This window comes from Lelliottia sp. EB106-05-01-XG201, assembly GCF_058791735.1.
The window spans coordinates 1-89561 of sequence record NZ_JBYTDV010000002.1 but is presented as its reverse complement, the minus strand read 5'-3'; the positions used below and the strand labels follow the sequence as shown (position 1 = coordinate 89561).

The following is an 89561-nucleotide window of genomic DNA, read 5'->3' as shown; positions in this document are numbered from 1 at the left end:
GGCGGCCTGTTCTTATGGCGGCCGGGTGTTGTTTTCTATGGTGCATGCGTTATAATCCTTCACAGGCAACGCGCCTGCTTTTGGACCCCCTGATATCTGACTCTTCCGCCAAGTTGATGACAGATTTCGGGGGGTTTGTGCATTCAGGCTCCGGAAAACTCCGTTACCTGCTCCTGAACGTTTTACTGGATACGTCCTATCCCTGTTCGTTTCCGGAAGTCCGCATTACTCCCGAATAACCATCTTCTGCCACCCGCCTGCTTCACCACAAAGCAGTCAAACGCTAGTTTGAGTTAGGTCACAAAATTAATCTGAATCAACAATCTGTCCCACCACAAGACGATCGCCGAGGATCCGAATATTACCTTCCCGGCAGTTTTTTTTCCAGACGTATGACCAGATTGCCTGTCATTGTATGCGTATTAACTGCGCGAAGGTTATTTAGCCGGCAGCGCTCGCCGCAGTATCTGGCCGACAGGACAGATCGAGGAAGCGCAGGGGAACGGGTGTAAAATAATGGCGGGTACGTCCGAAAGCTGAAAAGCACCCTCTGGCGGGAGAATGCCTCAGCTAAATACTCACTTCGCGAATGTCGCTTTTTGAATGGCGGCCAGCAGTTTTTCAGCTGTCCCCGCTTCCGGGAAAACGGTGATGGTATCCGGGGTTGCGCCAGTGAGAGGCATCACGATGACACCAGGGGTCCCTGTCAGGCCGAGGGATTCTGCCAGCGTGCTGTTTTTTTCCAGTATGGTCGGGTGACTGGCCTCGTTCGTGGCATTAACACCCGCTTTTGTTGCTGCCGCCTGAATATCTCCAGCGGTCAGATTTCCCTCATGATGACCGGTGGCATAGATAGCGTTATGGTAGGTTACATAGGCCCCTGGCCCTTTTTCTTTCCATACCGCCAGGCCCTGATGTGCCGCCTGCAGGGATGCTTCCCAGCGACTGCCAAAGATGGGCCATTCTTTAAAGATATAGCGGACATCCGGCTGAGCTTTCATGACTTTGTTCAGCTCCGGCGCAAACTGACTGCAAAACACGCACTGATAGTCAAAGAACTCGATGACGGCTACCCTGGCACCTTCCGGTCCGGTCGTCGGCGTGTCCGGGTCCTGAAGTAATTCAGTCTGATGTTCCATGACGTTCAGGGCGTATAACTTCTGCTTACGCAGTTGCTGTTGCTCCTGCAGTTTCTGACTGACCGTAACCAGTATTTCTGGGTGGGTCACCAGATACCCGGCGGCAAGTTCCCCGATCCTGGCCTCCTGCTCGGGCGTGAAGACCGGCTGAGGTGCCGAGGCCTGCGCCATGAAATTAAAACTAATGTATGTTGTAACTATTAAAGCGGTCAGTGTCTTCTGTTTCATCTGTGTTATCTTCCTGTCCTGAGATTAGCGTTCTTTCTGGATGGTATGGGTGAGGGTCTGTTCTTCGCGCTCCGGCATTCTGCCGCGCTCATTGTTGTTTGCATGGCGAACCATTTCACGATCTGCACTGGCCAGCTCACTGACGACACGTGATGCCCGTTCACGTTCGCCTGGCGCATTATCCGGCAATGCATTTTCACCACGCACACGTTCCGCCAGTTTCTGTTCATGACCGTCTTCGCGGTCATTATTTCGTACCGTTGCCAGCAGACTGTCATCCGGTGTCAGTGGCTCAGGTTTGACCGGATTCAGGTCTTCCGGTCGCAGCGTCACCACCTCCTCGGCCGGGAGAACGATGCGCTGCGGTTGATTCTCTTCCTGACGGGCCGCCTCCTGCGCACGTATCAGCTCCGCCTGCTTCTGTTCAGCCTGTTGACGTTCATCCTGTCCACTCAGGTCGGACAGCGCGAGTCGCTGCTCATCAGCCTGTCGCACACCCCCGGTCACCTTCAGCAGATGGGCTGACGGTGACTCGGTCCCGGTCTGCCACACCACGCCATCCTTTGGATTCGCTTTCACCGCCTCAAGTGCCGCGTTCAGGTCACTGACCACAAGGGTGTTGCCTGACTGGCTCCGCTGAAGGACAGCCCCGCGTGCCCGGTCAGTCATGACCATACGGGTGTCACCCTGTGTCAGCCGGCCCTCCGGGCTGGACACCAGGGAGACCAGGGCCAGACCCGCACTTTTACCGTTGTTGTCATAGACCGGAAGCGCGAGTGCCGGCTCCGGAAAACGTCGTGTGGCCGGAATGACTTTCGCCGTCAGCGATGCGTCGCCCATCCCCTGATGGCGCACCCAGGCACGACCAATGGCGGTTTTTGTGACCGGCTGACCCATTGCCCAGATAGCTTTCGCCTGTTTACGCTGCGTTTCTGGCTGCAGTGCATCGTGCGCGGTTTTAATATCGCGCTCTGGTGACGTGACCGCTTTCACCCAGTCCGCCTTACCGTCCGTGTAAATCTGCACATGCTCCTTTGCACGGGAGGCCGAAATGTAAAACGCACGACGGGTAGCCAGCGCCTTGCGTCCCTTGTCGGTCCCTTCCAGGGAAATCACATAATCCGTACTGGTCCCCTGCGCCCCGAAACCGGTCACGGCCCAGGCATAATCAAGATGCTGCTGCGCCCGGATCTGAGTCGGGTTGATGGTCACAAGACCGTCCGCACCCCGCAGGCGAATATTTCCCGTCTCGCTGACGCTGTCGACCGTAAAACGCTGGTTAGCGGTCTGGCCCTGCTCACGGTCCGTGGCTGTAAACCGCAGCAGATCGCCCTGCCGGACCTCAATGTTATGACGCTTAAACAGCTGCACGTCGCCGGTTATCAGCTCTTTAGGGGAATACATTCCGATTTTACCCTCTTCATCCCGCACCGTGACCGTGCTCCCCTTACGGTCGACCGCCACAACGTCCTGGTAGCGATCGCCACGTTTTACCACCATGCCCGTCTGCCAGGCGTCCGTTTTGTTAAAGGCATGCCGGGTATGCGTGATTTTGTCGAGGACAGGGACGGTGACCGCTTTCTCACCCAGTTCGCCGCGTTTGGTCAGCTGCGCGTGAATACCGGCATTCACCGCCTGCCGGTCAGCGTTAAGCTGGGTAATGATAAGGGTTCGTGCCCGGGCATCATCCGTGCGCCCTATCCAGTCACTGACAATGTCGTCAACCGGCGAGGCGGTTTCCTGAAATGCCCCCTCCGGCACTGTTGCCTCCGGCTGCCGCCCAACCCGTTCTGCTGGCTGAGCCTCAATGCGTTTTAAAGCCGCATCGATGCGATTATCAATGATGTCGTGAACCGCTCCGCGTAGCTGCACGTCTTTCTGACGCACAATTTCTTTCATAATGGCCACATCCATCGGGCTGCGCTCCTGCATCAGCTTAAAGGGCGCGCCAGAATCCACCGCTTCGAACTGGTCAATATCCCCCATCGAGACCGCACGCCCGCCGCCGGTTGCGATGGCCTGAAACAGAGCGGCGGTGTCCTGGTTGCCGGCCATCGACGATTCGTCAATCAGGAAGACCTGGCCTTTGTAGTCCGGTTTTTCACCGGCAGCGGTGGCCTGGTCATGCTCCACAATAAAGGACTTGATGGTCTGCGCCGTCACACCCACCTCGCTCATCTCTTTCACGGCCTGATGCGTTGGCGCCAGACCCGTCAGGGTGGGGCGGGCATCGGGCGGCAGCGTCCCGAGCGCGGCCACGACCGCTTTCACCTGCGTGGTTTTCCCCACACCGGCATAACCCTGAATACCGGTAAACTGGTCGGTACTTCCCAGAACCAGCGACGTCGCCGATTTTTGTCCTGCGGTCAGACCGTTGAAAACGTCTTCTGGCACCTTATCAAGCAACGGAACCTGTGTGTTTTTACCCTCGTCAACAGTGCGCAGAATGGCTTTTTCCATTTCCCAGGTCGCACGGGCGACCAGTTTTGGCTCCCCCCCTGCGGAAACCCGCATCAGCTCCCCGCTTTTCACCATCGTGCTAATTTCATGGCCGATATCATCAAAGTCGGGATGGTACTTCTGTGCCTCGTCAGCCAGCGTCAGTTCACTGAACACCACGCTGCGCTGGTCGTTTACAGCACGCCACACGGCCAGCCCGGCGTCGGTACGTACACTGTCATGAAGCTGGTTGACCGCCTCGCTCACCTCTTCCCTGCCACTTAGGGTGCGAACCAGATTCACGGGAGAGGCATTTGTTTTCATGCGCAGCAGCCGGGTTTCTGCCTTATCCTGGACTTCGGCGGTAAAGATTTCGGCACGATGGCCACTTTGTGCCAGCGAGTTCATGGTCTGAGAGGAGATATCCCGGCTGTTAAGTGCGGCCAGGACCACCCCAGTGTCGTTATCTCGCCCCCCCGGCGCACTGACCCAGGCGTGCGAGACATACAGGGGCTGGTCTTTTGGCAACGTCAGGATGTCATCCCCCCGCTTCACCTCAATCCCTTTTTCACTGATGCCGGTGACTTCCAGGCGATCTTTGGCTTTCAGGCTGTGTTCACGGTCGCCCGCCACGGCCAGCAGTTTTTCGCCGGTGGCCACGCTGAGCGTTTCACGGCTGAACAGTCGCCAGTCGGCGCTGACATCCCCGATTTTCATGCGGGTCAGCACACCATCCCCGTCAATGAGCGAGAGCACTCTGGTGTCCTCATGCACCCGGTCAATCACGTATGACTGGCGCGTTCTGGCATCACTGCGATCCTCAAGCACCATGCCGGGCCGGTACGAGCCGGGCATCCGGCGGGTTTTACTGTCGAGCCAGACCGGCTGACGTGCCTCGATGTCCACACCGTCCCGCCCCAGCTGGCCAGCATTCTGTAGCGCATCACGGATAAGCCCGGTCAGATGGGTCTGTTCGCGCTTACCGACCACCACGGCGGTGACATTTTCGGCGCCGCCACTCAGCTCCGCAAAGCGGTTCGCCAGCGCCTCATAGCGATCGCGTTTGTTGGCGATACTGACCACGTCAGCCTCAAGCCCCGGCGTCGGTTCAGTGCGGCGTGAACGGACCACACCGGCTGACTCCAGTACCGACATGGCATTGCCGTTCGCCTGACGACCGGCACTGTCCAGAAAGACCAGCTGCGCATCCTGCGCGCGCGCTTCGCCCAGCAGGACCAGCGTCTCCTTAAGCCCCAGCCGCTCTGCCCCCTCAATAATCAGCGTACTCTGGGGCTTCAGATGAAAATCCCCGCTCAACACATGCTGGCGACTGATAATACGCTCACGCAGGTCATCGGATTTTCCCAGCGAAATAGCACGTTCGGCAGAGCTGGCCAGCACTCTGACGTCACGCCCTTGCGCAGCTGATATTCCGGTCAATTGTGTCGTCAGATCGCGAATACCGGCCACGCCTGACGGGGCATTCATCAGCACCAGTGGCGAGGTCTCCACCACTGCCAGGGCGGGAGGGGCATACTGTTCCGGCCGGCTGAAAGCCACAACCGGTGTGGCTTTGAGATGTTCCTGGCTGAGTGCCTGAATGCAGAGTTCATCCAGCAGATGAATACGGGATGTGAACACCCCTTTTTCGCTGTCCAGGGGGACTATCATGCCGTCTTTCAGCGCCGTATCGATGGCCACGCGGATATCCTTAATCTCAGGTAGATGTTCGCTCAGTTCAGCGGTCGTCAGCATCAGCTCCCCAAAGGTAAAGCGGGTTTTACCGTCACTGAGTTGCGAGATGGCCAGCCGCATCGCCTCAGCCAGATCGGGCTGCGGTATCTCAGCATGAAGGGGCTGTATCTGGGGGGACGTTCTGCTGACAGGCATTTTTTCGGCATCAGCCCGTCCCGGCTGACTCAGGGTGTCAGTCTGACGTGATTCAGGCTGACGTGAGGCTCTGTCCCGCGCTGCCGGCTGCACAGGTGATTCAGGCCCTTTTTCCGGTCGTGGTGTCTGCCCTGACGGCGTCATTGCACCCGGTTCTGCACGGCCGGGAGTGTCCAGTAAACCCCGTTCCTGCTGTGGCGGTGTGCCACGTGCTGCGGCTTCGCGCGGGACCACGCTTTCCTGATAGGCTTTCAGGTCGAATCCCTTCTCTTTCATCTGCCCGAGCCACCGATCCATCAGACGAAGTCGTGACGGATCGACTTTCGCCTGACGGGTATCCTTTGCCGCCACGTCACGACTGCGCAACGTGGCCTCCGCCCCGACAGCCCCCTGAATTTCACGGCCGCGGGAGGAATATTCATCCCGGACGTCCTCCGGTACCCCCTTGATTTCCCACATGCCATGTTTCCCGACTTCCTCCACGTCATGGCCCAGCGCCTCCACGCGCTGGCGCAATGCGCTCCGATAGATTTTCCCGAGAGTGACCTGCATTTTCATGACCGTTTCGATAAAGCCGGCATCGTGGATGTAGTCCGTGGCCAGCGCTTTCCACTTCCCGCCCTGCTCAGTCATATTGGCAATCAGCAGGTGCGTGTGCAGCTGAGGGTCCAGGTTGCGCGAAGTGTCGTGAGTGAACGCAGCGGCCACCATTTTGCCGGTGTGAACAATAGAGGTGACACCGTCTTTCGTGTCACGCGCAGAAATCAGCTTCTCAACGTAGCCCGCCGCCACACGAACAGCGTGGTTGTGGGCCTCCACCATCTCTTTATCGCCACCAATCAGGCCCAGGATGGACACGCTTTTAGGTGCTGAGAAAGTCAGGTCATGGCCGGGACGGTGAACGTGGTTGCCGTTAATCTCCTTGCCCAGACGGGAACCGTCAGGCAGACGCCCCTCGAGCACGGACGTAAGGTCATCTCCCCGGACATTGCCCTCGAGGCCGAGGTCTTTCGCCCCCTCACCCAGCCAGAGACTTTGTAAATTGCCGAGGAAATAGTAGTTGTCGGAATTGCTGTAGTAGCCGGCAGCGGTGCCGGCTGAGGCGATGGGGGCGACTGACATCATAGTTCAGGCTCTCTTTCTTCATAGTATTGGTCGTAGTCGCTGTACCCAGGGTCTTCCGGGTCACGGTGACGTAAAATGTTTTCTTCATCCTGTGCCAGTCGGCGGTTGACCTTATGGTCTTCTGCAGGCCTCTCATCAGGGGCCGTTTTACCCGCTGTGGTGACAGCCAGCCCCCCATCAGCTCGCTCTGTTACGTGCATGTCCAGATTCATTGACTCGCCACCTGCTTGCGTATCGTCTTCCGTTGCATTTGCGCTACCCGCGCCGGTCGTCAGACGCCGCTGCAACATATCCAGTGCCCCGGAAGGGGGCTGTGCGACTGGGGTCATGCGACTCTGGAGTTTTTCCAGTGCTGAGGACACTGGCTCTCTGCTCGTGACAGAAGGAGCAGGGATTTCAGGCACAGGCCGGGAAATGTGAAGCGGGACGACATTACTTTTCTCTGGCACAGTGACAGGGGCTGTCACCGAACTGTGCCTCTGTGGCATCGAAGGTGGCGCGGTGGTAATGGGAGACGGTGTCACTGCCGGCGTGGTGTGCAAGGGTATCAATGGTTCTGGGATGATGGGAGCGGCCGACGCAGCTTGAGGCGCAGTAGAGATGCTGGCCGTCGCTGAAGACGCCGAAACTGAGGACGAACTGTCCAGATCGCTGCCCTTTTCCAGCCATTCATCACCTGTCGGGAAGGCGACACCGGCGACACTCGCGGCCCGTTCATTGTCCTGAATCACCTTTTCAAGCTCCGGACTCAGGGCATCCCGGATGTTGCGCTCTATCAGGCCAGGATGATGTTTTTTCTGCTCACGGTATTTCAGCTTCAGGCGAACAACCGGATACTCGCCTGGCAGGCGGACATAGAAACTCAGGTTGGGCAGGCGCATCACCTGCTCGTAATCGACAATCGGGTTGTTGACCTCATCTTTCCCGAGTGACACACCGTCTCGCACCTGGTCAAGACCGTAGCTGTTTTGCTCGCGGATTTTTCGCTTACGCTGGTTGCCCAGTTCTTCTTCCACCACTTTGGCCATCTCCGCACTCGGAGAACGCCCGTACATACGGGTGTTCATCAGGTCGAAGATGCTTTTGGCCAGTTCACGTCCGTAAACGTGGACCAGTTGCGCCATGTTCTGCATACCGAGCACAAAACACCCGCCGAACTTACGCGCTTCAGCCAGGGTCTCCGCCAGTTCAGGGATACGCTGCAGGCTGGGGGTTTCATCGATGATGAACCAGACCCGGCGGTCGCTGTTTTCTCCCATGCTCTGCAACATCATGGTGGCCAGCGACACCCAGAGCGAAATCAGCGGTCGCACACTTTTGCGATGTCTGGCCTGTGTGGAGATAAAGAGCCAGCTGTTGTCGTGCTCCTCCTTCGTCATCCATTCCCGGATAGTAAACGGCGGTTTGACACCATTATCCAGTCCCTGCAGGTAGCGAAGCGACTTGGCATAGTTCGTCACCACGGAACGAATTGAGATCGCCGTCTTCTCTATTTTCTCTTCAACCAGGTTGGCCGACGGGGTGTTGGCCAGATAGCCGCGCAGACTTCTCATGTCCAGCGACAGCAGGGTTCTGAGGAATTTCTCTATGCTCCTGTCCGGGTCAACCGACATGCGAATAGCCAGGTCGGCGAAGATGGTACGCGAGCTTGATACCCAGAACGGATCTGACTCACCTTCAACCGGGATCAGACTGGCCGACATATTGTCGTAGTCGACCGCATCCACGCATTCTCCCCACAGATGCCAGTTGGCACAGCGCTCGTCATGGGCATTCAGGATAAAATCGGTGGCGGGGTTATAGTGGGTTTCAGTGAAGGTACAGCCGGAATCGTAGATGATGGCCCGGTCGCCACGCTTACGGATGTAATCCAGCAACCAGCGGATCAGCGTCGACTTACCGACGCCGATTGTACCGTGCATCAGAAAGTTCATGACTTCAGCCATCCTGACCATGTGCAGGTCACCCACTCGCAAATCGGACAGTTCGCCGTTCTTGCGCAGCAGCTGGTTCACTTCAGCTGGCTTGTCTGTCAGCAACATGCCGGAAAGGTACTCATCCTCGCTCTCCCGACGTCCTATGCCCACAATGTACCAGGTCACGGCGAGAAACACGGCCAGACACGCTGCCCCACTTATCAGCGCAGCCCACTGCAACTCACTCAGGAGCTGTTCGCTCATTGCAATCATGTAGGGGTCTTTGAATACCTGGGCCAGCGTCATTTTGAGCAGCATCGGTGTCCCCGTTGGGGCGTACCAGTAGTGAACGTCGTAAATTTTTGGCGCACTGCCCGGCATCAAATCAATAAAGCTGTTGTTCATCCAGGCAAACCACCACAGAGAGCCGTTATCCAGCGTCTCCTGCGGTATGCGCCAGAAAAAAATGACCGTTGCCAGCACCCCAAACAGAATGAAAATCCAGTAACTAATCCAGTTATTCACCTGAAGGAACATGCGCCAGCGGTAGGCGGTCATCTGCCCGCCCTGAGTAAGATTTTTGCCTGCGAAGCTCATAGAATATGTCCGGCAGTCATCGCATCACCGGGACGGTAACGTGACTGATTGAGAGGTTAAGATTGAATACCCGGCGCTCGCCGCAGACATGGCTGCGCTGGCGCAGCCATGCGAGGAAGCGAAATATCACGGGACTGACTGAAAGCACTGACGCACCCGGTTTAATACAGGCAGGTCGTTAACAGGTTAAAACAGAAAGAAGGGCTGTGACGGGCGCCACAGCCGCAGGTGATTACATAATGCCGGTAATGGATTTGGCCAGTTGCGCCTCCAGCACAGGCTTCGCCTCTTCGAACTTGAGGTTGACCTTGTTCGCATTAGAGACCACGCGGGTCTGGTATTTGGCACGGTTGCCCTGCTCAGTGCTGGTCTGAACCTTGACGCCTGATGTGCCCTGCTTCAGAGCGGCAATATTGTCAGTCGTAACAGTCGCTTTGCTGCGCTCAGAAATCTGCAGATCGGTCACCATCGTGAAATTCACGTCTTCAACCATCGAATCAGCCGCCAAACCAATCAGGCCACTCGCCAGACCAACACCGAGAGTCGCACCCGCTGACGCTGAGTTGTAGGCGGTAATACCCGCGCCCAGTGCTGCACCTGTGGCAGCCCCTTCATATCCGGTGCTGAGGAATCCCTGAGAGGCACGTAAATCCATTTTTTCAGCTTTCAGGACGTTAGCCTGAACCCAGTAGTACGCATCTTCCGGGGAGTGAGTGACACGATAGCCTTTAGCCGACAGCGCATTTGAAATCTGCGTTTCGAGTCCTGACATATCCTGATCTGAAGTATTGCGCACCTGGAGGTATACGGTTTTCTCCGACGACGGCTCCAGCCAGACGGTCTGACTCATCTGTGTTTTGACATCAAGATTACGTTTCTTCACGGCTGTCGACATTGCGCCGCAACCTGAGAGAGCAAGAGTAGAAGCCACTAAGCCAACAACGGCATATTGTTTTGTTTTCATGATATTTCCTGTGCATAAAAAAGTCCTGTTAACGGCGTCGCGCTAACAGGACTGGTATTGGATGATTTGAAGGGTATTAAATGAAAGTGAAGTTAGGATAAAAGTCAGGCAGCAAAAAGGGGCTGAAAGCCCCTTTCTTAGTAACCCCGATTCGGGTCGTAGGTATTAGATGGTTCGTTAAAGTTGGTTCCCCAACTATTCCCATGTATATCAAGTCCAGACATTCCGCCAATCATCGGTATTCCAGAAGATGGGTTAATATCTACTCCATGACTGAAATCAGGGTTGGCAAAGTCATTAGAGGCATTTGCCAGAGGTATAACCGATGCACTTACATCAGCTCCAGAACATGAATTCAAAGAAAATTCTTTAAGTGGATATGAGCCATTACTGGAAATACTAATGTACTGTTTCACTTCGTTTTCAGACAACCGATGTGCTCTCCCACCCTTGATTCTGTAGAGCACGCCGGTATCTTTCTCTTTTACAAAATTATTCTTAGTAGCTGCGATTCTAAACGCAAAAAATAATGCTGTAACCGAATGAATACCTACGCCAGTTATAAGTGCCGTCTCAGCATCTTTGCCCACGAAAAATGCAAGGAAAAGAAGTGCGCTCGAAAGAATACCATTGAATAACAGCACTACTTTTATACTTATTTCAGTCCTTTTTTTTATCAATTGTACAAAGCAAGCGAGATACAGGAACGTTGCAAAAAATGAAAGCATAGCGCCTTTTAACCAAAACCCATCATGAACAACATGCTGCATGTAAAGGACATATAGCACATAGAAAAACGTTGGCAGCCAACAAAAATATGGACTCGCTTTAGTATTCATCTGTCATCAACCTCCCGCTTTCTTCCTTAGTTCATTAAGCCTGTTATTTATCTCATCTTGATGAAGGTCATTAAACGGATTTAACTTACTTGACTGATCAAGTTCTGCTTCTGCCCGACCACGCTGGAATTTCCCTTGCGCGCTTGAATCTTCTCCTTTAAGAATATCACTGGATGCCTGAACAGTGGATTGTTTTTTCCCAATTTCACTAGCAGATTCATTGATATTACGCTCATTTTCAGATCTTTGTTCCGCAGCCCGACGCTGTATCTCATTTTGTGGACCAAAATTCTGACCTGATTGCTGCTGCAGTTTTTCCTGATTTTCCTTATGAGCGTTTTGCATTTCATTGCCTGAAACACGCCCCCCCAGAACTCCACCGGCTGACTCGCTCAGATTATTACCCACTTCATTTCCACCCCTTTCCGCCCCAGAGACGTGATTGTTACTACGATGGCTGGAATTCACTTGCGGATATTGTCCCGAATAGTCATCAGCACTATTTACCTGATGGTTTTCGCGATGACCACCATCACTAACACGGGAGGCTCCTGATACCTGGCCAGCGTCACTAACTCGAGAAGCTCCCGATACTTGAGATGTCCCAGAAGTCCCTTCCAGCAGGTTACCTTCACCAGTAACAGTCTCACTATCATGGTGGCCAGTTGGTGCGCCACGTTGTATTCCGTCAACCGTAGACTGACGATTTCCCTGATATGTCCCTCCGGATTGAATTTCATAAGGCGATCCGGATGAACTCACATCGGAAGAGCCAGAACCGGTAGGGCGATTTACGTCCATGTCCTGTTCCCGTGAAACTGTTGATGGCTGGACAATATGCTTGCCGCTAAAAGCTTCGTGTTCGGCTCCACTTGATAAATCAGAACGGCCTTGCTGATAGTCACCCGTAATTTCTGGTTTCAGGCGTTCGTTCACAAACTCCATTGCAGCTTCACGGGCACTAGGCGCGCTGGTTAACATTGCCTGAGCTTTATCACCGTACTTGTTGCCCGCCCAGTCAACAAACTCCTGCGTATAGTTGGTATCGAGGCTTGCGCTTTCATTCTGCGCCAGCGTCGCCATACGGCTAAATTCGTTGCTGTTCGTTGAGCTGGTTGTGTACTGATGATACTGACTTTGGGCATCATTCAGGGTCGCCGCAAACTGCTGCACGTTGCTGGTTGCTGCATTCTCTGTATGGTTTGAACCATCCGTCACACGACTGCTGGTAACCATATCCATCCCCTGACGGAAATCATTAACTGCCTGACTGTTCTTATCGTGCCGCATGTCCTGGGTATGTGAATCAGAATTCTGAGTACCGCGCGAGCTTCCTGTCGAATGACGAAGATCGGTGGCCAGACTGCCTTCCGCCCCTGCTTTAACCACGCCGAGATTAATGCCCACTCCCCCAGTAGTCTTGACACCTGCACTCATCGAGCCCTGATTACTGATGTCCATTAAGGAGTTATAAGCCTCCTGCGTAGAGATATTATTTGCTTTCGCATAACTCTCCGCTGCCGACATCATCATGCTGGCGCCGCGCGTCGCGTTGGTGGCCTGGCTATTTTCACTCCCCTTGCTCAGGCTGTCGCTGGTACCCGTCTGATTAGAGAGTTGCGAGAGCTGTGACCAGCCGCTCGTCACACTGTGGTTGTATCCATCCAGAGCCGTCTGCGCCTGTACCTGCGACTGACGTGCAGATTCCTGGAATCCACTACTGGCCAGCTGGCTGAGCTTCATGTTCACCGGCAAATTCGACATCGCACCGGAGCCGTCGATGACGGTGTGGCCACCGGCTGTCTGGGTCTGTGTCGAACCGTTATCCGCCTGCCATGTCTGCTGCCCCTGGCGTTGCACAAGATTGCTGTCCATTTTGTTCTGACTGAGGTTGTCCATCGACATGTTATTGAACGACCAGTTGCCGTCTGCGGTTGTCGCGGAAACACCGGCCGAGGTAAATGCCGCCGAACTGAGTACACTGCCGGCAACCTGAGAGCCGATCGCGGATGCCCCTTTGGTGAGATAGAAAGACAATACCGGTATCGACAGCGCCAGATATCCGGCAAGGTTGGCCACATCAGAATGCTGTAGTGCGACGATGTTTTTATTTGCGAGTACCAGTGGTGTGCCCCCTGTCTGGGACAGCAGCCAGTAGTTTGAGGCATAGTTCAGAATGGCAAACATAATCGGCCACATCTGGAAATAGATGAATCCCCCAATGTAGATCTTCAGGGTATTCAGCCCAAACATACTGTGGTTTGAAGCCGCAAGTGCAATCATCAGCGGGAACAAACACACCAAAATCAGCATCAGCAGCGACTGCGCAAACGGCAGTGTCCGGGTGGCCAGTTCATTACCTGCCGCCCAGCTGAGTCGCTGTTTGGTCGCAGCATTTTCCGTGGCGAGGTTCAGCAGGTTAGCGGTATCTGAAGAACGCGCGGCAAAACCTTTAATGCCCTGACGCACCGCGCTGTTGGTGATGTTGTTCTTCATGATCTGCGCAGCCGTCATCCCCCCGGCATAGAAGTAACCATAACTCTCGCCCATGGCACTGGACAGGAGACTGGCTCCGTTCAGCTTGTTGCCGAACACCTTACGGGTCAGCCAGGTAAAAGTGGCGCTACCAGGGCTGGCATCCGTTGTCGCCAGCGTTTTTATTTCTGTTGCCGCCTGCTGGCACGTCAGAAACTGACGTGAAGTTGAGGTCATTTTAAAAATGCCCCGGAGTGGACTCGGGTTGCTGGTGATCAACGTCAGCGGGTCAGTGGAATTGAGCAACTGGTTAATGGTGTACTTGCCATTCAGCAGAATGTCGCCAATAACGCAGTTTTCAACGTAGTCCGGTAGCATCTGTGCCAGCTCCGGGTTCTGCGTGGTGAAGTCGCTCGTCTCCGCCACAATCTGTGAACCGAAAAGCATTCCGGTTTTGCTGTAGGTCACCGAGTCTGGCCGCGCCATGAGAGAGTCGTACAGCGACGTCATTTTGTACCCGATACTGGTCGTGAGTGACGCGATCGCCGCCAGCCCCACCGGAACATTATCCGTTTTCCAGACTGCAGCAGGGTCGGAGATATCGATCACCTGCACGGAACGTTTTGGCACCACGAGGATAGTAGTGACCAGCATGAAAATGGCCAGCCACTGCACAAACACCATCGGGTTGCGTTGTTTAATGAAGGTCAGCACGACGGCCAGCACTGCAAAGGTGCCAGCCATACGCATCAACGTGCTGAACGAATTTGAACCGATGAGGGTGACAACGGCGTCCAGCGCCGTTTTCCACATCCCTCCACCATAGATTGTGTAGATCTCAAGCATCAGCGATCACTCCAGTGGTAGTTGCTCTGATACGAGCCTGAAACGATGGTGGATACCTGCTGTTGCAGGTACTGCATATTGCGGTCAATCCCGTCGAGTGCATTTTGGTCCGCTGCCGACTGCAGCTTCATGTCAGCCAGCAGCCCCTGCGCATGAATGACGTTATCACGCAGTTTGGCGGCCGCTTCTTCAGGAAAATTTTTGCCGGCGAGAGACAGACTGGCCTGCTTAACCAGCTCCTGCAGATACTGAATCATCAGGTCCTGGGCAATAAAGTCCGCCACCTGCAGCAGGTAGGTCGCGCTCATCCCCATGCTCTGGGCATTGGTCAGATACTTCAGTACCGGTACGGATGTTGTGTTCACAAATCCTTTTTCCTGATCGGTCAGCGCCTTGTCATCAACCAGCTTGTTCTGCATCGAAAGCATCAGGTTCTTAACGAGCGTGACCAGACCATTCGACTCGGTGATAGTCAGGTCTTTAACGGTCGGTCCCAGGCACAGCGTCGCCTCGTCGCAGCCGTATACCTTCGCCGTTCCGCCCCGCATCAGCACCTTGATCAGGTCCCGGTTGTCGACCAGCGGCGTCAGAATGGTGACGTCACCTGACTTGTTGAAGATAATGGAGCCCACGGTACTCATCACTAGCTCTTTCAGTGCACGATCATTTGCTAGCAGTCCGTTCTTACTGAGCGTGTCCCAGATAAGGTTTTTGTTCTTCAGCACCTGATCTTTCTGGTCATCGCTTGCTTTGTTGGTGACCGTGTCGCTCTTGCCCCCTACGGTGCAGCCCTGCCGGGATGCCGCCCAGTCCGCAAACATGTTGGTTTCACCGGCAATGTCCTGACAGATTTTCTGCTGTGACACCTGAGTCACGGGCCACAACCCGCCGATAATGCCTTGAGCCGCCTGACACGAACTCATGTTCATGCTGTTCACGTCACTGGCCAGCTTCTGCAGGAAGTCTTTTGCCTGTTTCAGCTCAGGGACCATCGTCTGCAGGGCAAGGTCAAAGGCATAGCCGGCGGCGTTGCTCATGATTTGCTTCACAAAGCGCTGAATTTCCTCACCGCTGATCATGCTGAATGCCCCCAGATAGGAGTCGATTCCACCGCATCCGGCATTCAGTGAAGGAAGCTGCATCGAGATCAGCTGAACATTTTTGACGGGATTACGCAGATATACCGACCCACCTGAGAAGTAGCCGGCCGCCTGTCCCTGCCAGGCCTGCGCCTGGGAAACGTTGCCGCTGTATCCGAGGCTGCCGAAGAAACCGTTCAGGTCACCATTCACATCGGCCTGAGCAGGCAGTGCGGCCAGCCCCGCCAGGAAAATACCGGCGGCAGTTATCAGTGACTTAACCATGCCGGACCTCCACGTCCTGTGTTTTCTGTAGTGATATACGCAACGCGTAGTGGCCAGTGGCAGAAACAATAAATCCGCCGCTCAATGAGATCAGAAGCAACACGGGGAAGTCCTGCAGGTATGTCGTCAGTTCTGGACGTGAAAGCGCCCTGACGATTCGTGAAGCGAGCGTGCCGTAGAAAGCCGCTGACACCAGTAACGTCACGCTAAACAGCAGCCACACGCGCTCGGTACGCGACAACGCATACGTATATGTAGTCATTTTGTAGTCCGGTTGTATTACTGAAGAGTGACCTGCGTGCTGGCAGGCATTGGTGGCAGTGTTTTCGGATCGATATTATCCATGTCTGCCTGAATCAGGCTGGCCCAGCGACTCTCGAGCGTCGCAATCTCCATTACCCCCTGCGTAAGCGGGTACGCTTTCAGGGTGTTGACGTTCACAACAAATGCCGTCGGTGTGGCTATCGGCAAACCGTTACCAAAGAAGGTGACAATCTCATCAGCAATCGGCGCGGCCGGGTCAATCTTGCGCGGAACCAGCGGGTGGGGATAAGACACATCGCCGCCCCCGTCCAGGGTGTAGGGATAAACACGAATATTGTGCTGATCGGCCCAGCCTTTGAGCAGCGGATCGAACTTCGCGCTGTACTCACAGTGTGCCTGCATAAACAGCACTACTGCATAATCCTTCATATCAGCCCGACGACCGTCCGGCAGCTGCATCAGGCTGGGAGGGGGAGCTACCGGAGTGGCAACCTGCGTCAGTGAGGAGACAGTGCCGGTTTTAGTGGCTTCCAGTGCCAGCAGTTCTTCTCGGACACCGGCACTGGCCATCACGGGGAGCAGACATAGCAAAGCGGTTAATGCGGTTTTACATTTCATGACTGACAACCCCGCTGCGTTTTGCGCGACGTTCCCGCAAAGCAAGAATACCGGCACGAATAACCATCACACCCGCGACAGCCCAGAGGGTATAGCTCAGCCACACCAGGCCAGTCTGTGTCCCGCTGACAGACACCGTCATCAGCTCGCTCAATACGAGTGCGATCGTGCCCCAGAAAATAAGTCCTGCGAGAAAATTAGTGTTCATTCTGTTTTTCCTTTTCAAGCACAGCAAGTCCCGGAGGCGTTGTAGTGCCACGTTGATTCAGGTGAGCGAGGAAGCCTGTCAACGCGCCAAGCAGCACGGCCATCACCCAGAAATTGAACAGAACGGCATCCGTTGTCCGTGTCCAGAGGGAGCTATCAACAAGTTCTAAATGACAGTTGGATAAAACCGGCACGTTATACGGGAGCGGGGTAACGTCTTCTTCAGATCTGGATATCTGGGGTTGCAAAGGCGGGGCGTTATGTTCGATGCACTGCATCACTTTCCCGGCTGGAGCGCCATCAGTCAGACGTCGTGCCTCATTCAGAAACTGCTGCGACAGCGAATCATCCAGCGCGATAACCACTACCAGGGAATACAGCATCAGGGCAGGACCAAGAACTAAAGAATATGAGGCCAGACGCACCATATTTCGGATATAACGAAACAGTCGGATATTCATGAGTAAACCTTAAGAGTTGGGTTTGAAGCCGGTGGCCACGTTCAGGAATCGCTTCGCCAGGTCATCCTGGGTCATGAAGCCGTAGGACAGCGCGCGGTAGTTCTGGCTTTTCGGGTCAACCAGGAACAGTGCCGGGTAGTGCGTAATATTCATCGATCGGGACTGACCGGTATCAGGACGGCTTTGCGGCAGTGTGGCGGCCACCTGCCCGTCTACCGAGACGGGGATAAGTGGTATACCGTTGGTTTTGGCAAAGTCGGCCACCACACCCGCCATCTGCACATCAATCGGATCGCTGCCACGGTAGAAGTAGAACAGTCCGTACTGCTGAGAGAGTTGGGCTACCGCGCTTTGCTGCGTCTGCTGATCACGCGTCTGCACAAACGGCGCCATACTGTTGTAGTGCGGATATTCCAGGTTGTAGTCGAGGTCCGGGTGGCTTAGCTGCGCGGCCGCGAAGGACTGACTGAACATCGAGCCCCTGTCGGTCCAGAACTTTTGCCAGCGCAGGAATGTTGCCGTGTTTTCACGCGTCGGATACAGGATGGCGCGGTTAAGCGCCTCCATCGTGTATCCCTTCAGAACCTTTGCCTGCTCAAGCGCGGACATTTTACTAAGATCAGGAATAGTCTGCGGGGGTGCAGGTGGCTGCGGCTTCGTTTTGTGCTCAGGCGGTGTCTTCGGTTCGTTGTACCAGGACCAGCCAGTGAACGGGTCTGTGGGGGTAATGATCTCCTCCGCGAGGGCCTGCAGACTGGCAGCGGTCATCAACAGACCGCATAACAGTCTTTTCATTTATTGCCTCCCTGCTGATTCACCTGGGCAGCAATACGGTCTTTGATGAGCTTCACCTGAGCAGCGGTATCGGGGATTTTCTGATTCTTCATCAGATCGTCGTAGAAATCCGCGAAGTTGATTTTGTCGAAGTCGATACTCTGCAGTTCCGCCACAGTAATTCCACGGCAGTTTGGACTGTCACCGCTGCCGAACTTCACCCCCAGCTGGTCGCGACGGCCCTGCTCCTGAATGATGCGTGCGAGCTTTCCGTCAAAGACGCAGTAAACCTGGCTTTTCTGGATGCACGCCCCGAGCACTTGTTTGTCACAGCGTTCACCGATCGTCACCGTGATTTTTTTCGCCTTAGCCTTACCGATGGCCATTTCGTCAGAGTTGCAGGCAGCCAGACCAGAATCCTGCCCCCATCCCGAATCCTTGCAACAGTTAGAGAATCCCGCGAACGCCTTTCGACAACTCATTGCCTTGCCGGTGAAGGCTTTTATATCAATCTGGCTTTGATCTTCTTTAACGTCATCAGCTGCAGAGGCCAGTCCGGCAAGTTTGGCCACCGCCACATCGAAACCGCTGTTGCCGGCTCCATTGGTCGCATCACAGTCACCGGTTTTACAGATGTAATCCCCACCACACACCAGACCACCTGACTGATAAGTGGTCTGGCACTGATATGTGTAGTTCATGTGCGTACACTGACCGTCCGTCGTCTCCACGCATTTAGATGCTGAAGCCGTGCACTTCGGATTTGTCATCAGCGTTCCGCAGTTACCGGTCGAGCTGGAGGGCACCACATAGTTATCGGTGTATTGCCAGCAGTCGCTGTGCACCTGATAGCTCTGGCCATTGCTGACAACCGTTTTGTCACCGCCAGGGGTGGTGCAGGTAGAGGTTGTTTTTTTGGCTTTGGACATGTCCAGGCCACAGGAGGTTGTCCAGGTGACTTCAGGGACAAACGTCGTCTCAACCGCGTTCATCACCACAACCAATGTGAGGCTTGAAGCTCCGGATTTAAAATCAGCAATCTGCTCACGGGCATGTTTCTCACAGCGATCTTTGTTACCGCTGGTACACCCGGTGCTGGTATAGGTCCCGACGGGCATCGCTGTCCCTTCCATCAACTGATAACCTGGCGCGCCGGGCAGAGGCCAGTCATAGCTTTTGCCTTTCAGTGTCTTGTTAAGCCCCCACCAGACCAGTTTGCCTACATTGACTTCATGATCGCCCCAGTAGAAATGGGCACTGATAACAGGGCCTGTAGCCGGTGCGTTAAAAGTGATATTGAATGACGAACCGCCACCATGATCGAAAGTGGCATCAGCAGCAGTCAGCGTGAAGGTTTTCTGCACCGTCGTTGTCGTGGAGCGCCCCCCGGCGGTGGCCGTTCGGGTACACGCCTCCACGGAGGCCACATCTTTATCACACTGGAAATTCTCAAACGTGGTCTTACTGACGGTTGTTTCAGTGCATTGTTGCGCCGTACCCGCCAGCACCCCTTCTGAACCCGCCTCCGCATTTTTACCGATGGTGATAAATGGCGCGTTAGGATCAATCGTGGGTATCGGGTTGGTATTTCCCGAACTGATAACTGCCTGCCCTGCATTGCTTCCCTGCAGCGCTGCCTGCCCCTTATTGGCCAGACCGCCATCGCCCCCCTGAACGCCACCGTAGTAACCTTTCTCCGGCGGATTAGCGGTATAACCAGGAATGGAGCCTGTCACAGCCCCCGGGTTTTTCAGGCTCCCGGTACCGGCCCCGGCATTTTCTTTGCCAAAACTGGCCCCGGCATTGAAAGCTGGATCGGCTGACATGGCACAAAGCGGAGTTATCAGTAGTGAAGCAAGGATCAGTCGTTTCATTGTGCTGCCTCCAGAATCTGCTTCGCCGTGGCAGCGCAGTCGCCTTTTTCGGCCACTTTCTCCAGCGCCTGTTTGAGCGGAAGACTGCCGCGAATAACATCGAAGCGCCCAGGACAGGTCACCACCAGGGCGGGGATGGTGGTGATGTGGTATTCGGTGTAGAGCGTGGGATCAATTTGCACCCCGATATTTTTATCCTCTTTGGCCAGCTCAAACATGGCCGATGCGGTCTGACGGAGATCGTTATTAACCAGCCCCCGCAACGTGGCCGGCACACCGTAACGGTTAGCCTCTTTGAGCATCGGTAACAGGCCTTCGCGCGGCAGGCCCAGACTGACAAAATACATGGCGGGAAACGTGCGTTTTTCTCCGCTTTCACGCGCTGCCTGCTGGCTGGCAATGTCCCCCTGAAGCCGGCTGATGAGCGCCTGTTGCTCTGCAGGCAGTGGCAAAGCCTGTCCCTGGAGACTCTGTTTCAGCGTGTTCATTGATTGCTGCTGTTGCTTCATCCAGTCCCTGTCGCTTGCAGAGACGCTGGTTTGTTCGCTGGCCAGTGCCTGCGAGGCACAGGTGACCAGAACGCTGAGGATCAGCGCCCGATATAATGTTGTATTCATTTGTCTGACCTCACGAATAGACGCAGTTACGTTTGCGCCAGAGCAGATAGCCGAAGTTTTTCTTTGACTGCGGGGAGTTATGGGGTGTGCCCCAGGTCTGGGTACTGGCCCCGAACGCGTGACAGCTGTTGGTTTCGGGATACATGTTCACCATCTGATAGCGCCATCGCTCTTTCGGCACAATCGGTGACGGGTACTGATAACAGACGGCGTAATCGGCACCGACTGTGTTCATTACCAGACCTTCACGGTGCAGCTTGAACGCCATTCGCTCGCTGACCAGAAGCGACGATTCGAGAGGCGAGAACTCACCGCTGGTATAGCCCGTGAACGGATACATGCTGCCCTGACTGCCGGCGCACCAGAACAAAGGGGAAAGGGGAACGCCTGCTGTACTGGCCACGGCGTCCGCCGCACACGCGGCCTGTGCAATCAGGTTGCCGAAGAGCGCCGCCTCCGGGTTAATCAGCATCGAGAGCGTACTGTCATTCCAGAGAGGATCAACTTCTGACATATAGGCGATATCCATATCCCCGCCCTGAAAACAGCCGGTGCTGGTCATAATGCTGAGCCAGGAAATCAGCGGGTATTTGTACCAGTGCACATGGTAGAAGGCCCCCGCTGCCGGGCGATCACTTTGTCCCGCCGTCCCCGTTCCGGTTCGACCCAGATCAATTTTGAAACCGCCCATATTCACCATCACACCGGGTTCCCGGGTCACATCCGTCATCGCGGTCGGTTCCCAGTAACCAATCGCCAGTCCCATGCGGTACAGAACACCGTAAGAGCAAATCTGGATGGGCATGGACGGGTTACTGGTGTCCGGTTGTGGACCCGATGCCAGTTTGACGCTGCCGACTGACATTGGAAAAAGACATTTCCAGCAGACATCCGATATTGGATTCACCCAGCGCCCGGCGCCCGCGTTAGACGCAGCGGCTGATGCAGAGGTTAATGATGCTGTCCAGCACACTGCGGCCAGCAACAGAGCGGTCAAACTGGCTCTGAATGTCATTGCGCCTCCCGTAACCAGACACAGACCGGGCCGTCTTCCGTGTCGTGTATGGAGCCAATAAACCAGCCACTGCCTGACGGTAGCGAGGGTTCCCATTCGCTGATGCAGGTGAACCCGTGTTCCCAGGCCGTAATGACATAAGTGGGGGCATCATTTTCCATCCAGCGCGTGGCGCAGGTCAGTCGGTGTTGGTGCAACCAGTTGCCAAATTCTGCCGGAGTGGCTTCATCGTCGGCTGGCTGAAAGTAGTGCGGGTGGGTCCAGAAGCCGTTTCGGTCACGCGTAACCGCCACCGGCCTGATAGTTTCAGGGTGTGTCATGGGATATCTCCGGGTGAGCCGCAGCCACCGGACGGGCGGGAGGGCTTAAAGAAAGGTCAGTCTTTGTCGGAAGGCAGTGCGGCTTTGATAACCAGCGCCATACGTTGTTCACAGGTCATTTCGTGCAGGGCCAGAATGCCGGCCCGTAGCACAACAGAAGGGTAGTACAGGGGGTTTTCCTTAAGAATGTCATCCAGACGTGATGCTGAGCCTTCGTCATGGCGAACGGCTGAAATGATGACGTTCCGGCCCTTTTCACCATCAGGGTCTTTTTTCATGGCGTTACCTTGTAGTCATTAATCCGAACCGCTGAGTGATTCAGGCTGAGGCGGAGCGCAACGCAGTGAGCACCGAACATCCTGAATGGCAGGCGGTTGATTCAGTGAGATTTAAGGGAGCGAGTGACGATAAAGGCATAACCGCTGTCATCATCGTAGTCAGCAGCATGCTGCTCACCGGAGGAAATGCGTTCAGCAGCAGCATGCAGATAGCGGACTAAGAGCTCTGTTGAGTGAAGGGACGTTATCTGCGCGAAGACCGCCACAACCCGCTTTTCGCCGTCCTGCGGTACCTTAATGCTCCTTGCCAGTTCCTCCGGTACGTTTCGGCCAGCACCTTCCGGAAAGAAACCCGGCGGTGTGCGACACAGCTGTCGCTCAAGTGTCACCTGGAGACCCGGAAAAGTGACCGGTACAGTAAAGAGGCTGAGCGCATTGCCGTTATCAGGAAACGGTGTGTAACTCACCCTTTCCACCGCCTCGTTCAGACCCCGTACCAGGTCGCGGGTGATGACTGAACTCTTTGAGGTTACGACGATGACCACCTGCCTGACGGGCCACATTCTTTTTTGCCAGTCTGTCAGCTCTTCTGCGTCGCCCTCATGACGGCGTGTGATATACCAGCCCTGCCGTTCACTGCCTGTTATCAGCAGCGACAACCACCGGGCACAATATCCATCGCTGGACGCCATCGTGGCTTTTTCAGCCAGCTCATGCTCAGGCTGATTCGGGGCCAGATAGCGCTCACGTGCGATGTACACCGCTCTGGCCACAGTGCGCTGCGTCTCACCATCAGCCACAACCTGCTGCAGGCGGTCGCGAGTCAGTTCGTATCCCTGCGCAAACAGGGCTTTTTCCATCTCAGCCAGCATGAGCTGGTAATAGTCCTGGTTCGCAGACCGGTACACCGCTTCAGCGTGCGCCGGACTGCCAAACACGGACGGGACTGACACGGGCAGATCGTATTTCATTTCACGAGCAGCCGCTTTCTTCTGGCCTCGCTCCACACTGAGTTGCGCGACAATCCACAAACATAGCCCCAGCGCCACAAAGGCGAGGCCACTGAGACTTTCCCCCGTCTGCAGGCACGTCAGCATGCCTTTCAGGCTTCCGTTACTGCTGATGCACTCGACTATTGCCATTGTCCCGACTCCACCATTGCTTTCTGGATAAGTGCTGCCAGGTAATCCATAAACCGCTCATCACGTGAGACCGGCTCAGACAGCGCCAGGTTGTTCTCACGCCGCCAGTGAAACCAGGCCTGGGTCGCAAAGACCGGATGCCAGGATTCAATTTCCGGATACAGCTCCTTCAGTGTCGCCGCCGTCCCTTTTTTACGGTCAGGTCTGGAGGATGTTTTTCGCGGCGTCACCGGCGTCGGTGCCGCGCAACGCATCTCGGGAAACAGATCCCCTAATGTGGCTGTCGTCATTGTTTTACTCCGGTAGCAGGGATTTCTTCCACTTTCAGCACCCGTCCGTCACGCGAGATCCGCGCCGGCGTATGTGCGAAACCAAATTTGCGGGTAAGGACTCCGGACTGGTCGAAGTAGATCCGCTCATCCAGGGCGTCGCTGGCGTCCTTGATGTTGCCGTTGACCAGAATCACCTTGAAGTTTGTCTCGCCGGCAATCTGCTGTCGGGTCCAGGCGATTTGCGCCTTATCGTCACCGTCAATGAAGTACAGCACCTGACTGAACGGCACTTTATCCAGCGGGTTCACCTGATCGCCCTTAAGGGCGATGATGTTGCCTTTCATATCAGTGATGGTTTCCTGCACCGTGAAGGTCGGATCAAACGCAAACGATCGATAGTCTTTCGCTACCGTCAGCCCCTCGACCGGCTTCGGTCGCACGGCATTGCGTTTCACCCGCTCCGTCGCCTCGTTCTTCAGCCGGTCAAGCTCGCCGGACTGCTCCATGCCTTTGAGTCGGTTCTGAATGAAGACCAGCATGTCCTGCTCGGCGGGTTCGAAGACATTGCCCCACGTACCCAGGTCTTTTGCGCCACTGCCTGCCGAGACTATCAGGCACATCAGCGCCGTCAGCTGCAGTCGTGTTCTCATTGAGCCTCCTGAATACGACGGGCGATATCACTGCGGATAGTTTCCGTAATGTCCGTTTCCGGACTTATCACGGCCGGTTTGACCAGGATGACGGCATGGTGTGAGTTCTGCCATTCATTGAGACTGTCAGTCAGGGCGGTGTTGAATCGTGAAGTCAGCACCTTTGCTTTCTCTTCATTAAGATTCAACTGGGCCGACTGTTGCTGGAAAAGGTCAATCGTGCCCTTCATATCGAAGACCACCACCGTCGGCGTGACCGCTTTGGTCGTCACATATGCCACCCCGGTCATAAGTAGCAGCCCAGCCAGACCGAGAAACCCGGCTTTCATCCAGCGGGATGTCCTGCCCGCCATCATCACACCGTCCCGGCCGGTTTCGTCGTCATACGGCTTTTGCTTGTTATCACTCATGCGGCTTTCACCCATTCTTCAAGTTCGCGCAGTTCATCACCCGACTTCTTCTCGGCCAGCAGGTAAGCCGCCTCCTCCGCTGTGGCTCCGGCTTTTTGCGCATTCTGCATAAAGGCGAAGTCCTCACCACGCGAACTGAACATGGCGCGCGTGACGGGGTCGACAAACAAGCGGTGGAAGGAGCTGAACTCACCGGCGCTGATAAGCAGGGAGCTGTAGCCGGTCTGCAGTGCGGGCTGGAAGCCACGGATAACCTCTTTTTCCATATCCGAGAACTGATCCGGGTTATCGGCCAGGTACTGTTTGAAGGCTCTCGCATCCTGCAGGAGAGTGATTTTGGTGGAGCTGTTGTTCCAGGCCGCTTCGGCTTCCTTACTGGCCCCGAAATCTTTAATGCCCTGGGTGATGGTGATAAAGGCCCCACGGTGGCGACGTACAGTACGGTAGCCGGTCTCGATAAATCGCGCAGCGTGCGGGTTTGAGCCGCCGAGCAGTCGCCAGGCTTCGTCGATAATGCAGACTTTCTTCAGGTCGCGCGGGCTGTGGTACATCTTTTCCTGAATGGCCAGGATCAGCGAGAACAGGATGGATGAGAGCAGCTTCGGTTTGTCTTCGAGGCTCAGCAGCTCCAGCACAGCGAAGCGGGTGTCACCATCAAGCGTCGGGTTGTCGGCGTTGAAGTATTCCCCGTCAGGCCCCCAGGTGCAGTAGGTTTCCAGCAGCATGGCAAGCTCTGCCAGGCGGGAGATGATAGTCGGCTTGTCGGCAAAGGCCTGATTCACATCCTCGCTTGTCAGGTAGTTGTACACATCATCGATACGCGCCCCGCGTTGTTTTTTCTCCCACGCGTCCATGACCGCTTTTTGCAGGATGGCTTCACAGACACCATCAAGCGGTTCAGTCGGACTCGCCAGCACCGTCAGCAGACGCACAATCCCTTCGGCGGATTGCTTGATATCTTTCACGTTGGCAAACGGGTTAAAGCGCAGCTTCGCACCGTCCAGGTACACCCCGCCCGCTTGCAGGCAGTAGTTCTTGTAGCTGTCGCCCATGTCGATAACCCAGGCAAACCCGCCCGCATTCAGTACGTCGCGCAGAATCCCCTGCGTCAGAAAGGATTTGCCCGCACCAGAGGTCCCGGTGACCGCGATATTGAAGTTGGTGCTGCCGTTTTCCTCCCCGAACATGTCGAAAAAAGCGACCTGATTACGGTAGGTCGGCAGCGGCATCCCCACATGCGACAGCTGACGTTCTGCAACCACCGGCATCAGATTGACAGCGTTCCATGATTTACCGCGCAGCGTGGCACCGGTCATTTTCATGTCCTCCCACATCCCTTCCTGCATCACAAACGGGAAGCAGCTCAGCCAGTTACGCATTTGCTGGTACTGCACCGTCACCATCTCCAGTTCGTTCTTACGGAACACGTTAACGGCCGCCAGTTCACAGGACTGGGCGTCGGTGTTGTTGTCCGGGGTGAACAGGGTCAGGTTGAGGGACATTCGGCAGAAGGCGATCTCATTGTTGGCCAGCTGTTCGCGGTTACGTCGCCATTCTTCAGCCTGGCGCTTCGTGCCGGGGAATAACTGGCCATACGCGGAGTTGGCTTTTTTGGACAGATCCATGTCCTTACGCAGGGCTTCGTTTTGCGTGGCGGTCTGTTCCTCCAGCTCAGTGGTCCAGGTGAGCATAAACGGACAGGGAATACCGAGGTCAGGGAATCGCAGGTTCTGTAGGTTGTCGGCACCCTGCCATAGCGCGAAGCGTTTGGGGCTTTTACTGAGCTGCATATTGATGACACGGCAAACAGAGGCCGGCAGTCGGTTTCCTCCGGGTTCGATGCTTTCCGGCAGTTCCACGCGAATATGAGAAGGCCGTACCCTGATATCAATACCCGGATCAACAACCTGGCGATTAAGCTTCTCGTCTTCGTTGTAGTCTCCGCTTGAAGTCATCACTTGCTCCTGGCGGTAGTTCATCATTTCACGCATGACAGAGAGGAAGGCATTCACATCGGTGTTCATGGTCTCGATGCGGGCCGCGCCCAGTGACACGCGAATGGTATTGCGAACCTGCACCAGGTCGTCCATCACCTGCTGGCTAAAGCGCTTCGCGGGTTTACCGTACACAATAAAAATGCGGTAGTTACGCAGATACAAAGGATACTCGCGCTCGTTAGCCAGCCCCTTCAGCGCTGAGCGCTGCCAGAACGCGCGGGTGATTTTATTCAGGTGATCGGCCATATCACCTTTCCACATATCCGCGCTGACGCCGCGTGAAATACGCTCCCCGACACATTTACTGGCCAGCATAATGACGCTGACCGGCGTTTTGCGCGGCAGCTTCTTACGCAGCATGTCATCAAGTGCGGCGATAACCTGCTCATTCGCGCCCGGTAGTGGAGCCGCCTCCAGAATGAAACCTGCGCTGCCGGCATTCACAAAAAGCTCGTTGGTTTCGTCGTAATAGCGATAAGGCAGAGAGGCGACGATCGACGGATAGCCCCATGTCTGTTCCAGATTGGTGCGCGCTGTCGCGGCACCATCCTCACGCTTACGGTTATTCAAAAGCCCCATCAGGCTGTCGAGAATACTCATTCTCCCCCCTCCCCTATGACGCGATAGCTTTCATCCCAGTGGGATTTATTTTTCACAAATTCCACCACGGCGGGCTGATGGAAGTTGTCGTCCGTATCGACCCAGGGTGCGATCCACAGGCGCTGTGTCGCATCAGGAATACGCTGAACCGGCACGCGGCCAGCAGTATTAACCGGCGTTACTGGCGCGATGTGACCTGTGGTTACTGGCGATGTTGCTGTCACAGTTGCAGGGCCAGCCGGTGCTGTGGCCAGCGGACGCGGAGCGATGGGTTTAGCGACAGAGGTTCCGGTTGCTGCGACAGAAACAGGACGCTGCGGGTTGATAACCGGCGCGGTGTTACGCAGTGCCGGCAGGGTTTCACCCGCAGGCTTTTTTGATGATTTATCGGCTGTCAGGTCATCCAGGCTTTTACCCTGGGCGGCCAGTTTATTTGCCTCACCGGTCGTCAGACACTGGTCGGTAGCGGTCTTGTTGCAGTCGAAATCAGAATTGAGACCGGCGCAGCCGGTCAACGCGCTGCACAGTAGTGCAGCACCCAGAAGGTGTTTCATGGGATGGCTCCAGTTAGAAATAACGTAATGGGGAGTTAGAGAAAGGCTTCGATCAAGAGTTAATGTCTGACTGAGCGGACAGCAGACGCTGTTTTACGTGGCTGGAGAAATACATTGAAGGGGTGCCCCATAAAAGCGCAAGCAAGCTGACTCCCCCTGCCACATACCCGGCTATTTGCAGAAGCTGGAGATTACTGCTCATGCTGGACAGAGCCTGTAATGCGGAAATGCGGTCTGCTGATAGCTGGTGTGACACTAGCGCAGTGATTCTGCTTCGATAAATCACCACGTTAATGGTAAGCAGGATGTAGATAATGAGTGACACTAGCATCACACCTTTCCAGTATCTGTCTTGACGTAACATAAATATAAGAAGTGACTTCGATGCTGCTTTAACTCGCTTATACAGGGTACTCATTGCCATAAAGGCTCCTGTTTCAGTTGATGGTATCGCCGAGACGCAACTGACTGGCCTGACGAAGCACATCATCAGGGTTAATGTTGCCGACTGAGGAGGTGCTGGATGTGGTGGTCTGACTGGCAGGTTGCGGAGCAACAACGTTCTGGGCAGCGTTACCCGCGTTCTGAACAGCCTCTTTTGCTTTCTGCTCCTCGGCATCTTCCAGCGTTTCAAGACGGAAGCCCTTCTGGAACACAACGGTCACCTGGTTACCCGCCCCGATATCAATCACAGGGTGGTACTGCTCGGCGCGCTTAATCCAGTACTGGCTCAGTGTATCAGCGGCTTTGCTTGCCCCACCTCCCAGACCCTGTTTAAACACATCCCCGGCACCCACATCTGCTGTGGCTCCGAGTCCCACTGACGGTGTGGCGGCAGACTTAATGCCCTCACCAAAACCGGACAGGAGACCGGCTGCACCGGCGTAGCCGACAATCATGCCGTTACGCATAACCGGCTTGCCGCGAACCCCTCCTTTGCCCTGATAGCTGACGTGACCGTCAAACTCCATATCCACATGCTTTCCGTTCTTGAGCACGCAGCTGATTGACTTCGTCCGGACGACGCCCCTTTCACTGGAGATATCGCCCCAGATTTCACCCACAACAAAACAGCCGTCAGCACTGTATTCCTTGTTATTGGGCATCTGAATATTGCCCAGGAGTCGGATGGTCACCGGCTGGCTATTCTGCTGCCCCGTGACGCTGGCGTTGGCGTCAGCACCTTCAATCATGATGGCGTCAGAGAAAGACCCGGAGGGTATCCAGGGCAGTTTAGTGGGCTTCTTTTTAAGGCTGTCGTAGCTGAACTTTGTGGTCGTCAACCCGCCAGCCAGTCGCTGGCCTGAGCCGCCCGGATAAAATCCTGCGCCCTGCCCCATGTTGACACCAGTGGCGGCCGGTGTGTTGGGGGTGACGGAGTATTCCGGCGGTCGGGCCTGACCGGCAGCAACGGGACCAGGGAGTGGTGTTCCGTTCTGACCTGCAGGTGGTGTCTGCTGGCCAGCAGGTGCGTTGCTGCCGGGGGCTTTGGTGAGCTGGTCAGTCAGACGCAGAATTTCAGCGTCCTTCTCGGCCAGCTTCTGATCGGTGGTGAGTTTGTTCTGCGTCACCAGTTGAGCAAGGGTGGCGTACTGTTGCTCAAGGGCTGAGGTTTTGGCCTGTTGCTGTGCCAGTGCGGCGTCGTTGACCTGCTCATTAAAGGAGGCAGTAACGACACCGGTCATGTTTGGCGCGGCAGCAGATACAGGATGTTTTTGCTGCTCCTGGTGGTTGCCGTACCACACTACGCCGCCGGCGGTGGCGGCTCCGATAGTGAGCACGGCGACCAGCACAGCCAGCTGGGTGCGGCGAGTTTTGAGATTTTCATTCAGACTCATGAGCGCGGCACTCCGTCATCTGAGAAGACAATCCAGGCATACGCCTCACCGCCAGAGTAGAGCTGATGCTGTGAGAGCATGACGGCCCTGACACCTTTCTGCCAGAAGTCACGCTCACGCAGGTTCTGGGTAATGCTGCCAGGGTTGGTCATGCGAAAACGAACGATACGCAGGTGATTGCCGACAAACTGACGCTCTGGCGAAAGTCGAACAGTTGTGGATGGCGTATACGCAGTCATACGGCTGACGGGGTACTCCACATAGTCGTCCGGGACCTGACCGTTCACGACGGCGCGGGATAATGAGACCAGCGTTTTTTCGTAGGTCTGCCCTTCTTCCCATGCTTTTGCGTCATCATTCTTACGCAGTGGCGGCGACATGGGGGTAAAGCGCAGGGTTTTTCCGTTGCCAGGTTGCGGCCTGACGTTGAGGCTCAGTGATGAGCCGTGGTCGGTCTGGATAAACAGCGTGAAGTTTTGAGCGACAAGCGGCGAAAGAATCAATGCGCCGTCATCGGTGGTGCTCTGGTCGTAGGCTCCGGCTGGCCCGCTGATGCTGGTAATGAGTTCCCCGTCCACAACAACCTTACTTGGGTTGTTATTGCTGAGTGTGACATTAAAGGCGGCGTCGTTCTCAAAGGGGATGGCGGCGGGTGCGGTAGCGGCCCGAAGGCCGCTGGTAAAGATTCCCGATGCCAGTAACACAGCAGCAGCTGCCGGTGAAATGCGAAGTTTCATGGGCAGTCCTGTCAGTTGGTAGGGGTAACCGGCTGAAGCTCCTCAAAGGAATGGAGGTTAACCAGTCCGTTCTGGTAGCTGAGTTTTAGTCGGTAGATTTTTTCCTGGTCCTTCAGGGGGGTAGTGATTGCACCATTAGTAGTGGAGGACTTCAGCGTACCGCTAAACTCCACCGCCCCGTCGGTCATCACCCGGATATCCTTCGTATCAAAGCGGGTGGTGATGCCGCCTTTTTTGATGCGTTCCGCTTCAACATCCAGCGCTTTTTTTAGTGCGTCCCGCTCCGTGGAAGGGACAAACCCGAGCAGCATTTTCTGGTTATTGTCGATGTTTTCCGGGCTCACGTTCAGTCGCCAGTAAATAAATGAAGAGGCGAACATGGTGATGCCGGAAGCATCTGAGCTGACAGCATCAGATGAGAAGGGCTGGTTATAGGTCATGGGCGTTGTGATGGTTTTTTGCGTGGTCGCGAAATACCACGCCAGGGACCCCGTTAAAACATTACCCGCACCCATTAAAACGATTAAAGAAGCCATGCCGATAAACGCATACGTCAGTTGCTTATCGCGCTCACCTTTAATTTTGAGCTTCATGGAATTTATGCCCTCCAGTGCCGGAAACTTGAATCAGGTATCTGTCGGAAGGTGACTTTGAATAAAGCAGAAGGAAGATGCCAGTAACAGAAGTTCAGTAACCAGTAAGAGCCTTGTCCTTTTTTCAGATACCTGACCAGTGCCCAGAGCAGGCCCGCTATTATGGAGAGTTCCGTCGACATATTGTTAAGCACACCGAGGATAACGAGGGGTGCAACAATAAGGATTTCATCTAAGGGCAGACCAAAATAGCGTTCCTGCTGATTGAGCGTTTCCGGGAAGTCGTATTTATCCGCTTCCCCGCTCATCATCAGCTCGCAATAGAGAAAGCAACGCGGGTGAAGATAATACAGGCGACGATACCCACGAATACCAAAGGAGAGCGGGCTTTAATATAAATGAAAAGCCCCATGATAATTTCTGCGATGTAGAACCATTTAATAATGGAGGACCCGGACCCGAACGTGCTGTTGACAGTGGTTTGCTGTGAGGCCAGTAAGTCGGTACCGGATGCCAGCACCGGATGAGCGACCATAAGTGAAATTAAAACCAATCCTCCGTTTTTAACGAACTTTTTAATCTGACGATTTTCACGGGCCTTGCGAAATAAAGACGCTACCGCCCATCCCTTCATGACATTGAGGGCATTACCTTTAGTGGACATGCTTGTTTCTCCGGAAGTAAACAAAAGTGATGTGCATAAGTGGTTGTTTACGCACGCGATATTGTCCCATGACCCTAAAAAAAAAAAACTGTGACGCATGTCACACTTTTATAAATGATTAGGAATTATCTGAATATGTATGTGGGTAGTCTTGGTCATCCAGGGGGTCCTGGGTTTGGTTGCGAGATCTATAGCAATGAAAGTAAAAGAGAAAATGTGGGAAGGTCGCGGTCGTCCACGGAAATTCCGTCCGGGTGAGGCTGTGGAGTGGCGATTAAGGGCGCCGGATAATTTACTGATGGAATTGCGAATATGCGCCAGGGTGGGAAAAAGGAGTGTTAATGACGAAATTCTTGCGAGGTTGCTGGTCTCCCTGAATTACCAGCCAGGCCATGTAGTTATTAAAACCGCCGAATCAGAACGGTTGATTTCTCTGGCGGTAAAATTCGAAGACTGGCTCAGTGAGTTGCTGGACGGTCAATCGTGGAGTGGCGGTGCTGATAATAAAGATGATACTCACGATGAGCACCTGTGGATGTGGCGGGAAGGTGAGCGTGTGTTACTTCCGGGCAAAACTACGGGTTATAGCATGCGTATTCCCGAGAATCTTGCAGAAGAGATACGCACAATGGCCAGGGTGCATAAGCGCAGTCTGAATGATGAAATGCTGACAAGGTTAATGAATACTCTGGGTTATTTTACTGAGCGCATCCTTGACCAGAATGAGGATACGCAGGCGCTGAAAGTGTTGTGTATGGAGTTTGAGGTGTTTCTGAAAGAGAAAATAGCAGAGGCGGAAAAGACGGAGCTGCCGTGGGAAAAGAGCAGCCCTGAGTAATGTGTGCGTGGCCGGTTAACTCCGGCCATGTGATTTAGCTTTCGCTGTTCACGAAGTGTCTTGATTCAGCATCATCTTCAGCTGTGTTTATTCCATTAAGAAGCATGTCGAGTGTGTCTTCCAGCTTCCCTTCGCCGTCTTTACCTGTCATTTTCAAATACATTTCAGCGAGTAATGTTGCAATAAGCACGGTGCCCTCCCTAGAGCCAGCTGCCTTTCTGATAAGGTCTCTTCGGTAGCCCTCGAGATCGAACTGATGGCCGTCATCATCATCTCTTTTATAAACAAGTAAACCGAGTCGGATTAGTTCATTGCAGGTTGCTGATATATTTGCTTCGCCTGGATTAGCGCCGTTCTGAAGGTCATGCTGCACAATATCACGAACCTCTCTCTCTATTTTATCTTTAAGGTAAATCCCCACTCTTCCCATATTTTTAACCTTTCTATGGTGGTGTCGGAACCGACACTACGTTGTTTATTAATTTGATTTCAGGATGTCGGATAAAGCTACGATAATCAGAATGATATCTGCATTTTATTCATATATACAGTAGTAGGTATAGGTACTCGTATATCGTACAGTGTGACACTGTGCGATACGTAAATCAATGTTGTTAAAGCATATCTACAATTGTGATACACACGTAACACATACTGACACTACCAGGTATCCTAATCCTGTGATGTTGTAGTGTCGGTGTGTACGATGTTTTTCTTCCAGATGCTAACATCCCGCAAAATACCCTATGTTATTTGCATGATTTTAAAGGAATAATCTGCAAGACGAAGTCTTGCGTGGGGTGTGGTGTTTTAAAGGGTTAGTAAGGAGCGGCACAGATATACCGTCACCTGACCTGACATTGTTATTTGAGCGGCGTGGTAAACACGTGTTCTGAAGCGCTTACGCGCGTTTGTAGTAAATAAACTTGATTCAGATGATCCGGCGGGTTATTTTTTACATCGCCTCCAGTTAGCCCGTATATTTCGCTTAAAGGCCAGAATATGAAAATGTCGTTACTGCCTGCCTCGCTGCTGATTTTTTCACTTTCAGCGGGCGCGGCTCCCCAGATGTGTTTTGACCAGGCGGGAAGAGATTACCGTATTGATCCCCTGTTACTTATGTCAATATCGATAAAAGAGAGCAGGCTAAAGGCCGGGGCGATAAATGGATCGAACACGAATGGATCAGAGGATGTGTGTGGGATGCAGGTAAACAGCTCCCATTACGGGAAGCTTAAAGATTTTAATATTACCCGAGAGAGATTATTAAACGATCCGTGCATTTGTGTCTATGCGGGTGCGTGGGTTCTGGCGCACAACTTCAGGTCATACGGTAAAAACTGGGACAGCGTGGGAATATATAATACTGGCCCGAGTAAAAAACTCATCACCCTGCGCAAGGCCTATGCGGAAGATATCAAAAATATATACCGCGTTTTACTGGCCAGAAAAACGATCCTTTCGCAACACTCAGGACACGGTGAGGAAGTGATAGGTGCAGAAAAAATGACAGGTCCTGTAACGCTGAATAATGCACAGTAAAAAGCCGCTCTGTTGAGCGGCTTAATTTTAGGCCTTCAGTTTTGCGAACTCTTCAGCCATTTTCCAGAGTGCCTGGTTTAATTTTATATCACCATCGATGCCGGTTACTTCACGCGTTCGGGTGCGTTGACCTTTTGCCGTTCTGCCCGAGATTCCACCTTTGATCACATTCTCCTGAATACGGTTGAATGTAGTCCATAAATCCGGGCTTTTATCTTCCCAGCGTCGGGCCTGTAATACCTGGTCAGGCGTTACCGGTGGTTGTTTCCCGTCATACTTATAGCTCAGGGCGGCAGCACTTAACAGGCGTTGTTCTGGCTCCGTCAACTGAATGCCTTTCATCATGTCGATATTTCCCTCGACCGCGTCGAACGTTTCCAGCACGCTATAAGCCCCCTCGATAACCTGCCCCACAATATCACCTTTGTGAGGGACACTGATTTCACCAAAGTTTTTCCATGCTACCAGGCCATTAGTGCAAATCTGGCGGAACATGCCGGGGATCATTTTATAGCTGCTTGAGCCGTCATGACTATTAAGCAAAATTATTTCGGGTACTTCTTTACCACTGATTTGATCGTGACGGCGAAGGCGTAACATATGTTTAGTAAACTCACGTTTTTCAACATCGCGCGGACGTGTTTGCGTGGCGTAATAAGGCTGAAAACCTTCATCCCGTAAACGGTCCAGCAGGACAATCGTTGGAATATAGGTATAACGGTCAGAACGGGAATCGTGTTTATCTTCTGAAAAAGCGCTCGGAACAATGCGCTGTAGTTCCTCATTCGTCAACGGGCGATTCTGACGGATTGAAGTTGGCATGGCATAGCGATTAGCGAGACTGACCATTTTAATTAACTCCTGAAAATAATGTGATGAGAGATGGAATAACGCGAAAATACTGTTCTGACGGCACGCCAGCGGCGATCGGATAACCCTTGATGAACCACACCGAAAAATAATCCGGCGCATCTTCATACATAAAACTCAGCTCCACGCTTTCAGCGGGAACATTAAAAATTGCGGGCTGTAGCTCCCCTTTTGCAGCGTTAACCACCCAGGAAAACAGATCGGCGGCCTGCTCATATGTCAGGCCCGTGACCGGTTTTCCCCCCATCTTCCTGGAAGATTCTTGAGCGGCGGTTTTGACGTTGACGTTTCGTGTGTGCATCCTGGTTTTCTCCTGTGGGGATGGTTGTCCATCTCCCTGGTGAGTTCTCTCGCGGCAAAGGGCAAAGGAGCAACGGCGAAGGGAGGAAGGAAAGGGGCGCAGACAAAAGTTTTTGCCCGCAAAAAGTTTTGGCGGAGTGCATTTCACCCCTTGGATGACGACCCGACGGTGCTACGACCAGCCCTCCGCGTGAGAACGCACGGGGGATGGCTTCACCGCATGAACAGGATGCACACACCCGACACGGCGGAACGTCGGGGCGGACTCAGAGCGACGGCCATGCCGGCGCGGTCAGGGCGGCGTGACCGGAACGGTCGCAGCAAGCCTGGGGTTGACCTCAGCCATCAGACCCTAGCGACAGCCCGAACCCCGAAGGGATTCGGCGGAGACTGGCGGGTGCGCAGCAGCTGCCCGTCGGAGTGGGGCTCGACGACTGAACCGCGACGCGGGTCAGAAGCCGAAGGGGGCCATATCCCTGCTCGTTTTTCTGGTCCTGGCCAGCACTGAGATACAGCCAGGAATGCCAGACAGCAGGACAGTGAATAACACCATCAGGAAGAAGATAATGGAGAGACTCAGGCAAAACCGGAGCAAAAGTATGAGCACTAAAGCGGGGAACAGCGGGAGCGCCGGAGGCGCTTTCGCCCTTCCCGTTCCCCGGAGGGGATGGCGGTTTTTGTGGTTGCCCCGATGAACGGCACCGGGGCGCGCCATTCGGATCAGATAGGTTCTTCCCCTTCGCTGCCATTTTCCTGCTCATAGTGCATGATGGCCGTTCCGAGCATCCCGTTAAACCAGTCGATGGCCGCTCCTTGCGTGTCGCACTGTTCGCACAGGTGCAGCAGGTTGGCCAGAAAATCCGTGATGACGGTTTCAACGGTTTCGCTTTCCCTGTTCAGGCCGGTTTTACGGGCAAATGACCAGAGTACATCTGCCGCCAGCGCGGCGTGTTCGTCGGTGCTGCGGATTTTAATCGGCTCAGGCTGGCCACTCAGGTGTCTGGCCATCATTTCCAGCATGGTCGCCGGAACAACATTTTGTGTATTACCTGTCATTGCTCTCTCCTTGCGGCAGGTCGACTCTGCCGCATTGTTTGTCAGGCGGCCACGGTGGCCATGAAGTTTTTCATGGCTTCAAAACGCTGGCGGAACGCCATACGTCCCGGCCAGTCATTGAAGTAATGAACGGGCGTATAACGCACACGCCAGGCCTGGAGAGTCAGCGTATTACCTGTCACCACTTTCGCCGGAATACCCAGTAGCGCCAGCTGGATGAACGCCATATCGGCCACCATCGGATCGATATCGGTGCAGGTGGCATACAGTTGTTCTGACGGATTCAGTCCCTTCTCAGCCATCCAGTAAGCAAACGCGATCACCATTCCGGCGCTGCCGCAGGTTGGTTCATCGAGCGTCATCCACCCCTCACGCTTTATGGTCTCCACTGCGCCCGGCATGAGTAATCCGGCCATCAGGCGGGAGACGCTGGACGGTGAAAAATACTGCCCCATTTCGTCCGCGCCCAGCTCCTGCTCCATATACAAGGCGCCGAGAAAATCGTGAAATTCACCCGCCAGCCCCTCCACCATCAGGCAGAAAAGCTGTTGCATGGCGTCTATATCGGACGGCTGATACCGTTCGCAGATCCGGCGGCTGTTTTCGATTTTTTCCGGGGTACGTATACGCGCCATATCCAGATCGCTGGCGGCCAGGCTGATAAAATCGCGGAACACTTCGGAACGGCGCATATACGGCGCGGTGTGCCGGAAGACGCTGGCGAACTGCTTACGCGCCTCAGCGGCAGACAGCATCCCCACAGGTGCTGACGTCTGCGGATCGGTCTGCTCAGTCAGGAACAGGGATTCAAAACACAGTTGTGACATGCTTTTCTCCTTATCGGCCGCCCTTGGGCGGCCGTCTCCTGTTATGCCAGACCGAGACCGGCGTAAACGGTGGTCATGAACTGCTGCCAGTGTTCAAAGCGCAGCGCGGGCATGTGGGCACGTCTTCCGGCACGCAGGGCATTTACAAATGCCTCGGCCTGTGCGACAGTTTGCGGGTCAAATTTCACGATCAATCTCCTTACTTTGGTTGTGATTGCCGGTTCACCGTTCCAGCGGCTATCCGGCGTTGAGAAAGCGGGGGCAACCCCGCTTTTTTAATGTGTGTTATTGAGGTTTTTATCCAGACAGAAACGGGTGATCACACTCCCGATCAGCTCCCTGTGTGTCAGGGTGTGCAGGTCGTGGCACTCAAAGAAACGGCCTTCGAAACGCGCAAAAATCGCCGTCACGTCCCCGCCCGTAAAATCCATTGATTTGAACGACTCCCCGCCGTAGCCACGGCACCAGTCCGTCAGAGGTAACGTTTCCATCTGGTCAACATAACGGGCTTCCGTGATTTCCACCCACGGGTGGCGATAACCCGTGTTCTGCATTTCCAGCGTTGCAGCCTGAGTTACCAGGACAGTATCCGGATAGATACTCCGCAAGGAGGCCATTGGTAATGAGTTCTTTGCAGTCTTAGTCGACATGTTTTGTTCCTCTTATCCAGATATTTCCCGGCATTCCTGAATACCGGGAGTGTTCATTTTTTAAACTTCAGTGGAGCCAATCCAGTTGCCATTCAGGTAAACATCAGCGCCATCTCTGGCCGCCTGTGGCTGAACATTACTCAAGCTCTCATGCGTCCATCCCGCTTGTGGTGCAGCAACATTCAGCAGTGTATTTCCTGCGAGATCGCGCACTTCCAGCGTTGCTAACTCGAGTCCGTCGAGGATGTTGGTTTCACCAGATCGCTGGTCTGTGATGTAAGTGATCATCATTTCTCCTTCGTGAATGCCCTGTCGGATAGCGACTTAAATCGCAATCCCCATGCGTTCAATCTCACGACCAAACTGTTTGAAATGGTTCGCTTCGACTACGTGGAGATGCCGAAACTGTTTATCCACACCGCTGCTGAGGGCGTAGAAATAGGTGCAGCTCATTGTTTCGGGGCAGCGTTTGCGCAGTTTCTTCAGCTCAGCAAGGCTGCTGAACTCCAGAACATCGGGTTCCTCCGCTGATTTTTTTTTCTGCTCAGCGACGAGGATCGTGTACGACACGGTTTTTCCCCCTATCTTCCTGGAAGATTCTTGAGCGGCGGTTTTGACGTTGACGTTTCGTGTGTGCATCCTGGTTTTCTCCTGTGGGGATGGTTGTCCATCTCCCTGGTGAGTTCTCTCGCGGCAAAGGGCAAAGGAGCAACGGCGAAGGGAGGAAGGAAAGGGGCGCAGACAAAAGTTTTTGCCCGCAAAAAGTTTTGGCGGAGTGCATTTCACCCCTTGGATGACGACCCGACGGTGCTACGACCAGCCCTCCGCGTGAGGACGCACGGGGGATGGCTTCACCGCATGAACAGGATGCACACACCCGACACGGCGGAACGTCGGGGCGGACTCAGAGCGACGGCCCTGCCGGCGCGGTCAGGGCGGCGTGACCGGAACGGTCGCAGCAAGCCTGGGGTTGACCTCAGCCATCAGACCCTAGCGACAGCCCGAAACCCGAAGGGATTCGGCGGAGACTGGCGGGTGCGCAGCAGCTGCCCGTCGGAGTGGGGCTCGACGACTGAACCGCAACGCGGGTCAGGAGCCGAAGGGGGCCATGTTCACGGAAGTGATTCTGTTTTGATGCATGCTAAATCCGGGCAAGAAACAAACCGCGCACAGTTAACTTACCCGCTCAGAAGACTTCACTGGAAAGTCATGGAGCAGACAGATTTTTTCTCACACGGCAATACAGCTGGCCATCGGGCTTTTGTTGTCGCCAGAAGAGGGAATGAGGCGCTGAGGAATGCTGAGGAGGGAGACAGACAGAAGCGCCGGAGGCGCTGCTGCCCTTCCCCCGTTCCCCGAAGGGGAACAGCCCTTCCAGGTTGTTCATGCGTGCGGTCGCGCCGGGAAGGAAAAAGGGGCTACCAGCGAACCGGTAACCCCTTCATAAAGGCGCTTCAGGGCAAGAATCAACATCATCAGCCCCTGAATGGCGGGGGTTTCCCCCCGCCGGGGTTGGCTACTTAGCGGATTCGTAGGCCATGAAAGCCGCCACCTCCCTGTTCGTGTCCCTGTAACGGATTTCGCAGAGCGACTTCCGGGTCAGGTAAGTGAATATCAATAGTGTGAGACACACTATTAATACGCACCAGATAAGGGAACTTCGTGGCAATTTCATAGCCTTCTACTCCTTGCCTTGCGGCAGCTAAGAGGCTATTCTGTTGGTGTCGAATCAAGCAGATGGCCTCGTGTGGTTGGTTAATGAAAATTAACTTCCTACGGGGCTTTCTTCTTTCTGCCTCACAACACGGTAACAAACCAACGAAACGTCATGAGGCAAAAAGCCTCAAGCGCCATCGCCATTATATCCCGTAGTCAATCATCTGCCCAGGAATAACAGTCTGAAAACTGTATAAATCCTCATCCTTTTTCTGCGTCATTCGCCCACCGAAATACCCAGCGCCTCACGAATTTCAGCGGCTCGCTGTTTGCTTCCGGCAGCCACACCGGCGTTATAGACAAGGGTGACCATCGCCTGCAACATTTCCCAGTCATCCCGCTCCAGCCGGGCATCGAGACGGTACAGGATCTTACCGCTTTCAGCATGCCGGAATACGGTTCCGGTCTCTTTTTTGTCGAACCTGCGGCTGATTATGCTCAATATCCCTCCCGGTTATCCGTACCTTCTGACCACTCCCGGATCTGGTCTTCGAGCGCCTTAAGGTGCTTGTCTATACTCTCAGCCAGCTGCTCGCTTTCGGTTTCCAGCCAGCCACTCAGTCCGTCCCACTCACAGCACATCTCTTTCAGCTTTGCCGACATGTTACGAAGTTTATTACGCTGGCTGCGGGCGACCTTCAGCTCCGTTTTACACGGGTTATTTCTCATTCTGCCTCCTGCAGATATCGCAGCTTGTTCGGCACCTGCCAGCGTTCAGCAATACGGGTATGTTCTGGTGTCTCCCGGACGATAAACGGGATTTCATACATCACTGCATACAGCGGCTCGCCACTCAGGCGCAGCCAATGCAGTTCCTTCAGCGAAGTGAATCGCGGCTGCCAGCGCCAGAACATGGCTGCAAGTTCCTTCGCGTCAAACTCGTCGCTCCACCGGGTGTACCAGGTGCAGACGGTTTCCGGAGACTGAAAATTAAGGTCAGTCTCAGCCTTAGCCAGCAGGTTCTGACGCAGCTTCCAGCGCTGATCGAACTCGCGGGATTCGCGGCGTGTCTGTCGCGTGGTCCGGATGTTTGACCTTTGCAACTTTCTGTCTGTGCGGGTGTGCGTGACTTCAGGGAACAGTTCGGCCTGTACGCCCAGCGTGAGCGGCAGCGGGCAGGCTTCTCCCCCTGTGGCGATCATGGTGTCCAGCGCTTCCTCGATCTGTTTCAGGTTCGCATGGCGGTTCTTTGGCACCCAGTTCAGACCTGGTATCTGACGTGCCACCGTCGCGTTGAGGCGACCGCTGCCCGTGAGCACCCGAAGAAAGGTCCGCACGTAAGGCATGGCGGGCAGTCGTGCGCCACGTTCGCGGGATGATTCCACCATACTGATGGCCTGAATCGCAGCCTGACGGGCAGGCTTCAGGGAAACGAGCGCGTGTGAGGACGGGATCATGCTGTCACCTCTTCGCTCATCAGGTTCGCCACGGTACGGGCGGTACAGTTAAAGCGACGCATACCTGCCATCTGCGTAATCAGCTGGCTGACCCGTTCAGGCTGAAGCGAGTCATTCTGGTAAAGGGTTCGCACCACTTCGCCACCGGAGGAGAGCAGCACCAGAAGCCAGTACGGCGAGACTTCGCCAGGACTGCATACGCACAGATGCCAGTCATCGCTGCCGTCAGCGCTGAAGCGGCACTGGACGGGGAAAAAGCCTCCGAACTCGCTGCGGTATTCGGCGCAGACGCGCCAGCCTTCAGGTACTGTCAGCAGGCCGATCACGGCATCACTGAGAGCGCGGCGCGCGTCCTCGCCCTGCTGGCGGATATACTCCAGATCGGAGGCGGTAAGGGTGTTGATTCGGGTCAGGTCATATTGCATGGTCATGTCTGTTCCCGCCGCCCGAAGGCGGCGGCCTCCGGTATTAAGCAGCGTGGTCAGTGGTGTCAGCGACAGTTTCAGTAGTTTCTTCAGCCTGAGCGGCTGGCACGGGGCGTACCATCCAGTCGGGGAGCCAGCCCTGAGCGTTCAGATCCTGTTCGGCAGCCTTCGCTGCATCGCGGCGCTTGAGCTTCACAACTTCACCCGCACGGGCGCTGAGTCCGGCTTCTTCATATGCTTTTCCAATCTGCGCGATTTTGAGCTTGCCGAAGTAGTTTTCCGCATCCGGTTTCCACCACTTGCACAGATCGAAGTCCAGTGCCGCTTCCAGCCCGTCCAGTTCGCTTTTTTCCGTATGGTTATACAGACGCTCCTGAATACCGTTGATGCCGTGTGCCGCGCAGAATCCCAGCAGGGTGTTCACCTGCTCTGCAGACCATGACAGCAGCCAGGTAAAATCAAGATGCCAGTTTTCAGGCAGCGTCGCCTGAAGCGCCTTTTTCTGCGCGTTAAGCGCAACCAGTGCTTTTCCTTCGTCGCCTGACGGAGCCAGTGATGCGAGGTGATACTGATTCGAGGAGACTGAGGCTTTCAGCGGTTCGCTGCGCTTACCGTAGCTGCGGTCAAACAGACTGAGGCACAGCGTCCACGTCAGGAGTGCGACCGACACATCAGGACGACCTGCCAGCTCGGCCTGAACAGCCAGGGTACGCTCGGCAGACATCGCCTTAACCAGCGTGGCGGGATACGCATCGGCGGGAATATCAGGGGTAGTCCAGGTCACCACATTATCCCGACGCGTCTGAAGGGCTGTCTCTTCCTCCTGACGTTCCTCCTCCGTCACTTTGTGAATCCCCGCCTGAACCTTAAAGTTGTCGCCATCCCATGACACCCAGACGCCGTGTGCGGCGCGGAATTCCGATGTGGCCTCGCGGTACGTCGCCTCGCAGACAATGTCGTCAATCTCCTGCTGGAGCGCGTATTCATCATCGTAGCTGTCACTGGTTTCTATTTTGTCTTCCAGCTCGCTGACACGCTGCTTTTCTTCTTCCGTCAGGACGGGGGCTGGCATGGCAAAGCGGTACTGTTCACGGTCGGTCACGTTGTCGCCCAGCTCGCTCATGCGAAACTCTGACCAGCCCCAGCCCTGCTCATGCTGAATTCGCGCCGCAATGACAGTGAGCTTTCCTGACAGCAGAGATTTAACCCGTGCTGCATCGGCAAAGGTGCTGTCCCTGTCGCTGAACAGATCGGCAGTCAGCGTACCGCCAGCGGCGATATACGCCTCCTCGCCCACAAATTCGAACATTGGGTGACTGGCAGCCATCTTGTCATCCGTGACCATTCTGCGCAGGGTCTGCACGGCAGGATCACGCCACTGTTCCACCGCTTCTTTCCAGACCTGCTCCTGACGCTCATGTGTGTCGGCAAGGGTCAGCGCTTCGCACTGCTCGAGGGAGATGCCATCCCGCGCCAGCGTATCCAGCAGGGAGGGTGCAAGGTTTGCCAGTTTCAGGCAGCGCTGAACATGGCGCGGGGCATAGCCCAGCAGGGCGCTGATCTGCGAGACGGTTTTGCCCTCCTGCTCCAGCGTGCGGAAGCCGACAATCTGCTCGGCAGGGTGCATATTTTTACGCTGACCGTTTTCGGTCATAGAGGCCACCACGGCCAGTTCCAGCGGGATCACCTTCACAGGAACAAACGGCGCGTCAGCACTGGTGATGCCTTTTTGGACCAGAATACCCGTTGCCTTGCGGCGACCTTCTCCGCCGACCACACCGACTGAGCCGTCAGGCAGCTCAACGCCGATCAGGTTCTGGAGTATCCCCACGGCCTCAATACTGTCTGCCAGTTCTTCCACCTCCCTGTCCGTGTGCGGAATACGGCGCACGTTCAAATCCGTGCTGGACAGGCGTGAATAAGGCAACAGCTGTACGGGGGTCGCGATCAGCAACTGTAACAGCGTCTGATTTGCTGCCTGTGCGGCGTCAGGCGCAGCTTTTTTGCTGCGGGTGGCTTTTGCGGTTTTGTTTGCCGTAGAATGGGTGGTGACCATGATTTTTACCTCTTAGTTTAAGTGATGGTTCGCCGTGGCCGGATTGCCCTCCGGTCACGGCACTCAGTTAATCGGTGATACGTTTCGGGTGTGCGACCAGCGCACCAAATGACGGACAGGCATCGAGCACTTTCATCATCGCTTTTGCGCTTTCCAGCATCTCGGTATCCGATGCCGTGACCCGGTTTTCACAGACCGCGATCGTTGCCAGCACCCCTGCCTTAATGTCAGAAAAGCGTTCGTGCGTTCGGGTACTGAACAGGATGCGCTTATCCCCTTCCATAACCTGCCAGTTCGAGCAGTCGTTAAAGCGCGTGTCCACGTTGTCAAACTCCACCACATGCGTGTCAGTGGCCTGAATACGCAGCAGCGTGACCATGTCACGGCTCGTGCCTACCTTTTTCGGTGATGTTGCGGCTTTCAGAACCTGCATTTCTGTCTCCTTTTGTTGGCGTACCGGTTACTGTGTTTTACTGCCGCACATCCTGAAGATTACTGTCCAGATCGGCCAAAAATCCCGATTCAAAAGACCATGCGCGCCAGTTTAGGTGGCCGTTGGTACGGATTTCGACCTGAACATCGCCATATCGGGACACGTCTGACACGGTGACAGTGACCCCCTCTTTCAGGTCAGCGACCTGCGCCACGCGCTCCCGCGTAACAGAAGCGAGATCCTGCCCTTCCCCCATCTTCCTGGAAGATTCTTGAGCGGCGGTTTTGACGTTGACGTTTCGTGTGTGCATCCTGGTTTTCTCCTGTGGGGATGGTTGTCCATCTCCCTGGTGAGTTCTCTCGCGGCAAAGGGCAAAGGAGCAACGGCGAAGGGAGGAAGAAAAGGGGCGCAGACAAAAGTTTTTGCCCGCAAAAAGTTTTGGCGGAGTGCATTTCACCCCTTGGATGACGACCCGACGGTGCTACGACCAGCCCTCCGCGTGAGAACGCACGGGGGATGGCTTCACCGCATGAACAGGATGCACACACCCGACACGGCGGAACGTCGGGGCGGACTCAGAGCGACGGCCATGCCGGCGCGGTCAGGGCGGCGTGACCGGAACGGTCGCAGCAAGCCTGGGGTTGACCTCAGCCATCAGACCCTAGCGACAGCCCGAACCCCGAAGGGATTCGGCGGAGACTGGCGGGTGCGCAGCAGCTGCCCGTCGGAGTGGGGCTCGACGACTGAACCGCGACGCGGGTCAGGAGCCGAAGGGGGCCATATCCCTGCTCGTTTTTCTGATTGCGGGTATCAAAGAAAAATGCAACCCACTGGATTCAGGTGTTTTCAGGTAATTTTATGATCGGGTTTCAGAGCCCACGCCCACGCCCACGCCCACGCCCACGCCCACGCCCACGCCCACGCCCACGCCCACGCCCACGCCCACGCCCACGCCCACGCCCACGCCCACGCCCACGCAGAAGGCTGTTCCGGCCATAGCTTATCTGCCAGCACTTTTTTACCCTGTCTGTCAGGTTCCCTCTTAAAGGGCGGAGGAGGGAAGCGCCGCAGGCGCTTTCTCTGTCGCACGTCAGCCCGCAGGGATGACAGGGTTTTTGCGCGCGATCAGGCAGCGCCGTAGCCCTGCCCTGACCTGTTATGGTTTGTCGCCTTCACCGCCCTGAAGAATAAAGTGACCGCACAAATAGACGGCACACTGACGGGTGGCAGATTCGCAGATTTCGTCCATCACTTTTGCCGTGGTAACGGGGCTGAGACCGAGTTCCTGCCGTCTATGATTTATCAGGGTTTTATACTGGCGCAGGATGGAACGGGTTTCTTGTGACAGTGACAGTTGCATTAGATTCTCCTTAAGTCTGTCACCGGAGACGTTGCCTCCGGCATCGGGTCAGTGATTAAGCGCGATGTGCAACTCCTGTAAAACCTCTTTTTTTTCTTTCAGCGCTTCAATTCCTTCGCTGCAAGCAAGCCGTTCCATTTCTTTACCTGCCAGCTGCATGGCTGTCGCCAGCGATTTTGCAGGGACAGTCACGGTCCGCTTTTCGTGTCGCTCATCGAGCAAGACTTCAACAATTGACCGGATCTGACCGATATCCGCACCACTTTCGAGACAGGAACTAAGCCGGCTCAATACTTCATCCAGCTCCTCGTTGCTAAGATCCCAGTCAAGGCAAATGCAACGGATATCATCTCTATTCCAGCTTGCGTACACGAATTTTTCCCCGTCGAGGTCAGAACAACTCAACATTTGCAGGGCGATTTCTCTTGCTGTACCAATCATGTTTTTTCTCCTTTAGTCGGGCGGCATCGCCGCCCGTGGCCAGTCAGTCGAGGGCACGCCAGATAGTGGCGCTTTCCGTATGGGTATCAGCAAAAGACATGAGTTGTTCATGGCGGCGGCAGAAATGGCGGCACAGCTCCTCATGGTCATGGTTGCTGTGGTGCCAGCTCCGGTGATTCAGTACCAGTGCCGTGAGGATGATCCCCGCCACTTCCCCGCTGACGGTCTGCTCAAACCAGTTATCCGCGTTACAGAAGATCAGCTTTTCCACATCCGGCACCATAAATCCGCCCCCATCAGGCAGACGGTAAAACTGCCAGAACCCGCCCTGATAATCAGGGCAGTACCGGTGCGCATAGGCATACACGGAGGCTTCGGACGTCATAAAATCGCCGCCAAAGAGATCGGGTAAAAAGGTCAGGCGCTGGGCGCCCTCTAGACGAACGGCATCACAACAGGTCAGGGTCAGGCTCATACAATCCTCCACAGTTAACATATTCTCGGGTCCGGCATCGCCGTGACGACACGACAGACCGGCGAAAAGCGGAGGACGCAGGGGCGACACCGGAAGCCGCAGCGCAGACATAAACGGGCTGAATGCACCGTTTATGGCGAGAACGGGTGAGGATGGCGGCGACAGCGAACCCTTGTGGCCGCAGCGGCCGGGCTACAGTGAAGTCACGGCGCATGCCGTCACCGCACCCTGCCGCCCGGGAGGTTCCCCGTCCCGACGTTGCCCGAAGGGCGGCGGCGGATAAAGGCGGAAGGAACTGACTTCCTTTTTCGCTTTGCCTGGCTCCGGTCCGGATACGGGGGCCACGCCCCCGGAATGGCTTACGCGGCCAGTTGATTCTGGAGGGAATGTACATCCCTGAGCGCATCCCGCAGGCATTCTGGCTCCTGTCGTCCGGCCTCCCACGCATGGCCGACACGGTTTTCCAGGTCGCTTGCGTAGCGTTTCAGTACCCTGGACAGGAGTGTTGCCGTCACACTGACCTGCCGGTTTTCTTCTTCACGCTGCTTCATCAGCAGCTCGCAAACCCGCGCACAGGTGATCCCTTCACGGCGATATTCCGCCATCGGCATGTCACCGATCGCTTTCATCAGAGACCAGACTTCCTTTTCGTCGGGATGCTGACCGCGCTCCCTGCACGCGACCGATACGCCCTCTTCCGTCCAGACCAGCAGGATCAGGGGTTCATCAAAAGTGAACATATTTTCAAGCTGCACACACAATTCTTCACGGGTTCCAAACATCAGTTTTCTCTCTTGTCAGGTCACAGGCCGGGCTTTCGCCCGGCAGGGTAAGTCAGTTCTGAAAGGTTTCATCCAGTACCAGGGCTTCACGGTACGCCTCCAGTAGCAGGGTGTTGATCCGCCGCAGGGTCTGCGCGGCCATCCGTTCGGCCAGGGTGGCCGTATCGTGCCGGTGCTGTGATTCAAGACGGTTCAGCAGCATCCTTACATCACACATGGCATTACTGAGCGCAGCGACGTCGGCGCGCAATGCTTCAAGCCCCGGATAATTCATGCGGCCTCCGGATAATCGGGATAGAACGCGCCGTCATTGGCTGCCGGCATTCGTCTGGCTCGCTCAACCTGAGCCAGACGGCGCACCCCGGCGGCGTGGTACTGCTCCAGCATCTCAATACCGATATACCGTCGACTCGCTTCGGCAGCCGCCACGCAGGTCGAGCCGGAGCCGGCGAACGGATCGAGAACAATCGCCCCTGGACGGGTCAGGGATTCAATCAGCGGGCGCAGACTCTGCACCGGCTTTTCAGTTGGATGATGATGATTGCCCGTGTATTTCCAGGGGATCACGTCCGGGATGGGGCGGTCCGGCGTCTGCGGACGACCTTTGGCCAGCAGATAGGCGTTTTCATGGGTGTAGCCAACAAAGGTGGATTTGGAGGCATAGGTTTTGGCAAACACCACATGCCCGACAATCCGGAATCCCGCCGCTTTCCAGGCACTGATAAACAGATCCGCACGGTTCCAGGCATAGAAACTCACCATCAGACTGTCATTTTTCAGTACACGGAACATTTCATGACAGGCAGGCTGGAGCCATTCCGCCGAATTATCACCCGCCAGTGTGCGGCCGGAACGGTCTTTGTAGCCAACCAGGTACGGGGGATCGGTCAGAATAAAATCGACGGCACGCGCCGGAAAACGCGACATAACCTGCACGCAGTCACCCAGAATAAAACGGGACATGGACACACTCCTCTCTGATATGCGGCACCCTGTTGCGCCGTGCCGCCACAAAAACCCGGCGAAAAGAGGAGGACGCAAGGGCGACGCCGCAAGCCGCAGCGCAAAACCTTCGCGGGCTGAATGCACCGTGAAGGGTGCGAACGGGTGAGGACGGAGACGAAGTGAACCCTTGTGGCCGGAGCGGCCGGGTTAGAGTGAAGGCACGGCGCTAAAGCCCGCCGCCGGCTGGCGGCATAAATGTGGAGGGCACTGACATCCTTCATTACCCGTTTTGATAGCTCATGAGGTCATTCAGGTGTAACTGCACTGGCCGGGTTACAGGATTCTGGCTGCCGAAGCATGCGGGTCACGTGCTGAAAGCAGCGATAAAGGTGTGGAGGATGGAGATAGCTTCCCTGATGGTCGAGGCAATCGGGTTAGCGTAAGGCATGGGGGGTTATACGGTTTCTAAAGATGTTACGTTGGGGAATTTCACATTAGCTTATAATGTGATTTACATCACAAAAAAGTGCATTATAATTGCTGGGATATTAGGCGTTTAGTTTTGACGGCAGGGATCAGATGTCACCCTGCCATTTTTTTATCTGCCGCTGCCAGGTGACGGATTTAACGCTAACGATGCTGGCCTGCAGAGCCACCAGAACGTTCGTCCGATCTTCGTCTTCCAGCTCTTCGAGCTACCTACTCTTCCCTTCTGACTGATACTCATACTCATGACCCGCGCTCTGACTTTTTATCGTCAAAAGCCAGGAGAGCCCCGATACATATCAGCGAAGCGTAGCTGATCTGTATCGCGATAGTCACTGGTAGAGAGATGTTATCAACCAGAACACCGGGAACGACGAAGACCACACCAGTCAGTATCATCCCCCTGCCACTCTTTTTAACAAGACCCGGCCAATGAGATTCAGGTATATTCCGGGCGCGCAGAATATTGTGAATGAATTGTTCTACTGTTCGCTTAATACCTGACATGTTTTAGTCTCCGGTTGCCCGTCGCATTTTTTCTTTATTCCGGCTGCTTTAGAACGGAATCTTTGGATGACAGACGGTTTTAGTTACCCGGCATCCTGATCATAGCATCGGCCACACCTGCAATACGTGAATCGTTTATTTTTCTGATTAGAACTATCATATGCAGTGCCAGAAATATGATAAAAAATTTCTCAACAAATCACCGCAGGCATTCTAATACACCAGAGTGCAGGCCTTGATCCATCCCCGGCTACGGCTACGGCTACGGCTACGGCTACGGCTACGGCTATACTGAAGCGGCAACGGAAATTAATCGATTATTTCCTCATTAACCTCCACCTCTAATTTTAACATGGTCCCAGTTGAGTGGTTGAGACCACGGTCCCAGTTGAGTGGTTGGGACCACGGTCCCAGTTGAGTGGTTGGGACCACGGTCCCAGTTGAGTGGTTGGGACCACGGTCCCAGTTGAGTGGTTGGGACCACGGTCCCATTCTGATGGGAGAAAAGTTAAGTAGAATTTAGATTTATCGGGTTTCTGCTTTTTCTAACTGTTCTAAAATTTCTTCCATTCTTTCAATATAATGCTCAGGGATCTTAGAACGGTCCAGACTAAAAACAACTTTATTGCCTTTATATTGAGCCATTGCACCCGGTACAAATTCGCGTTTAACGGGGACGGTAGAAGAGGTAGCAGTTTTAGAAGCTTTGAGAACATCCGTTAATGACTGAATGATCTCGTCTGTTTCAAATACAATCCCACTTAGACGCTTCTCTGATAATTCATGAATTTTACTAAGGAGAGCAGCTTCATTGTCGCTGAAATGGCGACTCAAATTATCTCCGGCTCGAGCAGATAGCTCGCCAGGATGCGAGAAGAGGGCAATCAATTCACGAGGTAATTTAGATGTGCAGATGCATCTTGTAATAATCTTCCGCGATATATGCTCTGCATCAGCCAAAGCAGAAATATTACCTTTAAATTCATTTTCAAGACGGGATGCGTAACGCTTTCCTCTTTCATATGCGCTCGTAGGTCGATAATCGTTACCTAACTTGCACAACGAGTCCATTTGCTCGTCGTCAAGGTCTCCTACGAGAATACGATATTCACTTGATGTAAGTATGGCCGTCATACGACGACGACTTCCATCAGCTACTTCAATACCATCAGCTACTTTTCTGCCGAATGCTGGGTTTTGCTGGCCAGTAAGCAGGAATGAAGGGATCAGGTCATCAAGTGATTCCTCTGTAAGAAATTCTTGATCACGTTCATTCCCGCTCCAGACAGAAGTAGACTTTTCAATCTTATTGCCTGGGATGGTCTCGAGGGTAAATTTAACCTCGCGACCACATACAGGGAGGGTGATGGAGTTGCCCTTTGCCATAGCACCGACCCTTGCAATTAGTGAGTCAACCATAGGTGCGGCTGGCGCAGCGGTTGGAGCTGCTGTTGCCTGTACTGGAGAAGATTTAGGGATAATTGGTGCACGTTTCATTATCGAATCTCCCAACGCGGTTTGATCAGCCGATCAAAGATCTCGTTACAAACAGGTTCCCAAATCGAAAGCGCATTGCGCCATGCTCCAGTTGAAGAGCGCTGATCGATAGCTTGCTCGAAAACAGTACGCATCCGTATTTGACCTTTCCCGACCTCATCTGTCTCGCGAACAACATTTTTGAGAACCATACTTCCCCAGGCATCTCTAATCTGTTCTTCCATCCATGGAGACTGTGATCCATTGTTATTACTGTACTTTGTAAGCAGGATTCTGACATCAGGCTCAAAACCTTGTAAGTCGACGTTCTTCAAAAGGTCGCGTAGCATGTCAAAAAACTGCAGTGCTGATGTGTAATCAAAGAGCTCAGCAGGGGTAGGGACAATTAATACATCAGCCGCACACACCACGTTAATCGTTCCGATGCCAAGGTTCGGTGCGCTATCAATTACAATAACATCGTAGTCCTGGGCAACGGTTTCGATTGCGAGACGAAGCATCATATGAGGTTCAGTAGGCAATTTTCCTTCGTCATAATGACTCATAAGTTCTGTTTCGATACGGTGCAGCGCCAGACAGGACGGGATAATATCGAGTCCCGGCCAACAAGTTGGTTTTATAGCATATGAAGCATCATCACGTTCGCCCAGATAGAAAGGGAGCAAGGTATCTTCTGCATGGATGTGTAAATCAGGAACCCATCCATGGTACATAGATGCAGTTCCTTGTGGATCATTACCTTCAATAAGAAGAACACGCAGCCCTTTCAAAGCGAGATCTTGAGCCAAATGTACTGATACAGAAGTTTTATAAACCCCACCTTTATGCGCAGCTACACCAATAACAGGTGGCATGCTCTCATTTGGCCTGCGAAGGCGCGTACCAAAAACATCACGCATGTGGTTAATCTGTTCGATTGTATAACCCACTCGCTGTTCTACACGGCCACGCATCTCCATATCAGGATGGGGGAGGCGACCCGCTTTTTCTGCATCTCGGATAGCCTGTGATGAGACGCCAATGAGATCAGCGGCCTCACCAACACGCCAGCGGCGCGTGATTTTCCTTGCCTCTGGGCTGTCATCATTAAACTGAGCTACCGCAATAGCTTTTGTCATTTCATGACCGGCGGCTATGCATTGATCAAGAGTATCCATTAATCCCATTGTAAGTTCCTTATCACCAACTTTGCATAATTATATTAAATCTTGGAAATCCATGCAAAGCAACACTAAAAATGCAAACTCAATCAAAATTTGCAAAGTTGTTCAAAAAACGAAAGGTTACGGATGTGCTCATGCAAGCTGTAAGTGATGAATAAAATAATGAATTATCGTAAGTAGAGAAACTTCAGGGATGGGAAAGAATTGCGGGGTGACTTACCTTCAATGAGAAGGGAGTTGAAGCGGGAAGGGGGATGTAATTCAAAAGGGAGCTATAGAGGGAAACTGCGCAGCGAAGTATAAGGAGGAGAACAGAAAAAGGGAGCTCAGGAGGGAGGAGGTATCGGATTAAAGCAGAAAAGGGAGCTATAGAGGGAAGGTATATGGCAGTGGTTAAAAAAGTTGTGAATAAACGGTAAGAAAAGGGAGCTACTACGGGATTCATGTAAATGGATTGGGAAAGGGCCGCCGATGGAGTATAAAAAATAAACTGAAGCATGATCAAACGGGAGTTGTAGCGGGTAAGAGAGGAGTTGAGTTGTAGAATCGACAACTCAAGTTCATGTAAATCATCCCGCCACAGGTCACATAGTATAGAAGCGCATGCTCGAGAGCTATTTCCCGTTTCAGCTCCCTTTCGAACAGCGCCGCTTCCCACCACAGGTCACTTTTGCCCGCTACAAATCACCTGGTTTCAGAGCCGGATTACGGCTCAGGACGCGCACCATCGTCTCACGCCCTTCTTTTTTAAGGAGATAATCTAGATACCCTATACCTTTCAGCTTCTCCAGAGCGGCACGAATTACCTTGTTCTGGTCGCTGATACGGTTAGTAAGCATCAGTCGGGCACGCAATCTTGTAAATGAAATATCAGCAGGTCTCTCCGGCAGACTTGCTAAATACGTGTACAACGCCTGTGCTGCTTCTTGTCGCGGTAATGCATTAAGGGGCTTTTTACGTAAAAGGGTCAGATAATCTGCCCGGTACAGCTCCCATAATTTGCTGTCAGCTTCCAGCTCGATGGTATCCTCATCTGCATTAAAGCGCCCTGTTTTGAGTAACCCAGTGACATAGGCTCCTCTAGAACCAATGGTACTAAGGGTTATAGTCTTGCCACGTATACGAGTAAGTGAGTCACGGATGTTGGCACGAAGCCTGGAGTCTAATCGCTTAGAAGGGATCTGGCAGAGGTTTGCAAATTCATGAAATGAAAGCGTGATAGCATTGCTGGCAAGGCCATACTTTGAAAAAGCATGGATAATCCCCATCCATACCTTCAAATCGGTAGACAAATTGAGCCTAGGCCCAGTAATCATGATTTTCGTGTAGCCTTCCGACTTCGATAGCTCGAGAGAAGACAGTATTTCACTGGCATCGATGGCATCACCTGCATCACCGCTTTTGTTCGCAGGAACGAAGATCCCCAGGCGCATTAGCGCAGCTGGCTGAACACTAGAATTGCTCGTTACTGTTAATGACTTTCCTTGTCCCTCTTCAGAATCAGGGATGGCATCAGGAAAGAAGTATGTGTTTTTATTAGGGTTTTCCAAGTTATCCACCTTGTGAAGAAATGATCTTATAGCAAAGAGGTTTTTCCCGCTATAGCTCCCTATGTTTCCCACTTTACCTCCCTTTCTTCCCGCTGCAAATCCCTTTATGCCCCCAGCAGCTCCCTTTTGTCCCGCTGCAACTCCCTTTTGTCCCGCTTTAACTCCCTTTTATCCCGCTACAGCTCCCCTTAACCCTTATCTAAGCCAGACGTGGCGCGGCTTACAGCGATCGGGGATCTATTTGGTTCTATATGGTTCTGTTTGGATCCGAATAGGATCTATTCTGGATCTTACATATTGGATCTATCAGATGTATATGTGGATAACTCTGAGCAGTAAATGAATTCAATTCATAACATTATTGGATGTTCCGCCCTTAGCAACCGGATGAACCCACCTTCTGACTACTACAACTAACAGGCTGATCAACTCTCATCTGCTTAGCTTTCACGTCATTAGATTTACAGATCATAAATGCGAAAGATAAGCAGCTTGCTGTGAAGCTTTCGTATTTGAACAAACGAAGTGCGTTAGGCATTGTGTGACGTCTACAAAAACTATAAAAAATTCACCAACCTCGTCTGTAAATGACTGTATGGGTTTGCCAGACAAATCCACAACAAATCCTCATCTTGCCATATTCGGGAATATTGACTTATAACCACTTTAAGGCCCTTTAACCAATACCTTTGAGCATAGCCACCGCCTCAGCCTCCGACATCTGGAACTGCACCCGGTGACGGGCAGCAACATCAAGCGCAAACACCTTCGTGTAAACCTCCGTTGAGCTGCTCGACTTATGCCCCATCAAACTCTGCAGCACCTTCAGCGGTATGCCGGCATACAGCATATGCATCGCGTAGGAGTGCCGGAAGGTGTGCGGGGTCACCGGGACCGAGAACGTCACGCCGTCGGCGGCTGCGCTATCTACCGCCTCGATTAACCAGGTGCGGACCGTGCGGTCCGTGATCTCCCAGATGCGTGCCTTCTCCGTCCGGCCGGTACGCTTGTTACGGCGCTCAAGCGGAATTTTCAGGGTGGCAACCATCATCTCCAACTGACTGACGAACTGATTATCGGAAAGCGGAACCAGCCGGTGAGTCTGGCTGCCGGCAGGTGCGCGACCTGCTGTTCTGGCCGCTTTCTCCGTTCGCTGTTTGAGGGTGGCCAGCTGCACGAAGGGGTAGGGTGGCGCCAGGGAAAAATCCCCCCTTGTCAGGGCCAGGGCTTCATTAATACGTGCGCCCGTGTTCCAGAGGGTGGCCAGCAGCATCTTGCGGTGCAGGTCGGGCACATAATGGAGCAGGGCGCTGACTTCCGGCGCCAGCAGGTATTTCGGAAGTTCGTCCTGAACCAGAGCCATCTGGCGTAATGCAAGAGCCGCGGAATAGTCGATTACGACCGGCAGCGACACGGGCTGAACAACCGGGGATTGTCCGGGCAGTGAGAGATAATTCATAAAGCCTCGTCGGAGCAAATATCAGTGCAGGGCTGCGCTGGCAGTAGTTTTTTCGTCAGATCTGCAGCACACTGAGTTGTTCAGATCGCACTGATGGTGAAAGCTGCTTAGCTGGATGCCGAATGGACCGTACAGTGCATCACCGGCGCATCCGGGGAAGCCGGTCCCGGCAGGATCTGATAGTCGGTAGCAGACGTGACCCGGTAAATGCTGTAGTCCTCATACGAAACCGTACTGGCTTTCAGTAAGCCGAGAAAATGTTCTTCGCGATTGCGCGCATATGGAAGCGAAAGCCGGATGGTTGCTGGATCGACGGCGAGTTTCTGACGCGTGCCTTCCAGTGTGGTTATCAGGCGGTAGGTCTCTATCCGGAAGGGTGCCTCCCAGCCGACGTTCTTCTGGGTGTAGGTCACGTCAAACACCATCCGATCACCTTCATTCTTCAGGACCACTCCTGTCAGCAGGCTTTCAACACGCACAGGCTCAGCCCGTCCTTTGATCCGGATTTCCTCTAATTCGCGGCAGGCTACAGTCATCCCGGGCTTCTGGCTGGCATTTATCATTCGCATTTCACTGAGCGTTGCCGTACCTGCATCTCGTGTAGTCACACCCAGCAGGGCCGTTAGACCTATCATATAACCGGTCAGTTTACTCATCGTTCCTACATCCTTTTCGTAAATATCTGAACTCTCTTTAGAGAGAAATCCCGCCCTTAGCTACCGTTGTTCAGTTGTAGCAGCTTTGGCGATCTCATCCACCGCTTCTCTAACCGAAAAGGACAGTCTGTCCTTTGGTGAAAACTGGACCCAGTAGCACAGATATGAGCCATAGTTCTGGTCGGTATGGCGGGGGTCATAATCTACGCTGAAGGCGTAAATTTCCCGATTACCAAGCTCCCATTTTGTAAGCTCACAATAGCGGGTATAGAGCTCCCTGAGGTCTTCAAATAAATCCCCTTCGCGGATCGGGCCAGATTTCTTCACGGCCACGCACTGATCCATAAAATGACTAACGGCGGCCTTTTTGGATTTGAATTCCTTCTGACCAATCTTCACCTGTATTGAACGTCCCATCCTGATCTCCTTTCTGGTTTGCTGGCAAATAGTCACCTAGAGTAATAATGACGCGCGGCATAATCGGCTGCGCCCACCCTTGTATCTGTCACTCTAATGATTTTCCTCTGCGTTCATCATTTGCAAGCTGATAATAAGCAGGAATATAACCACGCTGTTAAATTACCGGAAAGCCGTTTCCGGCAGATCCGACTTTCTGGCGTATCACAACTTTCCGGAAGTGTACCACGGTGAGTAAATAAGCAAAGCGCCCTTTTCCGGGGGTGAGTGGGCGGTCGCGGGGAAGAGGCGCATCACAACATATAGTGCCATAAGCAGCTGATGAAACCGCTACATATTGTGTTGTTGGGCTGCGGCGCGCCGGTGCATCTGAAGAAGATCCGGAACTTGGAGTTTCCGGATCCTTGGAGGAGAAAGGAGACATTATTGCACTGAAAGCAACAATGTAAACTTAGCTATGCTGATAACAGCACAATGCAAAGTAAGCAACAGTAAAAATCATTTATTGCTGAAACAGCAATAAACAACCCTGGTGTGCGCCCTCATCCTTCGGTCGCAGGGTCAGAATCAGATCGCACAGGATTGATGACTATCTTGTGTTCATCCCGGCCGGTTCCCATTTTTGGCGGCTGAATCAGGCCAGCTTCGCTGAGTTGTTCAGCCAGCTCCCATAACTCTGCTGTGTGAGTTATTTTGCGGAACCTCTCCTGGGGTAACAGTCCATGGTAGCTCTCATCGGCGAAGCTGTTCAGCACATTATGGAGCGTGTTTTTATCGGCATCTCCTGCGGCCAGGCAGCTTTTCAGGAGGGATAAGCGCAGGGTGTCGTCATACATCCAGGGGCTTAGTTCAGCCAGCAGTTCTAAGGGAAGCAGCTGTACCTCATCCATCAGGTCCGGATCGTTATCACGAAGCCAGCGCAGGGCACGCACCCTGATATTCAGACCGATACGCCCGTTACCGAACAACTCCCGGGCCAGTTCTCTGTCGAAACTGTCATCGATATAGAATATTTCTTCAGGCTCCCCGGACAGAAGTTCCGGTCGCCGGGCAATATGGTTGCAAAGCAGAGTATTCATCCTAGTTACATTATTCTCTTCGCCACTGAAAGCATTATACAGTGCCGTAAAGACCTGAATTGTCGGAGCCAGCTTGTTCAGTGAACATAATACTTCGGCATTCCTGAGCGGAATGTTTTTGGGGATTTCCATAATAAGTACTTTAAAGCAGCTCATCACTGTCCATAAAGTATCTTCCGACACCTCAGGGGAAGCAATAAATTTGGTTAAAAACGTCTCGAAAACGTGTTCTGAGGAAATGACAATATTTGCTGGCTTTAACATGTCGTGTTTAGCGTTAGCCCAGCGAACAAGGTCGTAAGGTATATTAATCATCTCATCATGGAGCAGATGAACAAAATTGTCCAGACTTGGTGATATACGGTCATAAGAGAGTAAAAGGCTGTAGGTATTGATTTCCGGAGCCGCTGGATCTCTGGGAGATAACTCGGACTGGTTTTCGATCAAATCTATGTTGTCGACACAAAAATCCATGCGATTTATAATCAGCTCCGCGGTGCTGAGCATCATAAGATGAGAGCTAAGCAGTTCGGGGATACGGTCAAATTCAGCTGAGGTAATAAATAAATCAGACACGAACGCATCTATGTTGTTATTTATTACATTTTTTAATTCAGGAATGCCAAGTGACTCAAGGCACTGTAAGGGTCTGCGTGCAAAATCCAGCCCGCCCTTGTTCTGCGACAACAGCAGATAAATATTCTGAAGGTTCTCTGCCGAATAGGAAAACAGCCCCTCAGAGACCAGGCGAGTGACCAGGTCCCGGTGTTCTTCTGTTGTCACAACCGGAATGTGGGGTATCAGAAAGCGGTTACTGATGAGTGTGTCTGAAAACATCTCCGTATGACTTTCAGGTACGAATTCAATCAGTGATGCTGAGCCGGAAATAATTCCGTCTGCCCGATCATAAATATCATCGTTTAACCATGTATGCTTATATTTGTTCAGGCATAGCATCAATGCGAGCATCTCCTGAACAAACTCCTGCGGTTCAGATTCAGAGAGATATGTCAGGAGTTTCCTGAGTAGCTTTTCGTCCTGCATAAAGATTTCACAATACCGGAGCCGGAGCTCCGGGGTGAATTCACGCTGGATCAACGCCAGTAACTTGATCGCACGCTCACCGCCTGACTGGCCGAGCAGCGCTGCCATATTCTCTTTCAGCGTTTCGGGTGCATTATCAAGCAGCCAGTGAATAATGTCCGGATGTTGCGCATTTTCCCGTTCGATAACAGCCAGCCTTTTTAAACGGGCAACCACATTAGGGGTATTTTGCAGGGGGATAGTGAACGACTCCCCGGCTTCATTGCCGGCCATTACCGACTTAATAAAGATGTTATCATTATCTGTCAGCACCCCCGGCATGAAGACGGAGCGGAAAGACATGTAGTCAGTCGACATATAGCCGCTGGACAGCAGAAAATAGACAAAGTCGAGCTGCTCGTTCTGACGCGGGGTCAGTTCCTTTCCGTCATTAACCTGTTGCAGGACCCAGCCGCGGAAGCCAGATTTCTTCATACGGTTGATGATCCCGGAAACGGATTCGGCCCTGATGCTTCTTTTCTCTGTTTCAAGTAAGGTTATGGTGTTTTTAAGGCGTGAAATACTTTCATCTGTTTTTTTGTCTATCAATTCACTCCGTTCTTCATAGGCCGAGCGGAGCGAACTGATCTCATTTACACCGACCTGCAGAATAGTATGATGACTGTTACTATCGATGATTCTAAACCCGTCACTATTCAGTAGCTTTACAAAGTCGCCTTCATTATCGAGAACATCTTTCAGACTAAAAAAAGAAGCATTATAAAAAGAAAATTTATCTTTGTATATTTCATTAATATACGGAGAAAGCAATTCTTTACGCAGTGCCTCCCGGTGGATGTTTTTTTCACTGTTAATACGATTTAACTGATTTTGCTCAAGGCTTATCTGCGCATTAATATCTGTAACATACTTTTGGTGAATGAACCGGTCCACATAAGCATCCATAAAATGGAATACAATGCCGCCTTTTTTATCAATACTGTGGTAATCCTCAGCGCATAAATTCTTATACGCAATCATCGCCAGAAGCTTAGGGGTGTTCTCCCGATTGTTAACTATATTCTGATATAGTCTGAATTCATTGGTGATGTTGTGCATAACCCGCATATCAGGGATGAAAGTGGCGATCCTGCTGATACATTCATCCAGTCCTTTCTGTTTTCGCTCCTCCTCGGTGAATTTATTGCTGAAATGGTCAGACGCATTATCCTTATCCATCACCGGAATGACAGGTATAACAAAATCAAAAAATTTAGTCCGTGATTCCGCAGAGCTGAAAAGATCGTCCCTGACAGCATAAATAAACTTTAAAGGATTTCTGTCAGAAAGACAGTTGTTAATTATCTGATTAATTTCACGTAACTTAATAAAAATGCGATTATTATTGAGGCGGTCAAGATCTTCGAATATAACCACATCATACTTTGTGGAATCGAAAAAGTAGACGATCTCATCAATGTAGACATTCAACAGGGATGGGGACGATGACTTTGTCGTCACTGCACCTTTCAGAATATCTACTTTATCCAGGCTGACTTTTCTGTCAAAGATACCGGTCCGGTGCAGCTGATACAATAGCAGGGCCAGTGAGCCCAGAACCGATATTGCAGCCCCGAGTAGGCGTGCTGGAAAAGGCCATGCAAGAAGCTTATGACTTAATGCCACCGGCAGTGAAAGCCTGGCGGTTACGTAGTCAGGCGCAAGAAAAAACAGGGCAACGCCTGCCAGCATCATTGTCAACGTAAGCAACGCGGCAGATTTCAGTATCTGCCCTGCCGTAACACCTGAGATTCGCTCAATGCGGGAGTAAGGCAGCTCATTTTTTTTATTTTTATAAAGGATCTGTTGCAGGATGCTGTATTCAATGGACTTCTCTGAAGTCTCTGCGTTTTTTTCAACCTCTTCAGATTTCCCTTTCTCGGGCTGCGCTTCTTTTTCTGACACCGATTTCTGCATATCAAAATCAGCAAGAGACACGGTTAACACACGCAGCGCCCCTTCCTTTGCCTGACACCAGGTTTTCAGTACCGAGCTCTTTCCGGCGCCGTAAGGTCCGGTGACTGCAACGTTACGTATGTCGGGCTGGCTGTATGCAAAATTCAGGGCTTCGATATAGCTGGCGGCTTTTTCTTGCTCCAGAACCGCTGGAGTGAGTGCTTCATATCCGAGTGCATTTACTTCGCCACTGTCACTCTCTGCGGCAGGCAATGTAAGCCAGGGTGTGGGTATCATTTTCAGGCTCTTCCATTAGTTGTTTTGCACAGTATTTCACTGGTTTTCATCAAGTTCCATTCCAATTCCGGTCGTAAGGTCACACGACAGCTGAAAGCTGCGCTGACACGCCCGGGTAAAGCCCTGCACGTAACCGGTAGGTGCTTTTCTTGTGCCCGGTTCGCAGCAAATGCAGCTGTTTCTGGTGCAAAACTGGGTGCTGGAAATGATCGTGGCGGGGCAGTTATTCACCTGGTTTGTAATGGATCTCTTGCGGCACATACATGTGAGATACCGGCCGTCTAGGCAGGCACGTTTAGGTGGTGAGACTCACAATCTGGATGGCGCAATTTTTTTCCAGCCTGGCAATGGTAGGGCATCAGAACAAAGCCAGTTAAAGGTAAGGATCCTACTTTACCTTTTTTCGGATCTGCACAGAAAAAGAAAGCTGACCCGGACTTTATGGCGGAGCGCGAGGATGTGGTCAGCGACGAAGGACGATTTGACCTGTGAACAAAATGTATATGCTCGACACCTGTATCTGCTCGTTCATCATGCGTGAGCAGCCAGAAGCCGTACTGAAGCGCCTCGAGCAGGCAGTGCTGCGCGGCCACCGCATTGTGGTTTCGGCCATCACCTATTCAGAGATGCGTTTCGGTGCCACCGGCCCGAAGGCCTCCCCGCGCCACATCGAGCTGGTTGACGCGTTCTGCGCCCGCCTCGATGCCATCCTGCCCTGGGAACGCGCCGCGGTGGATGCGACCACGGAGATTAAGGTGGCGCTGCGCATGTCCGGCACGCCGATCGACCCGAACGACCCGGCTATTGCCGGGCACGCCATCGCCGCCGGCGCCGTGCTGGTGACGAATAATGTGAGAGAGTGTGAGCGGGTACCGGGTCTGGCGCTGGAGGACGGGGCTAAGTAAGCGCTGGCTTCAGGAAAAGTTTCTGAATTTTCCCGGCATGGAATTTCAGCATGCCGGGAGAATTTTATCTGGACCAGCGACAGGGACAATGCCACTGGCCGAAGCATATTGGGCAGGCAGAAAGGTATTCTGTTTATACCGTATCTTTCATAGCTGCTGCCCACTGCTCAATCTGATTTTTCATAATAAACCGGACCTCATTCATCCCAATGTGGTTATGTTTTTCCATATACACAACACAGGGATAGCTTTCTGGCGACAGGCGTTTCAGTTCAGGTACCACGTCTTCCTCATAAGAGATGACGGAATCACTTCTTGCCAGTTCAGCCTCGGACGTCATAAAACCAACTTCAATTAACCACGTTCGAAACTCATTAAAACTCTTCAAATATTGCATATCACAACCTTTATACTGTCCAGAACATGAAAACATCAGTCATCCGGAAGGGTATCCGGGGAGACAAAATCATTTTCAAGCCAGGAGGTCAGACGGAGAAAAATATCATTTTGCAGGGATGTTTTGCTGTACATCATGTAGACGGGGATTGGCTTTAACTCAATGTCATAGGCTAAAGCCCGGATGTCATAGATATGCCTGAATTTTTCGTAGAGCCAGACAGGAATTATTCCGACCGTATCCGTGCATGCAATAACAGACCCGATGGTAAGCATCGACCCGCTGGTGAAACCAAAATCTCTGTCCCCCATCTGATTATTGATGTTTACCTGGCCAAGCTGGATATCGAGCCCGAGGGAATCAAATAGTGAAAAGCGTTCCAGTTTCGCTTCTTCCACACTGATGTGACTGCCAAGCCTGGGGTGTTCCCGGCGACAGACAAAGGTGCTTTCCTCAACAAAGAGAGGATGCGTTTTAAGCGAAAAATTGTAAGAAGGTAAAACATCGAAAACCAGATCTACACCCCGCGAAAGCAGAAGATCTTCACTGGTATCCTGCTGCCGCATCAGATCGCGGTGAATGATTTTGCAGCCCGGGGCGTGCTTCTCCACCCATGACGCCACAGAAGGCAAAATACGCAGCGACAGGTACGTCGAGCAGTGAATAATCAACAAATCCTTACAGGCTGCCGTGGCCAGGGCCTCAAGGCTCTCAAGCAGATCAGTATACTTTTGTGATAACTGGTGGTGGATCATATCTGCCGTCGTCGTTGACGTCAGCCCCATGCCATTGCGGACAAACAGAGGGTCTGAAAAATATACCCGCAGTTTTTGCAGGGACTGGCTGAGGGAAGAAGGCGAGAGGCCGAGAGACCGGGCGGCTTTTGTCACGCTACCAAATTTATAAATTTCCTCAAAGATCCCCACCAGGTTAAGGTCAAGCTCGCTTGCCAGCGGCGTTCTCTTCTGCATTACATTGTCCCCTGAGTAAAATAAATTTCCCGAATACTTTATCTTTACTTCATGTAGTGTAATACACCACTAAAAGATCGCTACAGGTAAATCCGTGTCCTGATCAGGCAAAAGTGTTTTCTGAAAAAAATTTATTGTATTCAATTAATTTTCCACGAAAATACCGTACAAATGAAGCTGCAAGATCCTCTGACACGGGCAGGCGCTACATCTGTTCTTCTTTTCTATTAAAGGGTGTTATCTGTATGTTGCTGATTTAACATTTGTAACCGTATGTTTTTTATATTTAAATGCAGTTCATTTCTAAGGTCAACTTGCCAGTGAGAGGGTGTTTTTTATTTTCTGAATAACTTCTGTAATAAATGCGGCTTTCAGAAGTCTCCCCACTATAGGATAATTCTCGTCAGCAGAATTAATGTTAAATTCACTCACTGTGTTCACATGGCTGATTCAGGTCATTACAGGTTATTTGTATTTGTCTGATATTTTACCGGATTAATACCAATACCACCTGGCGTGAATATAGCTTATTGCTAACATATAAAAGAAGACCCTATGAAAAATAATGTTATTAATTACTCCATTATCATGACGGGGATCGTATTACCTTTACTTCCTGCCCTGTCTCATGCCACCGGCATGGTGCCGGAAACTACTGCCCTGCTGATTGATGAGGCAGAAGGCGGTGGCATCATGGAGCAAAACCTTTAAATACGCCTCAGTGAGCGCGAGCTGGCAGCACGAAATTGACAGCGACTCTGGCAGAAAGAACGACGTGGACGGTCGCAACAACTATCAGAGTGGCGGTGACACGTTTTACGTCAACCTGAGCATTCCGTTCGGCACGCAGAGCGTAAATACCTATATGCGCGACGACGGCAACACAAGCAGCTACGGGCTGCAGACGGCAGGCAATATTACGCCGGCGCTGGGCTACAACGTCTCGGCGGAGAAGACAAATCAGAGCGGCGACTACACCGCGAATGGCGGCCTGAACGCCAACCTGCACTACACGCGTTTAAGTATTAATGCCGGTACCAGCGGCAAGAACAGTCGTAACACCTCGGTGACGCTCGACGGGGGTATTGCCGCTCACAGCGGAGGCGTGACCTTCTCGCCGTATGCGGTGCAGGAGACCTTCGGGTTAGCGTCGCTCGGCAAACCGGTGGCCGGGGTGGAAATCAGCACCCCTCAGGGTACGGTGTGGACAGATAAATGGGGTAATGCGGTGGTGCCATCACTGAATGCCTACCGGAACTCGAATGTGATGGTCAACACCGAAACGTTACCGAAGAACGTGGATATCAGCAACGGTATGAAATCGGTCAGCGCCGGACACGGCTCGGTGAGCCAGTTGCAGTTCGGTGTGCTTTCAGTTAGACGCGTCATGCTGAAGCTGACGATGCCGGACGGCAAGCCAGTGCAGAAAAGGCGCTGTGATTTTTGACAGCAGCAACGAGTACGTCACCACCGCAGTGGAAGATGGTGTGGTCTTCGTTAACGACGCGGAAAACGCCGGGGACCTGTACTCCCTGACGGACGATGCGGGTCAAAAATGCCGGCTGGCATTCACGCTCAGTGACGAGCCGAACCTGAATGAATTTTATGAAAACGTCGCTGCGACCTGTAAGCCATAGCGACGGGAGAAAGACGATGCGTAACCGTTTTAAGAATACCGGCACGACACTGACGGTACTGATTACCGCGCTGCTCCTGCTGAGTGGCCAGGCGATAGCGGATATCAGCAACTGCCAGATAAACATCTCCCCGGCGGAGCAGAACTACGGCAGCCTGCTGAAAGGCAACCTGACGTTCACCAGCACCGCGCAGGGAAATGTCACGCAGCTCAGCGAGCGTACCAGCAACCTGACCGTAACCTGCCCACAGCCCGAGCGGATGGATTTACGCTTTACCGGCATCAGTGTGGGCGACAGTAATTTCGGCTTTGGTGCGCAGGGCAAGGTGAAAGTAACCTTGAGTAGCGCGGTGCTGGACGGTAATGCCGTAAAGCTTGCAATAACCAAACATAAGGGTGTGATTCGGGACGATATCGTTGCTGACAGTCACGACCTGTACGCGGCGGACGAAATCACCGTCGGCGATAACAGCAGCGTGAAGGGCATGAACCTGAATGCGACACTGACCGTCACTCCTTACCTGCTTGAAGCAGCGTTTAAGGTACCGGACGCGTATCAACAGGAGGAGCGTATCGACATTGAATTACTGGGCATAAATTAAACAGTATCACTGTATAGCGGTGTGAAGGGAGAGACTTCTGTCGCCTGCACAAACCTAAAACTTTACTTAATTACAGTACATGGAGAATGAAAATGGAAATGAAATCAATCCTGAAAATGACCGCTGTTGCCGCCCTGATGGCCACAACTACCTCTGCTTTCGCGGGTCCGACCGCCACGCTTCGTGTCACCGGGACCATCACGCCGGGTGCCTGTACGCCGGTGCTGGCTAACAATGGCGTTATTGACTTCGGTGAAACCTCCGTTGATCAGCTGCCGGCGACCGGCACCCTGGCGCTGGCCGGTAAAACGGTGACCGCCACTGTGACCTGTACAAGTGCTACCAAAGTGGCGATGAGTTTTGTTGATAACCGCGCGGACTCCGTTCCGGCGCATACCAATGAGCCGACCGCCGCCGGCACCGTCTTCGGTCTGGGTAAAGCGGGCACTATCAACATTGGCTCCTACGGCCTGAGCATCGCCAGCATCCAGGGCGACGGCACTGCCGGTGACCTGCTGATGAGCAGCGATAAAACCAGCTGGAGCAAAATGACGCTGGATACCTTCGCGAACAACAACACCGCGCAGCAGTATCTGACGTTCGCGGCAACAGGCACCACTGATCCAAAAGAAGCCACCGTATTTACATTTGACCTGAAAGCAACTCCAGCCCTGAGTTCAGAGCTCGGCGCAATTACCGACACCGCAAACCTGGATGGTAACGCGACCATTAACTTCGAATATCTGTAAAGTTTCGGTGCTAATTACTAATTAACTGATCTGTATCCGGCCTGACAGTATGCGGCCGGTTGCTATCAAAAGGAATATGACTGATATGGAAAAAAATTCGATGAAAAAAATCTTTAAAGTTACCGCATTGGCCTGCCTGATGGCATCAATTTCTCCGGCCATGGCTGTGGGCCCGACAGCCAATGTGCAGGTTAAAGGCACTGTGAAGATGGGAGCCTGTACGCCGTCTCTGGATAATGGAGGCGTGGTTGATTATGGGGATATAAGCACGGATGTTCTTTCTTCATCAACAGATTATCAGCTGCCGATAAAATATATAAATTTTAGCATTCAATGTTCTTCTGATACTGTATTGAATTGGACCATTACTGATAATCGCGCACGAACTGAAGATATGTCTACAATTATACTCAACGTTGGGCAAAATAATGCTACTGCCACAAATAACAATAATTTACTTGGTTTGGGGTTGACGTCTGACAAAACTAAAATTGGAGCGTGGGCAGGTGCTTTTATGTATTTGCAACAAGTGTCAAATGTTCAAGATTCAGAAAATATCTTCAGTGATGATGGTATTTCATGGTCTTCGGCAGTAGGTGCAAATGGTACTTTTGTGGATGGTGTCGATCAATTTAGATATGTTGCCATTGCAACAAAGGGGTCAGTGATACCTGAGGCATTCACCTCTATGACAATTCCAGTTAAAGTAACGGCAGCCATTAATAAAAAAACAATGACGCATATAAAGGACGTGACAAATATTGATGGGAATATTACGTTCTCAATAAATTACATGTAATTGCATTGGAAATAAAAGCAGACTTCTTTTTCTTATTACCAACTACATGAATGCACAGTAATTTACATTAATAATTCATTGCAAAATGAATAATTGAAAACACCGTTATTCATTTTGCATCATTAAAAAGTTGATAACTTTAAATCAATGCATTCATAGATAAAAATCTTGAGCCACCAATGATGCGTAATAACTCACCACCTCCTGAATAACAATTAGCAGAAGTGCTGGCATTTGATGCTATCATTAATTTAACGGATTTTTTTAATCATGGACATTTTCTCTGCACGCAAATTACATATCTCTATTCTGGAATACCACCGCACTTTTCTGGCAAGTTCTATATTATCGAGTCTGATAATCTGTACAGATGCCGCACGGGCTCAGGGCCAGGTTGTGGTCACCAAAGGCGGCGAAGTCACCCTCACCGAAGCCCTCATTGAAACCCACGGGGACAATAACATTGCCGTCAGTGTGCGTGATACTAAAAGTCTAGCAACCCTTAAGAATATCGATGTACTGACAGATGGGGAGAACGCTGGAGGGCTTTATGCTGCCAGTGGAGGCAGTGTTCTGTTTCTTGGCGGTACGGTTACCACGGCAAACAGCATGGCCGTTCAGGCAATCAACGGCGGTCGCATTCATCTTGAAGATACTACGCTGACGAGCGCAGGCGCAGGCAAAGCTATGGTGTTTGTTAGTGGACGTGGCTCTGACATCAGCGGCGACAAGCTGACGCTGGCGGGTTCGGGAAGCGGTGCGACCGGGGTTTCCGTCGCCGACCACGCCGTTGTCTCGATGAGCAATGTCGAAATCTCGCTCACCGATGGCTACAGTGGCGTGAACGTTGCCAGTGCTGACCTCACCCTGAATAACCTGCATTTAACCCAGACCGGCACCGCCGCCCAGAACGTGGTATATGCCATTGGGGATGCCGGAAAAACCGCAACAATAACGCTGACTAAAAGCTACGTTGAGGCCACCGGGGCCAATGACACCCTGATCAATGCCAATAACAACAGCCATATCACCCTCAACGGGGGTGATTACGCCTCCCACGGTAACTATTTTACCGCGCTATCCACCTCGTCCACCAACAGCACGCTGGATGCCAGCGGTATAACGATCAGCACGGACGGATACACCTCTCATGGCGTCCGTAACCGCGGAGTAATGACCCTCGAGGACAGTACCATTTCGGTCACGGGCGATGCCTCAAACGCACTTTATAGCGAAGGCATATTAACTGCGTCCGGTATGACTCTGAGCACATCAGGTTCTGATGCGGGTGCAATCAGTGCCGCACGAGGTGGGTCACTTATTCTCAATGAGGGGACAGTAGAAACCTCCGGTGAACGTGGCTATGCGGTGGTTAACTACATTGGCTCGCATATCACCGCGACTGACCTGTCAGCAGTCACGACCGGGGATAGTTCGCATGCGCTGCTGGTTTACAGCGGTAGTGATTTATACCTGACTGACTCACGGGTAGAGGCGCGGGGGCCGGGCAGCGTGGCTCTATATGCCATGGGCGCTGGCGGGACCAACCCACAAACCACCATCAATCTACAAAACAGCCAGCTCACTAGCGTGCAGAACCAGGGGCTCTATGCATCGGGAGCGAATATGATGGTGAACCTGTCCGATGGCGCCTCATTTAGCGGCGGTAACGGCCAACTGGCGACAGTGCGCAGCGGAATGGCCGGGACGCAGGTAGTGGATTCGACGATTAAATTGAATGCCGACGGAGGTTCGACACTGACTGGCGACATTCTGACGGATGGTGGGGCATCAACGGTAGATGTAAAACTCTCCAGCGCTTCACAATGGTCAGGCGCCTCCCTGATGGCAAACGACATTCAGATAGATGATACCAGTCTGTGGGATATGACCTCGAACTCATCCATTTTAGCCCTTAATCTGACGGGCACGGTGAATTTCAGGCCACAGAACTACAGATTTTCTACGCTGCAGGTCAGCAACAACCTGACCGGAGGTGGGCATTTCATTATAAATACCCAACTGGGTGATGATAATTCCCCGACAGACAGGATAGACATCAAAGGTGATGCGACCGGAGATTATCGCTTGACCGTTAACAACGCGGGCGGAAGCGGGGCGCTTACGTCCGGTGACGGAATTGAGGTGGTGAATATCGACGGTACGGCAGCCGGGACCTTCATGCTGATTGGGCGAGTGGCTGCAGGGGCATATGAATACCAGCTGCAGCAGGGCGGTTCGCAGGATACGAACGACTGGTATCTGCGGTCCACCTATCTTGCGCCCGATCCAGACCCGACACCTGAACCTGACCCGACACCTGAACCTGACCCGACACCTGAACCTGACCCGACACCTGAACCAGACCCGACACCTGAACCAGACCCGACACCTGAGCCAGACCCGACGCCTGAGCCAGACCCGACGCCTGAGCCAGACCCGACGTCTGAGCCAGACCCGACGCCTGAGCCAGACCCGACGCCTGAACCAGACCCGACGCCTGAACCAGACCCGACGCCTGAACCAGACTCAAAACCTGATAATGGTGATACACCCTGGCGTGCGGAAGTACCAGGTTATGCAGCTGCTCCGTGGCTTATACAGCAATATGCCTTTGATGCAATGGGTACCTATCACCAGCGCACCGGTGGGAACGTTAGTCATAAGAACGGAAGCTGGGGAAGGATCGGAGGTCAGCATCTGGAAGCTGAAGCCGGGCGATTCAGTTATGACACGGACACCTGGTTTGCCCAGCTAGGAACTGATCTCTGGGAGGATTCGTCAGGATCACTCAGTCAGCGTGCGGGCTGGCTTGTCACAATAGGCAATATTAAGACCGATGCTCGTGACAGCGCCCGGGACGTCAATCCTCAGTTGTCTGTAGATACTGGTTCAGTAGAAACCACGGCTTACAGCGCGGGGGGGTATTACACCAGAGAAATGAAAAACGGAGGATACCTGGACATTGTCGGTCAGGCATCGTGGTATCACTCCAATTATCAAAGCCAGTCCAACGCCAGTCAGCACGGCTATGGGGCCGCCTTATCTGTGGAAACCGGTCAATCATTCCCGGTATATCAGCGCTGGCTGCTAGAGCCACAGTTACAGGCCAAAATACAACACCTGAAACTGGAGGATTTTAGCGATGATATCAGCCGAATTTCTGGTGCATCGGGTACACGAGCTCAGGCACGAGCCGGCATACGAGTGTATAGGGAAGATCCCGTTGTGATGCCATACTTAACTCTTGACGTTATGACTGATATCGGTAATGAACTGGCCGTCTCCGTTGCAGGAAAAAATATCCGGCCCGAGATGAGCGCTGATTACTGGCAGGCAGGCACCGGTCTGAGTGTAGAAATTAACCGGGCATCTCATCTCTATCTGGGGGCCCGTTATTTAAATACCGTTGACGGTACACAAAATGGCTACAACGGTAATCTGGGGATTAAACTCTCATTTTAATCCGTTCTGCAGAAGATATTCATATATGATTACGACATTCACGGACGGTGGAATGTCGTAATCTACTGAATAATGTATCTCTCAGTAAAATCATACCCACAATCTGCCAAGTTCCGGATATAATGAAATGATATATATACTGTCTGATGACAATTACTTTGCCCTGGGAATTGTCGGGTATTTTCAGGATGCGGGAAAGCCATCATCGCGTATCAGTGTTAATGAAATAGACAATACCGAATTTTATACGGGTGACATAATTATTCTGTCTATTAACAATTACATTGTGACAGAAAATATCCTGAAGCAACTTAGTAGAGTAAAGATAAGAGTCGTTACGTTTCTTGAGATTCGAAAGGCTTTTGACCTGACAATGATTGGCGGGTGGGGTATCTGCACAAAAAGAGCCTCCCCGCAGCGGATTTTGCAGAGTATCACAATGAAAAATAAAAATGACATAAAATCATTGTCTCCGTGCCAGTCCATTATACTGAAGGGTTTTTCTCTTGGATGCCCTGCAGAGACCATTTCACGCGATATGAATATCTCGGTAAAAACAGTCAGTGCTCATAAACTAAAAGGCCTGAGACGCTTGGGTCTTGGAAATATTACTCCGTTGTTTGGCCTAGTTTATATTAATATTTTCAAGCAGAACAAGATACATTCGGTATATGCATGACTTTACACGTTTTTTATTAATTGCCATAATGTTTGTTAGATTTTTATATTAATGAAAATGAAAATGAAAATGAAAATGAAAATGAAAATGAAAATGAAAAGGAAGTTATTAACATGGAGACAGATAAATTGATAAAAATGTTTAAGTTTACTGTGCTTGCTTGCATGCTGGCATCCTCAACAAATGCAATGTCCTTGGGACCTAATGCAAATGTACAGATAAACGGCACTATAAATCCGGGGGCGTGTACACCAACGCTGGATAACGGCGGTGTTATTGATTTGGGGTCCATGAATGCCAATTCCATTGGTGCTTCAGGACTGCGTATAACTCATAAAAATTTTAATCTTGTTATAAACTGCAGTACTGATTCAGCCTTTGAAAGGGCTGTTACGGATAATCGATTTGACTCTGTTGTCACCACGTCGTTATCTGGTTTGCTGAATTCATGGCGAAACGGGTTGGACTTCACATCATATAGTAAAAAAAAACTGGAGATTACAATATAAACAGATCATTACGAGTCATATTAGTAGATGGAGTTAATCGTGTCCTGATACAATTCAACGGTGTTTGGAGCAATGGCAGCGGTGCGAACGTCGTCATGCAGTCAACGAATATGGGTAAAAATGCGCTGAAATACAGTGTTGCTGAAACAGGAAAAATTATTCCTGTTGCCGTGAAGACGGCATCTTTCCCGTTATATACCCGTATGGCCATTTCATCAGAAATGAATCCTCTTCCACCGACTGGAAATAGCGATGGGAATGTAACATTTAGTCTGGAATACCTTTAAGGGTGAAATGTCCATGCTTGTGATGCTACGCTTTGACAGGTGGCGTTTTTGAGATTGTTTTAGTTGAACTAAAATGTATTTAATTTTCGATATTCCATTCGCTTATTGTTAATATACTAAGCGAATGAAGAGATTGATTTAATATATTTCTAAATGTATTTTTTATTGCTACAGGATGTACAATATTTTATGTATACCGCAGAAAATCCTCCAATACTTCATAGAAACAAAAAAAACCTTCCGGTAATGCTAGCTTGCTCATTTGTAATGCCATTTTCAGTCATGGCTATCAATCTTAATGATAAAGATATCGATGGTCAGCCCAGTGGTAGTTCTCTTTTTGTGATTAATAGAGATAATCCTTTTGATTTCTCCGGGGCATTATATTCTGATGGTATTTTGGCTGAAACTTGGTCGGAAAACATACCTGCTTTATATGTCACTTACGGCGGGAGGCTGGAAATACCTTTTTTGACGCCCCTAGATATTGTCACACATGGCTATAAGTCCACGGCTATTCTCATTGACGGTGCTTCGAGCGCTGATCTATACAGCCCTTTGACTGTTACTGCACATAATCATAGTGATGGTGTCCGAATCGATGACTCAAATCTCATAGCAAGAAATGATGTTAACATCACAATGTTAGGTGACGCTTCTCCAGCGCTTCAAATGAATAATTCATCTCATGTTGAGGTTCAGGGAGATTTAGCTATTCATTCCTGGGGAGATTATTCTGACGGTATAGTCACGCAGACTTCATCTGTAGGGGTGTTTAACACCTTAGATATAGTAACAGAGGGAAATGGGTCAGAAGCTATTATAAGTAATAATGCCTCCGGCGATTACAATAGTCATAGCCTCATCACTATCTTAGGCAGCGATAATAAAATTACTACCAAGGGGCAAGGAAGTTCCGCCATTTTTGCCCAAAATGATGGTCAAATAATTTTCGAACAGAACGCTGATATCAGGACAACAGGAAACGGAGCCTCTGGAGTTGTCGCCCTGTCTGGCGGAGAAGTGGAAATAAACGGCGGGACGATTATTACTGAATATGAAGGAACGACCTCGATTCGGGCTGAAGAAAACTCCAGTATCGATCTCTTTAATACCAGTGTTTATTCTGCCGGCGCGGCAATGCAGGTCGATAATGGTTCAACCGTTTCTCTGAGTAATGCTCTGGTGCAAACCGGGACAGACAGCAGTAGCCTCCTGATTTATCAGCAGGGTACCGTCAATTTTAACAAGGTCATTCTCGAAAATCTCAGTTCCACACAGGCACTTGTCGATTTCAGTTCACCTGCCTATTACGCAGGATATGAGCAGGGCGGCGCGCTTAACGCAAAAGATTCGATGCTGACCGGGGTTGCTACCGGCATACAGGCTGGTGCCGGCAGCTGGGATGTTAGCCTCGACAACTCGAGTTTATCCGCTGGCGATGCCGTGATCCTAAGCGGGGGTGGGGGGGAGAATGCAGCTGTGCTGACCCTGAATGCAAGTAACAACAGCATGATCAACGGCAATCTCCAGACACTTAACAGCAGTAGCGATCCACTCGCTAGTCGTCTAAGCCTCTCTTTACAGGATTCTTTGCTTAATGGCAGTGCGCTTAATGGCGAAGCGTTTGGGTCAGTACCTTCTAGTACGGTTAATATCGATGCACAAAACAGCTTGTGGACCATGACCGGTTCTTCGCAGTTAGATACATTGTCGATGAGCAACTCCAGCGTTGTTTTCAGTCACACCGGGGATTACCAAACGCTCCAGGCAGACAGTCTGTCTGGTAGCGGCACATTTTATATCAATACTTCGTTAAACCAGGATACGGACGGTAACACTGAGGGTGATCTGATCCATGTTACTGGTAGCGCTTCAGGTGAATTTTTACTGGATGTGACAACCCAGGGTACAGCAGCACCGACCGTTGCAGACGGAATTCTCGTCGCGCAAATTGATGATGCTATACAGCATGATGGTTTATTTACGCTGAGCCACGACGTCAGCATCGGTGCTTATGATTATTACCTGTTTGAAGGTAGTAAGGACGGGAAAGGTGACAACAATGACTGGTATTTACGCGCAGAAATACCTCTGCCCGCTCCGGCTCCAGAGCCTGATCCGACGCCGCAGCCAGAGCCTGCTCCAACGCCGCAGCCAGAGCCTGCTCCAACGCCGCAGCCAGAGCCTGCTCCGGCTGAATCCCCAGAAACCTGGAGACCAGAAGTACCTGGCTATATAGCTGCGCCATATCTGAATTTCTATTACGGTACCAAAGTTGTGGGTACGCTTCATGAACGTATGGGGGAATTAAACCAGGTGAGCGAAAAGGGACATGAGCAAACCTGGGGAAGAATGGCAGGTGAGCATACGTCATTTAACGCCGGCCGATTTGGCTATGACACTAACTACTGGTTCGTACAGTTTGGCCATGACTTCTATCAAGCAGTGGATGCCAACGGGACTCAAGTTTTTGGTGGTATGACAGTTACCCTTGGCCACCAAAACACAGATGCACAGGATCAGGTTCGCGAGCTTGTAGGACAAAGCGTGAATACAGGTGCAATTAATACAGATGCTTACAGTCTGGGGGGGTACTACACGCGGTATGCGGCTGACAGCAGTTATATCGATCTCGTTGGGCAAGTAACCTGGTATCGTAACCAATATGATTCACGCAACGATGCCACTCAGGACAGTTATGGTGCATTACTCTCATTTGAGGCCGGGCAACCTTATGGCATAGGGCATAACTGGAAAATCGAACCCCAAGGGCAGATGATTTTTCAGTATCTTGCCGCAGAAGATTTTCATGACGATATTTCTGACGTGTCGGGAGTGAATACCGTGGCAGGTACCGCTCGTGCGGGGCTGAGGTTTTATCGCGAGCAGACAGAGCAAAGCTTCAAACCTTATCTGACTCTCGACGTTCTGAGCTCTCTTGCAGAAGCTCCGGAGGTTAATGTTGGTGGGACAAATATCCGCGCAGATGATCTGACACAGCAATACTGGCAGATTGGTGCGGGATATACTTCGGGGCTAAGTGATAGCACATCCATGTACATGGATGTTAAATACCTCGATGGTTTCGATAAGGACATGGAAGGTTATGTTGGCCACGTTGGCATAAAAGGAAGCTTCTAGAATAAATAGCGCCTCATTTATGGGGCGCTTTTGAAATGATGGCTAAGGAGAAAAACTTAACTCACTCTGGGCCATCAAATTGAATTGCAAAATAAGTGTTTGAAGAAAGTAACAGCAAAAACCTATCGTATGTAAGAGGGAGAGGATGAAACGCAAATTTAACATAAGATAGATTGCACGAACTAAGCTATTGAAATTGAAGGGGTTAATTTATATTTTTCACGATTATCTCCAGGGTTCATGTCGCGCCGTATCCTGAGACTGGCTGAGAATACGAATGATTGTCACCAACGAATGTGATGACAAAAAATAGATCATGTGCTGTTCCACCGGCAGCGAACAGATATTTTCTCCCAGCTCTGCCCGATGCGTGCCGATGTCATGCAAGGCCAGAACGTCAAACACCGCTGCTATACGGCCGATATACGCATCCGCCTGAACAACCCCGAATTGTCTGAAGCTGTAGTCCCAGATAGCCTCCAGATCTTCTTCTGCTTTTGGTGTCAGCTCAATCTCTTTCATTTGCTACCCTGGCCCTGACATTTTTCAGGAATGCATCCTTATTCCATGGTTTCGCCTCGCCGCTGCCGATCCCTTCGGCCAGAAGATCGCGCAGTTCCTGAAGGCGGGATTCAGCCTGCTTTTCACGCAGCAAACGTAGTGCGTCACGCATAACTTCGCTCTGGGTGCGGTAATCACCATCCCTGACCAGGGCATCGATAAATTCACGCAGCTCATCACCCACGTCTACAGTCATCGTACGGGCCATAAATCCTCCTATTCATAATGTAAGATTTGTTCTTACATCAGTATAACATTTTAGCATCGAGCTTCAATAACCCGTGATTGATACTATGTACTGCATTTATGATTTCAAGAGGGATGCGAATATTCAATCATGGTAAAATAATAAAAAACTCACTCCTTAATCTAAATATATCCATCTCTTTACCGATATATATAGTAAAGAAGGGAGTGTCATGAACGATTTTCATATTTTAAGTATTTGTATCCAGAATAGAGATGTGACAGGCGCAATGCGTGTTCTGCGGGATAAATCAGAATTTGCGGTACGAAAAATTCTGGAAAAATTAAAAGTCAGTCTGACATCGCAAACGGGCAGAGTATTCTGGCACTCGGTTCAGAATTGGCTGCTGAACGCGTGTCGTCAGGGGAATACTCAGCATGAATCTGTTCGTATCCGATGCACTTCACATCCTGAAGACCGGCAAACCCAGCCCGGCTGCACTGGACATGATCAAGCTCGTGGCGCTTCTGGCCATGCTCATCGATCACAACAATACGGTGTTTCTGACGCCAGCCTGGCCGATGATGTATGCGCTTGGCCGGATGGCCTTCCCCCTGTTCACGCTTATATGGGCAATGAACGTACAGCGCACACCGGAACGACTGCAGAAGAGAGCCAATCGATTGTGGATCTGGGCAGTCATTACGCAGCCGGTGTTCAGTCTGGCATTCCTGCATCACCAGCCTTGGTGGGCCCTCAACATTCTGTTCGTGTTTGCCGGCGTCACACAGCTTCTTGCCCTGCAGTACCAGCACGGCCTGAAAGGAATGCTTGCCGGATATCTGCTCCTGGCCCTGATGATTTGGCCACTACAGCCGGCAAGCTATGGGCTGGCAGGAATTACGCTGGCCATAAGTATGGCAACCTTATCAGGCAGCGGCATACCCGAAGTGAAGCGACTGGCGATCACTGGCGCCGTGCTGTCACTGATTTGTTTAAACGGGTTATCGTATCTCCTGAACCTGCCCGCAGAAACATTATTACTCGCCACACTGCCTACTCTGGTATTCCCCCTGGTGGTGGTTTCTTTCTGCAGGAAAATCCGTCCGGAAGGCCGCAAGCGTTTCATGCCGCGTAATTTCTTTTATTATGCTTACGCCGGCCACCTGGGGATTATTGGTCTGATACAATATATTTCGCGCCTAACGTGAGTTTTCGTTCGACTGAGCATCAGACCCATAATACAGCCAGAATTTTCGTACGTGTGGCCCTCAAACATCTATTCAAACCATGGCTTGTGTACTGACTGCCCTGATCCGAATGAACCAGTACCTGTTTTTGGGGATTACGCCGCCATACAGCCATTAGCAGTGCGTTCAGGACAATGTCCTTTGTCATCCGGGATTGCATTGACCAGCCGATGATTTTGCGTGAGAACAGATCAACAACCACGGCAAGTTACAGCCAGCCTTCGTGAGTCCTGAGTAGAGTAAGAGGCAGGACGTAGTCGGACTATTTCCCTGCCTCTCCTCTCCGAACCGGACGTGCGCCTTTCAGTGCATCCGGCTCTCCATTTAAACACTGGCGAACGCCATTGCCACTTCAGTGTAGCGCGATGTATAGGTGTTTCTGGCTTCGGTCCTCAGGTAAGGGTTACCTTCAGGTAGACGCCAGCGGAACAGCTTCTTGCCTTGCCCTACCAGCCGGTACAGGATTTCACCGTTGAGCTTACCGTGGTTGGTTTTACCAAATAAAACCCACGTTTTACTCTGACCCGGTTTCGGTGGTTTACACCACCACCTCATCAGGTATGCGATACCTTTAAGGTATTTTCGGGCCATCCAGTGAGCCAGCTTCCAGAACACCACACGGTCGATATAACTGAACACGCTGGCCTTAAAATCAACGAACTGATAGAACGCAGCCCAGCCTTTCAATTTTCGGTTGAGCATCTCAACCATATCGATTTTGCTTTCACTGTAATTGCCTGATAACAGTGCCGTTAGTGACGCGGCGAAGTTTCTGGCTTTCTCCTTCGGGATCGTCGATACCACCCGCATATCGCCGTAACGACTGCGTTTACGGATGATCCGGTGACCCAAAAAGATGAAGCCGTCATTAACATGGGTGATTTTAGTCTTATCCATGTTCAGCCTGAGTTTCAGACTGCCTTCGAGCACGCTTCGGCATTCTTCTCTGAGGGTTTCCGCCTGCGCTTTAGTGCCTTTGACGATAAGCACGAAGTCATCGGCATACCGACAGTACGCTACCGCGGGTTTCCATTGCCAGTTTTCTCTGGCCGCAGTACTTCGGCCACGCTGGATACTGTGATTCCAGTACCAGCGATCCTTTCGGGCTTTTCCACTCAGGTAGCGTTTATGCAGATACTGATCGAACTCATTCAGCATGATGTTCGATAGCAACGGCGAGATCACCCCGCCCTGTGGCACGCCTTCACTGGCCGCCCGAAAGAGACCGACATCAACATGCCCGGCCTTGATGGTTTTCCACAACAGGCTCATAAAGCGGGCGTCACTGACCCTGCGGCGGACGGCTTTCATCAGCAGTCGGTGATGTACGGTGTCGAAGTAGCTGGACAGGTCACCTTCAATCACCCAGCGCCCCCGTGTTTCCCTGCAGTCGGTGAGCTGTAATTTCACCGTGCGGATCGCGTGGTGGACACTGCGTTCAGGCCGGAAGCCATATGAGAGTGTATGAAAATCACTTTCCCAGATTGGCTCCATCACCATCAGCATTGCCCGCTGAACAATACGATCCCGCAACGCGGGGATACCCAGCGGTCGCAGTTTGCCGTTGCTTTTTGGAATATAAATCCGTCTGGCTGGCAGGGGCTGGTAGTGACCCGAGAGAAGTTCTTTGCGGAGTCTTTTCAGCTCAGCAGACAGTCTGGGCTGTAGCGTTGCTTTATTCACACCATCAACGCCGGGGGTATGTGCCCCCTTTGATGAAAGGGTGATCCGCGCCGCTTCAGCCAGCCATTCTTGTTGTGTTATCAGACGCAGCAGCCGTTCAATCCGTCGGGACGGATCAGTTGCTGCCCATGTGGCAAGCTTGCGTTGCATTTCGCTGATTATCAAAGGTCTTCACCTCACTGGGTCAGTTAATCCACTTCGCAAACACATTTAAACTGCTCCCCTTCGCCATGTAATGGGCTTTCCCCATCGCGGACTACTACGGAAGCTCCGCCAGTCAGCACGTCATCGGAGCCATGCCCCCTTAACATCCGACACTGACCTTCCCCGGTTCACCTGTCTGGACTCAGACATACTGAGGAGGCTGCCCGTCGCACTCTTTGTCCTTGCTTGCCGCAAGTTGGCAGAAGTCAGCAGCGCGAGCGTGTTAGGCGCTGCTGGCCCGGTGTTCGGCTTACATGTCAAAACACTTTTGACCGACACGGCATATCTATCAGTGTCAGTTCCTTCTGCACGGCCTGTCAGATCACATAGGCCGTGGTGACATTTTCAACCCACAGAGGCGGATTAACGGGTTCATGTTCTTCAGCCTTTCAGTACTCAACCTTGAGGATCATCTCGGCTTAGTGATCTCGCCTCAATCCCCGTTGTCAGCGGGTTACATCACCCTACGGGCATGCCGCAGGTCACTGCCGCTCAGGTTCTCCGCCGTCATACCAGGCGGGATTGTAGGGTTACTCGTCATGAGTTACCGGTTCAATATTCCAGACAGACTCGTGGTTCATTTGAGCCTCCATGCTCGCCCTGAACTCCGGGCACACTGTAGGTTATGTCCGTTACCCAACGCTCATCTGGAGCATCCGGATTAAACTGTCTCTGGAGCCTGTTGGGCGATACGATACTGGCCTCGCTTTTGCGTGCCCGCGGGCTCCGATACCCGACCTGAGCCTTTATCCCGGCACGATTCATCAGTCGCCAGACTCTGTTCACTCCGCACTGTTGCCCGCTATCCCGCAAGTCCAGATGGATCTTGCGATAACCATAAACGCAACCGGACTCCAGCCAGAACAGTTTGATCTGTCCCGTCAGTCTCAGATTTACCTGGTGGCGCTGAGAATACGGTTGCTTAAACCAGGCGTAAAAGCCACTGGGATGAACATCCAGCACCCTGCAGAGCATACGAACAGGCCAGCAACGGGAGTTGTCACGAATAAAGACGTACCTCAGTCGGACAGCTTTGCGAAGTACGCCGCAGCTTTTTTTAATATGTCCCGTTCGTCAGTAACACGCTTCAGCTCCTTATGAAGTCGGCGGATCTCGGCCTGAGCATCTGACTGTTCTTTATTAGTGGATGAGTCCGGACCGTACTTCTTTATCCTGGCGTAAAGGCTGTGGGTGGTGATATCGAGACGTGTTGCAACGCTGGAAACAGAATGACCGCGATCAATAACCTGTTTGACTGCTTCAATTTTAAACTCTTCGGGATAACGTTTACCGCTCATGGGCACCTCTCTTTAAGTCATCTTAAATGACTCCGAGGTGTCTGTTAAACCCGTGGCGATTCACATAATCATTACTTATACCCAGCAGTATAATAAATAACAGGTATTTATCCAGAGTTAATAAAAGAGTGCTTGTCAGCGGGTATTCTAATTATAATTATCCTGCCAATATATGATTAACATCCCTAATCTCAAACCCCTTCAGATCTGTCTCTTATGTTTTGGCTGTGATTGTTAACCATGTGTTATTGCTTTAACAATTTTAACTGTCTGATTTTAATGTTGTTAATTCTACCTGTCAACGCTTCACCTTTCAAGATCTGTACTAATTCGTTTTTAGTGAATGTATTCTACAGGAAATAGGGTCTTCACTATTCCGCCAGGTTGTAGGATGATTCTTAGCATCAAGTGAAGGTTTAATGCTGTTTATGATCCTGATGCGTCTTTTCATAATCTTCGCAATCTCATTTAATTTTAACCGTATTGTTGGCGGCAAGTTTAATTGTTTTCCAATCGAATATACTTAAGGCTCCACTATGAAAAACAATGTCACTAAATATTCCATTATAATGGCCAGTATCGTATTGCCTTTATTACCTTTACTGTCTCATGCCACCGGAATGGTCCCTGAAACCACCGCCTTAATTATTGACGAAGCGGAAGGCGGCGGCAGTATGAACGTTAAAAATACAGACGATAAAGCCGCGTTGCTTTATACCACTATTCAGGAAACGGACGGCAGCAGTAATAAAGGGGCAATGTTAGTTGCGACACAACCGATTGTCCGCCTTGAGGCAGGTCAGACCCAGCGAGTACGTTTTGTGCTGAACACCACAAGCCCGCTGAAAGTTGAACAGTACAAACGCGTTATTTTTGAAGGCATCCCGCAGGCAAAATCCGTGGGTAAAAAACAAATTACCACCACCATCCGCCAGAATCTGCCGGTAATTATACACCCTAAAGGCCTGCCAGAATTCACCACCCCCTGGGAAAAGCTTGAGTGGAAATCTGAAGGTAGCGTTTTGAAAGTGACCAATCCAAGCGCTTATGTCGTACGGATGTCCCCGCAGGTCGTCACTCAGCCTTCGAACGTGTCAGGCAACTTTGACAAAAGCTTCATCCTGCCGGGTGAAACTCTGACTGTAAAACTGAAAAGTTCAACGTCTGATAAACAGGTGAAGATGTTCCCGTCGTCCCGTTTCGGGTTTGAAACGGGCAGCTACGTCGCGTCGCTGAAATAACCGTTCAGTTATCCCTGACACTAAGCCTCAGGACGAGGCTGTGCCCCCGTATTTTAAGAAGCAGGTTGTTGCCGATATGGATAGAAAATATGTATCAGGGTTAATGATGCTGAGCGTGATGGGAGCAAGCGTAGGAAATGCGCAGGCTGCAGAAAACGTCACGGGGATTGCCGCCAGTCCAGCGCCAGTCGATACCGCCGCTGTTAATCCGAGTGAAGCAGGCACTGACATTGCGATAAATTTCGATATGGAAACGCTGCGCTCCCGGGGAGTGGATCCTTCAGTTGCGAAGTATTTCTCCCGTACTGCGCGTTTTGCGCCGGGTACCAAGGTCGTAGGTTTCTCGCTTAACGGCAATCCGAAAGGCAGCATTCCTGTCAGCTTCGACAATCAGGGACAGCCCTGTGTTGACCGGGCTTTTTTACAAGCCGCGGGTCTGAAAATACCCAAAGATGTGCATCACAATCCGGCGGAGGTGGAACAGCAGCCAGAGGTCTCAGGAACGGACAAAGAAGCCGTTCAAAATGGGCAGTCAGCACATTCTTCGGATGCCGGCGTCCCGGACATTGTGTTACCCGTGGTCTCTCCTTCAGCCGAGCCCACATCTGATATGTGCTACGACTACAGTTCCGCGTTCCCCGGCACGGTATTTAGCCTCTTTCCGACCGAGGACAGAATTGAACTGGTGACACCTCCCGAGGCGCTGCAACCTCTTTCTATGCAGGCGGGTAACTACAACACTGGCGGCACAGCGGCCCTGCTGAACTATTCGTTGTTCACCAGTAAGAACAGCTTTGACGGCGGTACTAGCAGTTACAGGCAGGGCATGTTTGAGACCGGATTTAACATGTCCGACTGGCTGCTGCGCAGCAAGCAGATGGTCAGCGAAACGGACGGAAAAATGAACCGCGATGCGCTTTATACCTTCGCGCAGCATACGTTCACCGGCATCAAAAAGATCGCGCAGGTCGGGCAGATTAACGTTAGCAGCACCCTGTTTTCAGGCAGTGCGCTCAACGGTGTACAGCTGGTTCCTGAAACCGCGCTGGATGACAGCGGCGGTAGTGGCGTTACGGTCACTGGTATTGCGCAAACCCCGCAGGCGCGCGTGGACATCAGACAATCCGGTGCCGTGATTTACTCGACGCTGGTCCCTGCCGGGCCTTTTACTCTCGATAATGTGCCGGTTATCAGTGCCAACACTGACCTGGATGTGACGATCACCGAATCGTCAGGCACCTCAAGCCATTTTATTGTCCCGGCGGCCAGCCTGTCAGGCAGCAACCTGGGAAAACCGCAGGGATTATCGGTAGCCATCGGTAAAGTCCGTGACGTCGATGCAGACTTTGAAGACCCGTGGCTGGTTACGCTGTCCAATGGCTGGCAGGCCACCAAATATCTGAACCTCAGCGGCGGGGTGTTAGGAGCCAGTAAGTACCAGGCCGTTGCCGGGGGAATTGATATTACACCTGTCAGCGACCTGATGCTGAGTGCCAAGGTACTGAGTGCTGCTGATAAACGTAACAACAACAAAGGTGAGCAGATCACCCTGTCAGCGAATTACGCGGCGCCTTACAAACTGAGCTTCGGTGTATCGGGGACACAAAACAGCCAGGGTTACCGCGATTTGCAGGATACGTTTACCAGTGATGACAGTACCAGCCACACCAAAAACGACCTGTCGTTCTCAACCGGATGGTCAAATGACGTGGCGGGCAGTTTCTCGCTGGGGTATTCGCGCTCCGTCAGTTTCGATGATGAAGGTGCGTCGAAACGTGTCACTGCATCATGGAGCAGGAGCTTTAAATATGCATCAGTCAGCGTCAACTGGCAGCATGAAATTGACAACAGTAATGCCAGCAGCAGTAACGGCAATTATTACCGCAATGACAGCGATGACCGCGGCGACACCTTTTACGTCAACGTCAGCATTCCGTTTGGTACGCAAAGCGTGAACACTTATGCGCGTAATGACGGCCAGGACACTAGCTACGGCGTACAGACAGCGGGCAATATTACCCGTGATTTGGGCTACAACGTGTCGGCAGAAAATACCAATCCGGGAAGCCAGAACAGCGTAAGCGGCGGGCTGAATGCCAACCTGCATTATACCCGTTTAAGTGTGAATGCGGGCGGTAACTCCGATAAAAGTCGCAACACATCGGCTACCCTCGACGGCGCGATTGTTGCCCACAGCGGTGGCGTGACCTTTTCACCTTACGCCGTGCAGGACACGTTCGGTATTGCCACGCTCGGTGACCACGTCGCCGGGGTAGAAATCAGTACGCCGCAGGGCACCGTGTGGACGGATAAATGGGGTAACGCGGTGGTGCCTTCACTGAATGCCTACCGGAACTCTAACGTGATGGTCAATACCGAAACGCTGCCCAAGAACGTTGATATCAGTAACGGCATGAAATCTGTTAGCGCCGGGCACGGCTCGGTGAGCCAGTTGCAGTTCGGCGTGCTGTCAGTTAGGCGCGTCATGCTGACGCTGACAATGCCGGACGGTAAGCCGGTGCAGAAAGGCGCTGTGATTTTTGACAGCAGCAACGAATACGTTACCACGGCGGTGGAAGACGGCGTGGTGTTCGTTAACGACGCCGGAAACACTGGGGAGCTCTACGCCCTGACGGATGAGGCTGGTCACAAATGCCGGCTTGGCTTCACCCTCAGTGAGAAGCCGGATCTGAATAAATTTTATGAAAACGTCGCCGCGACCTGTAAGCCGTAACGACGGGGGAAAGAAGATGCGTAACCGTTTTATGAATCCCAGCACGAACCGGATGGCCCTGGTCACTCTGCTGCTACTGCTGAGCGGCCAGGCGATGGCGGATATCAGCAACTGCCAGATAAGTCTCTCACCGGTGGAGCAAAACTACGGCAACCTGCTGAAAGGAAATCTGACCTTCACCAGCACCGCGCAGGGAAACGTCACACAGCTCAGCGAGCGTACCAGCAATCTGAGTATCACCTGCCCGCAGCCCGAGCGGCTGGACTTACGCTTCACCGGTATCAGTCAGACCGACGGCAGTTTCGGATTCGGCGTTCAGGGCAAGATGAAAGTGACGCTGAGCAGCGCGGTGCTTGATGGCAAGGCCGTCAAGCTGGCGATTACCAAACACAAGGGCGTGATCCGCGACGATATCGTCGCTGACAGTCACGACCTATACGCGGCGGACGAAATCACCGTCGGCGATAACAGCAGCGTGAAGGGGATGAACCTTAGTGCGACAGTGACCGTAACTCCCTACCTACTGGAATCAGCCTTCAGGGTGCCGGACGCTTATCAGGAGGAGGAGGTTATCAGCGCAGAGCTATTGACAGTGAATTAAGCAGCCCCAAAGACGTGATCTGATAAAAGAGTTCAGCCACAAGTACAACAACCCAAAACTTTTACCTAATGCAGTACATGGAGAAAATAAAATGGAAATGAAAACAATTCTGAAAGCCACCGCGATTGCCGCGCTGATGGCAACAGCCTCTTCCGCCTTCGCGGGTCCGAGCGCCACCCTGCGGATCACTGGTACCATCACACCGGGTGCCTGTACGCCGGTGCTGGCAAACAACGGAGTTATCGACTTCGGTGAAACCTCCGTGGACCAGTTGCCAGCCACGGGCACCCTAGCACTGGCCGGTAAAACCGTGACCGCCACCGTGACCTGCACCTCCGCCACCAAGGTGGCGATGAGCTTTGTGGACAACCGTGCGGACTCCGTACCGACACACACTGACGAGCCTACCGCCGCCGGCACCGTCTTTGGCCTGGGCAAAGCGGGCACCATCAACATCGGCTCCTACGGCCTGAGCATCGCCGCCATTCAGGGTGACGGTACCGCCGGTGACCTGCTGATGAGCAGCGATAAAACCAGCTGGGTCAAGATGACGCTGGACACTTTCGCGAACAATAATACCGCGCAGCAGTATCTGACGTTTGCGGCAACGGGAACTACTGACCCGAAAGAAGCCACCGTGTTCACCTTTGACCTGAAGGCGACGCCGGCGCTGAGCTCAGAACTGGGTGCGATTACCGACACGGCGAACCTGGACGGTAATGCAACTATTAACTTCGAGTACCTGTAAGGGATCCGGCGTTACTCGTGAATTAATTTAACTGTATCCGGTCGGAAAGTATACGGCGGGATACTCTCATAAGGAGTGTACTGATATGGAAAATAATACAGTGAAGAATATCTTTAAAGCCACAGCCCTTACCTGCCTGATGGCGGCGGCGACAAATGCCATTGCTGTCGGTCCGACGGCCAACGTGCAAGTCAAGGGGACAGTTAAGATTGGAGCCTGTACTCCTACACTGGACAATAGTGGGGTGGTAGATTATGGGGATATATCTACTAATTCTTTATCCGTCATCGATGATGCGCCATTAGAGCCAAAGTACCTCACATTAACCGTTGCATGTAATGCTGACACATTCCTTAGTTGGACAACACATGACAATAATGCATCCGGTTTCACTGGTAGCGGTATGCAAGTTACAAGCGCAGGGATTAGCGACGACCTAACAATTGATTTCACGAATAATAATTTCAATTTGGGCTTTTCAAGCACAGGCAAAGGATTGGGAGTATATGCTATAACTTTCATGTACCCCTCTTTAAGTTCTAATATAAGTGATACAACAATGATTCAACGTCGTGATGACAGCCAGGCATGGACTTATTCCTCTAGTGGCGTTGCTCTCGATGGGGTTGATGACTTTAGAGAATTCACTTTATCTGATAAAACAACGTTGGCACCTGTAGCATTTAAAAACTTAACAATGCAAATTAAAATTAACGCAAATGTTGATAACTCTGCTGTATCATCGTTAAGCGACGTGGCTACTATTAATGGAGATGCAACAATTAATCTAAATTATTTGTAAGGGAAATAATCTTCACTAAGCAACAGTCTCATCCACCTTCGCGGGTCTGAGCGTCACCCTGCGGAACACTGGTACCATCACACCGGGTGCCTGTACGCCGGTGCTGGCAAACAACGGAGTTATCGACTTCGGTGAAACCTCCGTGGACCAGTTGCCAGCCACGGGCACCCCGGCACAATAATACCGCGCAGCAGTATCTGACGTTTGCGGCAACGGGAACTATTGACCCGAAAGAAGCCACCGTGTTCACCTTTGACCTGAAGGCGACGCCGGCGCTGAGCTCAGAACTGGGTGCGATTACCGACACGGCGAACCTGGACGGTAATGCAACTATTAACTTCGAGTACCTGTAAGGGATCCGGCGTTACTCGTGAATTAATTTAACTGTATCCGATCGGAAAGTATACGGCGGGATACTCTCATAAGGAGTGTACTGATATGGAAAATAATACAGTGAAGAATATCTTTAAAGCCACAGCTCTTACCTGCCTGATGGCGGCGGCGACAAATGCCATTGCTGTCGGTCCGACGGCAAATGTGCAGGTCAAGGGCTCGGTGACAATGGGGGCCTGTACACCTACGCTGGATAATGGCGGGGTAATCGATTATGGGGATATATCTGCAGATTCTCTAAATGATGCGAGTAATCGATTAGTTGATAAAACTGTAAATCTGACTATAACTTGCTCCTCAGATACATTGTTATCATGGTCAACAATAGATAACCGTCTAGGGACTCGTTTTGGTGGTTCAGTAACCAACGCCACAGCTAATGGAGGAACAATTGGTAATAGCGTGAATCAGTTTGGATTAGGTAAGACAAGTGATAATAAAAACATAGGAGGATATGTACCATATATTAGCTCTCAAAATATTCAAACTGATGACGGTATTGATAAAGATCTAATTAGAAAATACGGTGATGAAGATGTTTGGGCTATCTCTACGGCTAGGAATCTCGCTACTGGGGAAAGTGCCTATGGAACCAATAATTACACTTTAGCGACAAAGGGTACTCTCATACCAGTGGCCTATAAATCAGCAACATTTCCAATAGTAATTGCAACTGCTTTGGATTCAAATGGGAATCTGAATGTGACGGATAACACTATGCTTGATGGAAATATGACTTTTATAATTAGTTATAATTAACTACCTCTTTCCAAAAATTATCATCTTCATAAAGTTAGCAAGCGTAGAGCGGGTATGCTAATCGCCACCTGCCGTATATAAATAATCGTTCAACTGCGAACGTTATTTTCACTTTTAGGAAGGATGATGCAAAAAATTATCCGCCCTGAGGATTTGCACTTTACTTTGCTTTTCTATTACGCATAAGCTTGGCTACGGGCTTATGCGCCTGCGCATTAACATAGCGACCTAGTCAGAGGGTATCGGCGGGTAGCCTCGTTAGCAACGCGACGATTTGTAAGTATCCCGCTTAACCGGACCATTCACTTTTAGAGATCTTCCGACATACTGATTATGTCCTTCGAGGAGATCACCATGCGAAAAGCCCGATTAACTGAATACCAAATCATCGCCGTTGAAATCCGTCGAAGGCGGACACACCGTCAAAGATGTCTGCCGCGAAGCGGGAATATCTGAGGCCTCGTACTACAACTGGAAAGCAAAGTACGGCGGGATGGAAGCCTCTGATATCAAAAAGATGAAGGATCTTGAGGACGAAAATGTCACTGGTATGCCTGAACGGGATTTCACACCTGATAAGCTTGCCGGAAGACACGTTGCTACTGGCCACCTTACCGACGCTAATTTTCCCGTTAGTGGCCATCTCGCTGAGCCGCAGGCTGTTTCCTATGGGCGATCGGAGATTTATGCCCCGGCACTTTTTTTATATGGCCTATGCCGGACACCTTTTCATAATTGCTGTTATCGTGTAGGGTTTTCGTTAAAAAAACGACGGAGGCTAACGTCACAATCCATCCAGCAACATATCTTAAAACAGATGTCGACATGTATATTTTGATGAAGAGATGGTTTTCTGCACTTTTGCTATATTTAGAATTAATTACTGGCTTCTGCTTTATCGGTTCTGGATTTTTTGAATTATTCATTGCTGATTCCGGTTCTCAGATATGTACTGAAATGACGTTATGTGCTGCCGAAAGCCTGAGCATTATTACAACCTTGTTATTTGTGTGCTTTGGAATGTTGGTTATTATTATCTGGTATTTGATGACGTATCTTCCTCATAGGGAAAATGAATCTCAATTTACGACCTCAGTTAAACCTGAAGCTTTTGTGAAATAAGCAAGGTGAACCTTGGCATAATGACCTGTCAGCTAATATTGTCCGTTCCTGGAAACCTGGAGGAACAACAGGGCCGCATACCAGCGTGTTTGCACACTAATCACAACCATGGTTTTTGTGCCCGTAGGGCATGTAAGGCGACAGATCAACTTAACGTGAGCACAAATGGAAAGGGTCGCCGGAACCGGCGTTAGCCGTTGCTGGTTGATAGGTTCTGCCTTGCCACCCCATTCCCTGCAAAGCCATACCCGCTTAAAGCCATTCAGTGACCCCTTTGCGCGGTCGGAGTGAGCCCGTCGAGGCCATCGGCCGCTGACGGGCTGTATCTCCGCGTTAGCGCCTTTAGGCGCTTACGAGCGTGTACAGCTTAACGTTCCGCAACATCACATAAAGCGTCTAAAAACTCTAGTTACAACATCCCTTTTAAAGCGATGGTGTTCCGGCCCTTTGGGCCGGGGCGACATCGCTTTAGCAGGGGTCTGGTGTGTGCTCAATGTAGAGTTTTAGCCGGAAGGGGCCCGGCGCTTGCGACGGGAGGTACTTTTGATTTTCTTCTGAGTGCGCGGCCATGAGGCCGCTGCATGCGAAGGCATATTCGATTATCCACAAAGTTACAGAGGATAAAGATCCACTCTGAAATGAAATGGCAGAGCGATAAAAAAGGGGGGTTAGATAATTTTGCAGGTTTCACGTTATACGTTTCCGGAATGCTGGATTTATCACTTTGCGGATTTATGTGGAAAAGAGGAAAGAACTTACGAGCCGTGGATTATTAAAGGGATGATGGCTGCAGAAAACGTCCCGCTGAATGTTCAGTGGGCAAAAAAATACAAATAAGTTGAGAAATACCAACGCAAAAAGCCCCGGTCAGGGGCATGTAAACAGAGGGGATCACACAGTGTGCGCCGTGGCTAATCCGGAGGTGACAGAGCCAGATCCAGCTGGTAAAGGTACTGAACAGCCAGTTGCGTCAGTCGTTCCGGGGTGCACCAGTAGGCTTCATCATGTGAAAGGGTTTTGTATATCCACTTCTCCATCACATGAAGGCGCTCATCTGCCGGTAGCTTGATCAGGTTGTTGGCCCGTTTACGCTCAGCACCTTTTTTACGACGGTATGTGAGTGCTTCATGTCGCTTCCTGCCTGACCAGCATTTACGGGCAGCATGTGGTGTGATGTCATCATGCTGATTCATCACACCTTCGTCTATCAGACGCTGGCGCTCAGCGCCGAGTCGGAGCTTCTTTTCCTGCTCTTTAAACAGCTTGTCCATATCGACTCCCAGCATCTGGAAACCCGCAGGCGTGATATAGACATACGTCGGCAGCCAGGACCTGGACTCACGATCCCATGCACGTTCTTCAGCAAGTCCCAGAACACCGAACCGCACCTGTTCTTCAATAAGTCGAGAAAGGCGTGACACCGTCACTGCTGTTTCCGGAATAACATTACCTGCAGTATCTTTTGCGCTCAGTTCTTTTGCCAGGCGTGAGATGCACATTCCGACGGTGTGCTTGCCGGCGTCACAGAAGCTGACGAGCAGAGGCCAGAGCGCATCGAGCAGACGCTGGCGCTCCGGACGGAAACCGTATTTTCGCCCTGCCTTACGGCGACCGGCGACATAAAGTGGGTGGCGGGAAACCCGCATGCGCAGGCTGGCTTTTCCGGTCCTTTTGTCACAAACGACAAGTCGGTTATAGGCATGACCAAGCTCGCCGGAAAGCTTTTTATAATGCTCCGGACGATACCAGACAGGGTATTCACATTTGGGTTTTGTGGAATGATCTCCACGTGTACGGCGGGTCAGTTTTTTGACTGGCGCGACAAGGAAATTATCCTGTGTTCCGGCATCGACATCCTGCCAGAAACGGGTTAATTCTTCAGCCGGCAGCTCAGACCAGTGGACAGAGAATTGATTGTCATTCAC

General features: G+C 52.1%; 91 protein-coding genes and 5 pseudogenes. 25 read left to right on the top strand and 71 right to left on the bottom strand.

The window, feature by feature from the left end; all coding sequences use genetic code 11:
* Positions 1 to 578: 578 nt before the first annotated feature.
* The 29 genes from AC3WS9_RS23000 to AC3WS9_RS22860 all read right to left on the bottom strand — a co-directional run bounded on the left by AC3WS9_RS23000 (position 579) and on the right by AC3WS9_RS22860 (position 31707).
* A complete protein-coding gene (locus tag AC3WS9_RS23000) occupies positions 579 to 1367 on the bottom strand; it encodes a DsbA family protein (protein WP_492490459.1) in 789 nt (262 codons plus the stop codon).
* Positions 1368 to 1391: 24 nt separating this feature from the next.
* Positions 1392 to 6821, bottom strand: a complete 5430-nt coding sequence (gene traI, locus AC3WS9_RS22995; protein ID WP_492490458.1) for a conjugative transfer relaxase/helicase TraI — start codon at positions 6819 to 6821, stop codon at positions 1392 to 1394.
* Entirely contained in the window at positions 6818 to 9334 is a 2517-nt protein-coding gene (gene traD, locus AC3WS9_RS22990; protein WP_492490457.1) for a type IV conjugative transfer system coupling protein TraD, read from the bottom strand. The genes traI and traD overlap by 4 nt, the downstream gene beginning before the upstream one ends.
* Before the next feature lie 232 nt (positions 9335 to 9566).
* Positions 9567 to 10298: a complement resistance protein TraT gene (gene traT, locus AC3WS9_RS22985; RefSeq protein ID WP_492490456.1), complete on the bottom strand. Its 732-nt coding sequence runs from the start codon at positions 10296 to 10298 to the stop codon at positions 9567 to 9569.
* 137 nt (positions 10299 to 10435) lie between these two features.
* Positions 10436 to 11137, bottom strand: a complete 702-nt coding sequence (locus tag AC3WS9_RS22980) for a hypothetical protein (protein WP_492490454.1) — start codon at positions 11135 to 11137, stop codon at positions 10436 to 10438.
* 6 nt (positions 11138 to 11143) lie between these two features.
* A complete protein-coding gene (gene traG / locus AC3WS9_RS22975) occupies positions 11144 to 14458 on the bottom strand; it encodes a conjugal transfer mating-pair stabilization protein TraG (protein WP_492490452.1) in 3315 nt (1104 codons plus the stop codon).
* Entirely contained in the window at positions 14458 to 15822 is a 1365-nt protein-coding gene (gene traH / locus AC3WS9_RS22970; RefSeq protein ID WP_100776912.1) for a conjugal transfer pilus assembly protein TraH, read from the bottom strand. Before traH ends, traG begins: the two co-directional genes overlap by 1 nt.
* The gene (locus AC3WS9_RS22965; RefSeq protein WP_100776911.1) at positions 15815 to 16084 is read right to left on the bottom strand and encodes a hypothetical protein; all 270 of its coding nucleotides are present in this window, start codon (positions 16082 to 16084) and stop codon (positions 15815 to 15817) included. The genes traH and AC3WS9_RS22965 overlap by 8 nt, the downstream gene beginning before the upstream one ends.
* A gap of 17 nt (positions 16085 to 16101) precedes the next feature.
* Positions 16102 to 16704: a type-F conjugative transfer system pilin assembly thiol-disulfide isomerase TrbB gene (locus AC3WS9_RS22960; RefSeq protein ID WP_492490449.1), complete on the bottom strand. Its 603-nt coding sequence runs from the start codon at positions 16702 to 16704 to the stop codon at positions 16102 to 16104.
* Entirely contained in the window at positions 16694 to 16912 is a 219-nt protein-coding gene (locus AC3WS9_RS22955) for a hypothetical protein (protein WP_100776909.1), read from the bottom strand. Before AC3WS9_RS22955 ends, AC3WS9_RS22960 begins: the two co-directional genes overlap by 11 nt.
* A complete protein-coding gene (locus AC3WS9_RS22950; protein WP_492490447.1) occupies positions 16902 to 17372 on the bottom strand; it encodes a hypothetical protein in 471 nt (156 codons plus the stop codon). Before AC3WS9_RS22950 ends, AC3WS9_RS22955 begins: the two co-directional genes overlap by 11 nt.
* 9 nt (positions 17373 to 17381) lie before the next feature.
* Positions 17382 to 18167, bottom strand: a complete 786-nt coding sequence (gene traF / locus AC3WS9_RS22945; protein ID WP_492490446.1) for a type-F conjugative transfer system pilin assembly protein TraF — start codon at positions 18165 to 18167, stop codon at positions 17382 to 17384.
* A complete protein-coding gene (gene traN / locus AC3WS9_RS22940; RefSeq protein WP_492490444.1) occupies positions 18164 to 20020 on the bottom strand; it encodes a type-F conjugative transfer system mating-pair stabilization protein TraN in 1857 nt (618 codons plus the stop codon). The genes traF and traN overlap by 4 nt, the downstream gene beginning before the upstream one ends.
* Entirely contained in the window at positions 20017 to 20637 is a 621-nt protein-coding gene (trbC, locus tag AC3WS9_RS22935; RefSeq protein WP_194514422.1) for a type-F conjugative transfer system pilin assembly protein TrbC, read from the bottom strand. Before trbC ends, traN begins: the two co-directional genes overlap by 4 nt.
* A gap of 10 nt (positions 20638 to 20647) precedes the next feature.
* Positions 20648 to 21652: a conjugal transfer pilus assembly protein TraU gene (gene traU, locus AC3WS9_RS22930; RefSeq protein ID WP_492490442.1), complete on the bottom strand. Its 1005-nt coding sequence runs from the start codon at positions 21650 to 21652 to the stop codon at positions 20648 to 20650.
* Positions 21649 to 21972 carry a hypothetical protein gene (locus AC3WS9_RS22925; RefSeq protein WP_492490441.1) on the bottom strand — a complete coding sequence of 108 codons (324 nt, stop codon included), beginning with the start codon at positions 21970 to 21972 and terminating at the stop codon, positions 21649 to 21651. Before AC3WS9_RS22925 ends, traU begins: the two co-directional genes overlap by 4 nt.
* Positions 21973 to 22028: 56 nt before the next feature.
* Positions 22029 to 22250, bottom strand: coding sequence for a hypothetical protein (locus tag AC3WS9_RS22920; RefSeq protein ID WP_492490440.1), 222 nt, complete (start codon positions 22248 to 22250; stop codon positions 22029 to 22031).
* Between the two features lie 101 nt (positions 22251 to 22351).
* Positions 22352 to 23392, bottom strand: coding sequence for a hypothetical protein (locus tag AC3WS9_RS22915; protein WP_492490438.1), 1041 nt, complete (start codon positions 23390 to 23392; stop codon positions 22352 to 22354).
* Positions 23383 to 23682, bottom strand: coding sequence for a hypothetical protein (locus AC3WS9_RS22910; RefSeq protein WP_100776902.1), 300 nt, complete (start codon positions 23680 to 23682; stop codon positions 23383 to 23385). Before AC3WS9_RS22910 ends, AC3WS9_RS22915 begins: the two co-directional genes overlap by 10 nt.
* Positions 23679 to 24314 carry a type-F conjugative transfer system protein TraW gene (gene traW, locus AC3WS9_RS22905; protein WP_194514419.1) on the bottom strand — a complete coding sequence of 212 codons (636 nt, stop codon included), beginning with the start codon at positions 24312 to 24314 and terminating at the stop codon, positions 23679 to 23681. Before traW ends, AC3WS9_RS22910 begins: the two co-directional genes overlap by 4 nt.
* Positions 24311 to 24724, bottom strand: coding sequence for a type-F conjugative transfer system protein TrbI (gene trbI / locus AC3WS9_RS22900; RefSeq protein WP_492490436.1), 414 nt, complete (start codon positions 24722 to 24724; stop codon positions 24311 to 24313). The genes traW and trbI overlap by 4 nt, the downstream gene beginning before the upstream one ends.
* A complete protein-coding gene (traC, locus tag AC3WS9_RS22895) occupies positions 24721 to 27321 on the bottom strand; it encodes a type IV secretion system protein TraC (RefSeq protein WP_492490435.1) in 2601 nt (866 codons plus the stop codon). Before traC ends, trbI begins: the two co-directional genes overlap by 4 nt.
* Positions 27318 to 27875 (bottom strand): type IV conjugative transfer system lipoprotein TraV, encoded by a 558-nt coding sequence (gene traV, locus AC3WS9_RS22890; protein WP_370968051.1) that lies wholly within the window; start codon positions 27873 to 27875, stop codon positions 27318 to 27320. Before traV ends, traC begins: the two co-directional genes overlap by 4 nt.
* Before the next feature lie 52 nt (positions 27876 to 27927).
* Positions 27928 to 28299 carry a hypothetical protein gene (locus tag AC3WS9_RS22885; protein WP_492490434.1) on the bottom strand — a complete coding sequence of 124 codons (372 nt, stop codon included), beginning with the start codon at positions 28297 to 28299 and terminating at the stop codon, positions 27928 to 27930.
* A gap of 13 nt (positions 28300 to 28312) precedes the next feature.
* Positions 28313 to 29713, bottom strand: coding sequence for an F-type conjugal transfer pilus assembly protein TraB (gene traB / locus AC3WS9_RS22880; RefSeq protein ID WP_100776896.1), 1401 nt, complete (start codon positions 29711 to 29713; stop codon positions 28313 to 28315).
* Positions 29710 to 30450, bottom strand: coding sequence for a type-F conjugative transfer system secretin TraK (gene traK / locus AC3WS9_RS22875; RefSeq protein WP_194514412.1), 741 nt, complete (start codon positions 30448 to 30450; stop codon positions 29710 to 29712). The genes traB and traK overlap by 4 nt, the downstream gene beginning before the upstream one ends.
* Before the next feature lie 11 nt (positions 30451 to 30461).
* Positions 30462 to 31043 (bottom strand): TraE/TraK family type IV conjugative transfer system protein, encoded by a 582-nt coding sequence (locus tag AC3WS9_RS22870; protein WP_100776894.1) that lies wholly within the window; start codon positions 31041 to 31043, stop codon positions 30462 to 30464.
* A gap of 5 nt (positions 31044 to 31048) precedes the next feature.
* Positions 31049 to 31351 (bottom strand): type IV conjugative transfer system protein TraL, encoded by a 303-nt coding sequence (traL, locus tag AC3WS9_RS22865; RefSeq protein WP_100776950.1) that lies wholly within the window; start codon positions 31349 to 31351, stop codon positions 31049 to 31051.
* 2 nt (positions 31352 to 31353) lie between these two features.
* Positions 31354 to 31707: a type IV conjugative transfer system pilin TraA gene (locus AC3WS9_RS22860; RefSeq protein ID WP_492490431.1), complete on the bottom strand. Its 354-nt coding sequence runs from the start codon at positions 31705 to 31707 to the stop codon at positions 31354 to 31356.
* Positions 31708 to 31903: 196 nt separating this feature from the next.
* On the opposite strand from AC3WS9_RS22860, the gene AC3WS9_RS22855 reads away from it, so the two are divergent.
* Complete coding sequence (locus tag AC3WS9_RS22855; protein WP_492490430.1) at positions 31904 to 32545, top strand: Arc family DNA-binding protein; 642 nt, start codon at positions 31904 to 31906, stop codon at positions 32543 to 32545.
* Positions 32546 to 32579: 34 nt separating this feature from the next.
* Here the strand turns inward: AC3WS9_RS22855 and AC3WS9_RS22850 are convergent, their stop codons facing one another.
* On the bottom strand, positions 32580 to 32975 hold the full coding sequence (locus AC3WS9_RS22850) for a relaxosome protein TraM (protein WP_100776892.1): 396 nt from the start codon (positions 32973 to 32975) through the stop codon (positions 32580 to 32582).
* Positions 32976 to 33547: 572 nt separating this feature from the next.
* On the opposite strand from AC3WS9_RS22850, the gene AC3WS9_RS22845 reads away from it, so the two are divergent.
* Positions 33548 to 34087 (top strand): lytic transglycosylase domain-containing protein, encoded by a 540-nt coding sequence (locus AC3WS9_RS22845; RefSeq protein WP_232730979.1) that lies wholly within the window; start codon positions 33548 to 33550, stop codon positions 34085 to 34087.
* 27 nt (positions 34088 to 34114) lie between these two features.
* On the opposite strand, the gene AC3WS9_RS22840 is transcribed toward AC3WS9_RS22845, so the two are convergent.
* From AC3WS9_RS22840 to AC3WS9_RS22685, 32 genes and pseudogenes are all read right to left on the bottom strand, one after another.
* Positions 34115 to 34936 carry a DUF932 domain-containing protein gene (locus AC3WS9_RS22840; RefSeq protein ID WP_100776891.1) on the bottom strand — a complete coding sequence of 274 codons (822 nt, stop codon included), beginning with the start codon at positions 34934 to 34936 and terminating at the stop codon, positions 34115 to 34117.
* Position 34937: 1 nt separating this feature from the next.
* A complete protein-coding gene (locus tag AC3WS9_RS22835; RefSeq protein ID WP_492490427.1) occupies positions 34938 to 35258 on the bottom strand; it encodes a hypothetical protein in 321 nt (106 codons plus the stop codon).
* Between the two features lie 719 nt (positions 35259 to 35977).
* Positions 35978 to 36313, bottom strand: coding sequence for a hypothetical protein (locus AC3WS9_RS22830; protein WP_370968447.1), 336 nt, complete (start codon positions 36311 to 36313; stop codon positions 35978 to 35980).
* Positions 36314 to 36354: 41 nt separating this feature from the next.
* A complete protein-coding gene (locus AC3WS9_RS22825; RefSeq protein ID WP_194514512.1) occupies positions 36355 to 37140 on the bottom strand; it encodes an N-6 DNA methylase in 786 nt (261 codons plus the stop codon).
* A 41-nt stretch (positions 37141 to 37181) separates the two neighbouring features.
* The gene (locus tag AC3WS9_RS22820) at positions 37182 to 37328 is read right to left on the bottom strand and encodes a succinate dehydrogenase flavoprotein subunit (RefSeq protein WP_194514511.1); all 147 of its coding nucleotides are present in this window, start codon (positions 37326 to 37328) and stop codon (positions 37182 to 37184) included.
* A gap of 87 nt (positions 37329 to 37415) precedes the next feature.
* Complete coding sequence (locus AC3WS9_RS22815) at positions 37416 to 37790, bottom strand: hypothetical protein (protein WP_492490425.1); 375 nt, start codon at positions 37788 to 37790, stop codon at positions 37416 to 37418.
* 60 nt (positions 37791 to 37850) lie between these two features.
* A complete protein-coding gene (locus AC3WS9_RS22810; protein ID WP_194514514.1) occupies positions 37851 to 38078 on the bottom strand; it encodes a hypothetical protein in 228 nt (75 codons plus the stop codon).
* A 36-nt stretch (positions 38079 to 38114) separates the two neighbouring features.
* Positions 38115 to 38429 carry a hypothetical protein gene (locus AC3WS9_RS22805; protein ID WP_492490424.1) on the bottom strand — a complete coding sequence of 105 codons (315 nt, stop codon included), beginning with the start codon at positions 38427 to 38429 and terminating at the stop codon, positions 38115 to 38117.
* Between the two features lie 877 nt (positions 38430 to 39306).
* Positions 39307 to 39426 (bottom strand): type I toxin-antitoxin system Hok family toxin, encoded by a 120-nt coding sequence (locus tag AC3WS9_RS22800; RefSeq protein WP_223156217.1) that lies wholly within the window; start codon positions 39424 to 39426, stop codon positions 39307 to 39309.
* A pseudogene (locus tag AC3WS9_RS22795) lies at positions 39374 to 39523 on the bottom strand (DUF5431 family protein); the annotation flags it as partial. The gene AC3WS9_RS22800 and the pseudogene AC3WS9_RS22795, both read right to left, overlap by 53 nt.
* A gap of 200 nt (positions 39524 to 39723) precedes the next feature.
* On the bottom strand, positions 39724 to 39948 hold the full coding sequence (locus AC3WS9_RS22790; protein WP_100776889.1) for a hypothetical protein: 225 nt from the start codon (positions 39946 to 39948) through the stop codon (positions 39724 to 39726).
* Complete coding sequence (locus tag AC3WS9_RS22785; RefSeq protein WP_492490422.1) at positions 39945 to 40175, bottom strand: hypothetical protein; 231 nt, start codon at positions 40173 to 40175, stop codon at positions 39945 to 39947. Before AC3WS9_RS22785 ends, AC3WS9_RS22790 begins: the two co-directional genes overlap by 4 nt.
* Positions 40172 to 40903, bottom strand: a complete 732-nt coding sequence (locus tag AC3WS9_RS22780; RefSeq protein ID WP_492490420.1) for a plasmid SOS inhibition protein A — start codon at positions 40901 to 40903, stop codon at positions 40172 to 40174. The genes AC3WS9_RS22785 and AC3WS9_RS22780 overlap by 4 nt, the downstream gene beginning before the upstream one ends.
* Entirely contained in the window at positions 40900 to 41334 is a 435-nt protein-coding gene (gene psiB, locus AC3WS9_RS22775; RefSeq protein WP_492490419.1) for a conjugation system SOS inhibitor PsiB, read from the bottom strand. The genes AC3WS9_RS22780 and psiB overlap by 4 nt, the downstream gene beginning before the upstream one ends.
* A 37-nt stretch (positions 41335 to 41371) precedes the next feature.
* Positions 41372 to 43384 (bottom strand): ParB/RepB/Spo0J family partition protein, encoded by a 2013-nt coding sequence (locus AC3WS9_RS22770; protein ID WP_492490418.1) that lies wholly within the window; start codon positions 43382 to 43384, stop codon positions 41372 to 41374.
* A 67-nt stretch (positions 43385 to 43451) separates the two neighbouring features.
* Positions 43452 to 43817 (bottom strand): hypothetical protein, encoded by a 366-nt coding sequence (locus tag AC3WS9_RS22765; RefSeq protein WP_492490417.1) that lies wholly within the window; start codon positions 43815 to 43817, stop codon positions 43452 to 43454.
* Between the two features lie 37 nt (positions 43818 to 43854).
* Positions 43855 to 44127 (bottom strand): hypothetical protein, encoded by a 273-nt coding sequence (locus tag AC3WS9_RS22760; RefSeq protein ID WP_100776883.1) that lies wholly within the window; start codon positions 44125 to 44127, stop codon positions 43855 to 43857.
* Positions 44128 to 44673: 546 nt separating this feature from the next.
* The gene (locus AC3WS9_RS22755; RefSeq protein ID WP_157809191.1) at positions 44674 to 44814 is read right to left on the bottom strand and encodes a hypothetical protein; all 141 of its coding nucleotides are present in this window, start codon (positions 44812 to 44814) and stop codon (positions 44674 to 44676) included.
* Positions 44815 to 44973: 159 nt separating this feature from the next.
* Complete coding sequence (locus AC3WS9_RS22750; RefSeq protein WP_492490415.1) at positions 44974 to 45177, bottom strand: hypothetical protein; 204 nt, start codon at positions 45175 to 45177, stop codon at positions 44974 to 44976.
* Between the two features lie 48 nt (positions 45178 to 45225).
* Entirely contained in the window at positions 45226 to 45618 is a 393-nt protein-coding gene (locus AC3WS9_RS22745; RefSeq protein ID WP_492490414.1) for a hypothetical protein, read from the bottom strand.
* Positions 45619 to 45661: 43 nt separating this feature from the next.
* Entirely contained in the window at positions 45662 to 46093 is a 432-nt protein-coding gene (locus AC3WS9_RS22740) for an antirestriction protein (RefSeq protein ID WP_492490413.1), read from the bottom strand.
* A 359-nt stretch (positions 46094 to 46452) separates the two neighbouring features.
* Positions 46453 to 46875, bottom strand: a complete 423-nt coding sequence (locus tag AC3WS9_RS22735) for a DUF1380 family protein (RefSeq protein ID WP_370967955.1) — start codon at positions 46873 to 46875, stop codon at positions 46453 to 46455.
* Positions 46876 to 46927: 52 nt separating this feature from the next.
* Positions 46928 to 47149 carry a YubE family protein gene (locus AC3WS9_RS22730; protein ID WP_492490412.1) on the bottom strand — a complete coding sequence of 74 codons (222 nt, stop codon included), beginning with the start codon at positions 47147 to 47149 and terminating at the stop codon, positions 46928 to 46930.
* Positions 47146 to 47838, bottom strand: a complete 693-nt coding sequence (locus tag AC3WS9_RS22725) for a DNA methylase (RefSeq protein ID WP_492490411.1) — start codon at positions 47836 to 47838, stop codon at positions 47146 to 47148. The genes AC3WS9_RS22730 and AC3WS9_RS22725 overlap by 4 nt, the downstream gene beginning before the upstream one ends.
* A gap of 711 nt (positions 47839 to 48549) precedes the next feature.
* Positions 48550 to 48813: a hypothetical protein gene (locus tag AC3WS9_RS22720; protein ID WP_492490410.1), complete on the bottom strand. Its 264-nt coding sequence runs from the start codon at positions 48811 to 48813 to the stop codon at positions 48550 to 48552.
* 525 nt (positions 48814 to 49338) lie between these two features.
* Positions 49339 to 50310: a ParB/RepB/Spo0J family plasmid partition protein gene (locus AC3WS9_RS22715; RefSeq protein WP_492490409.1), complete on the bottom strand. Its 972-nt coding sequence runs from the start codon at positions 50308 to 50310 to the stop codon at positions 49339 to 49341.
* Complete coding sequence (sopA, locus tag AC3WS9_RS22710) at positions 50310 to 51476, bottom strand: plasmid-partitioning protein SopA (RefSeq protein ID WP_492490408.1); 1167 nt, start codon at positions 51474 to 51476, stop codon at positions 50310 to 50312. The genes AC3WS9_RS22715 and sopA overlap by 1 nt, the downstream gene beginning before the upstream one ends.
* A gap of 674 nt (positions 51477 to 52150) precedes the next feature.
* A complete protein-coding gene (locus tag AC3WS9_RS22705) occupies positions 52151 to 53023 on the bottom strand; it encodes a RepB family plasmid replication initiator protein (RefSeq protein WP_370447054.1) in 873 nt (290 codons plus the stop codon).
* A 676-nt stretch (positions 53024 to 53699) separates the two neighbouring features.
* Complete coding sequence (locus tag AC3WS9_RS22700) at positions 53700 to 54482, bottom strand: site-specific integrase (RefSeq protein WP_492490407.1); 783 nt, start codon at positions 54480 to 54482, stop codon at positions 53700 to 53702.
* A gap of 107 nt (positions 54483 to 54589) precedes the next feature.
* Positions 54590 to 55138: a hypothetical protein gene (locus tag AC3WS9_RS22695; RefSeq protein WP_492490406.1), complete on the bottom strand. Its 549-nt coding sequence runs from the start codon at positions 55136 to 55138 to the stop codon at positions 54590 to 54592.
* Positions 55139 to 55198: 60 nt separating this feature from the next.
* Positions 55199 to 55555: a hypothetical protein gene (locus AC3WS9_RS22690; RefSeq protein ID WP_492490405.1), complete on the bottom strand. Its 357-nt coding sequence runs from the start codon at positions 55553 to 55555 to the stop codon at positions 55199 to 55201.
* A 542-nt stretch (positions 55556 to 56097) separates the two neighbouring features.
* Positions 56098 to 59910, bottom strand: coding sequence for a YobI family P-loop NTPase (locus tag AC3WS9_RS22685; RefSeq protein WP_492490403.1), 3813 nt, complete (start codon positions 59908 to 59910; stop codon positions 56098 to 56100).
* 387 nt (positions 59911 to 60297) lie between these two features.
* On the opposite strand from AC3WS9_RS22685, the pseudogene AC3WS9_RS22680 reads away from it, so the two are divergent.
* Together AC3WS9_RS22680 and AC3WS9_RS22675 are read left to right on the top strand one after the other, a co-directional pair.
* Positions 60298 to 60402: pseudogene (locus AC3WS9_RS22680) on the top strand (type II toxin-antitoxin system VapB family antitoxin); the annotation flags it as partial.
* On the top strand, positions 60399 to 60815 hold the full coding sequence (locus AC3WS9_RS22675) for a type II toxin-antitoxin system VapC family toxin (protein ID WP_492490402.1): 417 nt from the start codon (positions 60399 to 60401) through the stop codon (positions 60813 to 60815). The pseudogene AC3WS9_RS22680 and the gene AC3WS9_RS22675, both read left to right, overlap by 4 nt.
* 133 nt (positions 60816 to 60948) lie before the next feature.
* Here the strand turns inward: AC3WS9_RS22675 and AC3WS9_RS22670 are convergent, their stop codons facing one another.
* Together AC3WS9_RS22670 and AC3WS9_RS22665 are read right to left on the bottom strand one after the other, a co-directional pair.
* On the bottom strand, positions 60949 to 61212 hold the full coding sequence (locus AC3WS9_RS22670; protein WP_492490401.1) for a hypothetical protein: 264 nt from the start codon (positions 61210 to 61212) through the stop codon (positions 60949 to 60951).
* Between the two features lie 35 nt (positions 61213 to 61247).
* The gene (locus AC3WS9_RS22665; RefSeq protein WP_492490400.1) at positions 61248 to 62183 is read right to left on the bottom strand and encodes a LysR family transcriptional regulator; all 936 of its coding nucleotides are present in this window, start codon (positions 62181 to 62183) and stop codon (positions 61248 to 61250) included.
* Positions 62184 to 62738: 555 nt separating this feature from the next.
* On the opposite strand from AC3WS9_RS22665, the gene AC3WS9_RS22660 reads away from it, so the two are divergent.
* The 11 genes from AC3WS9_RS22660 to AC3WS9_RS22610 all read left to right on the top strand — a co-directional run bounded on the left by AC3WS9_RS22660 (position 62739) and on the right by AC3WS9_RS22610 (position 74053).
* Entirely contained in the window at positions 62739 to 62894 is a 156-nt protein-coding gene (locus tag AC3WS9_RS22660; protein ID WP_492490398.1) for a hypothetical protein, read from the top strand.
* Complete coding sequence (locus tag AC3WS9_RS22655) at positions 62869 to 63630, top strand: fimbria/pilus outer membrane usher protein (protein WP_492490397.1); 762 nt, start codon at positions 62869 to 62871, stop codon at positions 63628 to 63630. The genes AC3WS9_RS22660 and AC3WS9_RS22655 overlap by 26 nt, the downstream gene beginning before the upstream one ends.
* The gene (locus tag AC3WS9_RS22650) at positions 63620 to 63820 is read left to right on the top strand and encodes a hypothetical protein (protein ID WP_492490396.1); all 201 of its coding nucleotides are present in this window, start codon (positions 63620 to 63622) and stop codon (positions 63818 to 63820) included. The genes AC3WS9_RS22655 and AC3WS9_RS22650 overlap by 11 nt, the downstream gene beginning before the upstream one ends.
* 16 nt (positions 63821 to 63836) lie before the next feature.
* On the top strand, positions 63837 to 64421 hold the full coding sequence (locus AC3WS9_RS22645; protein WP_492490395.1) for a DUF1120 domain-containing protein: 585 nt from the start codon (positions 63837 to 63839) through the stop codon (positions 64419 to 64421).
* 92 nt (positions 64422 to 64513) lie between these two features.
* Positions 64514 to 65170: a DUF1120 domain-containing protein gene (locus AC3WS9_RS22640; protein WP_492490393.1), complete on the top strand. Its 657-nt coding sequence runs from the start codon at positions 64514 to 64516 to the stop codon at positions 65168 to 65170.
* Between the two features lie 85 nt (positions 65171 to 65255).
* Entirely contained in the window at positions 65256 to 65969 is a 714-nt protein-coding gene (locus tag AC3WS9_RS22635; RefSeq protein WP_492490392.1) for a DUF1120 domain-containing protein, read from the top strand.
* Between the two features lie 270 nt (positions 65970 to 66239).
* Positions 66240 to 69434 (top strand): autotransporter family protein, encoded by a 3195-nt coding sequence (locus tag AC3WS9_RS22630; RefSeq protein WP_492490391.1) that lies wholly within the window; start codon positions 66240 to 66242, stop codon positions 69432 to 69434.
* Between the two features lie 127 nt (positions 69435 to 69561).
* The gene (locus AC3WS9_RS22625) at positions 69562 to 70113 is read left to right on the top strand and encodes a helix-turn-helix transcriptional regulator (protein WP_492490390.1); all 552 of its coding nucleotides are present in this window, start codon (positions 69562 to 69564) and stop codon (positions 70111 to 70113) included.
* A gap of 32 nt (positions 70114 to 70145) precedes the next feature.
* A complete protein-coding gene (locus AC3WS9_RS22620; protein ID WP_492490388.1) occupies positions 70146 to 70622 on the top strand; it encodes a DUF1120 domain-containing protein in 477 nt (158 codons plus the stop codon).
* A gap of 95 nt (positions 70623 to 70717) precedes the next feature.
* Entirely contained in the window at positions 70718 to 70909 is a 192-nt protein-coding gene (locus tag AC3WS9_RS22615) for a hypothetical protein (protein ID WP_492490387.1), read from the top strand.
* Between the two features lie 189 nt (positions 70910 to 71098).
* Positions 71099 to 74053 (top strand): autotransporter family protein, encoded by a 2955-nt coding sequence (locus AC3WS9_RS22610; protein WP_492490386.1) that lies wholly within the window; start codon positions 71099 to 71101, stop codon positions 74051 to 74053.
* A gap of 225 nt (positions 74054 to 74278) precedes the next feature.
* Here AC3WS9_RS22610 and AC3WS9_RS22605 read toward each other — a convergent pair whose 3' ends face one another.
* On the bottom strand, positions 74279 to 74575 hold the full coding sequence (locus AC3WS9_RS22605) for a type II toxin-antitoxin system RelE/ParE family toxin (RefSeq protein ID WP_492490383.1): 297 nt from the start codon (positions 74573 to 74575) through the stop codon (positions 74279 to 74281).
* A complete protein-coding gene (locus AC3WS9_RS22600) occupies positions 74562 to 74822 on the bottom strand; it encodes a type II toxin-antitoxin system ParD family antitoxin (protein WP_492490382.1) in 261 nt (86 codons plus the stop codon). The genes AC3WS9_RS22605 and AC3WS9_RS22600 overlap by 14 nt, the downstream gene beginning before the upstream one ends.
* A gap of 416 nt (positions 74823 to 75238) precedes the next feature.
* On the opposite strand from AC3WS9_RS22600, the gene AC3WS9_RS22595 reads away from it, so the two are divergent.
* Positions 75239 to 76012: a TraX family protein gene (locus tag AC3WS9_RS22595; protein WP_492490380.1), complete on the top strand. Its 774-nt coding sequence runs from the start codon at positions 75239 to 75241 to the stop codon at positions 76010 to 76012.
* A gap of 58 nt (positions 76013 to 76070) precedes the next feature.
* Here the strand turns inward: AC3WS9_RS22595 and AC3WS9_RS22590 are convergent.
* The 3 genes and pseudogenes from AC3WS9_RS22590 to AC3WS9_RS22580 all read right to left on the bottom strand — a co-directional run.
* Positions 76071 to 76292 (bottom strand): annotated as a pseudogene (locus AC3WS9_RS22590) (DDE-type integrase/transposase/recombinase); the annotation flags it as partial.
* Positions 76293 to 76375: 83 nt separating this feature from the next.
* Positions 76376 to 77884 (bottom strand): group II intron reverse transcriptase/maturase, encoded by a 1509-nt coding sequence (gene ltrA / locus AC3WS9_RS22585; RefSeq protein ID WP_492490460.1) that lies wholly within the window; start codon positions 77882 to 77884, stop codon positions 76376 to 76378.
* Positions 77885 to 78556: 672 nt separating this feature from the next.
* Positions 78557 to 79236: pseudogene (locus tag AC3WS9_RS22580) on the bottom strand (IS3 family transposase); the annotation flags it as partial.
* 536 nt (positions 79237 to 79772) lie between these two features.
* Here AC3WS9_RS22580 and AC3WS9_RS22575 point away from each other — a divergent pair.
* The 8 genes and pseudogenes from AC3WS9_RS22575 to AC3WS9_RS22540 form a co-directional block, all read left to right on the top strand.
* Positions 79773 to 80477 (top strand): fimbria/pilus chaperone family protein, encoded by a 705-nt coding sequence (locus tag AC3WS9_RS22575; protein ID WP_492490379.1) that lies wholly within the window; start codon positions 79773 to 79775, stop codon positions 80475 to 80477.
* Between the two features lie 76 nt (positions 80478 to 80553).
* On the top strand, positions 80554 to 83211 hold the full coding sequence (locus tag AC3WS9_RS22570) for a fimbrial biogenesis usher protein (protein ID WP_492490377.1): 2658 nt from the start codon (positions 80554 to 80556) through the stop codon (positions 83209 to 83211).
* Between the two features lie 16 nt (positions 83212 to 83227).
* On the top strand, positions 83228 to 83812 hold the full coding sequence (locus AC3WS9_RS22565) for a DUF1120 domain-containing protein (protein ID WP_492490376.1): 585 nt from the start codon (positions 83228 to 83230) through the stop codon (positions 83810 to 83812).
* 91 nt (positions 83813 to 83903) lie between these two features.
* Positions 83904 to 84560: a DUF1120 domain-containing protein gene (locus AC3WS9_RS22560; protein WP_492490375.1), complete on the top strand. Its 657-nt coding sequence runs from the start codon at positions 83904 to 83906 to the stop codon at positions 84558 to 84560.
* 85 nt (positions 84561 to 84645) lie between these two features.
* Positions 84646 to 85362: a DUF1120 domain-containing protein gene (locus AC3WS9_RS22555; RefSeq protein ID WP_492490374.1), complete on the top strand. Its 717-nt coding sequence runs from the start codon at positions 84646 to 84648 to the stop codon at positions 85360 to 85362.
* A 131-nt stretch (positions 85363 to 85493) separates the two neighbouring features.
* Complete coding sequence (locus tag AC3WS9_RS22550) at positions 85494 to 85715, top strand: hypothetical protein (protein ID WP_492490372.1); 222 nt, start codon at positions 85494 to 85496, stop codon at positions 85713 to 85715.
* Positions 85716 to 85800: 85 nt separating this feature from the next.
* Positions 85801 to 86514: a DUF1120 domain-containing protein gene (locus tag AC3WS9_RS22545; RefSeq protein ID WP_492490371.1), complete on the top strand. Its 714-nt coding sequence runs from the start codon at positions 85801 to 85803 to the stop codon at positions 86512 to 86514.
* Positions 86515 to 86868: 354 nt separating this feature from the next.
* Positions 86869 to 87055: pseudogene (locus tag AC3WS9_RS22540) on the top strand (transposase); the annotation flags it as partial.
* Positions 87056 to 87146: 91 nt separating this feature from the next.
* On the opposite strand, the gene AC3WS9_RS22535 reads toward AC3WS9_RS22540, so the two are convergent.
* Complete coding sequence (locus AC3WS9_RS22535) at positions 87147 to 87440, bottom strand: hypothetical protein (protein WP_492490461.1); 294 nt, start codon at positions 87438 to 87440, stop codon at positions 87147 to 87149.
* Between AC3WS9_RS22535 and AC3WS9_RS22530 the strand changes: the two genes are divergently transcribed.
* Entirely contained in the window at positions 87340 to 87636 is a 297-nt protein-coding gene (locus AC3WS9_RS22530) for a hypothetical protein (protein ID WP_492490370.1), read from the top strand. The genes AC3WS9_RS22535 and AC3WS9_RS22530 overlap by 101 nt on opposite strands.
* Positions 87637 to 88547: 911 nt before the next feature.
* On the opposite strand, the gene repA is transcribed toward AC3WS9_RS22530, so the two are convergent.
* Positions 88548 to 89561: plasmid replication initiator RepA (gene repA / locus AC3WS9_RS22525; RefSeq protein ID WP_492490369.1), on the bottom strand; the 1014-nt coding region annotated here is incomplete at its 5' end.

Coding starts and splice junctions, on each gene's coding strand:
- traG (WP_492490452.1), bottom strand. CDS start 14,458: ATGCTTGAGATCTACACAATCTATGGTGGAGGGATGTGGAAAACGGCG.
- traF (WP_492490446.1), bottom strand. CDS start 18,167: ATGAAAAGACTGTTATGCGGTCTGTTGATGACCGCTGCCAGTCTGCAG.
- AC3WS9_RS23000 (WP_492490459.1), bottom strand. CDS start 1,367: ATGAAACAGAAGACACTGACCGCTTTAATAGTTACAACATACATTAGT.
- AC3WS9_RS22870 (WP_100776894.1), bottom strand. CDS start 31,043: ATGAAGCTCAAAATTAAAGGTGAGCGCGATAAGCAACTGACGTATGCG.
- AC3WS9_RS22665 (WP_492490400.1), bottom strand. CDS start 62,183: ATGCAGAAGAGAACGCCGCTGGCAAGCGAGCTTGACCTTAACCTGGTG.
- AC3WS9_RS22720 (WP_492490410.1), bottom strand. CDS start 48,813: ATGTCAGGTATTAAGCGAACAGTAGAACAATTCATTCACAATATTCTG.
- AC3WS9_RS22860 (WP_492490431.1), bottom strand. CDS start 31,707: ATGTCCACTAAAGGTAATGCCCTCAATGTCATGAAGGGATGGGCGGTA.
- AC3WS9_RS22965 (WP_100776911.1), bottom strand. CDS start 16,084: ATGACTACATATACGTATGCGTTGTCGCGTACCGAGCGCGTGTGGCTG.
- AC3WS9_RS22925 (WP_492490441.1), bottom strand. CDS start 21,972: ATGACACACCCTGAAACTATCAGGCCGGTGGCGGTTACGCGTGACCGA.
- traW (WP_194514419.1), bottom strand. CDS start 24,314: ATGAGAACACGACTGCAGCTGACGGCGCTGATGTGCCTGATAGTCTCG.
- AC3WS9_RS22690 (WP_492490405.1), bottom strand. CDS start 55,555: ATGGGACGTTCAATACAGGTGAAGATTGGTCAGAAGGAATTCAAATCC.
- sopA (WP_492490408.1), bottom strand. CDS start 51,476: ATGGGATTAATGGATACTCTTGATCAATGCATAGCCGCCGGTCATGAA.
- traC (WP_492490435.1), bottom strand. CDS start 27,321: ATGAGTATTCTCGACAGCCTGATGGGGCTTTTGAATAACCGTAAGCGT.
- AC3WS9_RS22850 (WP_100776892.1), bottom strand. CDS start 32,975: ATGGGAAGAGTGGGGATTTACCTTAAAGATAAAATAGAGAGAGAGGTT.
- AC3WS9_RS22740 (WP_492490413.1), bottom strand. CDS start 46,093: ATGAGCCTGACCCTGACCTGTTGTGATGCCGTTCGTCTAGAGGGCGCC.
- AC3WS9_RS22920 (WP_492490440.1), bottom strand. CDS start 22,250: ATGAAAAAAGACCCTGATGGTGAAAAGGGCCGGAACGTCATCATTTCA.
- AC3WS9_RS22615 (WP_492490387.1), top strand. CDS start 70,718: ATGCAGTCAACGAATATGGGTAAAAATGCGCTGAAATACAGTGTTGCT.
- AC3WS9_RS22810 (WP_194514514.1), bottom strand. CDS start 38,078: ATGATCACTTACATCACAGACCAGCGATCTGGTGAAACCAACATCCTC.
- AC3WS9_RS22715 (WP_492490409.1), bottom strand. CDS start 50,310: ATGAAACGTGCACCAATTATCCCTAAATCTTCTCCAGTACAGGCAACA.
- AC3WS9_RS22780 (WP_492490420.1), bottom strand. CDS start 40,903: ATGATCCCGTCCTCACACGCGCTCGTTTCCCTGAAGCCTGCCCGTCAG.
- traV (WP_370968051.1), bottom strand. CDS start 27,875: ATGAAACACCTTCTGGGTGCTGCACTACTGTGCAGCGCGTTGACCGGC.
- AC3WS9_RS22565 (WP_492490376.1), top strand. CDS start 83,228: ATGCGTAACCGTTTTATGAATCCCAGCACGAACCGGATGGCCCTGGTC.
- AC3WS9_RS22670 (WP_492490401.1), bottom strand. CDS start 61,212: ATGCAATATTTGAAGAGTTTTAATGAGTTTCGAACGTGGTTAATTGAA.
- AC3WS9_RS22755 (WP_157809191.1), bottom strand. CDS start 44,814: ATGGCCGGAACAGCCTTCTGCGTGGGCGTGGGCGTGGGCGTGGGCGTG.
- AC3WS9_RS22595 (WP_492490380.1), top strand. CDS start 75,239: ATGAATCTGTTCGTATCCGATGCACTTCACATCCTGAAGACCGGCAAA.
- AC3WS9_RS22695 (WP_492490406.1), bottom strand. CDS start 55,138: ATGAGTAAACTGACCGGTTATATGATAGGTCTAACGGCCCTGCTGGGT.
- AC3WS9_RS22765 (WP_492490417.1), bottom strand. CDS start 43,817: ATGCAGGTTCTGAAAGCCGCAACATCACCGAAAAAGGTAGGCACGAGC.
- AC3WS9_RS22770 (WP_492490418.1), bottom strand. CDS start 43,384: ATGGTCACCACCCATTCTACGGCAAACAAAACCGCAAAAGCCACCCGC.
- AC3WS9_RS22750 (WP_492490415.1), bottom strand. CDS start 45,177: ATGCAACTGTCACTGTCACAAGAAACCCGTTCCATCCTGCGCCAGTAT.
- AC3WS9_RS22960 (WP_492490449.1), bottom strand. CDS start 16,704: ATGAAATGTAAAACCGCATTAACCGCTTTGCTATGTCTGCTCCCCGTG.
- AC3WS9_RS22915 (WP_492490438.1), bottom strand. CDS start 23,392: ATGGCAATAGTCGAGTGCATCAGCAGTAACGGAAGCCTGAAAGGCATG.
- traH (WP_100776912.1), bottom strand. CDS start 15,822: ATGGTTAAGTCACTGATAACTGCCGCCGGTATTTTCCTGGCGGGGCTG.
- AC3WS9_RS22825 (WP_194514512.1), bottom strand. CDS start 37,140: ATGTCACAACTGTGTTTTGAATCCCTGTTCCTGACTGAGCAGACCGAT.
- AC3WS9_RS22845 (WP_232730979.1), top strand. CDS start 33,548: ATGAAAATGTCGTTACTGCCTGCCTCGCTGCTGATTTTTTCACTTTCA.
- AC3WS9_RS22535 (WP_492490461.1), bottom strand. CDS start 87,440: ATGAATAATTCAAAAAATCCAGAACCGATAAAGCAGAAGCCAGTAATT.
- AC3WS9_RS22950 (WP_492490447.1), bottom strand. CDS start 17,372: ATGAATATCCGACTGTTTCGTTATATCCGAAATATGGTGCGTCTGGCC.
- AC3WS9_RS22785 (WP_492490422.1), bottom strand. CDS start 40,175: ATGAGAAATAACCCGTGTAAAACGGAGCTGAAGGTCGCCCGCAGCCAG.
- AC3WS9_RS22815 (WP_492490425.1), bottom strand. CDS start 37,790: ATGTCGACTAAGACTGCAAAGAACTCATTACCAATGGCCTCCTTGCGG.
- AC3WS9_RS22910 (WP_100776902.1), bottom strand. CDS start 23,682: ATGACGACAGCCACATTAGGGGATCTGTTTCCCGAGATGCGTTGCGCG.
- traD (WP_492490457.1), bottom strand. CDS start 9,334: ATGAGCTTCGCAGGCAAAAATCTTACTCAGGGCGGGCAGATGACCGCC.
- AC3WS9_RS22605 (WP_492490383.1), bottom strand. CDS start 74,575: ATGAAAGAGATTGAGCTGACACCAAAAGCAGAAGAAGATCTGGAGGCT.
- AC3WS9_RS22630 (WP_492490391.1), top strand. CDS start 66,240: ATGGACATTTTCTCTGCACGCAAATTACATATCTCTATTCTGGAATAC.
- AC3WS9_RS22700 (WP_492490407.1), bottom strand. CDS start 54,482: ATGAATTATCTCTCACTGCCCGGACAATCCCCGGTTGTTCAGCCCGTG.
- traK (WP_194514412.1), bottom strand. CDS start 30,450: ATGAAACTTCGCATTTCACCGGCAGCTGCTGCTGTGTTACTGGCATCG.
- AC3WS9_RS22560 (WP_492490375.1), top strand. CDS start 83,904: ATGGAAATGAAAACAATTCTGAAAGCCACCGCGATTGCCGCGCTGATG.
- AC3WS9_RS22640 (WP_492490393.1), top strand. CDS start 64,514: ATGGAAATGAAATCAATCCTGAAAATGACCGCTGTTGCCGCCCTGATG.
- AC3WS9_RS22610 (WP_492490386.1), top strand. CDS start 71,099: ATGTATACCGCAGAAAATCCTCCAATACTTCATAGAAACAAAAAAAAC.
- AC3WS9_RS22600 (WP_492490382.1), bottom strand. CDS start 74,822: ATGGCCCGTACGATGACTGTAGACGTGGGTGATGAGCTGCGTGAATTT.
- AC3WS9_RS22980 (WP_492490454.1), bottom strand. CDS start 11,137: ATGAATACTAAAGCGAGTCCATATTTTTGTTGGCTGCCAACGTTTTTC.
- AC3WS9_RS22725 (WP_492490411.1), bottom strand. CDS start 47,838: ATGTCCCGTTTTATTCTGGGTGACTGCGTGCAGGTTATGTCGCGTTTT.
- AC3WS9_RS22885 (WP_492490434.1), bottom strand. CDS start 28,299: ATGGCAATGAGTACCCTGTATAAGCGAGTTAAAGCAGCATCGAAGTCA.
- AC3WS9_RS22660 (WP_492490398.1), top strand. CDS start 62,739: ATGAAAAATAATGTTATTAATTACTCCATTATCATGACGGGGATCGTA.
- AC3WS9_RS22840 (WP_100776891.1), bottom strand. CDS start 34,936: ATGGTCAGTCTCGCTAATCGCTATGCCATGCCAACTTCAATCCGTCAG.
- traB (WP_100776896.1), bottom strand. CDS start 29,713: ATGAGTCTGAATGAAAATCTCAAAACTCGCCGCACCCAGCTGGCTGTG.
- AC3WS9_RS22685 (WP_492490403.1), bottom strand. CDS start 59,910: ATGATACCCACACCCTGGCTTACATTGCCTGCCGCAGAGAGTGACAGT.
- psiB (WP_492490419.1), bottom strand. CDS start 41,334: ATGACCATGCAATATGACCTGACCCGAATCAACACCCTTACCGCCTCC.
- AC3WS9_RS22575 (WP_492490379.1), top strand. CDS start 79,773: ATGAAAAACAATGTCACTAAATATTCCATTATAATGGCCAGTATCGTA.
- traI (WP_492490458.1), bottom strand. CDS start 6,821: ATGATGTCAGTCGCCCCCATCGCCTCAGCCGGCACCGCTGCCGGCTAC.
- ltrA (WP_492490460.1), bottom strand. CDS start 77,884: ATGCAACGCAAGCTTGCCACATGGGCAGCAACTGATCCGTCCCGACGG.
- trbI (WP_492490436.1), bottom strand. CDS start 24,724: ATGAGTGATAACAAGCAAAAGCCGTATGACGACGAAACCGGCCGGGAC.
- AC3WS9_RS22805 (WP_492490424.1), bottom strand. CDS start 38,429: ATGCACACACGAAACGTCAACGTCAAAACCGCCGCTCAAGAATCTTCC.
- AC3WS9_RS22760 (WP_100776883.1), bottom strand. CDS start 44,127: ATGCACACACGAAACGTCAACGTCAAAACCGCCGCTCAAGAATCTTCC.
- AC3WS9_RS22645 (WP_492490395.1), top strand. CDS start 63,837: ATGCGTAACCGTTTTAAGAATACCGGCACGACACTGACGGTACTGATT.
- AC3WS9_RS22570 (WP_492490377.1), top strand. CDS start 80,554: ATGGATAGAAAATATGTATCAGGGTTAATGATGCTGAGCGTGATGGGA.
- AC3WS9_RS22830 (WP_370968447.1), bottom strand. CDS start 36,313: ATGACAGGTAATACACAAAATGTTGTTCCGGCGACCATGCTGGAAATG.
- AC3WS9_RS22855 (WP_492490430.1), top strand. CDS start 31,904: ATGAAAGTAAAAGAGAAAATGTGGGAAGGTCGCGGTCGTCCACGGAAA.
- AC3WS9_RS22835 (WP_492490427.1), bottom strand. CDS start 35,258: ATGCACACACGAAACGTCAACGTCAAAACCGCCGCTCAAGAATCTTCC.
- AC3WS9_RS22625 (WP_492490390.1), top strand. CDS start 69,562: ATGATATATATACTGTCTGATGACAATTACTTTGCCCTGGGAATTGTC.
- AC3WS9_RS22955 (WP_100776909.1), bottom strand. CDS start 16,912: ATGAACACTAATTTTCTCGCAGGACTTATTTTCTGGGGCACGATCGCA.
- traU (WP_492490442.1), bottom strand. CDS start 21,652: ATGACATTCAGAGCCAGTTTGACCGCTCTGTTGCTGGCCGCAGTGTGC.
- trbC (WP_194514422.1), bottom strand. CDS start 20,637: ATGAATACAACATTATATCGGGCGCTGATCCTCAGCGTTCTGGTCACC.
- AC3WS9_RS22730 (WP_492490412.1), bottom strand. CDS start 47,149: ATGAATTATCCGGGGCTTGAAGCATTGCGCGCCGACGTCGCTGCGCTC.
- traT (WP_492490456.1), bottom strand. CDS start 10,298: ATGAAAACAAAACAATATGCCGTTGTTGGCTTAGTGGCTTCTACTCTT.
- traL (WP_100776950.1), bottom strand. CDS start 31,351: ATGAGCGGGGAAGCGGATAAATACGACTTCCCGGAAACGCTCAATCAG.
- AC3WS9_RS22530 (WP_492490370.1), top strand. CDS start 87,340: ATGTATATTTTGATGAAGAGATGGTTTTCTGCACTTTTGCTATATTTA.
- AC3WS9_RS22745 (WP_492490414.1), bottom strand. CDS start 45,618: ATGATTGGTACAGCAAGAGAAATCGCCCTGCAAATGTTGAGTTGTTCT.
- AC3WS9_RS22545 (WP_492490371.1), top strand. CDS start 85,801: ATGGAAAATAATACAGTGAAGAATATCTTTAAAGCCACAGCTCTTACC.
- AC3WS9_RS22635 (WP_492490392.1), top strand. CDS start 65,256: ATGGAAAAAAATTCGATGAAAAAAATCTTTAAAGTTACCGCATTGGCC.
- traN (WP_492490444.1), bottom strand. CDS start 20,020: ATGAAACGACTGATCCTTGCTTCACTACTGATAACTCCGCTTTGTGCC.
- AC3WS9_RS22555 (WP_492490374.1), top strand. CDS start 84,646: ATGGAAAATAATACAGTGAAGAATATCTTTAAAGCCACAGCCCTTACC.
- AC3WS9_RS22735 (WP_370967955.1), bottom strand. CDS start 46,875: ATGTTTGGAACCCGTGAAGAATTGTGTGTGCAGCTTGAAAATATGTTC.